Genomic DNA, 112,750 nt, shown 5'->3' with positions numbered 1-112,750 from the left:
CCATCACCTCAGGGCCAGGACCGACCCAGGGTCGGCACCACCACCTCAGGGCCAGGACCGCCCAGGGTCAGGACCATTACCCCATGGCCGGGCCGCCCCGAAGCCAGGGCTCGGTCCCAGAGTCACGGCCCTCGTCTCAAAGCCGGGACCACCCGCCCAAGGCCGAGGTCACCACTCCCGCTGGAGGCCCGTCCCAGAGCCGAGCCGCCCCGAGACCTGAGGCCCGTTCCAGAGGTGGTCGGCCGGCAGAGCCCGGGTCGGTGGGTTCTGCCGGTCGGATCCGTGGTTGAGGGGCAGGGTGGGGAGGGTCAGCCGATGCGGCTGTTGACCACCGAGCCGGGGTCGCTGCCCCATACGTCGTCGTCCTCGTGGAGCCACGTCGTGGACTCCTGCTTCTCGGACTCCTGGGCCCCCGCTCCGCCGCCCGCGCCCATCGGGAGGAAGGGCATGCCGGTGCCCGAGGTCGCGGCGCGGGTGGCGGCGGTGGTGGCGTTCGGGGGCAGGCCCGCGACGCCGCCGCCGGTCGCCGTGCCGGGGCCGCCCGCGGTGCCCGGCGGGTACGCCGTCGAGGGCGAGCCGTAGCCGGGGACGCCGGTGGACGGGTGGGTGGCGGGGTTGGCGCCGGCCGCCGGGTTGTAGCCGTTGGCGGACGTGGGGTTGAAGTCCTGGAGGCTGGTGGTGGGGTTGGTGCCGGTGGCCGCCGGGTTCTGGTGCAGGGCGGCGGGGTTGTAGGCCGGGTTCGTGCCGCCCGGTGAGGTGGAGCCGCCCGGGACGGGGACGTTCGGCGAGGCACCGGTCCCGTTGCCGCCGGGGCCGCTGCCGTTGCCGCCGCCGGGGCCGTTGCCGCCAGGGCCGTTGCCGCCAGGGCCGTTGCCGGGGGGATAGGTGCCGTTCGGGTAGCCCGGGTTCGCCGGGTAGCCGGTCGCCGGGTCGGTGGTGCCGAAGGGCGGGCCGCTGGTCGAGCCGGTGGGGACACCCTGGTAGCCCGAGCCGTCGTACGGGCCCGGCTGCGTGTTCCCGTACGGGTGATCGCCCTTCGGGTAGGGAACCGTGGGCGGCGGGTTCTGGTCCGGCTGCGGGTAGCTGATGTCCCTGAGGACCTTCTCCACGCTGTCCGGGATCTGCTGGTGGACGTGCTGAAGGTCGTTGGCGAACGTCCGCAGGTGCAGGCCGGCCAGCTCGTCCTGGGAGCCGAAGTCGCCCGTCGCGCTGTCACCGCCGTAGACGCCGGTGTAGGTGCTGTAGATGTCGGGGATGCTGTCGTTCCAGCTCCCGCCGGCCAGGCCGCCCTGGTTGGCCCAGGTGGGCATGATGCCCTTCATGTCGTCGTCGATGAACGCCTGGTGCTTGCGCACCACGTTGGCGAGGTTCTCGACGGGTTCGTGCATCTTGCTCAGCTTGTCGGCCAGCTCGCCGAGCGTCAGGAACAGGACCCCGAGCGCCTTCTGGGCCTCGACCGACGCGTTGCCCTCCCAGACCTTGGCCAGCTCGCGAGCCTGCTCCTCGATGCCCTTCTGGGCGTCGCTGACGGCTTTGTTGGCGTCCTTGTAGGCGGTCGCGGCCTGCTTGATGCGCGTGGCGTCGAAGCCCTTGATGAAGGTGACGACCTCCTCGACGCTGCGGCCGCCCGTCTCGGTGGCCCAGGAGCCGCAGGAGGGCTTCAGCATGTGGGTCTTCTTCTTCTCGCCGCCCATGCCGCTCACGCCCCGCCTTCGTTGGCCGCGTTGGTCACCTTGTACTTGCCGGCTCCGGCTTCCACCAGGGCGATCGCGATGTCGAAGTTCTGCAGGGCTTCCTGGTAGACGTTCAGGAACTCCCGGTGGGCCTGCGACAGCGTGGTGGCCATGGACGGGCCGGCTTCCCAGCGTTCGAGGCTCTGCAGGTGCTGGCGCACGTCGGCGAGCGAGCCGTTCACGCTGAGGTCCTGGATCGAGCCCTGGTATTCGCCGTAGCCGCCGCCGTTGACGGGCTTCATGATCTCACGCAGCGCTTTGGCGATGTTCATGATCTTGTCGGCGCTGTACGTGACGCCGTCCCGCTCGGCCTCAAGACCCGGCCAGTTCTTGGGCGGTTGCGTTTCTCCCACGAGACCTCCCCCTTGGCGCTCGATCAAGCACCTTACTCTGAATGTTCCTTTTCCGTACAGAAGACTCAGTGTCAACTTGCGTAACATGAGGCGCTATGCAGACCCAGAAGGATCTTTACCAGGCGCATCGGCTCATGACCCAGCGCCTGGGTCTGGCGCTGCTGCAAGGAGAGCCGGACGTCCCCGAGTCGCCCATGCGCCGGCAGAACGTGGCCACCTTCGCGGGCGTGCTGGTCGCGATCCTGGTCGCGGCCGCGTTCGGGATCTGGGGGCTGCTCAAGCCGGGCAACGCCACCAAGCTCACCGAGGCCGGGCAGCTCCTCGTCGAGGAGGAGACCGGCGCCTCGTACGTCTACAACCAGCAGACCGGCAAGCTGCAGCCGGTGGCCAACTACGTCTCCGCCCGGCTCCTGCTCGACAGCGACAACGTCAAGGTCAGGACGGTCTCCACCGAGTCGCTGGCCGGCTTCGCGCGCGGGCAGAAGGTGGGCATCCAGGGCGCGCCGGACACGCTTCCCAAGCGGGAGCGGCTGGTCAAGGCCCCGTGGTCGGCCTGCGTGGTCGAGGGCGCGGACGCGGCGGGGGTGCGCAAGCCGTTCGTGACGCTCGTGGGCGGCACGGACGTCGGCGGGACGCCCGTGGGCGGCGAGGCGCTGGTCGTCAACGACGGGCAGCAGAGCTGGGTCTTGTGGGCCAACCAGCGCATGCGGGTGACGAACGTGGACCGGCTCACCGACCAGGCCCCCCGCCGCGTCCCGTCGTCGTGGATCAACGCGATCCCGACGGGCGTGGACTTCGCCGCCCCGCCGATCCCGCAGCGGGGCAAGAAGGTGACCGGTCCCGGCGGCCGGCCGGCCAGGGTCGGGCAGGTGTTCAAGGTGCCGTCCGTGGCGGGCACGGGCGACCGGTGGTACGTGATGATGGCCGACGGCCTGGCCCCCATCAAGCACACGCAGGCGATGATGTTGCTCCTGGACCCGGCCAGCAAGGCCGCCTACGGCCAGCAGCCGGTACGCGACACGGCCATCGACGCGGCGAGCGCCAACGCGACCAAGGCGTCCGCGCAGCGCCCGATGGACAGCGCGCTGCCGGACACCATGCCGCGCTTCCGCACGCCGGGCGTGTCCACGCCGCTGTGCGCGGTCTACAAGGACACGCAGAAGGGCTCGACCAAGGCCGTGCTGACCACGGGCAGCAGGATCCGCATCCCGACGCCGGCCGCGAGCGCCGGCGCGGACAAGGTGGACCAGGTGCTGCTGCCGGCGGGCAGCGCGGTGCTGGCCGGGACGCTGCCGGGCGACGGGCAGCTCTCGGCGGTCCAGCAGTACTCGCTGATCACCGAGCAGGGCAGGAGGTTCCCGCTCATCTCGGCGGACCTGGTGACCAAGCTGGGGTACGAGGCGAGCGACGCCGCGCCGGTGCCCGCCCACCTGCTGCGGCTGATCCCCGACGGGCCCATCCTGGACCCGGCGGCGGCCCGCGCGCCGGTGCAGGACGTCCAGGGCATCCCGCAGCAGCCGCAGACCACGACGCAGTGAGAAGACCAGGCGAACGGCGGAGACCAGGCGGACGGCGGCGGGCTCAGGTCTCGAACGAGCCGCCGCCGGCTCAGGTCTCGAACGAGCCGCCACCGTAAGGGTTCATGGACTTGTCCATCTTCGGCATGAGGGCGCCGGCGTCCTCGTCGTACGTCAGGCCGTCCTGTGTGAACGGCGTCCCCTTGCCGCTCGTCATGGCGGTCATCTCGTTCGGGATGGCCTTGAGCGTGGGGAAGACCTTGCCGGCCGCCTCGCTCGCCTGGACGGCGGAGTACATGGCGAAGGTGAGGCCGCCGGCCACCATGGCCTGCTTGCGGACGACCTGCTTGACCGCGGCGAGCGTGATCCTGCCCTGGGCGGCGTCCGCCACCTCGGCGGTGGCGGCGGTGACCGGGTTGGCCTTCGCGACGAGCTTGTAGATCCCGAGCGCCATCATGCTGATGGCGATGGTGCTGCAGATGTACGCGCCCACCTTGTAGAAGCCGGCCGTCGACTCGACGCCGTCGCCCGTGTCGTTGCGGATCTCCTTGAGGTTCACCAGCGACTGCTTGTAGCTCTTGTGGACGGCGTCGAACGCTTCGAACGCCTCGCCCTCCCACTTCCCCTGGTCCTGGAGCTGGGTCCTGAGGTTGGTGAGCTGGGTGTCCAGCTCGTCCAGCTCGGTGGTGTCGCCGCCGCGGTCGGACGTGCGCCACTTCTTGGCCGACTCCTCCATGCCCTCCGGGTCGGAGATCATGGTGCCGATGGCGCTGGCGGTGTAGAAGGCCCAGGGCGAGCGGATCATGAAGGCGGCGGCCGTGGCCATTCCGGCCGCGACCATGTACGTCTCCTTGTAGATGCTCACAGCAGGTCGTCCTCCTGGCCGAGCACCGGAGGCGCGATGTCCTCGTCGCCGCCCCAGACGCCCTCGTCCTCGGCCAGGCCGACCGCCTTGTCGCGGTCGCGTTCCTGGTTGTTGTTGGCGCCGGCGCCCATCGGCATCATGGGCATCATCGGCATCCCGGACGCGCCCGCCCCGCGCAGGCCGGCGGCGGCCGCGTTGCCCGGCAGGACGCCGCCCGCGCCGAGGCCGCTGCCCGCGCCGACCCCGGTGCCGCCGCCGGGACCGCCGAGGGACGTCGCGGGAATGCCGGTGCGGGTGCCCGGTCCGGCGGCGTTCGGATCGACGGTGGGGAGCTGCGGCGTCGTGGGCTGGAACGACGACAGGTCGGTCTTGCGCGGGTTGAGCGCGGCGTCGAGGTCGGGGACGCGGGTGTCCGCCGGGTTCGTGGCCGGCAGATTGGCGTTCGGCAGGTTGGCGTTGGGCAGATTGGCGTTGGGCAGATTGGCGTTCGGCAGGTTGGGGTTCGGCACGTTCGAGCCGGGGACGTCGCCGCCGGGCAGGTTCGAGCCGGGCAGGTCGGAGCCGGGGAGGTTCGAGCCGGGCAGGTCACTACCGGGCAGGTTCGAGCCCGGCAGATCGGAGCCCGGCAGGTCGGAACCGGGCAGTTTCGAGCCGGGCAGGTCGGAGCCGGGCAGCTTGGGGTCGGTCAGGCCGGCGGGCAGGGCGTTCTTCCCCGGGTTCCCGAGGTCCTTGGGCAGGCCGGCCGGGAAGGGGTCGCTGGGCGGCAGGTTGGAGCCGCTGTTGTCGTCGGCCGCCCGGTAGTTCTTGTCCGCGGCTCTCAGCGCCGGGTCCCAGCTCGCCAGCGCCTCCTGTGCCCTGGTCAGCGCCTTGCGCTGGCTCTCGATGGCCTTCTCGTGGACGTTCTGGACACCGATGCCGAGCACCCCGAAGTGCGGCCAGGGCACGGGCAACTGGCCGGACGCCTGGTTCAGCTGGCCCAGGAGCTCGGTCTGGCCCGAGATCTTCTTGCCCGCGTTGTCCAGCTCGCCCTTGGTGAAGGAGATGCCCGACGACGGCTTGCCGTCGGCGGTGAGGCCAGGCAGGTTGCCGTAGGGGCTGCTCGGTCCGGTGTGCGTCATCCGATCACGGGCTCCGTGGTGTCGTGGCCGGTCGTCCAGGCGCTCGCGTCCTCGGTGAGGAACGTGCTCCGCTCCAGGTCACCGTGCTCGCCCGCGCCGCCGGCGCCGCCCGTGAAGGGCATGAGCGGCATCCCGGACGACATCCCGCCGGCACCGCGCGCACCGGCCGCGCCCAGCGGCGACTGGCCGGCGACGAGGCCCGGCGAGCCGATCACCGAGGGAACGCCCGGCGTGCCGCCGATCGGCGTGGTGCCCACCGGGGTGAGGCTCACGCTGGGCGGCGGGCTGATCGTGGTGGTGGACGGGAGCGTGCCGAGGGACGGCGTGAGCGTGCCGGTCTGCGGCTGGAAGCCGGCCATGTCGGTCCGGCGCGGATCGAGGCCGTCCGAGCCGCCGGTGGTCGTGCGGTCCTCGCCGCCGATGACCGGGGGCACGGTGCCGTCGCCCGTGCCGGAGCCGGAGTTCTGGCCCGGGTTCTGGGTCTGGCCGGGGTCCTGGGTGCCCGGGGCGCCCGGGTTGTTCGGGTCCGGCGGGGTGGAGCCGCCCGGGTCGGTGCCTCCGGGGTTGGATCCGCCAGAGTCGCCAGGGCCGCCCGAGCCGCCGGAACCGGAACCGCCGGAGCCCGAACCACCTGAACCCGAGCCACTGGAGCCCGAGCCGCCCGAGCCCGAACCACCGGAACCCGAGCCACCGGAGCCGGAGCCCGAGCCGGAGCCGGAGGAGCCGGAGCCCGACCCGCCGTAGCCCGACCCGGAGCCGGTGTCGCCCACGGAGCGGAAGGTGGGGCCGGTCGTGCCGGAGCCGTCCGGGTAGTCCACCTTCTTGGTCTCGGCGGGCGGCGGGATGGTGACCGTCGGCAGCTCGTAGGAGACGTCGTGCGGGACCTCGATGTTGTAGAGGCTCACGATCTGCTTGTTGAGCTCCCACAGCGCCCGCTGGGCCTGCACCTTCTCCAGGCCGTCCCGGACGACCTTCTCCTCGGCGGAGCTCATCTGGTTGGCGCCCGGGACCGTCACCTCCTCGCTCGCCTTGCTCTTGGCGGTCGTGAGGTGTCCCGCGTACGTGTTCAGCGCCCCGGCCATCAGGTTCAGCTTGGTGGACAGCTCCCGGCCCGAGGCGTGCAGCATCTCCAGCGCGTGGCGGGCCTTGGCGGCGTCCGGCCCCTTCCAGACCTGGACGATCTTCGCGGCGTGCTCCTCCAGGGAGTTGACCGCCTGCTCGATCTTGGTCGAGGCGTACTGGTACGTCTGCCCCGCGCCCTGGATCGTGGCCGGGTCGGTCTTGCCGAGCAGCCGCTTGATCTCGTCGGCTTCCATCTGGGGCCAGTCGCCCTGCGGCATCCTCTCGAAGGAGAGGATGACGACGACCTCCCGCTCACTCATCAGGCGTTACCCTCGTTCTCCCGGCGGGCGCGGTCCAGGTTCTCCGCGCTGGCCTCGACGGCCTCGACCACGCTCTTGTAAGCGTCGATGAACTTCTGGTAGACCTCGGCGAACTTGGCGCCCGCGTTGCTGGAGCCGACGGTGGCGGCGAGGGCCAGGGCGTCGTTCCACTCCCCGATCTGGGCCGCCGAGAGCTCGCCGCCCTTGGAGAGCTGGTTGATGTTGCCGTTCGGCCGCTCGCCGTTGCCCAGCATGGCGTCGAGGCCGGCGCGCAGCTCCTGGGCGACCGCGCGGATGGCCTGCGGCGAGTTCTCCCGCGCCTCGCCGTCGAACAAATGGGCGTCAGCGGACAGGGGGTCGGGGCCCCCCTCCATGGCGTCCTTCTGGGTCATGCCTCACCCTCTAGCGACGAAGCTCTCGGCCACCGCGCCGGACGGAGGGCCGGGCGATGACCGAGAAAGGGGACGGTCCGGGCTAGTCCGTCCAGATGCTGATGTTGCGCCGCTCGGCGCTCTCGTAGTTGCCCTTGGCGATGTTGACCGCCGTGGCGGCCTGGAACAGCTGCTGGCCCATGGCCTTCTCGTGCTGGTTCCACTCTTCGCGCTTGCGGTCGAAGAAGCCCTGGGCCTCGCCCTCCCAGCTCGCGCCGAGCTCCTTCTTGATGTCCTGGTAGAGGTCGTCGGTGGCCTTGTCGAGCTCGGTGACCACCTTCTTGAGCTCCTCGTAGGCGCTTTCCAGGGAGCCGAAGTTGACGTACGTGTAGTCGTCGGGCTGGATGGACATGCGTCAGCTCGCCTTCTGGTTGGCGTTGATGAGGGAGTCGATGCGGCCGGCGCTACCGTCGCTGGCGAAGCCACCGACGATGTCCATGTTCTGGTCGGCGGCGTTGGCGTAGACGCCGGCGCCGATGTTGAGCCGGTCGTAGATGTCCTCAAGGATCTTGATGACCCCCTTGAACTCGGCATCCCACTGGTCCATCGCGCCGCTGAACTTCGCGTACGCGCCGCCCTGCCACTTCAGGCCGGCCTTGATCTCCTGCACCCGCTGCCGCATGCCCTCGATGTACTGCGCGGTGTCCTGGCAATAGCCCGCCGCGTTCTTCAGCTGAGTCGGGCTGGCCCCGTACAGCGACACTTGACCTCCAAGGTCGTTCTTCGTCTGCTACGGCGGTGGTCACCCCAAAGGATCGAACTACCCCCGCGAACAACATCAAATGGCATGGTAGCCACCATCAACCCCACAATTCCCAGAAACCTCAGATTACGGATTTGTCGCGCTGTAGCGACTTTTCGGTAAACGTGCTGGTAAGTGGCCTAGGATGCCCTGACATCCGGATCAAGTGGGCTGTAGACGGGCGACGTCAGAGCTCCAGCCGGCGGCGGATGCGGTCCAGCTCGCCCATGACGTCGGTGAACGCCCGGTCGTGGATCGCCTCGGCCCGCTTGACCTCCTCCAGCGCCGCCTCCGGGTCCGCCAGCGGGTTGCCGCTCTCGCCGAAGACGCCGGCCATCAGCTCGGCGAACCTGCGCTGGTAGTCGGCCACCGCCTCGGCCAGCGTCGCCTTGATCAGGTCGGCCAGCTCGGCCGAGCCCAGCCGCATGGCCTTGGGGTGCAGCTCCAGCTCCCGGACGCCGTTCTGGCCGTACTCCACGACGACCATGCCGTTCTCCTCCTCGGCACGGCCCACGACGTCGCCGGCGGCCCGCTGGAACTCCCCGAGCCGGTTGAACTGGTCGTCCATGCCCGCGAGCAGCTTGTCGATGTCGATCTTGGCGAAGTCGCCGAACTCCTGCATCACATCTCTCCTAACCGGACAGCCCGCGTACCCACGTGTAGACCTCCAGGACGCCCAGCGCGAGCGGGAAGAGCTGGACGATCAGCGCGACGTCCAGGATGTCGGCCGCGCGCCCCCAGAACGGCGACGGCCTGCCGCCCGCCAGCCACAGCCCGATGCCGACGGTCATCAGCGCCACCCACAACATCCCGATGGCCACGGCCAGCGACCCCACGATCCCGCCCTGGCCGAACAGCGAGACCGCCAGCAGTGCGAACCCGGCCAGCCCGGTGCCGATCAGCCAGAGGCGCTGGCCGAGCCCGCGGAACACCCGGGCCCGCATGATCAGCGTGAGCGACAGCGAGACCGTCATGACGTCGGCCACCCAGTCGTCGGCCAACACCAGCAGCGCCTCGGTGACCAGCGCGGAGATGCCGATGACGGCGATCATGCCGGTGGCGTAGCGCTGCGCGACCCGGGTGCGCTCCTGGATCGCCCCCGCGTCGAGGCGCTGGTTGTCGTTGCGCAGCTCCTCCGCCGTGGTGGGCATGGCCGGCAGCGGCACCTTCGCCAGCCGGAACGACAGCGTGGGCACCAGCGGGCTGAGCGCCAGCAGCACGGCGACGGTCACCGCGGCCACCCCGGCGGGCGGCGCCGCGAACACCATCACCACGGCCGCGCAGATCCCGCCCGCCGTCGCGGCGCCGGCCGTGCCGAGGAAGCCGGGCACGCCGTCGGAGATCAGCGCGCCGCCGATCGCGGCGACCAGCGCGGTGCAGGCCAGCGCGGCGAGCAGATGGGGCGCGCCGATGCCGGCGGCGGTGCCGGGCGCGAACAGGCCCGCGACGAACCCGTACGGCAGCGCCGCGTGCCCCACCAGCGCGCCGGCCAGCGAGTCCCCGACCGCGCGGGACAGCAGCGTGCCGGTGACGATGAGCAGCAGCGCCAGCAGCCCGGCCACGATGGTGACGGTCAGCGCCGGCATGCCGGACACGGCCAGGCCGGCCGCGCCGAGCGCGAGCAGGGCGGCGGCGCCGCTCGCGCCCACGACCCTGGTGTGCTTGGCGCTCCAGGCGCCGCGGCCCTCGCGCACGCCGGTCGCCACCACGTCCGCCACGTCGTCGTACAGGGCGGGCGGCAGGATCGCCTCGCGGGGCCGCAGGTAGAGGATCTCGCCGTCCAGCACGCCCAGCGCGCCGAGGCTCTGCCCCAGGTCGAGCGGCTGGCCGCCGAGCCGCTGCAACGTCCAGCCGGGGGCGGCGGCCGCCTCGCCGCCCACCTCGCCGAGCGCGCGCAGCAGGCCGGGCAGCACGTTCGGCAGCGGGATGTCGGCGGGCAGCGCCAGGTCGGCCTTGCGGCGCGGGCCGACGATCGTGATGTGGCACTGCGCCGGCAGCGGCACCGGCACCTGCGCCAGCGCGCCCTGCTGGAAAGGACCCTGGGGCGGCCCAGGAGGCCCCAGAGGCCCCGGAGGCGGCCCGGGAGGTCCCGGCGGCATCGGCGGGCCCGGCGGGAAGGCGGGCGGGCCGCCGTAGCCGGGCGGTGGCCCCTGGATCGGGGGCGGTGGACCGGGCGGAGGTCCCTGAACGATATGTCCCATCTCAACTCTCCGTCCCCACCAATGGTCACGGACAACAGAGAACATATCTGGTCTCTTCTGGTAAGAACGTCTCGATGAGCATCGTCGTCGTACGTCGCCCTGAGCGCCGCCCCGGGCCCAAGCCTCCGCGCGGCGAGGTCCTTCTTGAGTCGCCCCCGGAGATCCCCGAGGTCCAGCCGCAGGGCATCTCGGCGGTCCTGACCTACCTGCCCATGCTGGCGGGCGCGGCGGCGATGGGCCTCATGTTCACCGCCTACGGCAACAGCAACCCGATCATGTACGTGGCCAGCGGCCTGTTCGCCGTGTCCATGGTCGGCATGACCGTGGGCCAGATCGGCCGCCAGGCCGGCGAGCGCAAGTACCGGCTGAACGGCGCCCGCCGCGACTACTTCCGCTACCTCGGCCAGGTGCGCAAGCGGACCCGGCGCGCGGCCAGGCAGCAGCGCGAGGCCCTGGAGTGGAGCGGCCCCGAGCCGGACGCCCTGTGGTGGATCGCCATGAGCCCGCGGTTGTGGGAGCGGCGGCCCCGCGACGAGGACTTCGCCACCGTGCGGCTCGGCACCGGCGTCCAGAAGCTGGCCGTCCAGCTCATCCCGCCGGACTCCAAGCCGGTCGAGGACCTGGACGCGCTGTCGGCCGGCGCGCTGCGCAGGTTCATCAGGGCGCACTCCACCGTCTCCGGGCTGCCGGTCGCGGTGGCGCTGGGCTCCTTCGCCCGCATCCGGATGACCGGCGACCCGGTGACCGTGCGCGACCTGGTGCGGGCCATGATCTGCCAGCTCACGGTGTTCCACTCCCCCGACGACCTGCGGATCATGGTGTGCGCCGGGGCGGAGTGGATGCCGTACTGGGAATGGGTCAAGTGGCTGCCCCACGCGCTGCACCCGGAGGAGACGGACGCGGCCGGCCAGGTGCGGCTGATGACGGAGAACATGGGCGAGCTGGACCGGCTGGTCGGCGGCGAGCTCAAGGAGCGCGCCCGGTTCCGGCCCGGCTCGGCGGCCGACACGCTGCCGTACCACGTGCTGATCGTGGACCACGGGCACGTGCCGCAGGACTCCCAGCTCGGCAGCGACGCCATCCAGGGCGTCACCGTGATCGACCTGTCCGGCTCGACCGGCGAGGTGGAGGAGAGCAGCACGCTGCGGCTGGACATCCAGCCGGACGGCTTCCACATGGTCAAGCTGGACCACGCGGGCAAGGAGCACCGCACCCGGCTCGGCGACCCCGACCGCCTCGACTACCTGCGGGCCGAGGGCCTGGCCCGGCAGCTCGCGCCGCTGCGCGCCTCGGCGAGCGGCGGCGGCGGCGAGGTCGAGGACGTGCTGGCGGCCAACACCACGCTGACCGACCTGCTGGGCGTCGGCGACCCCAACCTCGTGGACCCGTCGGTGGTCTGGCGCCCGCGCGCGGGCCGCAACCGGCTGCGCGTGCCCATCGGGCTCGGCGCCGACGGCCGCGTCGTGGAGCTGGACATCAAGGAGTCGGCGCAGGGCGGCATGGGCCCGCACGGGCTGGTGATCGGCGCCACCGGCTCCGGCAAGTCGGAGCTGCTGCGCACGCTGGTGCTGGGCCTGGCGATCACGCACTCCTCGGAGATCCTCAACTTCGTCCTGGTGGACTTCAAGGGCGGCGCGACCTTCCTCGGGCTGGATTCGCTCTCCCACGTCTCGGCGGTCATCACCAACCTGGAGGACGAGCTCCCGCTGGTGGACCGCATGTACGACGCCCTGCACGGCGAGATGGTGCGCCGCCAGGAGCTGCTGCGTGCGGCCGGCAACTACGCCTCGCTGCGCGACTACGAGCGGGCCAGGGAGCAGGGCGCCGAGCTGGCGCCGCTGCCGACGCTCTTCGTGGTGCTGGACGAGTTCAGCGAGCTGCTGTCGGCCAAGCCGGAGTTCATCGAGCTGTTCGTGATGATCGGCCGGCTCGGCCGGTCGCTGGGCGTGCACCTGCTGCTGGCCTCGCAGCGCCTGGAGGAGGGCCGGCTGCGCGGCCTGGACACGCACCTGTCGTACCGGATCGGCCTGCGGACGTTCTCGGCGATGGAGAGCCGGGTCGTGCTGGGCGTGGCCGACGCCTACGAGCTGCCCTCCGCGCCGGGCAACGGCTACCTCAAGTTCGACACCACCGGCATGACCAGGTTCAAGGCCGCCTACGTCTCCGGCGCCTACCAGCCGGACGGCCGCCGCGGCGGAGGTGGCGACGGCAACACGATCCTGCGCCAGGTCGTCGAGTACGGCTCCGGCTACGTGCCGCTCCCCGTCGTGCCGCAGCCGCCCCCGAAGGCCGAGGTGGCCGAGGCCGACGAGCGCGGCCCGCAGACGAGCCTGCTCGACATCGTGGTGCAGCGCCTGGCCGGGCACGGGCCGGCGGCCCACCGCATCTGGCTGCCGCCGCTCGGCGAGCCGCCCACGCTGGCCCACCTGCTGCCGTCGCTGTCGGTCACGCCGGAGCTGGGGCTGTCCACGCCGGGCTGGCCGGGCCGGGGCAAGCTGCACGCCGTGATCGGGATCATCGACAAGCCGTTCGAGCAGCGGCGGGATCCGTACTGGCTGGACCTGTCGGGCGCGGCCGGGCACGTCGGCGTGGCCGGCGGCCCGCAGAGCGGCAAGAGCAACGTGCTGCGGACGCTGGTCGCCGGCATGGCGCTCACCCACACGCCGCGCGAGGTGCAGTTCTACTGCCTGGACTTCGGCGGCGGCGGCCTGGCGGCGCTGGCGGGGCTGCCGCACGTGGGCGGCGTGGCCACCAGGCTCGACGCCGACCGGGTGCGCAGGACGGTGGCCGAGGTCGCCGCGATCCTGCGCCAGCGCGAGCGCGGCTTCGCCGAGCACGGCATCGACTCCATCGCCACCTACCGGCGCATGGTCGCCGAGGGCGGCGTCCCGAGCGACGGCTTCGGCGACGTGTTCCTGGTGGTGGACGGCTGGCTGACGATCAGGCAGGAGTTCGAGAGCCTGGAGGCCGTCATCACCGACCTGGCGGCGCGCGGGCTCGGCTACGGCATCCACGTGGTGGCGGCCACCAACAAGTGGTCGGAGTTCCGGCCGAGCATCAGGGACCTGTTCGGCACCAGGATCGAGTTCAAGCTCGGCGACGCCTACGAGTCGGAGATCAGCAGGAAGGCGTCGCTGGCCGTGCCGGAGGGCGTGCCGGGCCGCGGCCTGACCAGGGACGGCATGCACTTCCTCGCCGCCCTGCCGCGCATCGACGGCCAGCGTACCGCCGACGACGTCTCCGAGGGCATGCGCTCGCTGGTGGACGTCGTCCGGTCGTCCTGGCAGGGCCCGGCGGCGCCGCCGGTGCGCCTGCTGCCGTCGCTGCTGCCCGCCGCGGACCTGCCGGGGCCGGAGCAGACGGGCGCCGGCCGCATCGCGCTCGGCCTCGACGAGGACTCGCTGGCGCCGGTCATGCTGGACTTCGACACCGACCCGCACTTCGTCGTGTTCGGCGACAACGAGTGCGGCAAGTCGAACGTGCTGCGGCTGGTCATGGAGGGCCTGGTCGCGCGGAGGACGCCGGCCGAGGCGATGATGATCGTGATCGACTACCGGCGCTCGCTGCTGGACACGGCCGTGACCGACCACCGCATCGGCTACGCCGCCTCCAGCACGGCCGCCACCGAGCTGATCAGGGACGCCCGCTCGGCGCTGCTCAAGCGCCTGCCGCCGGCCGACCTGACGCCCGAGCAGCTACGCGCGCGGAGCTGGTGGGAGGGCTCGGACCTGTACATCGTGGTGGACGACTACGACCTCGTGGCCACCTCCAGCAACCCGCTGGCGCCGCTGGCCGACCTGCTGCCGCAGGCCCGCGACATCGGCCTGCACCTGGTGCTGGCGCGGCAGAGCGGCGGCGCCAGCCGGTCCATGTTCGACCAGGTCGTGCAGCGCATGAAGGAGATGGCCAGCCCGGCGCTGATCATGTCGGGCAACCGCGAGGAAGGCCCGCTGTTCGGCAACGTGCGGCCGACGCCGCTGCCCGTCGGCCGCGGCTTCTACGTGGACCGCCGGCAGGGTTCGCGCCTGATCCAGACCGCCTACCTAGGAGAGGGATGAGCTACGTCGACGTACACCTGCGGGCGCTGGAGGAGTGCGGGCGGCAGGCCCACCGGGTGAAGAACATGCTCGACCTCGGCGACGCGTTCGTGGGCTCCGACGTCCGGGCCCCGCAGGGCGACACCAAGGCCGACATCTTCGGCAAGCTGGACGGCGCGGGCGCCCTGGCCGCCAAGATCGACGCCGTCTGGAAGTCACTGGAGGAGGACCTCGGCGAGGGCCGCAACCGGCTGGAGAACGTCGAGCGCGCACTCGGCCAGGTCGCCACCAACTTCCGCAACGCCGAGAAGGGGTCGGGCGCATGAGCGTCGTCAGCGAGCTGGCCGCGCTGCGCACGAAGGTGGACGGCGACCCGCAGGCCATCAGGGACCTCGCCGCCGCCCTGCGCACCGCCGGCGGCCACGCCGCCACCTCCGCCAACCAGCTCGTCAAGAGCGTCACCGAGGTCGGCCACGCCTGGCAGGGCGCCTCCGCCACCGCCTTCGCCGACTACATGGCCGCCTACCCCAAGGCGGGCGGCGGCCTGCGCGACGCCCTCTCCTCCTGCGCCTCCGCCCTCGACACCGCCGCGACCAAGCTCCAGGAGGCGTACGACACGGTCAGCGGGCTGCACACCAACGCCGTCGCGGCCGAGAACGACTACAAGGGCCAGCACCAGGACGCCAAGCAGGAGGACACCGACGGCTACGTGCGCGGCCGGCTCGGCGGCGACCCGGTGGGCAGGGCCAAGAAGGCGGTCGGCGACGCCGAGGACGCGCTGACCACGGCCAAGGGGGCGCTGGAGAAGCAGCTCGGGGAGAAGGGGTTCGGCTTCTTCCGGGGCATCAGGCAGCCGGGCGGGGCCGACTTCCTGCCCGGAGACAACAAGGTGGACTGGCGCAGGATCACCGGCTACAGCCCCACCACGCTCTCCTCCGCCGACCCGAAGAGCCCGGGCGGGCTCCAGAACGGCGGTGGCGGGGGCGGTGGCGGCGGCGGGGGTGGCGGCGGGGGTGGCGGCGGCGCCGGGGCGCCGTCCTCGTACGGGAGCGCCCCCGCGCCCAAGGCGCAGGTCGTGGACTGGATCAAGCAGGCGCTCACCGTCATCCGGTCGCCGGAGATGGCCGACGTCCTGCGCAAGCGCGGCCTGGACGTCAGCGACCTGGACCCGAACGACCCGAAGGACATCCAGCGCATCTGGACGATCATCTACCACGAGTCCGGAGGGAACCCCAACGCCATCAACAACTGGGACATCAACGCTCAGAACGGCGTGCCGTCCCAGGGGCTGATGCAGACCATCCCGCCCACGTTCAACGCGCACCACCTGCCGGGGTACGACAAGATCCGCGAGCCGGTGGACAACATCATCGCCGGGGTGCTCTACACCTACAGCCGGTACGGGGACCTGGCCCACCATCCCGGGATCTCCTCGCTGGAGCGCGGGGGCGGGTACAAGCCGTACTGAGGGAACGGCGGGTTACGACGGGCTGAACGGTATTCGCATATTGCCCTTCACCTGGGCAAATGGCGATTTTCGCGGCCGGTGGCGGTGATACAAAGATCGGGTGTCGACCGATCAGCCGTCCACCGGCGCCAGCCCGTCGCCCACGACGACCCCGTCGCCCACGACAGTCCCGTCCCCGAGCACGCCGCCACCGCCGAGCACGACGCTCCTGCCCAGCACGACGCCGCCGCCCAGCACGACCCCGCCGCCGACCACGACGCCCCCGCCGAGCACGCCGCCGGCCACGACGCCGCCGTCCCAGAGCCCGTCGGCGACCGCGAGCCCGTCGGTGACCGCGACGCCCGTGCCGACGGTCGCCGTGACCAGCGCGTGCCCGCACACCCCCCAGTGCCCGCCGCCGGTGTGCCTGCCCCCGTCGCTGCGCGCCACGGCGTCCCCCTCGCCCTCGCCCTCGGCCTCGGGCAAGCCCCCGGCCGGTCAGGCCCCCGGGGACAGGTCGAACCTGCCCGGCTACGCGGCCCTCACCAGCGGGATCGACGCCTTCGCCGGCACCATGAACGACTCCGCCCAGGGCGTCCACCTGACCAAGCAGCGCACGCCGCGCTTCGAGGGCTGGAACCTGGCTCCCCTCGCCGGCGTGCCCGTCGTCGGCCTGATGTTCACCAACCGCTTCAACACCATCACCGACACCTGGAGCGACAGCGCCCGCCTGCTGAGCGACATGCTCAGGAGGGACGCCGGCAAGGTCACCCGGTCGGCGGCCAACTACCGGCAGGCCGAGCACGCCTCCGGCACGAAGTGAGCGCATCCGGATGACCACCCCGCCCAACCAGCAGAACAGGCTGATCATCCCCGGCCGGCCCACCGCCGCGCAGGGCACCCAGCAGCTCCACCTCGCCAACTCCGGCGGCTCGGTCACCAGGACGGTCCAGGTCCCGCCCGCCGCGGCGGCGGCCACCCGTACCGATCCCGGCTTCTTCAAGCGCCTGGTCACCGGCCTCAACCCGCTGCGCCAGAGCACCAGGGGCGCGATGATGATGTCCGGCCTCGGCGCGGCCGCGCTCGCCCTGGACGTGGCGGCCACCCTCAACCTGGGCAACCCCTTCCTGTTCTACGACCGGCGCGAGACCTGGAAGGAGATGTCCGGCTCGATGGAGGGCAGCCGCACGGACCTGTGGCGCGGCTACTTCGACCAGGTCGCGCCCAACTGGCGCGGCAGCGCGGCCGAGGCGCTCACCCAGTACATACGCTTCAACGCCGACATGCTCTTCGACAAGCTCGGCAAGGTCGGCCAGGAGATGAGCGGCGCCATGCACAACCAGTTCAAGGAGGTGCTGGAGTACGACCTGTCGGTCTTCGGCCTGTACGCCACCTCCGCGCCGGTCCTGCGCTCCCTGGCCGCCATGAGCACCACGCACCCGGTGGCCCGCGTCGCCCTGATGACCCAGGTCGGCGTCTTCACTACCGCGCTGGGCAACCTGGTCAAGCAGTTCGCCGACGTCTACAACTCCTACGAGGGCGACCTCAACAAGCTGGAGCTGAAGCTCACCGACCTCAAGGGCGCCTTCTACAAGTCCGGCGACCCGGAGCTGGGAGCCCGCGACCTGGGCCTGACGCCCACGATCGACGACCCGGGCCGGGTGGACGACATGTGGGTGCCGAAGGCCGAGGGGCCGGTGGTCCAGTGAGCGAGACCGAGGCGTTCGCCGGCGGGCGGGACGGCGACCTCGCCGGCCTGCTGCGCGAGGTCGAGGGCTGGTCGGCCAGGGTCGCCGGCACGCTGGACGAGCTGGGCCGGGAGCGGCTGGAGGGCGTGGACGCGCGTGGCGCCGTCCGGGCGCGGGTGGCCGGCACCGGGCGGCTGCTGGGGCTGCACCTCGACCCCAGGAAGCTGCGCGAGCTGGACCACGTCCAGCTCGCCGAGGCCGTCAAGGAGGCCGTGGGGGCCGCCCGCGCGGGCATCGCGGAGCGGCTGGCGGAGCTGACGGGCGACCCGGCCGGGCCGGGGGCGCCGGCTCACGGCGGCGTGGCGGATCCGTTGGCGGACCACGTCCGGCGGGTCATGCGGGAGGGGTGAGCGGTGAACGAGATGGACGAGGCCATGGCCCGCCTGGAGGCGCTGATGGCCACCGCGCGGCGGGCCGAGGAGGCGGTGGCGGAGTGGAGCGCGCGGCGCTTCACCGGCCGGGCCGACGAGGGCCGCGTCGTGGCCACGACGGACGCGCTCGGCACCCTGCTCGACCTGCGGATCCACCCGCTGAGCCGGTCCCGGCTGGACGCCCGCCGGCTGGCCGACGCGATCGCGTCCGCCATCACCAGGGCGGAGGAGGCCGCCGAGGCCGCCAGGGCCGCCCTGATGCCCGGCCTTCCGGCCTCTGACCGCCGCCCCTGATCCCCCGTCCCCCTCGACGCGAGAACCCCCTCCGGGCCCGGCCTGGAGGGGGTTCTCGACGTTCGGGCGGGGTCAGCCGCAGTTGCCCCAGCCGGCGTCGGTGCCCGTCGAGCCGACGCTGCCGGAGAAGCGGACGCACTTGCCCTTGGCGGGCAGCTTGACCGGTCCCGCGTAGTACTCGAAGTTGCCGCTCTGGTTCTTGGACCCGCCGCCCTGGACCTCCAGGGTGGCGCTCACGGGGGTCGCCTTGCCGACGTCCACCGTCTTCATCGTCACCACGCAGTTCTCACCGGTGGAGGCGTTGTAGAGCTGGAAGGTCTCGCCGCCGCCGAACACCTGGCTGCGCTGCACGGAGAAGCCGGCCCCGCAGACCTGCGCCGGCGAGTACGGGTTGCGCACCACCGGGGGCGGGCTGCTCGGCGTCGGCCTGGCCGTCGTGGGCTTCTGGGTGGGCTGGACCGTCCTCGTCGCCGTGGGCCTGACGGTCGGCCTGGCCGTCGTGGGCTTCACCGTGACGGTCGGGGGGATCGTCGGGCGGGTCGTCGGGCGCGTGGTGGGACGGGTGGTCGGCCGCGAGGTCGGCCGGGTGCTCGGGGTCCGCGACGGCTGCGCGGTCGACGTCGCCGACGGGACCGCGGTCGGGGTCGAGGTCGGCACGGCGGTCGGGGTCGGGGTGGCCGTCGGAGCCGACGTCGGGGTGGCCGTCGGGCTCGGCGTGGCGGTGACGGTCGGGGCGGGCGTCGGCGACTCCGACGGGCCCATGGTCACCACGTTCGAGTTGGACGGGCTCGGCGTCGCCGTCGGCGTCTGCCGCTCGGTCACGGTCACCGTGGGCTGGGCCGTGGCGGACTGCGCCGCGGTCGCCTGCGTCGTGACCGGCGGCTGCTGCGCGACCGGCTGGGTGTTGACCGGCAGCGGCGTCGGCACCGTGCTCAGCTCCGGCGGCGTGGGCGCCTGCGAGGTCCAGTCGCTCGGCAGCGTCATCGGGCCCACGTCGTTCGGGTCGGCGCCCGGCGTGTTCGCCCACGGCACGGTGACCTCGGGCTGGTTCTGGCCGGTCTGGTCCCGGCCCTGCTGGGGGACGCCGTTGTCGTCCACGTTGTTGTTGCCCGCGGCGGCCGGGTCGCGCGTGGCCTGGTCGCCGACGGCGGCGGCCACCGGCTCGAAGCGCTGGGTGGCGGCGTACTGGTTGGCGCCCCACAGCCCGACGCCGGACAGCAGCGCGAGCGCGCCCACGGCGGCGGCGAGGCCCACCGGGAACTTGCGCGGCGGCCGGGAGGACACGGTCTGCCCCTGGACGGGCGCCTGCCGCGGCTGCTCGCGCGGCGGCTCCCACATGGGCGCGGGCGGCACCGGCACGCCCTGCACCGGCTCAGGACCGGCCGGCGCGACGCCGCCCTGCGGCGGCACCGGCGGCGGGCCCCACGACGGCTGCGGCGGCACGGGCGGCCCGGCCTGCGGCGGCGCGCCCTCCGGCAGGCCCTGCACGGGCATCCCCTGCAGGGGCAGGCCCTCGACGGGCATCCCCTGCGGCGGCATGCCGTCGGCGGGCGTCCCCGGCATTCCGGGCATCCCCGGCACCGGGACGCCGTGCTGGAGCGGGATGCCGTCGATCACGGTGTCCGGCCGGGACCCCGGCCTCTGGGTGGCCACGCCGCCCCGCTTGTCGCCGAGGAGCTGCAGCAGCGCCGTGTAGGTGGTCGGCCGCTGCCCGGTGTCCTTGGACAGCGCCGCCTGCACCACCCGGCGCAGCGGCTCGGCGAGGGCGCCCAGCTCGGGCTGCCCGTTGAGCACCGCCTCCTCGTCCTGGCCGAAGGGCGGCTGCCCGGTCGCGGCGAAGGCCACGATCGCCGCCCAGGCGAAGACGTCGGCGTACGGCCCGTAGGCCAGGCCCCTGATCTGCTCCGGCGCCCGGAAGCCCACCTCGCCGGCGGGCTCGCCGAGGTCCACGTCCGTCACCCGCGGGCCGTCGGGGCCGAGGATCACGTTGTGCGGGGTGAGCCCGCGGTGGGTGATGCCCGCCAGGTGCACCGCGGTCAGCGCGGTGAGCACGCCGACCGCGACCCGCTCCAGGGTGTCGGCGTCGAGCGGGCCGTCCTCGGCCACGGCCTCGGCCAGGCTCCGGCCCTCGACGTGCTCGCGGACCACGTACGGCCGGCCGTCGTGCTGCCCGGCCTCCAGGGTGCGGGCGACGTACGAGCTGGACACCCGTTGCACCCCGGTGAGCCGAGCGAGATCGTCGCCGCCCTCGTCGGGACCGGGAGGCAGCAGCTTGATCACTCTTAACGGCGCGTCGCCGGACTCCTTGCCGAGGAAGGCCGCGCCACGCGGCCCGTCGGGCAGGCGTCCTGTGATGTCGTACGCGCCCAGCTTCGCGGGATCACCCGGACGCAGGGGGTGCATCTCCATCCCTTCAGTCAGAAGCTAGATCTCGAAGGGACATTCAACCGCATCTGCCACATTTGCATCAGAGGTTTCACCCGCAATTTGACTATTCACCACTAAGTTACGCTCAGGACGCCCGGCCGGGCCGCCACGCCCGCCGCCGCCCCAGCGGGACGAGCAGCACGAGCGCGCCCGCCACCAGCACCGCCATGAGCGCGCCCGCCCCGACCGCCATGGCGACGCCCATCGCCACCTCGTCCCGCGGCGGGGCCTTGGCCACGGCGTTCGCCGGCATCGCGGAGGGCGGCGGCTCGGCCACCACGGGCCCGTTGGCGGCCTCGTAGGGCAGGACGGCGGTGAGCGCGAGCAGCGGGTTCACCATGCCGGCGCCGGTGCCCGCGCCCGAGGTGCCGTCGGCGGTGGCGATGATGCGCCTGCGCACCTGCTCCTGGTTGAGCCGGGGGAAGCGGGCGCGGACCAGGGCGGCGGTGCCCGCCACGTACGGCGAGGCGAAGCTGGTGCCCTGGAGGCCGCGCTGGTAGGCGCGGCCCGGCCAGGGAGCGGTGATGCCGGTGCCGGGGCCGAGCACGCCGACCGGGGTGGCGGCGTTGGAGGAGTCGGCGCGGCGGCCGTCCGGCGTGGCCGCGCCCACGGCCAGCACGCCCTCGTACGCCGCCGGGTAGGCGGGCTCGTCCTGGTCGTCCGCGTTGGTGACGTTGCCGGCCGCGGCCACCACCACGACGTCGTTGGCCAGCGCCTGCTGGATCGCGGCCCGCAGCGAGGGATGGTCGGAGGCGCGCACCGACACGTTGATCACGTCGGCCTTGGCGGCCACCGCGTCGTTGATGGCGCTGACCAGGTTGTTGATGTCGCCCTCTGTCTTGTTGCTCTGCTTGACCATGATGAGCCGGGCGTCGGGCGCGACCCCGTGGAAGGGGACCCCGGACAGGTAGCGGGCGCCGATGATGCCGGAGACGGCGGTGCCGTGGCCGACGCAGTCCTGGTAGCCGGTGTGCGTCTCATCGATGATCTTCGAGATCTGCACCTGCGGGTGCGGGCTGGAGCCGCTGTCCACGACGGCCACCGTCACGCCCGCGCCCCTGGTGAGCCGCCAGGCGGACTTGATGTCGAGCCGCTTCTGCGCCCACGGCTCGTCGGCGGGCAGCTTCAGCGTGCCCTTCTTCGGGTTGCAGTCCTCGGGCGCGGCCGCCGCGGCGGCCGGAGCCGCGGCGAGGTGCAGGGCGAGCAGGCTGGCCGTGAGAGCGCGACCGATCATGACAGAACAGCGTATCCCGCCCGGACCGGTCAACGGAAAGAAGCCCCAGCGGGTCGCCAGGGCCTCGTCCCGCGGTCACTTCGTGGCGGACTCGATGTTCTGCCGGTAGGTGCCGATGACCCGGGAGGCCTCCTGGAGCTCCTCGGTCATCCGCTGGAAGGCCGTGCGGTAGTTCTGCCAGGCCTGCTGGAAACGCTGCGCTCCCGGCCCCGTCCACGCGGTGCCGACCTTGGCCGCCTCGCGGTCGAGCGCGGTCATGGTGGTGCGGACCGCCTCCGACTGCTGGGTGAACTGGCTGGCCATCTGCTGCATCTCGGCGGGGTCGCCGCCGAGCATACTCTGGCTCATGCGTACCTCCTGGCTGTGAGGGATTCTGGACCGTGTGAAGGCGCCATCACCCTAAGCAGGGGGCACCGGACGTCGCCCTGGTTATGCCGAGCGGCTATGGTCTACCAGAGGAAGATTCGGCATTCCGACGGAGGTCGTCCGGGCCATGCGCGAGGTCGTGGTGACGGGCGGCGGCACCGGCATCGGGTACGCGATCGCCGCGGCGTTCGCCGCGCGGGGCGACCACGTCACGATCACCGGCCGCCGCGAGCACGTGCTGAAGGAGGCCGCCGGCCGCATCGGCGCCGCGTACGCCGCCTTCAACGCCGCCAGCCCGGTCGCCGTCCAGGAGGCGCTGGGCCTCCTGCCGTCCCGCGTGGACGTGCTGGTCAACAACGCCGGCGGCAACACCAACCTCGACCGCAGGCAGTCCGCCGACCTCATGGACGTCGCCGAGGCGTGGTGGGCCAACCTCAACGCCAACCTGATGTCGGCCGTGCTCGTCACCACCGCGCTGGCCCCGCGGCTCGGCGACGGCGGCCGGGTCGTCTCCATCGGCTCCATCGCCGCCCGCGGCACCGGCTCCGGCTCCTACGGCGCGGCCAAGGCCGCCCTGGAGTCCTGGACCGCCGACCTGGCCGCCGAGCTGGGTCCCCGCGGCATCACCGCGAACGTGGTCTCCCCCGGCCTGGTCCTCGACACCGAGTTCTTCCGGGGCCGCCTCACGGAGGACGGCATCCGGGCGCGGGTGGACAACACCCGCAACGGCCGGGCTGGCACCGTCTCCGACGTGGCCGATACCGTTCTGTTCCTGGCGGGCCCGGGAGCGGGGCACGTGACGGGGCAGGTGCTCCACGTGAACGGCGGCGCCTACCTGGGCCGCTGAACCATCGATCGCAGGAAGGACGGACGTCGGTGCGGAAGGTTCTGATCGCCAACCGCGGCGAGATCGCCGTGCGAGTGGCCCGGGCGTGCAAGGACGCCGGGATCGGCAGCGTGGCGGTCTACGCCGACCAGGACCTCGACGCCCTGCACGCCAGGGTCGCCGACGAGGCGTACGCGCTGGGCGGGCAGTCGCCCGCCGAGACCTATCTCGACATCGCCAAGCTGCTCGACGTGGCCGCCCGGGCCGGCGCCGACGCCGTGCATCCCGGCTACGGCTTCCTGTCGGAGAACGCCGAGTTCGCGCGGGCGGTCATCGACGCCGGCCTGATCTGGATCGGCCCGCCGCCCGCCGCCATCGCCGCGCTCGGCGACAAGGTGCAGGCCAGGCACATCGCCCAGAAGGTGGGCGCGCCGCTGGTGGCCGGCACCAAGGACCCGGTGTCCGGCGCTGAGGAGGTCGTGGCCTTCGCCGAGGAGCACGGGCTGCCGATCGCGATCAAGGCGGCGTACGGCGGCGGCGGGCGCGGCATCAAGGTCGCCCGCCGGCTGGAGGAGGTCGCCGAGCTGTACGAGTCGGCGGTGCGCGAGGCCGTGGCGTCGTTCGGGCGGGGCGAGTGCTTCGTCGAGCGCTACCTCGACCGCCCCCGGCACGTCGAGACCCAGTGCCTGGCCGACGCCCACGGCAACGTGGTCGTGGTCTCCACCCGCGACTGCTCCCTCCAGCGCCGCCACCAGAAGCTGGTCGAGGAGGCCCCGGCGCCGTTCCTGTCCGCCGAGCAGGAGGAGCTGCTGCGCGCCTCGTCCAAGGCCATCCTGCGCGAGGCGGGCTACGTAGGGGCCGGCACGTGCGAGTTCCTGGTCGGCCAGGACGGCACGATCTCCTTCCTGGAGGTCAACACCCGGCTGCAGGTCGAGCACCCGGTCACCGAGGAGGTCTCCGGCCTCGACCTGGTGCGCGAGATGTTCCGCATCGCCGACGGGGAGGCGCTGGGCTACGACGACCCGCCGCTGCGCGGCCACTCCATCGAGTTCCGGATCAACGCCGAGGACGCCGGCCGCAACTTCCTGCCCGCGCCCGGCACGCTGGCCTCGATGCGCGTGCCCTCCGGGCCCGGCGTGCGGCTGGACGCGGGCTACGAGGCGGGGATGACGGTGCCGGGGACGTTCGACTCGCTGGTGGCCAAGCTCGTCGTCACCGGGCGCACCCGGCGCGAGGCCCTTGAGCGCTCACGGCGGGCGCTGGCGGAGTTCGAGATCGCCGGGATGCCGACCGTGCTGCCGTTCCACCGGGCCGTCGTGACGGATCCGGCGTTCGCCGGGGAGCCGTTCTCCGTCCACACGCGGTGGATCGAGACCGAGTGGGACAACACGGTCGAGCCGTACCATGAGCCGGTGGCCGCGGGCGTGGAGGCCGCGCGCGAGACGGTGACCGTGGAGGTCGGCGGCAAGCGGCTGGAGGTCGTCCTGCCCGCCGGTCTCGGCGCCGCCGCTACGCCCTCGGCGAACAACACGGGCGCGGCGCCGCAGAAGCGCGCCCGCGGCGGGGCCCGCAAGCCGTCGGTGGGCGGCGACGCCCTGGTCAGCCCCATGCAGGGCACGATCGTCAAGGTCGTGGCCGGCGACGGGGACACGGTGGCCGAGGGCGACACGATCGTGGTGCTGGAGGCCATGAAGATGGAGCAGCCCCTGGCCGCGCACAAGTCCGGCACCGTGACCGGCCTGACGGCGGCCGTCGGGCAGCCGGTGACCTCGGGCGCGGTCATCTGCGAGATCAAGGACGCCTGAGGGCGGGCCCGGTCCGGCTCCAGGATCTTTACCGGGGGGATGCACCACCGTGCTTTCCAGTGGGTAGCGTGCGCAGTGAGGAACTTTGCCGACCGCCCGTTCGTCCTCATGGGCGAAGGAGGCTTGCTGCCAATGACCCATTCGCTGCGCCGAGCAGGGGCCGCGATCGCGGCTCTGATCGCCGGTTTCATCGTCGTGTTCGCCTTGTCCCCTGCCGCCAACGCGGCGGCTCCCCCTGACGCCCAGACGGTCGTGTCCAACTGGAAGAAGGCCCCGCTCTACACGGTGCCCGGATCGCCGTTGACGTCGGACCAGCAGAGTGAGATCAATGACGCGCTGAAGGGAGCCGACACCAAGGTCTACGCCGTGGCCCTGCCCGACGGCACCGTGGACAAGTCCAGCATCGGCTCCTACATGAGCCAGCTGTCCTCGGCGCTGTCCGACGCCGGGCGGCCGCGGGCCACCATCGCGGTGCTGGACGGCATGACGCTGTTCGCCGGCTCCAACGCCATGCCGCAGGGCCTCGCGGGCCAGCTCGCCGTGCGCGCCACCGACGCCAACAGCAACGTCGCCGACGGCATGAAGGACTTCGTCAACCGCGTCGACATGGCCGTGGCCGGTGACCGCAACGCCCTCGACAACGGCAGCCAGGCCAACCCGGGCGCCGGCGGCACCGCCGCGCTGGTCGGCCTCGGCGTGCTCGCGCTGGTCGGCGGCGGCGGCTACTTCCTCTACTCCAGCAACAAGAAGAAGAAGCGCGCCCTCCAGGAGGCCAAGGACCTCGCCGCGGTCAAGCAGACCGTGGACGAGGACGTCACCAAGCTGGGCGAGGAGATCACCGCGCTCGACACCGACGTCAAGCTCGCCGGCGAGGGCGGCCAGCACATCCAGGAGTGGCAGACCGCGCTCGACTCCTACGAGAAGGCCAAGACCCAGCTCGCCGCGGTGCAGCGCGCCGACCAGGTGCGCGAGGTCACCCAGACCCTGGAGGACGGCCGTTACGCGCTGGCCGTGGTCAAGGCCAAGGTCAGCAACGAGCCGGTGCCCGAGCGGCGCGCCCCCTGCTTCTTCAACCCGCAGCACGGCCCGTCCGTCCGCGACGTGCGCTGGGCCCCGCCCGGCGGCGCGGTGCGCGACGTGCCCGCCTGCCGCATGGACGCCGAGGCCGTGGAGCGCGGCTTCGACCCGCAGATGCGCGAGGTCATGGTCGACGGCCAGCGCCGCCCCTACTACGACGCGGGCCCGGCCTACACCCCGTACGCCTACGGCTACTACGGCGGCTTCGGCGACGTCATGACCGGCATGTTCCTCGGCACCATGATGGGCAGCATGCTGAGCGGCGGCTGGGGCTACGGCGGTTACGGCGCCGGTTACGCGGAGGGCTACGCCGACGCCGGGGGCGACTTCGGCAGCGGCGGTGACTTCGGCAGCGGTGGCGACTTCGGTGGTGGCGGCGGCTTCGGCGACTTCGGCGGAGGCGGCGACTTCGGCGGCGGTGACTTCGGCGGCGGCGACTGGTAAGCACCTCTCTGCCTGCGCGCACGCCCCTCGCGGAGCTCTCCGCGAGGGGCGTTCCGCGTTCTTGTCGTACCCGCCTGCTTGGATGCGGGGTCATGGCGGAGCTCATCGCGCATCTCCTCGACGACATCCGGGCCGAGAGCGGGCGGTTGCTGGTGTCGGACGTGGGGGCCTACGACGAAGGCGACACGCTGCCCTGGGACCAGGAGTGGCCGTCCGTAGAGGTGAACGACGACTTCGCTGCGGGCGACAACGGTTTCGTCCTGGAGACCGACCGCTGGGCGACGGCCGCGCGGGCGGGTGGCCGGTGCGGGTCTCCTGCCTGTTGCTGGAGAACGACCGGCGGCCGGAGTTCCCGCGCGACGCGGTGCGGGGGCACCTGTTCAGGCTGCGGTTCTGGCGTGCGTAGGATCGGCCGGGTGATCTACCTGGCGCGGGGCGGCCGTGTCGGCCTCCGTTACCTCACGATGGCCGACGCGGCCGAGATCCTGGCGCTCAACGCCGAGAGCCGTGACCTGCACCGCCCGTGGCTGCCCGGCGAGCCCGTCACCACGCCCGAGGCGTTCGAGGCGTATCTCGGCCGCTTCGACGGCTCCGCACACGAGGGTTTCGTGATCTGCCGCCTCGACACCGGGCGGATCGCCGGCCGGGTCAACATCAACAACATCGTCCGCGGCACCCACCAGGCCGGGATGATCAGTTACGCCGCCTACGCCTCCACCGCGGGCCGCGGCTACATGACCGAGGGCCTGCGGCTGCTCGTCCCCTTCGCCTTCGGCGAGCTGGAGCTGCACCGGCTGGAGGCCAACATCCAGCCGGGCAACACCGCCTCGCTCCGGCTGGTCGAGCGGGTGGGGTTCCGGCGCGAGGGTTACTCGCCGCACTTCCAGTTCATCGACGGCGCCTGGCGCGACCACGAGCGGTGGGCCATCACCGCCGAGATGGTCTAGAAGTACGGCCCGGGGTGCCGCATCGACCAGATCGTGCTGCGCACGATGCTCTCCTTCACCAGGGCGGCGGCCCGCCCGGTGATCACCCTCTCGCGCGGCCGGTCGTCCGGGTGCGTGGGCTGGACGAGGCCGTCGCGGCGGCCGAGGCTGACGCACTGCAGCATGTACTTCAGCCGGGCCGGCTCCAGTTCGCGGCCGGTGACCAGGCGGGCGGCGGCGTCGCCCGCGTACTGGCCCATCGGGACGGCGTTCTGGCAGGACATCCGGTGCGGGCGCCGGCCGGCCACGTCGGCGGCGGCCGCGTCGCCGATCGCGAGCACCTCCGGGTGCGACACCGAGCGCAGCCGGTCGTCCACCACGACGCGCCCGTCCGCGCCGGTGGACAGCCCGGCCGCGGCGGCCAGGGGCGGGACGCGGAAGCCGCCCGTCCACACCACGGTGCCGGCGGGCACCTCGGCGCCGCCGTCCAGCAGCAGGCCGTCGGGGCCGACCTTGTCGACCGGCGTGCGCTCGCGCACCCGCACCCCGAGGCGGTCCAGCGCCCGGAGGACGTAGCGGCGGCCGGGCTCGGACAGCCCCTCGCCGACCAGGCCGGCGCAGAACAGCTCGAAACGCAGCGCCGGGTAGGCGGCGGCCAGCTCGGTGGCGGCCTCCACGGCGGTCAGCCCGCCGCCGACGAGGGCCACGGAGCCGGTCGTGCCGGCCAGGCGCGCCCGCAGCCGCTCGGCCTCCCCGGCGGTGGCCAGGGTGTAGGCGTGCTCGCGGGCTCCGGGCAGCACGTCGAGGTCGGCGGCGCTGCCGAGGGCGTACACGAGCACGTCGTAGCCCAGCTCGTACGGCGGCCCGTCCAGCGTCACCGTCCTGGCCCGCGGGTCGAGGCCGGTGACGCGGGCGACCACCAGCTCGACACCGGTGCCGTCGAGCAGCCGGGCCAGCGGCAGGTCGGCGGCCGGCTGCCCGGCGGCGAGCTGGTGCAGCCGGATCCGCTCCACGAACCGGTCGGCCGCGTTGACCAGGGTCACCTTCGCGTCGGCGCGACCCAGTCGGCGGGCGGCGCGCTTGGCGGCGCCGAGACCCGCGTAGCCGGCGCCCAGCACCACGATGTGGTTCGTCATGGTTCCTCCTGTCGAGTCCACAGATGAACTGGACAGGCCGGCGTTCCGTGACGGATCCGCGGTGTGATGCTCCTCACATGTCGAGCTGCCCGGTGGCGTAGGCCAGCTTGCCGGGGTTGACCTGGACCCGGATGGTGGTGACGCGGCCGTCGGCCACCTCCGCGGTCATGACCCCGAACAGCTCGCCGGTGGCCGCCCACCGCACCAGCACGGCGAACTCGCCGTTGACCTCCGCGACCTCGAACGACGCCTCGGCGCTCTCGGGCCGGCGGTAGAGGCCGCGCAGGTAGCGGGCCACCTGGACGCGGCCGAGCACGGGCTTGCGGACCGCCGACACGACGCCGCCGCCGTCCGCCCAGGCCACGGCGTCCTCGGCGAGCATCCGCTCCAGCCCGGCCAGGTCGCCCTCGGCGGCCGCCGCCAGGAACCCGCGCACGATGCGGCGGCGCTGCTCCTCGTCGCTGTCGAACCGCTTGCGCGGCTCGCCGACGTGCGCCCTGGCCCGGCGGTGGAGCTGGCGCGAGTGCGCCTCCTCGATGCCGAGCACGCCGGCGATCTCCGCGTGGCTGTGCCCGAACGCCTCCCGCAGCACGAACACCGCCCGCTCCATCGGGCTGAGCCGCTCCAGCAGCACCAGCACGCCCAGGGAGACGGACTCACGCTGCTCGACGGTCTCCAGCGGGCCGAGCGCGCCGCCCCCGGTGAGCACCGGCTCCGGCAGCCACGGGCCCACGTAGCTCTCCCGCCGGGCCCGCGCGGAGGTGAGGTGGGTGAGGCACAGGTTGGTGACCACCTTCGTCAGCCACGCCGAGGGCTCCTCGACGGTGTCGGCGGCCCGGTTCCAGCGCAGGTAAGCCTCCTGCACCATGTCCTCGGCCTCGGCGGCCGAGCCGAGCAGCCGGTAGGCCAGCCCGAACAACCGCCACCGCTGCTCCTCGAACGCCGTCGTCCGCAGGTCCGTCAGGGATTCCACGCCCTCGATGCTAGGCCACGTCTCCTGGACGCGCCCGGGTGGCCAGGTCGAACGTGGTGACCAGCTCCCGCGCGTACGCCTCCAGGTCCAGCTCGGGACGGGTCCGCAGCAGCAGCGGCAGCGCGTCCATGCTGCGCTGGATCACCGAGGCCATGACGAAGGGGTCGAACGCGCGGAACTCGCCCCGCTCCTGGCCCTCGCGCAGGATGGCCTCCAGGTGGCCGAGCGCGTCGCGGTCGTCCTCGGGGCCGTAGGAGCTGAGGTCGCCCTGGGGGTGCAGGAAGATCTCCATGAGCGCCCTCATCCGGTCGCGGTGCGCGGCGGTGAAGCCGACCAGCCCGGTGATGTAGGCCCGCAGCCGGCCGCGGGCGTCGCCGGCCCGGCTCACCTGCTCGGCCATGTGCCGCCCGAGCTGGTCGAGCACCTCCGCCAGCACGGCCGCCATCAGCTCGTCCTTGCCGGCGAAGTGGTAGGAGATGAGCCGCGTGCTGCTCAGCCCTGCCCGCTCGGCGATCCTGGCGAAGCTGGTCTGGTTGTAGCCGAGCTCGGCGATCGTGTCGATGGTGGCGGCGACGATCTGCGCCCGCCGGGCGGCTCCCGTGAACGTGTGGCCGCCGGGTTTTACTTGCATGAGTAATTCGTACCACCCGCCGGGCGGCCGGCGCGCTCACGTGCTGCTGCGGACGGCCAGCAGCGGGGCGAGCAACGTCGAGTCGGGCACGGCACGGCCCTCCAGCTTGTCCATGACCAGCCGCACCGCCTCCCGGCCCACCTCCTCGGCCGGGATCAGCACCGAGGTCAGGGGCGGGCTGGCCCGCTCGGCCACGTCGTCGGGGCAGATCGCCACCACCGCCATGTCCTGCGGCACCCGCCGGCCGAGCTGGCGCAGCGCGGCCAGCACGTGGCCGACCGCGGCCTCGTTGTGGACCACCAGCCCGGACAGCCCGGGGTGGTCGAGCAGCAGGTCGCGCACGGTCTCGTAGACCTCGTCGAAGGTCTCCTCGCAGGGCAGCGCCACGCCCTTCAGCCCGTGCTCGGACAGCGCCGCCTCGAACCCGTCGCGGGTGCGGGTGGCGAAGCCGGTGGCCCGGTCGTAGACGACCGAGGGCGCGCCGAGCAGCGCGATCTCCTCGTGGCCGCGTTCGGCCAGGTGCTCCACGCAGCGCGCGCCGGCCGCGTGGAAGTCGAGGTCCACGCAGGTCAGCCCGGCTGGGTGGGCGGGGAAGCCGATGAGCACGCTCGGCTCGGCCAGCTCGCGCAGCAGCGGGACGCGGCGGTCGTCCAGCTCGACGTCCATGAGGACCAGGGCGTCCACCAGCGCGCTGGCGGCCACCCGGCGGATGCCCGCCGTGCCCTCGTCGGCGGTCAGCAGCAGCACGTCGTGGTCGAAGCGGCGGGCGGCGGTCACCACCGCGCTGGCGAAGCGCATGAGCACGGGCACGTGCATGCCGGCCCGCAGCGGCAGCACCAGCGCGATCACGTTCGAGCGCTTGCTGGCCAGGGCTCGGGCGCCGGCGTGGGGGTGGTAGCCGAGCGCGCTGATGCTGGCCAGCACGCGCCTGCGGGTGTCGGCCGAGATCGTGCGCTTGCCGCTGAGCACGTACGACACGGTGCTCACCGCCACGCCCGCGTGCTTGGCGACCTCGGAGATCGTGACGGCGCGCCGGCTCAAGCCCCGGCTCCGTCACGGTCGAGGGCGCGGTCGAGGGCGCGGTCGAGGGCGGGGTCGAGGGCGGGGCCGAGGTCGAGCCGGACCAGGGTCACGCCGTCGTTCTCGAAGACCACGTACACATCGTGCACCCCTTCGGCGGGCGCGCAGGGTGACGTGACGGCGTGATGGTCGTACCGGCCGGTCCGCGGGACGGGGAAGGTCGCCAGGACCTGCCCGTACAGGGGGTCGCCGCGGCGGACGGTGATCACGCCGCCCTCGGCGCTGCCGGCCGTGGCCACGCAGCTCCGCACGCCGGTCAGGTCCACCTGGCGGAACAGCAGCCAGGCGCCCTCGGCGTCGGAGCGCACCGCGTCGCCGTCCTCGCGGCTCTCGTCCACGAACGTGATCGCGTCGTACTCGTCGTGGGCGGCCGCCCGCAGCGTGCCCCGCTGGGGCGGGACGACCTCGCCCTCGACCTCGAAGCGGGCGCTCAGCCGCAGGTCGGTGGCGCTGCGGCCGACCATGAGCTGGTGCGGCGCGCGCTCCACGACGAGCCGGTCCCGCGTCACGTCCCAGAAGGCCAGCTCGGCGACCGGCAGCGCCAGCGTGACGGCGCGGCTCTCGCCGGGCTCCAGCCGGACCTTCTCGAAGCCGCGCAGGCGGCGCAGCGGCTGCTTGACGCGGGAGCGCTGCTGGCGGGTGTAGAACTGCACGACCTCGACGCCGGGCCGGTCGCCGGTGTTGGTCACCGTGACCCGCGCGGTGACCGTGCCGTCCGCGACCGACACCTCCAGACCGGCGTAGTCGAAGGTGGTGTAGCTGAGGCCGTGGCCGAAGGGGTGCAGCGGGGTGCCGCGGAAGTACAGGTACGTGGCGTCGGAGGCGATGATGTCGTAGTCGAGCAGGTCGGGCAGCTCCTGCTCGGAGCGGTACCAGGTCTGGGTGAGGCGGCCCTCGGGGTCGGCGTCGCCGAACAGCACCTCGGCCAGGGCGTGGCCGTACTCCTGGCCGCCGTGCGCGGACCACAACACGGCGGGCACCTCGTCGTCGGTCCAGGTGAGCGGGTAGCCGCTGGTGATGACCATGACGGTGGCCGGGTTGGCCTTGCGGACGGCGGTGACCACGGCGTTCTGGGCGGGGGCGAGGGCCAGCGTCAGGCGGTCCTCGGTCTCGCGGCCGTTGACCAGCGGGTGGTCGCCGACCACGACGACCGCCACGTCGGCCGCGGCGGCCAGGCGGGCGGCCAGCTCGACGCCGCTCCTCAGCACTTCCATCGCCAGCCAGACGGCCTGGTCGGCGTCGTCCACCAGGCGCAGCACGCCGTCGTCGGCCGCGCCGACGTAGCAGCCGGTCGAGATGTGGCGCAGGGCGAGCGTGCCGCGCGGGCGCTCCTCCATGCGGAACGTCTCGCGTACCTCCCAGCCGTTCGGCCCCGGCTGGTCGTTGACCAGCGTGCCGCCGTCCACCGAGACGAACCGGCCGGTGGTGACCGAGCGCAGCGCGTACGCGCCGCCGCCCCAGTCGAACAGGTCGAACGCGCCCGCCTCGGCCGCGCCGGCGCTGAGCGGCCCGCCGCCGGGGTCGGCGCTCACCGGCCCGGCGTCGGCGGTGAACGCCACCCGGTCCACCGCCTCGCAGAAGATCGTCTCGCAGCGCTCGGCCAGCCCGGCTCGGGCGGTGACGGAGTAGGGCAGGGTGCCGCTGTACCAGTCCTCCATGAGCGTGTCGCCGAGCTGGCCGATGACCGCGACCTTCGGCCGCCCGGCCAGCGGCAGCAGGCCGTCGTTCCTCAGCAGCACGATCGAGCGCCGCGCCGCCTCCCTGGCCAGCGCCTGGTGCTCGGGGCAGTTGACCACGCCGTCGGCGATCTCGTCGTACGGCGTCGCCGGGTCGAACTCGCCGAGCCGGAACCTGACCGACAACACGTGCCGCACGGCGGCGTCCACGTCGGCCTCGGCCAGCAGGCCCTGGTCGAGGGCGTCGCGCAGGTGGGCGAGGGTGGCGGCGGAGCGGTCGTCGTCCTGGGTGAAGCTGTCCAGGCCGGCCTTAACGGCGTGCGCGTACGCCTGTGCGGGCGTGTCGTGGTAGCCCTGGGTGCCGGTGAGGTTGCCGGGCGCGTAGGCGTCGCTGACCACCAGCAGGTCGTCCGGCGCCCAGGCGCGCAGGACCTGGTTGATGAGCGGGCTGAGGTGCGCGGGCCGGCCGTTGACCAGGTTGTAGGAGGGCATGACGGCCACGGCGGCGCCCTGCTCGATGGCGGGGCGGAAGGCGGGCAGCTCGTACTCGTGCAGCACGCGGGGCGGCAGGCCGCTGGAGGTCGTGCAGCGGTCGGTCTCGTTGTTGTAGGCCAGGAAGTGCTTGAGCGTGGGGGCGGTCCGCAACCTTTCGGGAGCGCTCCCACACAGGCCGCGCGCGTACGCCGCCCCCATGACGCCGGTCAGCCAGGGGTCCTCGGAGTAGCCCTCCTCGTTGCGCCCCCAGCGGGGGTCGCGCAGCGGGTTGACCACGGGCGCCCACACGTTGAGCCCCGCCCCGGCCGGGTCCTTGCGGTGGAAGGCCACGACCTCCTCGCCGGTGGCCTCGCCGACCCGCCGGACGAGGTCGAGGTCCCAGGTGGAGGCGAGCCCGACGGCCTGCGGGAACACGGTGGCCGGGCCCAGCCACGCCAGGCCGTGCAGCGCCTCGGTGCCGGTGCGGAACGGGCCGAGCCCCAGCCGCTCGACCGGGGCCTGGTACTGGTGCAGCAGGCCGACCTTCTCCGCGAGGGTGAGCCTGCGCACCAGGTCGTCGATCCGGTCGGACAGGGGAGCCGTCGGGTCGCGGAAGGGGGGTTCGTGCATGGTCATCCCTCGAGAGACTGTCGAAGCGCTTCGACGACCGGCCTGGGGAAGTTACGCGGACGTTTCGATGGGTTGACTGAAGGGTGCACGCCCGCGTGACCAAGGTCAAGGGATTCGCGACAATCCTCCGGGCAATCTTCCCGAGTCGACGGAGTCGAGCACCCGCGCCGCGCCTCCCAGCGCGGCCGCGTCCTGGCCCAGCGTCGAGGCCACGACCTGGCAGCCGCCCGCCTCCGGGGCCAGCACCCGGTCGCCCAGCTCGGCGTGGACGGCCGGCAGCAGCCAGGGCGCGAGCGGGACGTAGTAGCCGCCGAGGACGATGACCTCGGGATCGAGCAGGTTGGCCAGGACGGACACGCCCCGGCCCAGGCTGCGCCCGGCTCCCTCCAGCATGGCGAGCGTGCCGGGATCGCCGGCGCGGGCCAGCCGCACGACCTCCTCGATCTCGATCTGGATCTCGGCCGGATGGGCCTCGGCGGGCGCGGGGGCCTCGCGCAGCACGGCGCCGATGCCGGCCATCGCCTCCAGGCAGCCGCGCCGGCCGCAGTGGCACGCGGGCCCGTCGGGGTCGAGCTGGACGTGGCCGATCTCGCCGCTGTAGCCGAGCCCGCCCCGGCGCAGGCGGCCGTCGAGGATGATGCCCGCGCCGACGCCGATCTCGCCGGTCAGGTAGACCAGGTCGGCCGCGCCGGCGTGCGCGCCGAAGCGCTGCTCGGCCAGGGCCCCGAGGTTGGCGTCGTTGTCGACCTGGATCGGGAAGCCGGGGTCGCGCAGGGCCTTGGCCAGGTCGCCGCCGAGGTCGGCGTCGCGCCAGCCCAGGTTGGGCGCCAGGCGGACGGTGCCCTGGACGTCGACCAGCCCCGGCACCGCCACGGCGAGGCCGAGCACCTGGCGCTCCTCCTTGGCCATGCGGCCGATCACCCGCCGCACGATCGCGCCGACGTTGGCCACCCCCTGGTTGACCGAGTCGCCGGCCGAGAACGAGCGCCGCCAGGTCAGCAGCCGCTCCCCCGCCAGGTCGGTGGCCACGGCCGAGACGTGGTCGACGTTGATCTCCACTCCGATGGCGGCGTAGGGCGAGCCGTCCAGGACCAGCATCGTGGCGGGCCGGCCCACGCGGTTCTCGGTGAGGCCGGTCTCACGGACCAGGCGGCGGTCGATGAGGTCGGCGACCAGGCTCGACACGGTCGCCTTGTTGAGCCCGGTGGAGGCCGCGATGTCGGCGCGCGAGCAGGGCGCGTGCTCGCGGACGAAACGCAGCACGACCGCGAGGTTGGTGGCCCGTACGTCGGCGAAGTCGGCCGGCTGCGGGCCGGTCGTAGAAGTGATCAATATCAGCCCCGTTCCCGCCATGAGATGACCCAAGCATGCCGCATCGTGGGCCTCCTTCACCAACCTGTGACCGCTCCGGTCCCTTGTGGCCGCGCTCACAGTCTACTAATTTGTTTGGTCGGAATACCAACTAACTTTTAGGCTGATTTTCATCGGGCCCTCCCGTCCGTCGAAGGGGCGAGCCATGCCATCCACCCACACCACCCGCCGCGGATTCCTCGGCCTGGTCGGCGCGAGCCTCCTGGTCGCCGGCTGCGCGGAGAAGCAGGCGGTCTCCAGGGGCACCGCCGTGGCGGCCGACAAGCTGAAGAGCCTGGTGCCGACGCGGGTCCCGTTCGAGATCCCCGGGCTCAAGCCCGACCTGCCCGGCAGCGAGTTCGTCGCGCCCGGCTTCCTGACCCGGCCCGCCGACATGGCCCAGGCCGTCACCACCAAGCCGCTGACCAGCGGCAAGGAGGTCACGGCGATGACCCCGCTGTGGGGCACCGTGCCGCCCGGCCTCGGCAGCAACTCCTACTACGACTACGTCAACGAGCGCCTCGGCGGCACCGTCCGCTTCAACATCTCCGACGGCAACACCTACGGGCAGAAGCTCAGCACGCTGCTGGCCAGCGGCGACGTGCCCGAGATGGTGTGCGTGCCGCAGTGGGAGCTGATCAAGCTCGCGCACTTCACCGAGGCCGCCAACAAGCTCTTCGCCGACCTGTCGCCCTACCTGTCCGGGGACAAGGCCAAGGAGTTCCCGCTCCTCGCCAACTACGACACCGCCGCCTGGCAGTACAGCGTCTTCGGCGGCGTCCTGCAGGGCATCCCGTGGCAGAACGACCCGTTCCCGTTCGCCACCTTCGTCCGCCAGGACATCCTGGAGGAGCTGGGCCTCCAGCAGCCCAGGAGCGGCGACGACCTGCTCGCGCTCGGCAAGGCCATCACCGACGCGAAGAAGAAGCGCTGGGCCTTCGGCGGCGGCATGGAGCAGGAGATGCAGCGGGCCTTCGGCGCGCCGCGCGAGTGGCGCAAGAAGGCCGACGGCACCCTGGAGTACAAGTACGAGACCGAGGAGTGGGCCGCCTCGATCGAGTTCATGACCAAGCTCTTCGCCGGCGGCTGGGTCCACCCCGACATCGTGGCCAACAAGGACGCCGACAACAAAGGCATCTTCGGCAGCGGCCAGATGATCATCTACCGGGACGGCCTCGGCGCCTGGCACGAGAACATGGGCCGCTTCCAGGCCGACAACCCCAAGTTCGACCAGCAGATCGTCGCCCCCTACCCGGCCACGCCCGGCGGCCGGACCATCATGTGGCGCAACGAGCCCGCCAGCATGTTCGCCTTCATCAAGAAGGGCCTCGGCGACGCCCGCACCCGCGAGCTGCTGGCCCTGGCCAACTGGACCTCCGCGCCGTTCGGCACGCAGGAGTACGAGCTGGTCTTCAACGGCGTCGAGGGCAAGCACTACACGGTCGAGAACGGCAAGATCAAGCAGACCGCGCTCGGCCGCAAGGAGGTCGCGCCCACGTACATGTTCCTGTCCGGCCGGCCCAGCGCCAACGAGAAGAGCCAGTACGAGGGCCTGGTCCAGTCCCTGTACGACTGGGAGACGCAGGCCGCCAAGCTGCTGGAGAACGACCCGTTCGTCGGCATCCGCGTCGAGACGCCGTCCAAGATGGCGGGCCTGGTCACCCCGACCGAGGACAAGATGCAGGAGATCTTCCGCGGCAAGCGCCCGCTGTCGGAATGGCCGAAGATCGTCAAGGAGTGGCAGGACCAGGGCGGCAACGAGGCACGCGAGTTCTACATGAAGGTCGCGCGCGAGAACGGCCGCCTGTGACCGGCACGACCGTGAAAGGCTCGATGTGAAAGGCTCGACGTGAAAGGCCCGACATGGGAGTCGTGACGGCCAAGCGCCCGCTCAAGGCGCGGGAGCCGAGCCTGCCGCAGAAGATCACCTGGCAGGCCAAGCTGCGCCGGGACTGGCCGCTGCTCCTCATGAACCTGCCGATGCTGCTGCTCGTGCTCGCCTTCTGGTGGATCCCGGCACTCGGCAACATCATCGCCTTCCAGGACTACAACCCCTACACCGGCGGCATCCTGGAAAGCCCGATCATCGGCTTCACCAACTTCGCGCTGCTCTTCCAGGACCCCCAGTTCCTGCGCGCGATGCTCAACACGCTGTCGATCACCGCCTTCCAGCTCGTCTTCTACTTCCCCGTGCCGATCATGCTGGCGCTGCTGCTGCACAGCATCGTCTCGGCGCGGCTGCGGGCCTTCGTGCAGGGCGTGGTCTACATGCCGTACTTCTTCTCCTGGGTGCTGGTCGTGGCCGTCTTCCAGCAGATGTTCGGCGGGGCCGGGCTGCTGGCCCAGCTCCTGCGCGAGCGCGGCCACGAAGGCGTGGACTGGATGACGAACTCCGACACGTTCATCCTGCTCATCACCACCCAGACCATCTGGAAGGACGCCGGCTGGGGCGCGATCATCTTCCTGGCCGCGCTGAGCACCATCGACCCCAACCTGTACGAGGCCGCCGCCGTGGACGGGGCCCGCAGGTGGCGGCGCATGTGGCACATCACGCTGCCCGGCCTGCGCCCGGTGATCGTGCTGCTGCTGATCCTGCGCCTCGGGGACGCGCTCAACGTCGGCTTCGAGCAGTTCATGCTGCAACGCAGCGCGGTCGGCAGCCAGGCGTCCGAGGTGTTCGACACGTTCGTGTACTGGTCCGGGCTGCGTACCGGGGACCTGGGGTACGGGGCGGCGGCCGGGCTCTTCAAGGGGCTCGTCGGGCTGCTGCTGATCCTGGCGGCCAACCGGGTGGCGCACGCGTTCGGCGAGCGAGGGGTGTACTCACGATCATGACCGCACTGACGTCCCGGCCACGGCGGCCGGCCCGGCCGGCCCGGCTGGCCCCCTGGGAGGAACGGCCCTCCCCCGCCGGGCAGCTCGGCAAGGGCACGCTGGTGACGCTGATCGTCCTGGCCGTGCTCGGCCCCCTCTACACGATCGTCCTGACCAGCCTCAGCTCGGCCGCCACCGTCAACCGGGCAGGCGGCCTGGTGCTGGTGCCGGACGGGATCACGTTCGACGCCTACCGCCAGATCTTCTCCGACACCGTGGTCAGCCGCGCCGTGCTCGTCAGCACCGGGGTGACCCTCGTCGGGACGCTGGTCAGCACCGGGGTGAGCGTGCTGGGGGCGTACTCGCTGTCGCGGCCCGGCTCGTTCCTGCACCGCCCGCTGCTGTTCGGCATCCTGCTGATGTTCGTCTTCTTCCCCGGCATCATCCCCGTGTACCTGATGGTGAGCGGGCTGGGGCTGAAGGACAGCTACTGGTCGCTGATCCTGCCGACGGCGGTGTCGGCGTTCAACGTGGTGGTGCTGAGGTCGTTCTTCATGAACATCCCCGGCGAGGTCCTGGACAGCGCCCGCATCGACGGGGCGAGCGAGTTCCGCATCCTGTGGCGGATCGTGCTGCCGATGTCGAGGGCGGTGACGGCGGTGGTCGCGATGTTCTACGCGGTGGGCTACTGGAACGCCTGGTTCAACGCGATGCTCTACATCGACGACACCCGGAAGTGGCCGCTGGCGCTGATCCTGCGGCAGTACGTCGTGGACTCCAACCCGCTGCCGGCGGCGACGGCCGGCGTGACCGGGGACGCGCCGCCGACGCTGGCCATCAAGATGGCGATCGTGGTGATCGCGGTGGTGCCCGCCCTGATCCTCTACCCCTTCGTCCAGCGGCACTTCACCAAGGGCGTGATCGTCGGCGCCATCAAGGGCTGAGGACGGGAGGCCAGAGCGGAGCCGGGTGGGCGGCGGGCCGGGGTTCAGTCGGTGGGGTCCCAGGTGGGGGCCAGGTCCCTGGCTATCCGGATGTCGTCGTTGCTGGTGCCCGCGGGTCGCGCGCGGCTCCGTGGTGTCCGCCGAGACCCTGATCGACGACCTGTACGGCGACGCCGCCCCGCCCGGCGCCCTGCCGACGCTCCACTCGTTCATCTCGCACCTGCGCCGTGCCATCGAGCCGGGCAGGGGCCGGCGCGGCGAGGCCAAGCTGCTGATCGCCCGGCCGCCCGGCTACCTGCTGGCCGCCCCGTCCGTGGACGCCGGCCGGTTCGCCGAGCTGGTCGGCCTGGCCGAGCGGTCCGCGCCGGAGGCGGCCCTGGCCGCGCTGGAGGAGGCCCTGGGCCTGTGGCGCGGCTCGCCGTACGAGGAGTTCGGCGACCGGCCGTGGGCGGTGACCGAGGTGAGCCGCCTGCGCGAGCTGCGGCTGGTGGCCGTGGAGCGGCGGGCCCGCGCCCTGCTCGACCTGGGCCGGCTCCAGCCCGTCATCACCGAGCTGGAGGGCGAGGCGGCGGCCGAGCCGCTGCGCGAGCGCCTGTGGTGCCTGCTCGCGCTGGCCCTGTACCGCACGGGCCGCCAGGCGGACGCGCTGGCCACGCTGCGCAGGGCGGGCCGGCTGCTGGCCGACGAGCTCGGCCTGGACCCGGGGCCCGAGCTGCGCGCGCTGGAACGGGACATCCTGCGCCAGGCCGGCTCCCTGGAGCCGGCCGGCGATACGGCGGCGCTGTTGAGGAGCACGCCGGGCGTGCCCGAGCCGGTGCCCCGGTTGTACGGCCGGGACGAGCAGCTCGCGGCGCTGCTGGAGCTGCCCGGCCGGGCCGGGCGGGCCGGACCGGCCGGCGGCCTGGTGGTGGCCTCGGTCGGCGGTGAGCGCGGGATCGGCAAGACCCGCCTGCTGGAGGCGTTCGCCGGGCACTGCGCGGACCGGCTCGGGCAGCCCGTCCTGTGGGGGCGTTGCCACGACGGCGACGGCCCGCCCCCGCTGTGGCCCTGGACGCAGGTCTTCCAGGAGCTCGCCCGGCACTGCCCGCCGCCCGCCGCGCTGGCCGGGCCGCTCGGGAGCGGCGGCCCCGGCCCCCGCTTGCGCCAGGAGCTCGCCGGATGGTTGGTGGGCGCGTCGCGCGAGCGCCCGCTCGTCATCGTCCTGGACGGCTTCCAGCAGGCCGATCGGGCCTCGCTCGACCTGCTGGCCGCTCTCGTCCCGCTGCTGCGGGGCGGCGCCGTCACGCTGGTGGTGGCGTCCAGGAGCGGGACGGACGACCTGCTGGTCCCGCTGGTCCCCTACGACCTGACCCGGGTACACCTGACCGGCCTCGGCCCCGCCGCCGTGCGGGAGCTCGCGGCGGACCTGGGGGTGCGGCTCGGCGAGCAGGCGGCGGCGCGGATGGCCGACCGCACCGGGGGGAACCCGTTCTGCCTGCGCGAGACCCTGCGGCTGTTCGACGCGGGCGCGGACGCGGTCGCGGATTCGGACGCGATCGCGGATTCGGGCGCGGGCGCGGGCGCGGGCACGGATTCGGACGCGGGCGCGGGCGCGGTCGCGGTGCCCCGGTCGGTGATCGAGCTGGTGCGGAACCGGATGAACGCGCGCGGCGAGCTGGGCCGCGCGCTGACCGTGGCGGCGGTGGTCGGCCGCGAGTTCGACCCGGCGGTCGTGGGCGACGTGCTCGGGCCGCACGCCTACGACCTGCTCGACCAGGCGGTCGGCCTGGGCCTGGTGCAGGTCAGGCGAGGACGGCTGGCGTTCGGGCACGGCCTGGTGCGCGAGGCGCTGCTGCAGGACCTGCCGCCGCTGCGCCGGGCCGCCGTCCACCGGGACGTGGCCGCCGCCCTGGCCGCCCGGCCCGGGACGGACGTGGCGGTGCTCGCCCACCACGCCGTGCGGGCGGGGCCGGCGGCGTACGGGGAGGCCGTCCGCTGGTCGCTCGCCGCGGCCGGTCAGGCCGAGCTGCGCCAGGCGTACACCGAGGCGGCCACCTGGCTCGGGCACGCCGTCGCCGCGCACGACGCCTCGGGCGGCGACCCGGCCGAGCACGTCGAGCTGCTGCTGCGCTGGGTCGGCGCGCTGCTGCGGGCCGGCGACCCGGCCGGGGCCCGCCGGGCCAGGGCGGAGGTCGTCCGCATCGCCGACCGCGCCACCGGCCCCGTCGCCGTCGCCGGCCTCGGCGCGGGTGGTGTCGCGGGCGGTGTCGCGGGCGGTGTCGCGGGCGGTGTCGTCCCCGTCGCAGCTCCCCTCGCAAGCGGTGCCGCCGGTCCCGTCGCAAGGCGGGACGGCGGGGTGGGGCTGCTGGTGCGGGCGCTCACCGCGTTCGACGTGCCCGCGCTGGAGCCGCTGCGCGATCCGTACGAGGAGGTGGACCTGCCGCTGGTGCGTCGCTTCGAGAGCGTGCTCGGCGAGTTGTCCGGCGCCGACGGCCCCGAACGCGTGTTGCTCCTGGCCGGGCTCGCCGGGGAGCTGGACGACGCGGCGGCCCGCGACGCGCTGTCCGCCGAGGCCGTGGCGCTGGCCCGCCGCCTGGGCCGGCCCGAGCTGCTGCGGCGCGCGCTCAACGCCCGCCACCTGGCCCTCCCGCAGCCGTCGCGCCTGCCCGAGCGGGCCCGGATCGGCGAGGAGCTGCGCGGCTCGTCCGCGGGCGAGCCCGGTTACGAGCTGCTGGCCGCCATGATGGACACCCATCACCTGCTGGCGGCGTTCGACGTGGCCGGCGCCGACGCGGCCGCCGCCCGCTGCGACGCCCTGCTCGCCCGCCACCCGCTGCCGTGGCCGCGCTTCCAGCACACCCTGTGGCGCGCGGGCAGGCTGGTGCTCGACGGCCGTTTCACCGAGGCCGCCGCCCGCTACGACGACGCCGCCGAGCAGGCCGCGCGCCTCGGGGCGTGGCATGCCGGGGCCGCCGTCGCCGCCGGCCGCCTCGCCCTGGCCTACCACCAGGACACGATGGCCGAGGCCGGCCCGCTCATCGAGACGATCAGGAACGCCCACCCCACGCTGCACCACGACGCGCGCACCCTATGGCTGCGCGCACGGGGCCACACCTCCAGTAGCGGGCCAGGGGGCGGCACCGGGGGTGGGCTCGGCACCGGCGGCGGGCCGACGGGCCGCACCGGTGGCGGATCCGGGGGTGGCGCCGGGGGCGGACCGTCGGGCGGTGCCGGTGGCGGACCAAGGGGTGGCGGGCCGGTGGGTGGTGCCGGGGGCGGGCCGGTGGGTGGTGGCGGGCGGCTGCCGCTCGACTCGTCCTGGCCGGCCGCCGTGTGCCTGCGGGCCGCCGCCGCGGCGGCGCTCGGCCGCGCGGACGACTGCCGTTCCCTGTACGGGACGCTGCTGCCCTACGCCGGGCGGATCTGCGGGCCGCCGGCGCCGCTGTGCCTGGGTCCCGTGGACTGGTACCTGGCGCTGCTGGCCTCGGCGACCGGCCAGGCGGAGGCCGCCGCCGGGCACCTGGCCGCGCTGCGGCGGCTGGCCGGCGCGAACAGGCTGACCTGGTGGCACGCCCGCGCGTCCGACCGGCCCGGACTCCGGCTGCTCGCCCGGTAGCCCGGCGGCCCGGTAGCCCGGTAGCCCCATAGCCCGGCACCCAGGCACCCAGGCACCCCGGCGCCCCGGCACCCCGGCACCCCGGCGCCCCGGCGGCCCCGGTGGGGATGTCGCGTGCGCGGTTCGCGTGCCATGATCGGAGCAGCGGGCGGGCCGGTGGCCGGTGAGCGGGACCGTATGCCCCTTCCCCGAGGAGGACGCGTGACAGCGGCACGAGTGCTCGTGATCGGTCTCGACCCCGCCGCGCTCGACGGCTGGGATCCTGAGCCGGTCCAGGCGGCCATCGCCCGTGGCAGGGCCCGCTTCGAGGAGCAGGGCGTGGCGGCCGACTGGTGCCTGGTGGCCCCCGGCGGCGATCCCGACAAGGCGGTCGTCGAGGCGCTGACCCGCGAGGAGCACGCCTGCGTGGTGATCGGCGGCGGGCTGCGCAAGGACGAGGCGCTGCTGGAGCTGTTCGAGAGGGTGGTCAACCTGGTGCGGCGGCACGCGCCCGGCGCCGCCATCGCCTTCAACACCACCCCCGAGGACTGCCTCGACGCGGCGCGGCGGTGGCTGGGGCGGTAGCGGTGCCCAGGTTTGACCGTTTCTAGAGCGAGCCGTCCTTTCCCCTGGGTAGGGGTCGAGCCATGAGCATGCCGGCGCATCAGCCGCGGCCGCCCGCCCAGGTGCCGGTCGGGGCCTCGGACCGGGCGGACGGGATCGTCATGGGCCACGGGCCCGTCACCGTGGACGCCTACCTCGACTTCATGTGCCCGTACTGCAGGATGTTCGAGCAGTCGTCGGGGCCGGTGCTGGACCGGCTGGTGGCCGACGGGGCGATCAGCCTCGTCCACCACCCGATGGGGTTCCTGGACAACCTGTCCACCACCCGGTACTCCACCCGCGCCGCCGCCTCCTCCGGCTGCGCCGCCGACCAGGGGCGGTTCGCCGAGTACGCGCGTGCCCTGTTCGCCGAGCAGCCGCCGGAGGGCGGGCCCGGGCTCGGCGACGACGAGCTGATCGAGGTGGGCCGCGCGGCCGGGCTGGACGAGCCGGACTTCGGAGCCTGCGTACGCTCGGGCGCCTACCTCGACTGGACCGCGTACGTGACCGAGGCGGCCATCGAGCGCGGCGTCAGCGCGACGCCGACCGTGCTCGTCGCGGGCACGCCGGTGCCGGCGAACCCGCAGACGATCCTCATGGCGGTGCGCTCGGCCCTCGCGTGACCGGCACCGCCCGGTGGAGGCCGGGGGGTCAGGGATGCAGGACGTTCCCGGCGTACCGGCCGGGGACGTTGCCCGGGGGCTCGAAGACGAACACGATGTACGTCTCGTAGAAGATCGGGCCCTGCCCGGCCACGCGGCCGGCGCCGACGTGGGTGGTGTCCTTCCAGACGAGGCGGCTGAAGTCGGCGGTGCGCGCCGGGTCGCCGGGCGGGGCGGCCCAGTCGTAGTGGGCGACCTGGTCGTACCAGGCGATGACGGCTTCGGAGGCGGTGCGCGGCGTGCCTGAGCTGGCGCCCCAGTAGACGCTCTCCCCGGTCCCGTCGCGCCCGGCGTCCGGCGGCCGGTGCTGCGACCAGGACGCCGCCCGGCGCCTCGCGTACGCGACCAGCCGCGGATCCATCGTCAGCCGCGGCGCGTAGTGCTTGGCCCGGTAGGCGTTGGCCTCGCTCAGCGCCTCGGCGAGGAAGGCGAGGTCGGTGGCGTCGGGGAGGGTGGTGCGGGTTCCGGCCAACACGATCACCTCGTTGTGACAGACAGCCGGCTGGCCATCCGATCGTGCGCCGGGCTCGCCGGCCGGTCAACATCGCCCGCCGGAACCCGCCCAGGAGTCCGGCGGATCAGGCGCGCAGGACGTTGTCCGCGTACTGCCCCTCGTAATTGCCAGGCGTCTCGAAGACGAAGACGATGTACGTCTCGTAGGCGCCGCTGGAGCCCCGCCCGGCCACGCGGGCCGCGCCGAGCCTGCTGGACCCCTTCCAGACGAGCTGGCTGAAGTGGCCGGTCTTGGCGAAGTCGCCGGGCGGGTTGTCCCAGTTGTAGTCGGCGATCTCGTTGTACCAGCTCGTCACGGCGTCGGCGGCGGTCTTGGGCTCGCCGGAGCTGGTGCCCCAGAAGATGTTCTCACCCGTCTCGTCGCGCAGGCCGTCGTGCCCGGCGGACAGCTTCTCGTACTCCGACCGGGACGACGCCCGGCTCTTGGCGTACTCGACGAGCTTCGAGTCCAGGGTCAGCGGCGGCGCGTGGTGCTTGGCCCGGTAGGCGTTGGCCTCGCTCAGCGCCTCGGACAGGAAGCTGTCGCTGGTGGCGTCAGGCAGCGGGGGGCGGGTTCCGGCCATCACGATCACCTCATCGTAGAAGGAGCGGGGCCCCTGGAGCGTGCTCCTTCCCCTACCGTGCGTCAACGTCCGGATGCGGCCATCGAGCGGCGGCCCGCGTCAGCCGTTGCAGATTTCTATGACCACGATGTGATTGTGTGTCAGTTCCTGCGCGGCCTGCCGCCAATCCGAGTCGGCGCAGTTGACGATCACGGACTTCCGCTCATCCGCTATGGCTGTCGCCACGAACTTGTGGTCGGACGGGTCAAAGGCTCGTAAGCCGTCGGGGATCTCCTCGTAGGAGCCGTTGCCGTCAGGGGTTATGTGAACCTTCTGGACACAGCGCGGGTCTGCCTGCCGACGGTGCAGGTGAAGGAAGAAGTGGTCGCCGAGCCCGGGCTGCCCCTTGAACGAGCAATATCTCTCGTACTCTTCGAAAATCTGCCCGGAGCTGTCGAGAACGACGACCGCGCGACTCTCGGCGTGCTCCAGGAACTCGATCGCCGAGTTCGCGCAACCGGAGCTCATGTGATCGGCCTTGCCATTGGCGACGATCAGCACATTGGTGTCGATGACGACACGCGACGGATGGTTCAACCGGTTTTCTCGTCAATCGCTCGGGTGCGTGCTGCGCGGTTCATGGCGGCGGCCTCCTCGAACTGGTTACCGAAGAAATCGTCAGGCCAGTTCGTGATGTTACCGAAGGGATCGAGATCGAGTCGATCGATCGTGGATGCCGCGCCATCCGTCTGACAGAAGTAGAGGAGGCAGTCCTCGGGCTCGAGTCTTATCCCTCTGCCGATCTCCCTTTCGGCGATGCGACGTTGCAGGCGCATGAGAAAGTGTTCGGAGTGACTCTCGACGACCACTTGGATGTTGCGGACCTTCGCCGTCTCGATGATCACGTCGGCGAGCCCGCTCTGCACTGCGGGATGCAGATGGATTTCTGGCTGCTCGAGAATTACCGTGGCCCCTTCCGGGGCATAGGCCAGCAGAACCAGTACTGGAAGTATCTGGCTGACACCGAAGCCGACATCCGTGAGAAGAACAGGCGTGCTTCCGGCCGACCGTGTCACCTGAACACGATAGAGAGTCCCCCTGTCGTCGACCGATTCCACCGCGAACGAATGAATCAGTCCGAGTTCTTTGAGCCAGGAGGCCACGTGTTCTTCCACGGTGATCAGCCTCGTACGGCGCGGACCGTCTTTTCGCTTGACGAATCCACGTGCGTTGGTCTTCCCGTCGGCCTGCGAGGCGACCAACGCCTCGACCGCGAGTTCACCTCTTCGGCCCACATCAATGGGCCGGCCGCCTGACCAGATGTACTGGCGTTCGGGGTCCTGACGCAAGGGGCCGAGGTAGTAGATCCGACTGCAGAGGTTCTCGAATTGAAGCTCCAGGTCGGACAGGAAGGCGGCATTCTGATAATATGCCCGCACCTGGTCGGGAAAACTGTAGAATTTTCCGGGCGAAGGTAGTGGCCATGGCCTCCCAGGAACGCGCTTGAACGGGTAATCATTGGACTCCAGCGCGTACTCGTCCTTGCCGCTTCTGCTGCGCGTCAACGAGAAGCTCAGATCACCGAGTCCGTACTCGACTCGTTGGACGACCGGGAAGTTTCGTATCTCGCGAACCCGGGTGGACAGACTGAGGTGGTCACTCGCGGCGATCGCGCTTCGCCTCCCGGTCTCCGTGTTCCGAATTTGGAAAGGCTCGTCCTCACACCATCCGATGTCGATCCCGACGGTTCGATCAGCATCGTGCCGAAAGGTGATGTCATTGAATGTCCCCAGGCTCACCAGCGATGCCGGGCCGCCCAGGTCGAAGACGCGGCCCCGATCCGCCGACTCCGCTGTCTGCTTGAGCAGCAGCACGCTTTGCAGAAAGCTTGTCTTTCCGGAGGAGTTACTCCCGAAGAAGGCAGTGATAGGACCGAACTGAATCCTTCCGCTATCCGCCCAAGCCTTGAAGTTCTGCAGCCTGAGATATGTTATCATCGACCTTCGTCTCTCCAGCGACCCACGCCGAGCGCCATAGCATTCCCAGCAGGAACTTTAGTGGTCACGAGCCGGGCAAGTCACCGATCTCGTAAGTACAAGAGGCATTCAAGCCTTGCGTTCGCGACGTTGAGGGCACGTCTTGGGCCGTGAGGCGGCGGGCTTCCTGATCCGGCGCACCCGGCGGCTGGGCGTCCGGGAGAGCGCGAGAGGGCTGGAAGCCCTCTCGCCCGGGGACCGGGGCGGAGCCACGATCCCCGGGGAAGGCGCCCGAGCGGAGCGAGGACCTTTCAGGGGTCGCTCGTCAGGCAGGGGTGCAGGTGAGGGTGGGGGTGGTGGCGGTGCCGGAGCCGTTGAAGCCGAACGACGTGGAGGCGCTCGCCCCCAGGTTGCCGTTGTAGCCGGCGTTCGTCACGGTCACGTTCGCGCCCGACTGGGTGACGGTGCCGTTCCACAGTGAGGTGATCGTCTGGCTGCCTGGCCAGGTCCAGGTGACCTTCCAGCCGGTGATCGCCGTGGCGCCCCGGTTCTGGACGGTCACCTCGGCGCCGAAGCCGCCCGGCCAGCCGTTGCCCTGCTTGTACGTGGCGGTGCAGCCGGTGTCGGTCGTGGGGGTCACGGTGGGAGTCACGGTGGGGGTCACGGTCGCCGTCGCGGTCGGGGTGACGGTGATCGGGGGGCCGGTGCGGTCGCCGTAGAGGATGCCGCGGCCGTTCGTGCCCACGTACACCCGGCCGTACACGCGCGGGTCGCCCGTCAGCGCCTCGCCCATGTTGCCCCACTGGTGCTTGTCGTCGTTGATGCGCAGCCAGCTCGAACCGCCGTCGTCCGAGCGGTACAGGCCGGTCACGCCGTCGATCGTGGCGACCGTGTAGACCGCCATGTACGTCCCGCCGGGCGCGGCCTTGCCGAAGCCGACGTTCACCGACTTGGTGATGCCGTTGACCTTGGTGAAGGAGGCGCCGCTGTTGGTGGAGTGCCACAGGCCGCCGTCGCCGGCCAGCCACAGGTCGCCCTCGACGCCGGGCACCGCCTTGAACTTGCCGCTGGTGGGCAGGCCGCCGGCGGCGGTGGCGGTGAAGGTGGCGCCGCCGTTGACGCTGACGTACAGGCGGCCGCCGCTGAAGCCGTAGAACTTGGCGGCGTTGACGCGGTCGGACTCGACGACGGCGTCCGTCGGCAGACCGGAGGCGGTCTGCCAGGAGTTGCCGTAGCCGACCGAGTAGACCGGCGTGACGCCCTTGGGCGCCCACACGAAGCGGGAGCCGTCGGCGGCGGCGGCGACCGTGCCGCCCTCGTTGACGCCGCCCGGCTCGGTGCCCTGGAACCAGTTCGCGCCGCCGTCGGTGGAGAAGGCGACGTGGCTGTCGTTCGGGCGGTCGGCGTCGGTGAAGTTGCCGGCCCGGACCATGACGGACGGGTTCTTCTCGGCGTAGTCGAGGCTCGTGGTGGAGGTGAACAGCGGCTGGGTGAACATCATCGGCGGGACGGCGTCCAGGTTGGTGTGGCGGAAGCCGGCGATGTCACCGAGGCCGCTGATCAGCGGCGCGCCGCTGGGCGGGCTGATCAGGTCGAGGACGGCGGTCTCCTCCAGGCCCCTGGCCATGGGCTTGATGGTGAACTGGCCGCCCGCGTCCCACTGGGTGAGGTTCTCGGTGCCGTAGACGGTGGCGCCGGTGCCGTACATCATGCGGTTGGAGTCGAACGGGTCGATCTCCAGCGACTCGGTCATCCAGCCGAGCTTGGGCGTGACCTCGGGCGGCTGCGGGTTCGTGCCGAAGGTGAGCCACGGGTTCTCGGTGATGTCCATCTTGTAGCGGAAGCTGCGGTTCGGGTACGAGGTCCAGTCCCAGACCCGCGTCCAGGTGGCGCCGGAGTCGGTCGAGCGGAAGAAGATGACGTCCGGCCACCAGGAGATCTGGGTGGCGACCATGAGCGTGCCGGGCTTCTGCCGGTCGAGGGTCAGGCCGCTGTAGCCGAAGTAGTCGTCGCTGGAGGAGGACGGGATCGGGCTGATCTGGGTCCAGGTGCCGGTGGCGGTGGCGTAGCGCCACACGTCGCCCTTGGCCCCGTCGTACGGGCCGCCGGTGTCGCTGGTGGCCAGGTACAGGTAGCCGTTGACCGTGTCGAGCACGCCCTTGTGGGCGATGTAGCCGGTCGGCTGGCCGGCCAGGCGCGACCAGGTGGCGCCGCCGTCGGTGGTGCGGTAGACGGTGTTCTCCTTGTCGGCGACGCCCACGTAGATGGTCTTGGTGGCGGTGCCGACGCTGGAGGAGCGCTTGTCGTAGGTCACCCAGACCACGCCGGGGCGGTGGCTCAGGTAACCGTTGGCGTCGTTGGGGTCCTGGGCGTAGTTGCCGGGGTTGGGGAAACTGGCGACCTTGGCCCAGGTGGCGCCGTAGTCGGTGCTGCGCCACAGGCCGTTGCCGTTGGGGGCGCCGAAGTAGAGGACGCGGTTGTCGTTGGGGTCCACCGACAGGGCCTCGCCCATGCCGCGGCCGGGCATGTTGCCGCCGAGCTTGAACGGCAGCGGCGTGACCTGCCAGGTGTCGCCCTTGTCGGTGGAGCGCAGGATGGCGCCGTTGTTGGGGTCCCAGGAGTTGGTGTACATGCCGACGGCGGCGTACACGCGGTTGGTCTGCACGGGGTCGGTGGCGAGGCTGATCACGCCGTTGTAGCCCCACTTGTCCCAACCGGCCCAGTCGAGCAGTGGAGTCCAGGACTTGGTGGACTGGTTCCAGCGGTAGGCGCCGCCGATGTCGGTGCGGGCGTAGATGAGGTTGCGCTCGGTCGGGTTGAAGACGATCCCCGGGACGAAGCCGCCGCCGTCGATCCGCACGTTCTTGTACGCGTACGGATCCGAGGCGACCGCCGAGACCGGCGTCATCCTCACCACGGCCACCACCAGCAGGACGGCGGCGGTCGCCAGCAGGGCCAATAATCTCTTTCGCATGCGCGGCTCTTCCTTTCCAAGGCACGCCGGAAGGCGGCCCCAAGGGCTCAGATCACCGCCATGCACGAGCAGAGTGCGAGACCCTGACCGTCATCGCGCCTTCGCGCATGAGCTTCCCCAGAAGGCTCACACATGCCCGCAGCGCAGGTCAATAGTTTGGATACACAACGAATTAAGGGGTGCAGATTGAACTTTCCCGAGTTCCGGGTGGACGGCAAGGTCGCCCTGGTCACGGGCGCCGCGCGCGGGCTGGGTCACGCCATCGCCGTCGCGCTCGCCCACGCCGGCGCGGACGTCGCCCTGGGCCTGCGGGACGCCGCCGAAGACGGCGGGCTCGGCGCCGAGATCGCCGCGCTCGGCCGCCGGGCGCTTCCCCTCCAGATGGACATGACCGCCCCCGGCCAGATCGCCGCGGGCGTGCAGGCCGTCGTGGACCGGTTCGGCCGGATCGACATCCTGGTCAACAACGCGGGCGTCTCCCCCGGCAACCCCGCCGAGGACGTCACCGAGGAGGACTTCGACCGCACCCTGGCCGTCAACCTCAAGGGCACCTTCCTGGCCAGCCAGGCCGCCGGCCGGGCGATGATCCGCCAGGGCTTCGGCCGCATCGTGAACGTCGGCTCCCAGGCGGGCGAGGTCGCCCTGCCCGGCGAGTCCGTCTACTGCATGACCAAGGCCGCCATCGCCCACCTCACCCGCTGCCTGGCGGTCGAGTGGGGCAGGCACGGCATCACGGTCAACAACGTCGCCCCTACCTTCATCCGCACGCCGGGCACCGAGCGGGCGCTGTCGGACCCGGCGTTCGAGGCCGACGTCGTCGAGCGCATCGCGGCGCTGCACCGCATCGGCGAGCCGGTGGACGTGGCGGGCGCCGTGCTGTTCCTGGTCTCCCCCGCCGCGTCCCTGGTCACCGGGCACACGCTGGTCGTGGACGGCGGGTGGACGGTCCGATGACGCGCAGGATCGAGTTCGAGGACACCTTCGGCGGCGACCGCCTCGACGAGACGAAGTGGATCCCGTACTACCTGCCGCAGTGGAGCGGCCGGGAGGCCGCCAGGGCCCGCTACCGGCTGGGCGACGGCCTGCTGCGGCTGCGCATCGAGGAGGACCAGCCGCCGTGGCACCCGGAGGCCGAGGGCGAGCTGCGGGTCTCCTCCCTGCAGACCGGCCTGTACGCGGGCCCGCTCGGCAGCCGGATCGGCCAGCACGGGCGCGGCGGCCTGGTGGTCCGCGAGGAGCAGCCCGCCCAGCGGCTCTACACCCCGCAGTACGGGCGCGTCGAGATGCGCGCCAGGGCCCTCGACGACCCGGACTGCATGGTGGCGCTCTGGCTCATCGGCTACGAGGACGCGCCGGAGCGCTCGGCCGAGATCTGCGTCGCCGAGATCTTCGGCAGGGACGTCGGCCCCGGCCGGGCGCGCGTCGGCATGGGCGTGCACCCCTTCGGCGACCCGTCGATCACCGACGACTTCACCGTGGAGGAGCTGGCGATCGACGCCCGTGAGTTCCACGTGTACGCCGCCGACTGGACGCCGGAGCAGGTGTCCTTCGAGGTGGACGGGCGGCACGTCAGGACCGTGCGCCAGTCGCCGGCGTACCCGATGCAGCTCATGCTCGACATCTACGAGTTCCGGCCGGGCGGGGGCACGTACCCGAAGGAGTTCATCGTGGACTACGTGCGAGGCTACGCGTACGAGCCGCCCGGGGCGAGCGCCCGCTAGCCGCCCAGAGCGCGATCGCGATGTAGAGGACCTGCTCGGGGACGCGCTGCCACAGCGGCGTGGCGGGCTCGCCCCCGAGCGTGACGTCGGTGAGCGCGGCGTGGACGTTGGCCGGCAGCATGGCCACGAACAGCAGCGCCAGGCAGATCCCGGCGGCCCGGCGGGTGCGCTCCAGCACCAGCCCGGCCGCTCCGGCCAGCTCCAGCACGCCGGTCAGGTAGACGACCAGGGCGGGGAACGGGACGAACGGCGGCACCATCGCCACCATGTCGGCATGGTTGGGCATGACCGTCACGGTCTCCGGGACGAAGTGGGCGCTGGCCGTCATGACGAGCATGACGGCCAGCCCGTGTGCGGCGCTGACCCGCCAGGTGGCGAACCGGGCCACGCCCAGCGCTCCCAGCAGCCGGAACGCCAGGGTGGCGACCAGCAGGACGATGACGGTCATGACGACTCCCATTGGATAGTGCCACTATCTGCTTTATAGATAACACTACTATCCAATTGGGTGTTCCGTGGCGGCCACGACCATGCTCATGGCCGCCACGGAACGCTTCATCTCGCCAGGGCGAAGTCCTTCAGCCGCAGGTCCCCCTTGAACACGAGGTAGACGGCGCCCGAGCCGGCCCGCACGGTCGCGCTCGCCGTCGCGTACCGGTAGACGCCGCCGGTGGCGGGCACCTGCACGGTGCCCAGCAGCGGGCCGGTCGGCGAGCCGGAGCGCACCTCGAACGAGCCGCCGCCCGCCGACGCCACGCTCGCCGTCAGGCGCGAGCCCCAGGACGCCCTGGTGAAGGAGACCCAGTCGCCCGCCGAGCCCTCGACGACCTCGCCGGCCGCCTTGGTCTCGTCGGCGAAGACCACGCCCGAGTAGTCGTCGAAGTCCATCGCCCGGGTGGTCCTCGTCAGGTCGCGCACCGGGACGGTCTCGCCGGCCACGCGCAGCGTCGCCGTCTGCCGGATCCGGTCGGAGGCCGAGCCGACGAGCACGTCGTGCGTGGCGTTCTCGACGACCCACGTGCCGCGCGTGTGGTCCCAGACCGCCAGGTCCTCCTTCTTCAGCGTGAAGGTGACGGTACGGCTCTCGCCCGGGTTCAGCGTGACCCGCTGGAAGCCGCGCAGCTGCTTGACCGGCTGGACGAAGCGGGACTCGCGCTGGTGGGTGTAGAGCTGCACGACCTCGTCGCCCCTGGCCCTGCCGGTGTTGGTGACCTTCACGCTCACCTGGTCGCCGCGCACCTTGAGCCCCTGGTAGCCGAAGGTGGTGTAGCTCAGCCCGTGCCCGAAGGCGTAGAGCGGCCGGTCCTCGCCGTACAGGTAGGTCATGCCGGTCTTGGTCAGGTCGTAGTCGAACCTGCTGGGCAGCCTGTCGCTCGCCGGCCAGGTCTGGGTGAGCCGGCCGGCCGGGTTGACGTCGCCGAAGAGCACGTCGGCGACGGCGTGGCCGGTCTCCGCGCCCGCGTGCGTGGTCCACAGCAGCGCCGGGGCGTCCACGATCACCGGGTAGCTGGTCTCCAGCACCACCACGGTCCTCGGGTTGGCCCTGCGCACGGCCTCGATGAGCCGCCGCTGCCCCTCGCCGAGCTGGAGGTTCGGCCGGTCGTGGAACTCGCGGCCGGACACGAACGGGTGGCTGCCCACCACCACGACCGCGACCTCGGCCTTGGCGGCCTGCGCGGCGGCCTCGGCCACGCCGTCGGCGACGACCTCCTTGCCGAACCGCGCCGCCTGGGCCTTGGGGGCCAGCTCCAGCGCGCCGGTGGCGGTGACGGTCACGTACGGGTCGGACAGGCCGAACCAGCTCTCGACCGTCTCGTAGCCGGCGTACCTGATGAGGTAGCTGCCGTCGGGCTGCCGCTCCAGCGCGAACTGCTGCTGCACGTACCAGCCGTCGGGGTCGGCGTCGTCGGTGTCGAGCGAGCGCCAGTCGCCGCCGAGCAGCTTGCCGTTGCCCGCGTTGCGCAGCGTGGAGACGCCGCCGGTCCAGTCGGTCAGGTCCCACTGCGAGGCGGCCGTGGGCGCGGTGTCGAGCAGCGCGGCGTTGTCGTCCGGGCCGGTGCCGGTGGCGGTGAGGTACTTGCCGGAGTCCAGGTGCTTGAGCGCGACGCGCTCCAGCCCCTGCCCGGTGCTGACGTCGGCGACCCGCTCCTTGATCCCGGCCAGCGGCGTCACCTGGTACGGGAGCTGCCCGGCGTACCAGTCGCGGTAGAGCCGGTCGGCCAGCGGGCCCACCACGGCCGCCGACTTCGGCTTGGCCAGCGGCAGCGTGCCGGAGTTGCGCAGCAGCACGGCGGCCTTGGCGGCGGTCTCCCGGTTGAGCTTCTGGTTCGCCGGGCTGTTGATCACGTCCTTGGTGATCTTCTTGTACGGCCCGCCGTCCGGGTCGAAGTGCCCGAGCCGGGTGCGGATCGTCAGCGCGTTGCGTACCGCCCTGTCCACGTCGGCCTCGGTGATCAGGCCCTGCTCCAGCGCCGCCTTGAGGTTGGTGACCAGCGGGCCGCTGTTGCTGTCGTCGATGGTGTAGCTGTCGAGCCCGGCCTTGAGCACGGCGGCGAACGCCTCGGGCTTGGTGTCGTAGTAGTGCTCCAGGTCGGTGAGCGCGTGCGGGCCCCAGGCGTCGCTGACGTTGTAGAGCGTGCGGTCGGTCCACGACCGGACCACGGTGTTCAGGTCCGGGTTGACGTGGTTGGGGCGGCCGTTGACCAGGTTGTAGGAGGCCATGACGCCGGTCGCCGCGTTCGCCGAGATCGCCGCCTTGAACGCCTGCTCGTAGTACTCGTGCTTGAGCTTGGGCGTCAGGTTGGAGGAGGTGATGCCGCGGTCGGTCTCGTTGTTGTAGGCCAGGTAGTGCTTCAGCACCGGGGCGGTCTTCAGGTAGAAGGGGTCGTCGCCCTGCAGGCCCTTGCCGTAGGCCGTGGAGATGGCGCCCGTCAGGTACGGGTCCTCCGAGTAGCCCTCCTCGTTGCGGCCCGCCCGCGGGTCGCGCAGCAGGTCCACCACGGGGGCCCACACCTGAAGGCCCCACACCACCGGGTCCACGGCGTTGAAGCCGCGCGCCTCGTCGCCGACGGCCGAGCCGACCTTCCTGATCAGGGCCGGGTCCCAGGTGCTGGCCAGCCCGACGGCCTGCGGGAAGACGGTGCCGTCGGCGAACTTCTGCTTCCAGCCGTCGTTGAGGTCGTTCGACCAGGCCACGCCGTGCAGGGCCTCGGTGCCGTTCTTGTGGTAGGCGATGCCGAGCCGCGGGATCGCGGCCTGCGACTGGTGCAGCAGGCTCAGCTTCTCGTCGAGGGTGAGCCGGCCCAGCAGGTCGCTCACGCGCTGCTCCACGGGCAGGCGCGGGTTCTGGAACGGGTAGTCCGCCGCCGCCTGGGCGGGCGGGGCGGCCAGCAGGGAGGCCGTCAGGGCGAGGGCGGCCAGCAGCGGGACACGTAAGCGCATGGGAACTCCGTCACTTGATGGCGCCGACCGTCACACCACGGGTCAGCGTGCGCTGGAAGATCAGGAAGAAGGCGACCGCCGGCACGATGCCGAGCAGGGCGGAGGCGCTGGACATGGTGGCGTCCATGAACTTCTCCCCCTGCAGGACGGCGAGCGTGACCGGCACCGTCTGGGTGTCGTTGGAGATGAGGAAGATGAGCGGCAGGAAGAACTCGTTCCAGGTCCAGATGAAGAAGAAAATCAGCAGGACGTTGAGGGTGGGCCTGCTGATCGGCACCACGATCCGCCACAGGGCGCGCAGGCGCCCCGCGCCGTCGATGGCCGCGGCCTCCAGGATCTCCTTCGGGAACTGGCCCAGCACCGCGCTCAGCAGGTACGTGCCGAACGCCGCCTGGATCACGGTCATGACGATGATCACGGAGAGCCGGGTGTCGTACAGGCCGGTGGCCTTGGCCAGGTAGTACAGCGGGTAGGCCAGCGCCTCCTGCGGCAGCGTGTTGGCCACCAGGAACAGCACGAGGATCGACAGCCGCCCCTTCACCCGGCCGATGCCCAGCGCGTAGGCGTTGAGCACCGACAGCACGACGGCCAGCACCGCCACCGACGCGCTGATGAGCAGGCTGTTCCAGAGCTTGCCGCCGAAGCCGACCCGGCTCCAGAAGTCGGCCAGCCCCTGGAGGTAGAGCCCGTCCGGCAGGCTCAGCGGCCCGTGCGTGCTGTAGTCGGCCGGCGACTTGACCGCGTTGAGCGCCACCAGCACGAACGGGAACAGCATGACGACCGCCAGCACGGCCAGCGCGAGCAGCACCGCCCAGCGCCCCGGCCCCCTCACTGCTCACGCTCCTGCACCCGCAGGAACAGGAACGTCACCACGATGATGATCAGCGCCAGCACCGTGGCGACCGCCGAGCCGTACCCGACGTTGCTCTTCTGGAAGAAGTTCAGGTACGAGAAGTACGACGGGACCATGGTGGCGTTGCCCGGCCCGCCCCTGGTCAGCACGAAGATCGGCCCGAACACCTTCAGCGCGGCGATCGTGCACGTCAGCAGCACCACGAAGATCTCCGGCCGGATCTGCGGGATCGTGATGTGCCAGAACCTCCGCCACCACGAGGCCCCGTCGATCTCGGCCGCCTCGTAGTAGGCCGGATCGACGCGTTGCAGCCCGGCCATGAAGATCACGACCGGGTAGCCGAGCTGGAACCACACCATGACGCCCATGACCGTGGCCAGGGCCAGGTCGGGGTCGCCGAGCCAGTCGAGGTCCAGCCCGAGGATCTGGTTGACCGCGCCGTACGACGGGTGCAACATCCAGCCCCACACCACGCCGGCCACCGCCACCGGCAGGATCTGCGGCAGGTAGTACATCGCGCGCAGCGCCGAGGCGGTACGCGGCCCGAACCGCTTGCCGATGTAGTCGAACAGCGCGGCGGCCAGCACGAGGCCGATCGCGGTCGGCACGACGGCCATCGCCACGATCAGCCCCACGTTGTGCTGGAACGACTGCCAGAACCGCTCGTCCTCCAGCAGCCGCGCGTAGTTGCCGAGGCCGATCCAGCGCGGTGTGCCCACCCCGGACCAGCGGGTGAAGCTCGCGCCGACGTTCATGAGGAACGGCACGACGATGACGGCCAGGAAGAGGACCAGGCTGGGGACCAGGTAGAGCCAGTACCCCCTCGTACGCGCTCTCATCAGTTGCCGATGTCCGCGAGGTTGTCCTCGTACGGCTTGGCGATCTCGTCCAGCACCTGGGCGGGCGTCTTGCTGCCGTTGATGAGGTTCTGGACGCCGGCCACGAGCACGTCGTAGTAGCCGGGCGCCGGCCAGTCGGGGTAGAAGGCCAGGCCGTCCGCGGTGGTCAGCTTGTTGAAGGTCTCGATCAGCTCCTTGCTCCTGGCGTCGGTGATCGCGGCCGGGTCGGCGGCCACGGGGACGCCGCCGGAGTTGCCGAGCAGGTTCTGGACGTCCTTGCTCATGGTGATGTCGATGAAGTCGTAGGCCAGGTCCTTGTTCTTCGCCTTCTCGGGCACCACCCACAGGTTGCCGCTGGAGCCGGGCGCCAGCGTGGTGCCGGGGAACAGGAAGTGGCCCCACTGGAAGTCCTTGACCTCCGAGGCGACCCGGCCGTACCACCAGCTACCGCTGATCATCATGGGGAACTTGCCGTTCATGAACGACACGCCCATGTCCTCGGCCTTGAGCCCCGAGGAGTTCTTGGCGATGTAGCCCTTCTTCACCCAGTCGGCGAAGGTCTGGGCGCCGTAGGTGAGCTCGGGGCCGTGGAAGTCGACCTTGCCCTGGTAGGACTGGTACGCCGCCAGCCACGGCTTCTGCGCCTTGGTGAGCGCGAGCTGGTAGAAGATCTGCTGCGCCGGGTACTCGGCGCCGGCGTTGGCGATGGGGGTCACGCCGGCCTTGACGAAGGTGTCCAGGGCCGCGGTGAACTCCTCGAACGTGGTCGGCACCCGCACCTTGTGCTTGTCGAACAGGTCCTTGTTGTAATAGACCATCACGAACTCGCCGTAGTTCGGGATGCCGTACCAGTTGCCGGTGCCCATGACCCCGCGGTCGTCGTACCTGGCGGTGGTCTGCAGGCCGCCGGGCAGCAGCTTGTCCCAGCCGCGCTTGGTGGCCTCCTCGGTGAGGTCCGTCAGCAGGCCCTGCTTGGACAGCAGGCCGGCGGTGGCGTTGCCCTTGTTGTACTCCATGAGGTCGGGTGCCTCGTCGGAGTTGAGCACCATGCTCGCCGTCTTCTGGATCTGCTCGAAGCCCTTGGACTCGAACTTAACGGTGACGTTCGGGTGCGACGCCTCGAACTTCTTGATCGCCTCGGCCCACGCCTTGCCCATGGCGCTGTCGGGGGTCTCGTAGTGCCAGAGCTTCAGCACGCGCGGCTGGCCGCTCGACGCGGGCGACGGGGTCTCCGAGCCCGATCCGCAGGCCGACAGGACCAGGACCGCGGCGGCCAGCGCCGCGGCGCCTCTCAATCTGACCATGATCCCTCCACAGGGGGTGTTACGAAATGACGGCCCGGGCGGGGGCTCCGGCCACCGGGGCGATCTCGATCGCGGTGACGCGCTTCGGGCCGGTGACGGCGACGCGCAGCTCGTCGCCGTGCCTGGTGGCGACGGCGGACGTCACGCCGTCCTCGTCGTGCACGATGGTGGTGCCGTCGCCGCCCCCGAAGGCGACGAGGGTGATCTCGGCGGGCACGTCCACGGTGTCGCCCGCCCGCGTGACCGGGATGAGCGCGCCGTGCCGGACGAACAGCGGGATCTGGTCGAGCGGCTTGGCGACCCGGACGTACCGGCCGCCCCCGAGGGTCTCGCCGGTCCAGTAGTCGATCCAGGAGCCGCGCGGCAGGTACACCTGGCGCACGCCCTCCGGCGCGGTCATGGGGGCGACGAGCAGGTCCCGGCCGAGCAGGTACTGAAGGTCGGCCTGCCAGGCCACCGGGTCCTCGGGGAAGTCCACGCACATCGCGCGCATCATGGGCGCGCCGGTGGCGGCCGCCTCGACGGCCGCCGAGTACAGGTAGGGCATGAGCCGGTAGCGCAGCTTGAGCGCGGCCACGGCCTGCTCCTCGACGGCGGGGAACTCCCACGGCTCGCGGGTGGTCGTGCCGTGCAGGCGCACCAGCGGGGACAGGGCGCCGAACTGGGTCCAGCGGACGTACAGGTCGTCGCTCGGCCGGCCGGTGAAGCCGCCCGCGTCGTGGCTCCAGAACGGCACGCCGGACAGGCCGTGCGCGAGCCCTCCCCTGATCGTGCTGCCCATGGCGGCGTAGCTGGTGTAGGTGTCGCCGTTCCACTGCGCGCTGTGGCGCTGCCCGCCCAGGTACGACGAGCGCGCCCACACCAGGGAGTGCCCGTTGACCTCGCGGGTGACCTCGGCGACGGCGTCGTTGAACAGCAGGGTGTAGACGTTGTGCAGGTCGGTGCCGGTCATGCCGTTGGCGGCGACGGCGTCGGCCGGGACGCCCTCGGCGAAGTCGGTCTTGAAGGCGTCCACGCCCTGGCGCAGCAGGCCGCGCAGCAGCCCCTGGAACCAGGCGACGGCGGGCGGGTGGGTGAGGTCCACGATGCCGCAGGCGGGGAAGGAGCCGTGCCAGCAGTCGGCGACGTAGGGCTCGCCCCGCTGGTCCTTCAGGAAGTACCCGGCCGCGGCGGCCTCGGCGAAGGCCGGGCTCCGGTGCGACACGTACGGGTTCATCCACAGGCAGACCTTGAACCCCATCGCGTGCAGCTCGTCCAGCATGCGTTCGGGCTCGGGGAAGTTGACCGGGTCCCACCGCAGGTCCGACCAGTGCCCGTCGCTCTGCCAGTAGGTGTCCAGGTGCAGCACGTCGCACGGGATGCCGCGCTCCCTGATCGTGCGCGCCCGGTTCAGCACCCGTTCCTGGCTGTCCACGCAGAAGCCCGAGGAGATCCAGGTGCCGAACGCCCACTTCGGCGGCAGCGCGGGCCGGCAGGTCAGCCGGTCGTAACGGTCCAGGATCTCCGGCGGCGTCGGCCCGGCGATCACGTAGTAGTCCATGACGTCGTCGGGCACCACGATCTGCACCGCGCTGTGCGTGGACTGGCACACGTCGAACTCGGTCGGCGCGCCGCTGTCCACGAGCACGCCGTAGCCGCGGCTGGACAGGTAGAGGGGGACGTTCTTGTAGGCGCGCTGCGACTCGGCGCCGAAGGCGTCGAAGTTCCACATGAGCGGCCGCTGCCCGCGCTTGTCCAGCCGGGTGAACGACTCCCCGAACCCGGTGAACGCCTCGTCCGGGGCGGCGGCGAAGCTCTCGTGATAGGCGACGGCGATCCCGTTCGCGCTGGAGCGGCCGAACGGCAGGGTGCGCAACCGGCCGCTGATGTCGGTGTGCCCGCGGTCCTGCTCGACCAGCGTCCGCCCGGCGGCGTCGGTGAAGCGCAGGTGCCACGGGGACAGCCGGATCTCGGCCCGCAGGGGGCCGGCGTCGATCACGATCGGCTCGCCCGGCGTGACCCCGGCACGGGCCCCTGAGTACGTGCCGGGGTCCACCAGCGAGAGGGCCGCCGCCGAGCGGGGGCGGGCCGCCGCGTCCTCCGACAGCCGTACCCGGATCACGCCCTCGCCGGCCACGCCCACCTGGACGACCAGCGTCTCCTCCGCCGTGGTGACCGCCTTGAGCATCACCTCGGCGCCGTCGGCGGCGACCAGCTCGGCCGCGGTCACCGCCGACAGGCCACCCTCGCCTCGCTCGCGGACCGGCAGCTCGGGCGGGTCGGCGACGAAGTACTCGTGCGCGACCAGTGGAGGGCGATAGGGCATGGAAGCTCCTTTGAACGGCTGCGCCAACTCGTGAGTTAGTTTGGCGCCCATACCAACAAACGTCAACGGTTGACCGCGCGCCGCATCGCCCCGTGACCCCGGCGGGTCAGGGGCGGGTCGGGGCGTTCCATGAAAAAACCCGCACACGGTCCGTGGACCGGGTGCGGGTGCGGGTGCGGGGAGCCTCGGCCGCTAGATGCCGGAGGCGGTCTGCGGCTGCATGAGGCGGCGCGCGGCCTCGGTGATCGAGCCGGACAGCGACGGGTAGACCGCGAAGGTGTGGGCGAGCTGGTCGACCGTCAGCCGCTGCTGCACGGCCACCGACATCGCGAGGATCAGCTCGGAGGCGCGCGGCGCGACCACGACCCCGCCGAGCACGATGCCGGTGTGCGGGCGGCAGAACACCTTGACGAAGCCGTCGTTGAAGCCCTGCATCTTGGCCCGCGCGTTGGTGGCCAGGGGCAGCTTGACGACGTTGGCCTCGATCTCGCCCGCCTCGATGGCCCGCTGCGCCACGCCGACCGCCGCGATCTCGGGGTCGGTGAAGATGTTGGAGGCAACGGTGGCCAGGCGCAGCGGCTGCACGGCCTCGCCCAGCGCGTGCCACACCGCGATGCGGCCCTGCATGGCGGCGACCGAGGCCAGCATGAGCACGCCCGTGCAGTCGCCGGCGGCGTACACGCCGGGGGCGGAGGTGCGCGAGACCTTGTCGACCTTGATGAAGCCGCCCCGGTCGAGCTGGATGCCGGCCTCCTCCAGACCGATGCCGGCGGTATTGGGCACCATGCCGACCGTCATCAGCGCGTGCGTGCCCTCGGCGGTGCGGCCGTCCTCCAGCGTCACCACGACGCCGTCGGCGGTGCGCTTGACGCCGGCAGCCCGGGAGCGGCCCATGACGTTCATGCCGCGCCGCCGGTAGACCTCCTCCAGCACCTCGGCGCCGTCGGCGTCCTCGTTGGGCATCATGCGGTCGCGGCTGGAGACCAGCGTGACCTCCGACCCGAGCGAGCGGTAGGCGCCGGCGAACTCGGCGCCGGTCACCCCCGAGCCGACCACGATCAGGTGCTCGGGCAGCTCCTCCAGGTCGTAGAGCTGCCGCCAGGTGAGGATGCGCTCGCCGTCGGGCTCGGCCCCGGGCAGCACCCGCGGCGTCGCGCCGGTGGCCACGAGCACGACGTCGGCCCGGACCGTGCGGTCGCCGGCCCGCACGACCTGCGGATCGACCAGCCGGCCGCGGGCCCTGATGATCTCGACGCCCTCGGCCTCGACCCGGGCCGCGATGTCGGCCGACTGGGCCCGCGCCAGCTCCTTGACCCGCTTGTTGACCAGCGGCAGGTCGACGCCGACCCGGCCGGCGTCGCCGTCGGCGCCGCCGTCGAACGAGATGCCCAGCGAGGGCGCGTCGAGCAGCGCCTGCTTGCGGACCGAGGTCGCGATCAGCGTCTTGGACGGCACGCAGTCGGTGAGCACGCAGGCGCCCCCCGGGCCGTCCTGCTCGACCATCGTGACTTGCGCGCCTAGCTGCGCGGCCACCAGCGCCGCCTCGTAGCCGCCTGGTCCGCCACCGATGATCACGATCCTCGTCACCTGTCTATTCTCGCGCATGGTTCGGTGTGACATCGAACGGCGGGGGCCTCCACGCGCTAGTCTTGGCTGCTGTGCCTGTGTACGCCGCCTACGGCAGCAATCTCGATCCCGAGCAGATGGCCATGCGCGCCCCGCACTCCCCGATCCGGGGGGTCGGCTGGCTGGCCGGTTGGCGGCTGACGTTCGGCGGGCACGACCCGGCCTGGGGCGGCGCGCTCGCCACGATCGTCGAGGCCCCCGACGACCACGTGTTCGTCGTCCTCTACGACGTGCCCGAGTGGGAGGAGACCTCGCTCGACCAGTGGGAGGGCGCGGTACGCGGCGCCTACCACAAGGTGCGGCTGCGGGTGCAGACGCTCGACGGCGAGGTCCTGGCCTGGTTCTACGTGCTCGACGGCTACGAGGGCGGCCTGCCCTCGGCCCGCTACCTCGGCAGCCTGGCCGAGGCGGCCGAGCGGGCGGGGGCCCCCGACGACTACGTCAAGGAGCTGCGGGAGCGCCCCTGCACCTCGCTCGGCTGACTTCCGCGCGGCCTCGGCCGCGGGCTCAGCGCAGCGGCTGGTCCTTGGTCTCGGGCAGCACGAAGACGTACACCAGCGTGGAGATCAGCGCCAGCGCCGACATGTACCACGGGAACAGGCCGGGGTTGCCGGCCTCCTGCAGCGCGGTGCCGATCAGCGGCGCGGTGCCGCCGAACAACGCCACGGTCAGCGAGTACGGGAACCCGGCCCCCGCCGCCCGCACCCGCGTGGGGAACAACTCCGAGTTCACCGCGGCCGAGATCGAGGTGAAGCAGCCGAGGAACACCATGCCGACGAGCTGCACGGCCAGCAGGCTGCCGTAGGAGTCGGTGAGCAGCCCGAGCAGCGGCACGGGCAGGATCAGGAAGCCGAGGCCGAACGTGATCAGCATCGGCCTGCGCCCGATCCGGTCCGACAACATGCCGAGCAGCGGTTGCAGGATCATGAAGAAGACCAGGCAGATCGTGCCGATCTGGAGCGAGTCGGCCTTGTCGAACTTGACGGTGATCTGGGCGTACGTCGGCAGGAAGCTGGTCCAGGTGTAGTACGCCACGGTGCCGGCGATGGTGATGCCCACGATGGTGGCCGCCGAGCGCGGGTGGTGCCTGAGGAACTCGAACAGCTTCGGCCGGTCCGCCTCGCCGCGCCTGATCTCCTCGGCCACGCCGGAGGTCTCGTCGGCGCCCTTGCGGATCCACAGGCCCACGAGGCTGAGCACGGCGCCCACGATGAACGGGATGCGCCAGCCGTAGGACTTCATGTCGGCCTCGACCAGGGCCGTGGCCAGCAGCGCCGCCAGGCCGGAGGCGATGAGCTGGCCGATGGTCGTGCTGACGTACTGGAAACTGGAGAACAGGCCGCGGCGGCCGTGCGGGGCCGACTCCACCAGGAACGTGGTGGCGGCGGCGAACTCGCCGCCCACCGACAGGCCCTGCACCAACCGGGCGAGGGTCAGGATGACCGGCGCCAGCACGCCCGCGGCCGCGTAGGTGGGGGTCAGGCCGACCAGCAGCGAGCCCGCGCCCATGAGCACGATGGTGAACGTCATGGCGGCCTTGCGGCCGTAGCGGTCGGCGAAGGCCCCGACCAGCAGGCCGCCCAGCGGGCGCATGAAGAACCCGACCGCGAAGACGGCGAACGAGCTCAGCAGCGGCACCAGGCTGTTGCTGGAGCTCGCGGGGAAGATCTGCGCGGAGAAGTAGGTGGCCAAAAAGGTGTAGGCGTACCAGTCGTACCACTCGACGACGTTGCCGATGCTGGCCGCCATGAGCTGGCGGACCCGGCTCTTGGGGATGCCGAGTGGTGGTTGCGCCACAGGGGGTGTCGCCACGTGGGCTCCTTTGCTGACATGTGGGGTGATGGCCTACTGTGCAATCGGAAGACCGAAACAGTCAAATATCTCGCCGCACTTTTACGTTCCCGACATGGAGACGGTTGCAGGTGGACGTTCTCGACCGGCGCCTGGTCGCCGCCCTCCAGGTGAGCCCGCGCGCCTCGTGGGGCGAGATCGCCCGCGCCGTCGGCGAGCACGAGCGCACGGTCGCCCGCCGCCTGCAACGCCTCATCGCCGAGGGCGTGGTCCGGGTCACGGCCATCTACGACGACCTGCGCACCCGGCACGGCCGCCCCGCCCACCTGCACGTCCACGTGCGGCCGGGCACCACGGGCCAGGTCGCCGAGGCGCTGGCCGAGCGGCCCGACACGCGCTCGGTCTACGCGCTGACCGGCGCGGCCGACCTCGGCTGCGAGCTGGTCCCGCCGTCCCGCGAGGCCCTGCACCGTACGCTGTCGGCCGAGCTCAGCGCCATCGACGGAGTGCTGGGCACCCGGACGCAGGTGGTGCTCCACACCTTCCGCACCGTCGCCGAGTGGCACGCGCCCTACCTGACCGAGGAGGAGGTGGCCGAGCTGAGCCCGGCCCCGCCCCCGGACGACCTGCCCGACGAGGAGGGCCTGTCCCCCCTGGAGCAGGAGATCGCCGAGCTGCTGGCCGCCGACGGCCGGATCGCCTTCACCGCGGTCGCCGAGCGGCTGGCCGTGTCGGTGCCGACCGCGCGCCGCCGGGTGACCTCGCTCATCGAGCGGCGGCTGCTGCTGCCGCGCGCCGAGGTCGAGCCCGCGCTGCTCGGCCTGGAGGTGGAGGCCATGTTGTGGCTCAAGGTGCGGCCGTACGCGCTGGACCTGGTCGGGCAGCGGCTGGCCGCGCACCCGAGCGTGCGTTACTGCGCCGCCACCTCGGGCACGCACTCCCTCATCGTCCAGGTGGTCACCGCCCACGAGGCCGACCTCTACCGTTTCATGACGGGGGTCGTCGGCTCCTTCGACGAGATCGCCGACAGCGACCTCACCCTGATCACCCGCGCCTACAAGCGCGGTCACCTTCGCAAGTCCGGACTGCTCACCCTGGAGAGGACGCCATGACATCCGCCGAGCCCATGACCCCCGCCGAGAAGGAAGTCGCCGACCTCTGCGTGGAGTTGATCCGCGTGGACAGCAGCAACTACGGGGACGGCAGCGGCCCCGGCGAGCGGGCCGCGGCCGAGGTCGTCATGGCCAGGCTCGCCGAGGTCGGCATCGAGGCGACCTACGTCGAGAGCGAGCCGGGGCGCGGCAACGTCGTCACCCGCGTCGAGGGCAGCGACCCCTCGCTGCCCGCGCTGCTCGTCCACGGCCACCTGGACGTGGTGCCGGCCAACGCCGCCGACTGGTCGGTGGACCCGTTCGCCGGCGAGGTGCGCGACGGCTACATCTGGGGCCGCGGCGCGGTGGACATGAAGGACATGGACGCGATGATGCTGGCCGTGCTGCGCCAGCTCAAGCGCGAGGGGCGCCGGCCGCGCCGCGACATCGTCTTCGCCTGGCTGGCCGACGAGGAGGCCGGCGGCGTCTACGGCGCCAAGTACCTCACCGCCCACCATCCCGAGCTGTTCGAGGGCGTCACCGAGTCCATCAGCGAGGTCGGCGGCTACTCGCTGGAGGTGGACCCGTCGCTGCGGCTCTACCTCATCGAGACCGCCCAGAAGGGCCTGGCCTGGATGAAGCTCACCGCCGACGGCACCGCCGGGCACGGCTCGATGCTCAACGACGACAACGCGGTCACCGAGGTCGCGCGGGCCGTGGCCAGGATCGGCGAGCACGACTGGCCGCTGACGTACACGCCGACCGTGCGCCAGTTCCTCACCGAGGTCGCCGACGCCTTCGGCCTGGAGTTCGACGAGGCCGACCCGCAGCCGGTCCTGGACAGGATCGGGCCGCTGGTGCGCTTCGTCGGCGCCACGCTGCGCCACACCGCCAACCCCACCCAGCTCGCCGCCGGCTACAAGTCGAACGTCATCCCCGGCCAGGCCACCGCCGTCGTCGACGGGCGCTTCCTGCCCGGCTTCGAGGAGGACTTCTTCAAGACCGTCGACTCGCTGATCGGGCCGAAGGTGCGGCGCGAGTTCGTCCACCACGACATCGCGCTGGAGACGACCTTCGACGGGGCGCTGGTGGAGTCGATGATCGCGGCGCTGAAGGCCGAGGACCCGACCGCGCGGGCGGTCCCGTACTGCATGTCCGGCGGCACCGACAACAAGACGTTCTTCGCCGACCTCGGGGTACGCGGGTTCGGGTTCGTGCCGCTGCGGCTGCCCGCCGGCATGGACTTCGCGGCGATGTTCCACGGCGTGGACGAGCGGGTGCCGGTGGACGCGCTGCGGTTCGGCGTACGGGTGCTGGACAGGCTGCTCCTAAACTACTGAGCTGTGAGCAAAGACGCATACACCCTGGCCAATGAGGCCGCCGCGGCGCTGAAGGCCGCGACGGGGCTCGACACCTACGACGTGGCTCTGGTCATGGGGTCGGGGTGGGTGCCCGCGGCCGACGCGATCGGCGAGACGGTGAGCGAGGTCGCCTTCACCGACCTGCCCGGCTTCCGGGCGCCGGCGGTGGCCGGGCACGGCGGCAGGATCCGCGTCGTCCGCACCGCCGCCGGGCGGCACGCCCTGGTGTTCCTCGGGCGCACGCACCTGTACGAAGGGCTCGGCGTCGAGGCCGTCGTCCACGGCGTGCGCACGGCGGCCGCCGCCGGGGTGCGCACGCTGGTGCTCACCAACGCCGCGGGCGGCCTGCGGCCGGAGACCCAGAACGTCGGCGACCCCGTCCTGATCAGCGACCACATCAACCTGACCGGCGCCAACCCCATCACCGGCACGACCTTCATCGACCTCACCGAGGTCTACTCGCGCCGCCTGCGGGCCGTGGTCCGCGAGGTGGACCCGACGCTGGCCGAAGGGGTCTACGTCGCCTTCCGCGGGCCGACGTACGAGACGCCCGCCGAGATCCGCATGCTGCGCACCCTGGGCGGCGACCTGGTCGGCATGTCCACCGTGCTGGAGGCCATCGCCGCCCGCGAGGCGGGCCTGGAGGTGCTCGGCATCTCCCTGGTCACCAACCCGGGGGCGGGCCTGTCCGGCGAGCCGCTCGACCACGAGGAGGTCCTGGAGGTCGGCCGGGCCACCGCCGCCCGCATGGGCGTGCTGCTCGGCAAGGTGGTGGACCACCTGTGAGCCCCGTCGAGCAGGTCGTCGAGCGGGCCCGTGCCTGGCTGGCCCAGGACCCCGACCCCGACACCCGGGCGGAGCTGTCCGCGCTGATCGAGCGGGGCGACCTCGACGCGCTGCGCGACCGTTTCGGCGCCAAGCTGGAGTTCGGCACGGCGGGGCTGCGCGGCGAGCTGGGCGCCGGCCCCAACCGGATGAACCGGGTCACCGTCATGCGTGCCGCCGCCGGGCTCGCCGCGGTGCTCGGCCCCGGCAAGCACGTCGTCATCGGCTACGACGCCCGGCACAAGTCGGACGTGTTCGCCCGCGACACCGCCGCCGTGCTGACCGGCGCGGGGCTGCGCGCCTCGCTGCTGCCCCGGCCGCTGCCGACGCCCGTCCTCGCCTTCGCCGTGCGCCGGCTGGGCGCCGACGCCGGGGTGACGGTGACCGCCAGCCACAACCCGCCGCGCGACAACGGCTACAAGGTCTACTGGGGCGACGGCTCCCAGATCGTGCCGCCGGTCGACCGCGAGATCTCGGCCGCCATCGAGGCCGTCGGCCCCGTGGACCGGCTGCCGCTGCACGGGCCCGGCACGCTGACCGAGCTGGGCGAGGACATCGTGGACGACTACCTGGCGGCGGTCACGTCCCTGCCCCTGGGGGACGCCCGCGACCTGCGGGTGGCGTACACGCCGCTGCACGGGGTGGGCGCGGCCACGCTGGCGGGCGCCTTCCTGGCCGCCGGGTTCCCGGCCCCGATGGCCGTCGAGGAGCAGCGCGACCCCGACCCCGACTTCCCGACCGTCGCCTTCCCCAACCCGGAGGAGCCGGGCGCGATGGACCTCGCCGTCGCCCTGGCCACCGGGAGCGGCGCCGACCTGGTGCTCGCCAACGACCCTGACGCCGACCGGTGCGCGGTCGGCGTGCCGCTGCCCGGGGGCGGCTGCCGCATGCTGACCGGCGACGAGGTCGGCGGCCTGCTGGCCGAGCACGTCATCACGCACACGAGCGGCGACCGCATGGTGGCCACCACCATCGTCTCCTCGACCCTGCTGGGCAAGATCGCGGCCGCGTACGGCGTGCGTTACGGCGAGACCCTGACCGGCTTCAAGTGGATCATCAAGGCCGGCCCCGGCCTGGTCTTCGGCTACGAGGAGGCCATCGGCTACAGCGTCGGCTCGGACACCGGCCTCCCGGTCCGCGACAAGGACGGCATCGGGGCCGCGCTGACGGTCGCCGCCGTCGCCGCCGCCGCCAAGCGCGACGGCCGTACCCTCCTGGACCTGCTGGACGACCAGGCCCGCCGCTACGGCCTGCACGCCACCACCCAGCTCTCCTTCCGCGTCGCCGACCTGTCCCTGATCGCCGGCGCGATGGCCCGCCTGCGCGCCCGCCCGCCCGCCGAGCTGGGGGGCCGCAAGGTCCTCGCGGCCGACGACCTGGCCGAGGGCGACGGCGGCCTGCCGCCCACCGACGGCCTGCGCTACCGCCTGGAGGGCGACGCCCGCGTGGTGGTCCGCCCGTCGGGCACCGAGCCGAAGCTGAAGTGCTACCTGGAGGTCGTCGTCCCGGTGACCACCACCCCCGAGGACGCCCGCACCACCGCCACCCACTCCCTGACCACCCTGAAAACCGACCTCACCACCGCTCTGGGTCTGTAGCCCGGGAGCCGTTGGCCGAGGTGGCCGCGCTGACAGGACCAGTGACCTTGCTCTCCTGGAACAACCATCTATGGTTGTTCCAGGAGTGGTACAACCAGAAATGGTTGTACCAAGAGGGGAGAGCCAGTGGACGGGTTCATCGGGCGCGAGCGCGAGCTGGCCGCGCTCAGCCGTTACTTCGGCAGGGTGGGAGCAGGCGACCGGCCGGGCCGCGCGATCCTCATGCGCGGCCGGAGACGCGTCGGGAAATCGCGGCTGGCGGAGGAGTTCATCCGCCGCAGCGGCGTGCCCAGTCTCTTCTTCACCGCGGCCAAAGAACCGATCGGCGACCAGCTCGAGCGTTTCGTCGCCGACGCCGCGGCCTCGGACCTGCCTGACGCCGCGCTGTTCGCCGAGGTGACCCCCACCTCATGGGACAGTGCCCTCCGGCTCCTGGCTCAGGCCGTGCCGCAGGACGCGCCGAGCATCGTGGTCCTCGACGAGCTGCCTTACATGATCGAGGGGGATCCCCATCTGGAGGGCAGGCTCCAGCGCCTCTTCGATCGCGAGTTCTCGCGCCGCCCCATGCTGCTCATCCTGATCGGCTCCGATCTGTCCATCATGGAGGCCGTCAACCAGTACGACCGCCCGTTCTACATGCGAGCCTCGGAGATGGTGGTCGATCCGCTCACGCCCGCGGACGTGGCCGAGAAGCTGCGGCTGCCGCCCGCCGAGGCCATCGACGCCTACCTCGTCACCGGCGGACTGCCGATGATCCTCGACGAATGGCCGGCCGGTGCCACGGCCCGGGAGTTCCTCGGCTCCGTCGTGTCCGACCCCACCTCGGCCCTGATCGTCAGCGGCGAGCGCGCGATGGCGGCGGAGTTCCCGTCGGAGGCACAGGCGAGAGCGCTGATGAAGGCCATCGGCTCAGGCCAGCGCACCTACTCGTCGATGCTCAAGGCCTCAGGAGGCATGGCCGGGACGTCGGTGACCCGTGGCCTGCACATCCTCATGGACAAGCGCATGATCGCGGCGGAGGTGCCGCTGTCCGTCCGCCCTTCCAAGGAGCGTCGCTACCACGTCGCGGACCCGCATCTGCGGTTCTGGCTGTCCTTCGTCGAGCCAGGCATGGCGGAGATCTCCCGCGGCCGAGGCGATCTCGTGATGCGGCGGATCGAGCGCTCGTGGACGGCCTGGCGCGGCATGGCCGTGGAACCGTTCGTCCGGGAGTCGCTGCGGCGCATGGACGGGCTGCCCGAGCGGACCGCGGCGATCGGCGGGTACTGGACCAGGACCAACGACCCCGAGATCGACCTCGTGGGGGCCGACCGGGAGCCGGTGGCCACGGTGGTCACGATGGTGGGGTCGGTGAAGTGGCTGGAGAACCGGCCGTTCGACCAGCACGACTTCAGCGAGCTGGTGGTCCACCGGTCCAAGATGCCGGGGGCCGACGCCTCCACGCCGCTGTACGCCGTCTCGCGCGCCGGGTGCGAGGTGGCCGGGGTGCGCCACGTGACGCCCGAGGAACTGGTGGACGCCTGGCGGTAGCACCCCGGCCGCGCCGCGGGGTCAGGTGAGGCGGAGCTGGAGCTCGGTGTCCCAGTGGTTCAGGTCGGGTTCGTCCATCGGGTTGGTCAGGTAGAGCTCCAGGCGGCAACCCCAGTGCTCGGTGCCGTCCTTCTCGGTCAGGTCCCAGGTCAGCCCCTCGTCGGCGGCCCAGGCCCGCACGCGGTCGTGTACCGCGGCCAGGCCGTCGGGGTGGCCGTGGTGGAGCTCGGTGACGTAGCGGCCGGCGGGAAGGGTGCCGGCGAAGAGGTCGGCCTCGGGCTCGACCGGGGACGGGACCGGGACGCCGGCCTCCACCACCAGGCGGTCGCCGGCCAGGTCGATCTCCCGGTAGCGGAAGAACGGGGCCCCGGCCGGGGTGACGCCCCGGTCGAGCAGCCAGGCGATGATCCCGCCGATGCGGTCGCCCACGACGCCGAAGGTGGTCATGGTGATGGTCGCGCGCACCCCGACGTACGGCCGCCCGGGAAGCTCGATGATCTGTGGCATGTCTTTCCTCCTTCACCTGTCCGTACGGAACGCGCCCGCGAAACTCATCGGCAGGCCGAAGGACGGGAACAGGCCGGGATCCAGGTACGTGGTGATCCCGGCGACGCGCCCGGCCACGACGTCCAGCACGACCAGCGCGAAGGGCTCCCCGTCCAGGTACTGGCCGAAGGCCGGGCACCCGTTGGCGCGCGCCGGCAGCAGGCGGGCGCCCGCGCACGCGCCGGGGGCGGCCCGGTTGACGGCCAGGATGTCGGCCCGGCCCCGCAGCCACCAGGTGAACGGCGGCATGGACATGGTCGCGTCCTCGTGCAGCAGCGACACCAGGGCGTCCACGTCGTGGCTCTCGAAGGCGGCGACGTAGCGGGCGAGCAGCCGCTCGTCCACCTCCCTGTCCCCGGCGGGGTGCGCGGGCAGCCTGGCGCGGGCCCGTTGCAGGGCGCTGTTGACGGAGGCGACGGTGGTGCCCAGCAGGGTGGCGGTCTCGGCGGCCGACCAGGCGAGCACGTCGCGGAGGATGAGCACGGCCCGCTGCCGGGGCGGCAGGTGCTGGAGCGCGGCCACGAACGCCAGCCGGACCGACTCCCGGCCCACCGCCAGGTCGGCGGGGTCGAGGACACGCTCGTCGGGGACGGGCAGGATCCAGCGCCCGGGCGGCAGCGGCTCGCCGAGAGGAGCACCGGGGACGGCGGCCGGAGCCAGGTCCACGGCCCGGGCCCGGCGCTGGGGGCCGCGCAGCATGTCGAGGCAGACGTTGGTGGCCAGGTGGAACAGCCAGGCGCGCAGCGGCCCCCGGCCGGGGTCGTACGTGCGCCAGGCCCGGACGAGCGTCTCCTGCACCGCGTCCTCGGCCTCGGAGCCGGCGCCGAGCATGCGGTAGCAGTAGCCGGTCAGCTCCCTGCGGTGCCGCTCCCCCTCGAACTCGCTCACCGCGCGGGCCACCCCTTCAGCGGGCCAGGGCCTGGTCAACGGCGCTCAGGGGACGACGATCGCGACGATCACCAGGGCCAGGGCGGCGACCCCGGCCGCGAAGGCGTCGTAGGCCCATCCGGCGCGCACCGGCGCCGCCTGCTCGTCGCGGCGGCGGGCCGACTCGGCGCGGTCGCGGATCTGGTCGCCCACCCAGTCGGCGTGCGTCCTGCCGGCCAGCGCCTCCTGCGCCGCCTGCTCGGCCCTGCTCAGCGACGGCTCGGTCTGGAACCGGCCGCGCCGCTGGCTCGCCATGCCGCGCCGCTGCGCCCTGGCCCGCTCTCTGGCGCTGCTCATCGGCGTCCACAGGCGCAGCACGCGGTCGCCGCCGAGGTGGACGCCGATCGCGTGGGAGACGGTGACGTCCTCGACCGCCGCCCACGGCACCCGTACGGTGCGCAGCGGGTTTCGGGCCACCAGCTCGTGCTCGGTGAGCACGGTCGCGGGCCGCAGCGCCACGACGTAGACGACCGCGGTCAGCACGCCCAGCACGGCCAGCGCCACCATCGACGCCTTGCCGGTGTACTTGTTGATCAGGTCGTAGACGTTGAAGGCGACGAAGGCCAGCCAGAGCCACGCCATCACGTACGCGGCCCTGGAGCGGTAGGTCTGCCTCACGGCTGCCACTTGAGCTGCGCGAAGCCGGGCTTGATGCGCCCGTTGATGAGCGCCAGCCGCTCGTCGAACGGCAGGAACGCCGACTTCATGGCGTTGACCGTGAACCACTGCAGGTCGTCCCAGCCGTAGCCGAAGGCCTCCACCAGCTTGGCGAACTCCGTCGACAGGCTGGTGCGGCTCATCAGGCGGTTGTCGGTGTTGACCGTGACCCGGAAGTAGAGCCGCCGCAGCAGCCCGATCGGGTGCTCGGCGATGGAGGCGGCGGCGCCGGTCTGCAGGTTGGACGTGGGGCACATCTCCAGCGGGATGCGCTTGTCGCGGACGTAGGCCGCCAGGCGCCCCAGCTTGGCGGTGCCGTCGCCGCCCACCACGATGTCGTCGATGATGCGCACGCCGTGGCCGAGCCGGTCGGCGCCGCACCACTGGATGGCCTGCCAGATGGACGGCAGCCCGAACGCCTCGCCCGCGTGGATGGTGAAGTGCGCGTTCTCCCGCTGGAGGTATTCGAAGGCGTCGAGGTGGCGGGTGGGCGGGTAGCCGGCCTCCGCCCCGGCGATGTCGAAGCCGACCACGCCCACGTCGCGGTAGCGCACGGCCAGCTCGGCGATCTCCCTGGAGCGGGCCTGGTGGCGCATGGCGGTCAGCAGCGTGCCGACGCGGATGCCGCGCCCGGCCGACCCCTGCTGGAAGCCCTCCAGCACCGCCTCCACCACCTGGTCGAGGCTCAGCCCCGTGGTGGTGTGCTGCTCGGGCGCGAAGCGTACCTCGGCGTAGACGATGCCGTCGGCGGCGAGGTCCTCGGCGCACTCGGCGGCGACGCGCACCAGCGACTCGCGGGTCTGCATGACGCCGACGGTGTGGTCGAACGTCTCCAGGTAGCGCTCCAGGGAACCCGAGTCCGACGCCTCCTCGAACCACTGCCGCAGGTGGTCGGGGTCGTGGGTGGGCAGCCGGTCGTAGCCGGTCTCCCGGGCCAGCTCGACGATCGTCTCGGCGCGCAGCCCGCCGTCGAGGTGATCGTGCAGCAGCACCTTGGGAGCCCGCCGGATCTCGTCAAGCTCAGGACTCATCCGCCCATGATATGACCAGCGGCGTCAGTCGCGACCGGCGCTGTCGGGCGAGAAGGCGGGCAGGCACACCGCGACGTACTCGGCGCCCTCCGGGCCCGCGCTGTAGCGGATCCGCTCGCCGGGCTCGGTGACCACCGACTGGCCGGCGGCGACCTCGGTGCGTCCGCCGTCGTGCTCGACGATCACCGTGCCGCGCAGGACGAGGGTGTACTCGGCGAACGACGGCGTCTGCGCGGGCTCGGCCCAGCCCGGCGGCGCGGTCATGTGGGCGATGGAGACCGCCTCGTCGCCGCTGTTGACGCGGCCGATGTGCTCGTCGATGAGCTTGCCGCCGGGTACGGGGATGCGGGCCGGGCCCTCGATCTTTCTCACCACGGTGGTCAGTGTGCCACGTCGAGGACCAGCCGGTTGGGCCCGCCCTGCTCCTCGATCTGGAAGGCCGCCTGCCGGGCCAGCACCAGGCCGATGCCGACGCGGCCCTCGAAGTCGCCGGTGCGGACGACGTCGGTCAGGTTGCCGAGGTCGGCCGGGTAGATCGGGCCGCCCTTCCAGGTGGGCGTGCCGTCCTCGTCGTGGGCGCTGGCGGGGAAGAGGGTGAGCTGCAGGTACGCGCCGCCGCGCACGTCGATCGCGCGGCCCGAGCCGTCCTGGACGAACTCGTCCACCCATTTCAGGTTGTAGCCGGGGATGTCGCCGTCGAGGTCGATGACCAGGCGGTCGTAGGTGGGGTGGGCGGCGTAGCGGACGGCGGTGACGACGGCGGGGTCCATGCCGTCCCGCTCGACGTTCACCTCGCTGGTGCTGGTCGGCGGGCCGGGCTCGGGCGTGGCCGCCGAGGCCCGGGGGCCGATCGCGGCGCCGGGCAGGGTGGCCGGGGTGGCCGGGCCGCACCCGGCGAGGGCGGCGGCGAGCATGGTGAGCGCGGTGAGCGCGGCGAGGCCGGAGAGCGGGGCGACGACGCGCGGGCGCGCCGGCCGGGCGCCGGACGGGGATGACGGTCGCATGCCCGGTAGATGCCCAGCCCCGGCGGGCGGCAAGCGGCGTTTTGCCTGATCGGAACGGCCTTTCCGGCGTTCAGCCGCCGTCCGGCTCTCCTTCGCGCGGAGGCGCCCGCGCCTTTGGGATGGTCCGTACGGTTCTGTCCGCGAACGGAGCCGGCCCGGCCGGCGGGGCGGCCTCCGGAGGGGAACGGCGGCGCGGCCCGCGCCCCCGGCGGGCCGCGCCGCTCCCCGGCGGGTCAGCGGTCGAGACCCGCCTCGACGACGTCCTCGCGGCGGCCGGCGCCCGCGGCCGGGACGGCGGCACCCGCCACGCCCACCGTGACGGGCTCGTGCGCGGGACCCGGCACGGCCGCCGCGCCGCGGCGTCCGCGCAGCCCGGTGGCCGCGATCGCCAGGCCGGCCAGCGCCAGCACCAGCGAGACCACGATGGCCGCCCGCATCGAGGCGATGGACGGCGTCCCGCCGCCGTCGCCGCCCGCGGTGAGCACGGCGGTCACCACGGCCAGCACGATCGCGCCGCCGACCTGGCCGGAGGTGTTGAGCAGCCCGGAGGCCAGGCCCTGCTCGTCGTCGTCCACGCCGTTGGTGGCCTGGATGTTGAGCGAGGGGAACGACAGCGCGAACGCCACGCCCAGCAGCAGCATGCCGGGGATCACCATCCCGGCCAGGCTGGGGGTGCTGTCGATGCCGAGGAAGATCGCGTACCCGCCGGCCAGGGCGGCCGCGCCGACCACGATGAGCCTGCCGGTGCCGAACCGGTCGGCGAAGTCGCCCATCTTGGTCGAGGTGAGCGCCACGAGCAGGCCCGCGGGCAGGAACGCCAGGGCGGTGCCCAGGGCCGACCAGTGCAGCAGGTTCTGGAAGTACTGCATGGCCACGAACTGGAAGGCGACGTAGGAGCCCATCAGGATGACCAGGCCCAGGTTGGCCCGCACGATGTGCCCGGAGCGCAGGATGCCGAGCCGTACCAGCGGGTGCCTCATGCGCAGCTCGGCGAGGACGAACGCGCCGAGCAGCACCGCCACGGCCACCAGCGAGCCGATGGTGCGCACCGAGGCCCAGCCGGCCTCGGGGGCCTGCACGACGGTGAAGACCAGCAGCAGCATGGAGGCGGTGATGAGCACGGCGCCCAGCAGGTCGTGGCCGCCCTCGGCGCGCTCCTCGGCGCCGCGCGGCAGCACCTTGAGCGCGGCGACGAGCGCGGCGATCGCGACCGGCACCGGCATCAGCAGCGTCCACCGCCAGCCGATCTCGGTCAGCAGGCCGGACAGGACGAGACCGAGCGAGTAGCCGCTGGCGCCGCAGGCGGTGAAGATGCTCAGCGCCTTGTTGCGCACCGGGCCCTCGGGAAAGGTGGTCGTGATGATCGACAACGCGGCGGGGGCGGTGAACGCGGCGGCCACGCCCTTCACGAACCGGGCCGCGATCAGCAGCCCGCCGTCGTCCACGACGCCGCCCAGCAGCGAGGCCACGGCGAAGACGCCCAGCGCGGCCAGGAACACCCTGCGCCGCCCGAGCAGGTCGGCGGTCCGGCCGCCGAGCAGCAGCAGACCGCCGTAGCCGAGCACGTAACCGCTGACCACCCACTGCAAGGACGAAGTGCTCAATCCCAGGTCGTGCTGGATGGCCGGCAGCGCCACCCCCACCATCGACACGTCAAGAGCGTCAAGGAAGATCACTGCGCACAGCACGGTGAGCGCTGCCCAGCGAGAGGAGATCGTTACCGTAGATGCGGAAGAGGACATGGACCAGAAGATTACATGCGTCCGCATCTTATGCAAGCGCATTTAATGCCATTGCATGAGAATTGGCAGGATGGTAACCTCCGCGACATGGACGAGGAAGTCGTGATCGACACCTGGCATTACGTCCTGGCGAAACACGCCAAGGCCATGTGCGCCCTGGAGCGTGCGCTGGGCGAGCGGCACGGGCTGGGGCCCAGCGAGTTCGAGGTCCTGGACCGGATCGTCCATCACGACAGGAAGCTGCGCCTGCAGGAGCTCTGCGACGAGGTGCACCTGAGCCAGAGCGCGCTGTCGCGGGTGGTGGCGCGGCTGGAGAAGGCCGCGCTCGTGTCACGGGACGCCTGCAGCTCCGACCGGCGCGGCATCTTCGTCTGCATCACCCCGCAGGGACGCGCCCGGCACGCCGAGGCCCTGCCCACGCAGCGCGCGGTGCTGAAAGAGATCTTCACCGAGACCCCCGCCCTGACCGCCCCCTGACCGGGCACCCCGGCCAGAGGGCGGGGCTACGGCGCGGTGACGCGGTCGATGACCAGGGGAAGGCGGCCCTCGTCGGCGGGGCCCACGGCGCAGGCGCCGTCCAGGGCCTCCAGGGCGCGCTCGAAGCGGGCCGTCTCGTCGGCGTGCAGGGTCAGCAGCGGCTGCCCGGCCCGCACCAGGTCGCCCGGCTTGGCGTGCAGCGTGACGCCGGCCCCGGCCGACACCGGGTCCTCCTTGCGGGCCCGCCCGGCCCCCAGCCGCCAGGCGGCCAGGCCGACCGCGTACGCGTCCATCCGGGTCAGCACCCCGGACGCGGGCGCCTCCACGGTCATGGTCTCGGCGGCGCGCGGCAGCACGGCGTCCGGGTCGCCGCCCTGGGCGGAGATCATCCGCCGCCAGGCGTCCATCGCCGAGCCGTCCTGGAGCGCCTGGGCCGGGTCCTTGGCCCCGGAGACCCCGGCGGCCTCCAGCATCTCCCTGGCCAGCCGCACCGTCAGCTCCACCACGTCCGCGGGCCCGCCACCGGCCAGGACCTCGACGGACTCCTCGACCTCCAGCGCGTTGCCCACGGCCCGCCCGAGCGGCCGGTCCATGGCGGTCAGCAGGGCGACCGTGCGGACCCCGGCGTCGGTGCCGAGCGCGACCATCGTCTCGGCCAGCTCCCGCGCCGTCGTGACGTCCTTCATGAACGCCCCGGAGCCCACCTTGACGTCGAGGACCAGCGACCCCGTCCCCTCGGCGATCTTCTTCGACATGATCGAGGAGGCGATGAGCGGGATCGACTCGACGGTGCCGGTGACGTCGCGCAGCGCGTACAGCTTCTTGTCGGCGGGGGCGAGGCCGGAGCCGGCCGCGCACACCACCGCGCCGGCCGTGCGCAGCACGTCCAGCATCTCGTCGTTGGACAGCGACGCCCGCCAGCCGGGGACGGACTCCAGCTTGTCGAGCGTGCCGCCGGTGTGGCCGAGGCCGCGCCCGGAAAGCTGCGGCACGTACGCCCCGCACGCCGCCACCAGCGGCGCCAGCGGCAGGGTGATCTTGTCGCCGACGCCGCCGGTCGAGTGCTTGTCGGCGGTCGGCCGGTCCAGCGCCGACCAGTCCATGCGCTCGCCGGAGCGGATCATGGCCTGCGTCCAGTCGGCGATCTCGCGCCGGTTCATGCCGTTGAGCAGGATGGCCATGGCGAGGGCGGACATCTGCTCGTCGGCCACGTCGCCGCGCGTGTAGGCGGCGATCACCCAGTCGATCTGGGCGGTGGTCAGCTCGCCGCCGTCCCGCTTGGCGCGGATGACCTCGATGGCGTCCATCAGGCGCTCCGGCTGAGGTCCTGCGGGCCGAACGCGTACGGCAGGATCTCCGCCATCGGCCTGGCCCCGTCCACGGTCTCGACCAGCAGCTCGTCACCGCCGAACTCGTACAGGAGCTGGCGGCAGCGCCCGCACGGCATCAGCAGCTCGCCGTGGCCGTCCACGCAGGTGAAGGCCACCAGCCGGCCGCCGCCGGTGCGCTGGAGCTGCGACACCAGGCCGCACTCGGCGCACAGGCCGACGCCGTAGGAGGCGTTCTCGACGTTGCAGCCGGTGACGACGCGCCCGTCGTCCACGAGCGCCGCCGCCCCCACGGGGAACTTCGAGTACGGCGCGTACGCGTGCCGCATGGCCTCGGCCGCCGCCTCGCGCAGGGCGTCCCAGTCGACGTTGGTGCTCAATGTTGCTCCCCCCGGCGGTAGCGCACGCCGTCGGCCTTGGGCGGTCGCAGGCGCTGCGAAGCCACCAGGAGCACGAGCAGCGTGAGCACGTGTGGTGTGATGAAGACGAACTCGTTCGGAAGCTGCTCGACGGTCAGCCAGAGCCAGAACAGCACGACCATGCCGAGGGCGGCGAACGCCATCAGCGTGTACTGGCGGGCGGGGCCGGCGGCCAGCTCGGCGGGCCGATCGGCGGCGAGCAGGCGCCGCACCTGGATCACCAGGTAGGCGAGCAGCAGCACCGCGCCGAACAGGAAGAACGTGGTGACGGCCCCCGAGCTGCGCAGCTGCAGGCCACTGGCGTAGCCGAACAGCGACGCGCCGGCCGCGAGGCCGCCGGGCCGCCAGTTGCCGAAGATCATGGTGGCCAGGCCGATGAAGCCGCGCCCCTGCGTCTGGCCCTCGACGTACTTGTTGGAGACGAAGACCAGGAACACGCCGCCGAGCCCGGCGAACGCGCCGGAGATGACGACCGCGACGTACTTGGTCAGGTAGACGTTGACGCCCAGCGACTCGGCCGCCCACGGGTTCTCGCCCGCCGAGCGCAGCCGCAGGCCGAAGGCGGTGTGCCAGAGCACGAAGTACGTCAGCGGCAGCAGCAGCACCGCCAGCACGACGAGGATGTTGACGTCGTGCGTCAGGCCGCGCAGGATGCCCGCGAGGTCGGACAGCAGGAACCAGTGGGTGCTCTCCAGCTTGCCGAGCAGGTCGGGCCCGTCCGACAGCACCGGCAGGCTGGGCGTCCACGCCGACCCGCTGATCGGCGGCGAGGTGGTGATGCCCGCGCCGGCCGCCGAGGCCCGGGTGCCCTCCTTGAACAGCACCTCCGACAGGAAGCGGGTGACGCCGGGGCCGAGCAGGTTGATGGCGACGCCGCTGATGATGTGGTCCACGCCGAAGGTGACGGTGGCCACGGCGTGGATGAGCCCGCCGATCGCGCCGCCCAGCAGGCCCGCCACGAGCGCGGCCACGGGCCCCCACTGGTAGCCGGCCCAGCCGGCGAACCAGGTGCCGAGCACCATCATGCCTTCGAGGCCGATGTTGACCACGCCGGCCCGCTCGGCCCACAGGCCGCCGAGCCCGGCCAGGCCGATGGGCACGGCCAGCAGCAGCGCCGCGTTGAAGGTGCCGGAGGAGGTGATGTCGTTCTCGCCGGTGATGATCCGCACCAGCGACATCACCAGCAGCAGCGCCGCGACGCCGATGAGCGTCAGGTGGTACTTGCGGACCCTGGTCATGCGGTCACCTCAACCGGGTTGTCCCTGCCGAGCTGCTGCGCCGCCCGGCGTTCCTCCAGCCGCAGCGCCAACCGGTTCGTCACCTCGTTGGCCACGACGACCAGCAGCACGATCACCGCCTGGATGATCGTGACCACCGACGACGGCACCCCGGCGAACTGCAGCGAGCCCTGCGCCCGGTCGAGGAAGGCGAACAGCAGCGCGGCGATCGCGATGCCCACGGGCTTGTTGCGGCCGAGCAGCGCCACGGCGATGCCGAGGAAGCCGAGCCCGGCGGTGAAGTTGGAGTTGAACGCGCCCTTGTCGCCGAGGATCTCGGGCAGGCCGATGAGCCCGGCGATGCCGCCGGACATCACCATGGCCGCGATGACCATCTTCTTCGGGTTGACGCCGGAGGCGAGCGCGGCCGGGCCGTTGAGCCCGCTGGCCTTGATGTCGAAGCCGAAGCGGGTGCGCTCCAGCACGATCCAGACGACGACGCCGAGCACGATCGCGACGAGCAGGAAGCCCTGCAGGCCGCCGCCGCGCGTGGGAGGCAGCGCGCCGAACCAGTCGAAGACGACGTTGAGGTTCGGGAACATGGCCGACTCCGGCAGCTCCGGAGTGGTCGTGGTGAGCTGCCCGGCGGCACGCTGGCCCGCGAACGGCCCGCGTACCAGGTACGACGTCAGGCTGATCGCGATGTAGTTGAGCATGATCGTGGCGATGACCTCGTTCACGCCCCTGGTCACCTTCATGACCGCGGGGATGAGCGCGTAGAGGCCGCCGGTGAGCGCCGCGACGACGATGATGACCGCGATCTGGATCGGCGCGGGCGCGGTGAACGTGGAGCCCACGTAGGCCGCGACGATGGCGGCCAGCCGGTACTGGCCCTCCACGCCGATGTTGAAGAGGTTCATGCGGAAGCCGACGGCGACGGCCAGGCCGGCGATGAACAGCGGCACCGCCCGGTTGATGAAGGCCGCCACGCCGTTGGACTGCGCCCGCGCGCTCTCGCCGAAGTCGAAGAAGGCGGCGAAGGCGTCCAGCGGGCTGGCTCCCGCGGCGATGATCGCCACGCTGGAGATCGCGATGGCCAGCACGATCGCGATGACGGCGCCGGCCACGGTGAGCAGCGCCCGGTTGAGCCCCGCGGGCATCACGTCTCCTCAGTGCCGGCGATGGCGCCGGTCATGTAGCCGCCCAGCCGCTCGGGCGTGATGTCTGACGGGTCGAGCGCGGCCACGAGCCGGCCGCGGTAGATGACCCGGATGGTGTCGGACAGGCCGATCAGCTCGTCGAGGTCGGCGGAGATGAGCAGCACGGCGAGGCCGGCGGCGCGGGCCTCGCGCAGGTGGTCCCAGATGGCGGCCTGCGCGCCGACGTCCACGCCGCGCGTCGGGTGCGCGGCGATGAGGAACTTGGGCTCGCCGCTCATCTCGCGGCCCACGATGAGCTTCTGCTGGTTGCCGCCGGACAGGGCGAGGGCCAGGGTGTCCACGCCCGGCGTGCGCACGTCGTAGTCCCTGACGATGCGCTCGGTGTCGGCCCTGGCGGCGCGCCGGTCCACCCAGATGCCCTTGCGGGCGGGCTTCCTGGTCTGGTGGCCGAGCACGCGGTTCTCCCACAGCGACGCCTCCAGGAGCAGGCCCTGGCGGTGGCGGTCCTCGGGGATGTAGCCGATGCCGGACTCGCGCCGCCGCAGGGTGGGCCAGGAGCTGACGTCCAGCTCGCCGAGCGTGATGCTGCCGTGCGCGGGGCGGATGCCCATGATGGCCTCGATCAGCTCGGACTGGCCGTTGCCCTCGACGCCGGCGATGCCGAGGATCTCGCCCTCGTGGATCGCGAACGACACGTCGTCCAGCAGCAGCCGCTTGCCGTCGGCGCGCAGCTTGGCGACGTACTCCTCGACCGGCACTCCCTTGGGGGCGGGGTGGTGCCCACCGGCCTCCATCGTGAGGTGCCCCACCTGGAACGCGACCCGGTCGGTCACGGTGGACTCGCGGGTCTCGGGGGTGGGCAGCTCGCTGCCGACCATCAGCTCGGCGAGCTGGCGGGCGCTGGTGACCTCGCTCCTGGGCAGGCTGGCGACGGTGGTGCCGCGGCGGATCACGGTGATCGCGTCGGCGATGCCGAGCACCTCGTCGAGCTTGTGGGAGATGAAGATGACGGTCAGGCCCTCGGCCTTGAGCTCGCGCAGGTTCTGGAAGAGCTCCTCGACCTCCTGCGGGACGAGCACGGCCGTCGGCTCGTCGAGGATGAGGATGCGGGCGCCGCGGTAGAGCACCTTGAGGATCTCCACGCGCTGGCGGTCGCCGACGCCGAGGTCCTCCACCAGCCTGCCCGGATCGACGCGCAGGCCGTGCGTCTCGGCGAGCCGCTCGATGCGGGCGCGGGCCGCGGCGCGGTCGAGCCGGCCGCCCTTCTTCGGCTCCGCGCCGAGGACGATGTTCTCCAGCACGGTGAGGTTGTCGGCCAGCATGAAGTGCTGGTGGACCATGCCGATGCCGACGGCGATGGCGTCGCTCGGCGTGCGGAAGGCCACCTCCGTGCCGCTCACCCTGATCGTGCCCTCGTCCGGCTTCTGCATGCCGTAGAGGATCTTCATCAGGGTGGACTTGCCCGCGCCGTTCTCCCCCACGATGGCGTGCACCGTCCCCGGGGCGACGGTGATGCGGATGTCATGGTTGGCGACGACACCGGGGAAACGCTTGGTGATGCCCTCCAGCTCTACGGCGGGTCGCGCCGTGGCCAGGGTGTCAGCACTCATTTCGCCTCTCCTAGGAGCAGGGCGGGATAGACAGAAGGCCCGAAGCGGACTCCGGGCCCTCGGTCGTCGGTCCTACCCAGGTTACGGCTTGGCCGGAACCGTGATTTTGCCGTCGACGATGTCCTTCTTGGCAGCGTCGAGCTTGTCCTTGAGGTCGTCGATCTCGCCACCGGTGGTGGCCAGGCCCACGCCGTCGACCTTGAGGTCGTAGACGGTGTCGCTGCCGCCCTTGGCGCCGCCCTGGAACGCCTTGATGAACTCGAACACGCCGACGTCCACGCGCTTGAGCATCGAGGTCATGATGACCTTCTGCAGGTCGGTCTCCTTGACCGTCTGCCGCTGGTCGGAGTCGACGCCGATGGCCTTCTTGCCGGCCGCGGCCGCCGCCTGGAACACGCCGAGGCCGGAGTCGCCGGCGGCGTGGTAGACGATGTCCGCGCCGTCCTGGTACATCTTCTCGGCCGCGAGCTTGCCCTTGTCGGGGGCCTTGAAGCCGGAGAAGTCACCGTCGGGGGTGAGGTACTTGACGTCGATCTTGGCGTCCGCCTTGACCGACTTCACGCCGGCCTGGAAGCCGGCCTGGAACTTCTTGATCAGGTCGTTCTCGACGCCGCCGACGAAGCCGACGTGGCCGGCCTTCGACTTGAGCGCGGCGGCCACGCCCGCCAGGTAGGAGCCCTGCTCCTCGGCGAACAGCAGGCCCGTCACGTTGGGCGCGTTGGAGGCGGAGTCCACGACCGCGAACTGGATGTCGGGGTACTCCTCGGCGGCCTTCTTGATGTCCTCGCCGTAGGCGAAGCCGACGCCGATGATCGGGTTGTAGCCCGCGTCGGCGAGCTGGCGCAGCAGGTCGCCGCGGTTGGAGCCGTCGGCGGCCGGGCTCAGCTCCTTGATCTCGGCGTTGAGCTCGGTCTTGGCCTTCTCCAGACCCGCGTACGCGGCGTCGTTGAAGGACTTGTCACCACGACCGCCGACGTCGAACGCCAGGCCGACCTTGAGCCCGCCCTTCGCCGGCTCGCTGCTGGCACCGGCGCTGGGCGCCTCGCTGGCCGTCGTTCCCCCGCTGTTGCCGCCACACGCGGCCGCTGCCATGAGCATGACGCCGGCCACGGAGCCGAGCGCCGCCCTGTTGAATCGCTTGCCGAGCAAGGCGACTCCCTTCCATTTCCCCGCCGTCGAGTTCATCGCAGGCGCGAAGAAACGTACGGCACCTGCACGGAAGATAGTTGCTTGACCAGGGCAGACCAAACCGGCACACAGGGTCGCAACCGCTCCGTTATCGACATCAGGCGCGTCCGTGACCTAGATTCCGCGCCACCCGCCACGCTATCCGCGGGCGAAGTTTTGCCCAACTTTGGGGGGTATTTGCCTCTTGCAGGGTGGCCGATCTTGGCGGAGATTCCGAGCATGCACCCTAGGAAGGCGCTCCTCGTGCCGCTGGCCGCGCTGCTCGTCGCGGCCCTGACGGGCACCCCGCCCGCCCACGCCGGCACCCCCGCCATCACGATCGAGGGCAACGCCACCCAGCCGGTCTTCTCCCGGGCCGACGCCATCAAGCAGACGGTCTTCGTCGAGGTCGCGGGCACCGACAGCGACCATGACGGCGCGCCGGACCGGGTCGCCGTGGACATCCTGCGGCCCAAGGAGACCGACGCCGGGCTCAAGGTCCCGGTGATCATGGAGGCCAGCCCGTACTACGCGGGCGGCAACGACGTCGCCAACCACCCCGTGGACGTGGACGAGCACGGCAACCCGCTGCCCACGCTCAAGTCCCTGGCGAACAAGCTGACCGCCGAGCCCTTCGACGGCTACTACGACAACTACTTCGTGCCCCGCGGCTACGCGATCGCCCTGGTGGAGAACCTGGGCAGCGGCCGGGCCACCGGCTGCCCGACCTCCGGCGACCGCAACGAGACCGCCGGCCCGAAGGCCGCCATCGACTGGCTCAACGGCCGCGCCCGCGGCTTCGACGCCGGCGGCGCCCCGGTCGAGGCCACCTGGTCCACCGGGAACGTCGGCATGATCGGCGTCTCCTACAACGGCACCCTGCCCAACGCCGTCGCCGCGACCGGCGTCGAGGGCCTGAAGACGATCGTCCCGATCGCCGCCATCTCCAGCTGGTACGACTACTACCGCGCCAACGGCGGCGTCGTGGCCCCGGGCGGCTTCCAGGGCGAGGACCTGGACGTGCTCGCCAAGTACGTCCTGACCAGGCAGAACGGCCAGGAGGCGTGCGGCGCGCTGATCGACTCCATCACCGCGGGCCAGGACCGGGTCACCGGCGACTACAGCCGGCTCTGGGACGCCCGCAACTACCTCGACGACGTGGACAAGGTCAGGGCCAGCGTCTTCGTGGTGCACGGCCTCAACGACTGGAACGTCAAGACCAAGCAGTTCGCCCAGTGGTGGTACGCCCTGGCCCAGCGGCACGTGCCGCGCAAGATCTGGCTGCACCAGGGCACCCACATGAACCCGTTCTCGCTGCGCACCGCCGAGTGGCTGCGCCAGCTCCACGGCTGGTTCGACCACTGGTTGTACGGCATCGACTCGGGCATCATGCGCGAGCCCCAGGCCGACGTGGAGATCGGCCCCGGCCAGTGGGCGCGGCACGCCTCGTGGCCGCTGCCCGGCACCGCCACCGTCCCGCTGCACCTGGGCTCCGGCGGGCGGCTGGGGCTGCTGCCGCGGCCGCTGTCGGCGCGCGAGACCTTCACCGACCAGAAGACCAGGACCGCCGAGCAGCTCGTGGAGGCCACCGGCGCGGACCCGAACCGGCTGGCGTACACGACCGCCGAGCTGCCGGGCGACGTGCGGATCTCGGGGACGCCGACGGTGTCGGTGCGGGCCTCGTTCGAGGGCGGCTCCTCGCCGTACCTGACGGCGCTGCTGGTGGACTACGGCACCGACGTGCGGGCCAACGGCACCCTGGTGCCGACCGGCGAGACCTGGTGCTACGGCCAGGGCGTGCCCGGTGACACCGGCTGCACCGCGCTGCGCGTGCTCGGCACCGCCACCACCCCGTACAAGATCGTCACCAGGGGCTGGCTGGACGTCCGCAACCGGCACCGCCCGGACCGCACCGAGCCGCTGCGGGCGGGCAAGGAGTATGCCTTCACCTGGGACTTCCAGCCGACGGACTACCTGTTCAAGAAGGGCCACCGGCTGGGCCTGGTGATCATCTCCACCGACTACGACTACACGCTGCGCTACCCGGCGGGCACGAGGATCACGCTCGCGCCCGGCCGGTCGGCGCTGCGGCTGCCGGTGGTCACGCCAGCGCGCTGGTGACCGTCGAGTCGAGCGGCCCGACCTCGCACAGGGCGGTGAGCGCGGTGGCGGCCATGACGCGCACGCCCATCGCGATCGCCTTCTCGTCCACGTCGAAGGTGCCCTGGTGGATGTCGTAGGTCACGCCGTCCGGCGAGCGGGTGCCCAGGCGGGCGAACGCGCCGGGGATCGACTCGAGGTACCAGGCGAAGTCCTCGCCGCCGAGCGACTGCTGGGTCGGGACCACCGCGCCCGCGCCCAGCACGCGCTCGGCGGCCTCGCCCAGCATCTCGACGCTGACCTCGTCGTTGACGACCGGCGGCACGCCCCGGGTGTAGTCCATGGTGGCCTCGATGCCGTAGGCGCTCGCGACCGACTCCAGCAGCGACTTGATCAGGTCGGGGGCGGCGTGCCAGGCCTCCTCGTCGAGGCAGCGCACGGTGCCCTCGGCGACGCCGTCGTCGGGGATCGCGTTGGCGGCCGTGCCGGCCTCGACGCGGCCCCAGACGAGGCTCAGCGAGGAGCGCGGATCGACCCGGCGCGACAGCGCGGCGGGCAGCTCGGTGAGGATCTTGGCCAGCGCGAAGACCAGGTCGGCCGTCAGGTGCGGGCGGGCGGTGTGGCCGCCGGGACCGGAGACCCGGACGACCAGCCGGTCGCAGGCCGAGGTGATCGGGCCGGCGCGCAGGCCGAGCTGGCCGACGTCGACCCGCGGGTCGCAGTGGAGGCCGAAGATGCGGTCGACGCCGCTGATGCCGCCGTGCGCCATGACCTCCAGCGCGCCGCCGGGCAGCTCCTCGGCCGGCTGGAAGATCAGCCGGACCCGGCCGGGCAGCAGGCCGGCCACGGCCTGCTGGGCGAGGAAGAGCGAGGTGCCGAGCAGCACCGTGGTGTGCACGTCGTGGCCGCACGCGTGGCAGGCACCCGCCACGGTGGAGCGATAGGGCACGTCCTTCTCGTCCTGCAGCGGCAGCGCGTCGATGTCGGCGCGCAGGGCGACCGTGGGGCCGTCGCCGCTGCCCACGTCACAGATGAGGCCGGTGCCCCTGGGGAGCACCTGCGGGCTCAGCCCGGCGGCGGTGAGCCGCTCGGCGATCCGCTGTGTCGTGCGATATTCGGCGAAGGCCAGCTCAGGGTGCATGTGGAGGTCGCGGCGGAACGCCACGAGATCCAGCTCGGTCTCCGCCAGGAACGCGTCGAGTTCCCCCCGCAGCTCACGTCCCCGCATATGTCACCGTCCCGTCCCCATGCCGCGCGTGCCCGGATGTCAGGAGCCGGCGCGGCTAGTGCGCTGTCGTACTCGTCCAAGTCCCGCCGTGGGCCGCTTGGTCGAACGGCCGACTCGGCGAATCAAAAAACACCCGTTGGTTCGGGTGCGTGAGATCGTCGGCATGGGCTTGCGTACGTCGGTCGCGCGTGCCGCTGCAGCCCGGGTGCACAGCGGTGGCCGTGAGCCCGATGGCGATGTCTCGACTCTATCGCTCGTGTGCGGCTTCGCGCCGACAGATACGCCAAAAGTTAGCTGTCGGCATGCCCGTAACCCCTACTAGTCACCTTACGTGATGACCGGACTGATCCTGAAATAGTCACAAGGGATCATTAGATGGTGACCCGTGGTCGCCACTTCCAAACGTGGTGGGCGATTCCGAATCCTGTCACCTTCTGTCATGGTCATCACACTTCGCCGCTGGCTGCTTTCGGGGGGAATCGGTGTTTCACTCGCTATATGATCACTAATATCCCGTTCGGGGAGAAGTATGCTGGGTTGAGCATCTTCGAGCCGAGCGAGGGGACCCTGGTGGTCGTGCCCTCGCTCTCCCTTCCGCAGGACGAGCTCCGCCGCATCAAGGCGGCCAGGTCCTACGAGGAGCGCCTGCTCTTCCTGCTGCTGACGCTCCGCGCCCCCGGGGTAAAGGTGATCTACCTCTCCTCCGCGCCCATCGATCCCGACATCATCGACTACTACTTCGCGTTCCTGCCCGATCCGGATGACGCCGCCAAGCGGCTCACGCTGATCACGCTCGACGACCCCTGGTCCCAGCCGCTGACCAGGACCCTGCTCGGCCGTCCCGACGTGCTGGAGCGGTTACGCGGCGAGATCGACGGCGACGCCTGCCTGGTGCCGTTCGTACTGAGCGAGCTGGAGGAGGAGCTCGCGGCATCACTCCACGTGCCCATCTACGGTCCGGCCACCTCCTTCGCCTATTACGGCTCCAAGAGCGGCGCCCGCGAGATCGGCCACGAGGCCGGGGTGCCCATGGCACGCGGCTTCGGCGACGTGCGCACCGCGCTGGAGATCGAGGAGGCCATCGAGTCCCTGCCCGGGGAACGGGTGATCGTCAAGCTCAACGACGCCTACTCCGGGCTGGGCAACGCCATCGTCACCAAGGCCGACCGCTCGCTGATCAGCTTCTCGGCGGGCGACGAGACCTGGGAGGCGTTCTCGGCCAAGATCAGGGAGCGGGGCGCGGTGGTGGAGGAGTACATCGAGCACCGCCCGCTGTACTACCCGAGCGCGCTGGCCCAGGTCACGCCGGACGGCACCGCCCGGGTGCTGGCCACGCACGACCAGGTGCTCGGCGGCGACAGCGGGCAGGTCTACCAGGGCTGCACGTTCCCGGCGGCGCCCGAGTACCGCGCCGAGGTGGGCGCCTCGGCCGGGCGCATCGCGCGGGTGCTGGCCGAGCGCGGCGTGGTGGGCCTGTTCGGGATGGACTTCTTCGCGCTGAAGGCCGACGCCGGGTACGCGGCGCTGCTGTGCGAGATCAACCTGCGCATCGGCGGCACCACGCACCCGTACGGCGCGGCGACGCTGACCACCGGGGCGGTCTACGACCCGGCCCGCGGCCTGCTCATGGCCGGGGACCGGCCGAAGCACTACACCGCGACCGACAACCACGCCTCCGCCTGCCTGCGCGGCCGCACGCCCGGCGAGGTCCTGCGCGCGGCCGACCGGCTCGGCATCGGCTTCGACCACGAGCGCCGCACCGGCAACGTCTTCCACCTGCTCGGGGCCGTTCCCGAGCACGGCAAGCTGGGCTTCACCTCGATCGGCGACTCCAAGGAGGAGGCGGAGGAGCTGCACGCCCTCACCCGGCGCCTCCTGAGCGGCCTCTGAGCCCGCGCACGCCGATCCAGGCGAGGACCACGGCCAGCACGAGGTTCACCGCGATGAGGACGCCGTGCACCACGTAGAAGCTCGTCGGGTGCCCGTCGGCCAGGTTGAAGCCGAGGTTGATCCATTCGAGGACCATGAACGCGCCAAGCGCGATGAGAAATCCGGCGATCTTTCGTGACATGACCATCTCTCTAGTATCGAAGGTGGATCAACGGGGGATGTGTCGCCACATGGGCATTCATCCGGGGCTACGCTGAGACCCGCCATGTGGACAAGAACCGTGCTCTTCACGGCGATCATCGCCGCGGCCCCGCTCACCGGCCCGGCCGCGCACGCCGCACCGGCCGTCCCCGTCGGCGGCGAGGCGCTGGGCAGCCGCGGCCTGGTGGTGCCCGCGGGCGTCAAGAAGCCGCCCAAGACCAAGGCTACGTCGTACGTCGTCGCGGACGTGGACACCGGCCAGGTGCTGGCGGCCAAGGACGCCCACGGCCGCTACCTGCCGGCCAGCACGCTGAAGACGCTCACCGCGCTGACGCTCCTGCCGAAGCTCGACAAGAAGCGCAGGATCCGGCCCAGCCAGAACGCCTGCAACCAGGAGGGCACCGCGGTCGGGCTGACGCCGAAGGCCACGTACTCGGTGGACGACCTGTTCAAGGGCCTGATGATGTCCTCGGGCAACGACGCGGCCATGGCGCTGGCCGAGGTCAACGGCGGCCTGGACAAGACCATGCGGGAGATGAACGAGCAGGCCAGGCGGCTGCAGGCGTACGACACCGTGGCCAAGACGCCGAGCGGCCTGGACAAGCCGGGGCAGAGCAGCTCGGCCTACGACCTGGCGCTCATCGCCCGCGCCGGCCTGGCCGACCCCGACTTCCGCCGCTACGCCGGCACCAAGCTCGCCGACTTCCCGGCGCCCAAGGGCAAGACGTACCAGATCAGCAACCACAACAAGCTGCTCTGGCGCTACCAGGGCATGATCGGCGTCAAGAACGGCTGGACGTCCAAGGCCCTGGGCAGCTTCGTCGGCGCGGCCACCCGCGGCGGCCACACGATCGTGGTGAGCATCATGCGCCACGAGGGCTACTTCTGGGACGAGGTGGCCAAGCTCCTGGACTGGGGCTTCACGGTACGCGGCACGGCCGCCCCGGTCGGGCAGCTCGTGCGCCCGCTCCCCGAGGGGCGGCCGTCGGCGCCGCAGGCGCAGTCCTCCGGCGGCCCGGTCACCCGGGTCACCCCGGCCCAGCAGCCGCCGCTGCTGGACGCGGCCTCGCGCAAGCAGACCGACCACACCAAGACGATCGGGGCGGTGGTGATCGGCGGCGGCCTGCTGTTCGGGGTGGTCTGGCTGGTGTACGGGATCCGGCGGCGCCGGCGCGGCCTAGACCTCTGACTCCTCGGCGGCCGGAGGCGCGGGCGCGGCGGAGGGCACCGGGGTGGGGGCCGGGGGCGGGCAGTAGCCCGCCGTGGCCGTCCAGGCCGCGACGTGCAGGACGAGCCGCGCCGAGAAGTTGATCCAGATGAGCAGCCCCGCGATGACCGCGAACGTCCCGTAGACGGGGTTGTTCAGCGTGGTCCCGAGCAGCAGCGTGGCGAGCTGCTTGAGCACGCCGAACCCGATCGCGCCGATCAGCGCCCCCTTGGCGACCACCTTGAACGGCTGGACGGGCCGCGCGACCCAGCCGAGCAGGATGACGAACAGCAGCCAGTCGGCCGCCAGGCTGGCCAGCATCCCGCCCAGCCGCAGCCCGACGCCCGCCCAGCCCAGCAGGAAGTCCAGCACCTTGTCCGTGGCGCTGGTGGCGAACCCGCCCACCAGCACGGACGTGATCATGGTGACCCCGATCATGACGATCGAGGACAGGTCGCGCAGCTTGCCGAGGAAGAAGTTGGGCGGCGGCTCGGTGGTCATGTAGATCTCGCGCAGCGCCCCGCGCAGCGCGTCCAGCGCGCCGAGCCCGGCGTACAGGAGGCCGAGCAGGCCGATGATCCCGGCGGTCGCCTTGGCCTCGGCGATGCCCTTGAGGTCGAGCTGGTCGGCGATGCCCGGCAGCCGCTCGGTGATCGCGGCCTCCAGGGCCTGCCGGGTGGCCTCGCTGGTGGTCACCACGTAGCCGAGCAGCGCGTACGACAGCGCCACCAGCGGGAAGAACGACAGGAAGGCGAAGTAGGTGACCGCGCCCGCCAGCCGGTCGCCGGACTGGAGCTGGTAGCGCTGCACCCCTCGGATCAGGTGGTCGAACGACAGCCTGCGGACCCGCCAGTAGTCGACCCTGCGCCGGCCCCACGCCCGGACCGCCGCGACGCGCTGCCCCAGATCCGCCATCCACGCCCTCCCCGCGTCACCCCGTGACCGCGGCGGCGGACTCCCGGAGGGAGGTGAGGACCGTCGCCAGGTCGTGATGGAGCATCTGCCCATTCCGCTTCACGACACGCCCACCGACCAGCACCGTTTCCACGCACGCAGGGTCCGCGTTGAGCACGACGGCCCCGATGGGGTCGTGGGCGGCGGCCAGGCCGAGCCTGTCGGTGCGCAGCAGCACGACGTCGGCCTGCTTGCCGGGCCGCAGCGAGCCGACGGAGCCGGCCAGGCCCAGCACCTCGGCGCCCTCGATGGTGGCCATGCGCAGGGCGTCGCGGGTGGTGAAGCCGAGCCCGGCACCGCCGGGGCGGCCGCGTTCGAGCAGGTGGACCGCGCGCATCAGGCTGAACATGTCGCCGGGGGCGCACACCACGGTGTCGGCGCCGAGCCCGGCCGGCAGCCCGGCGGCCCTGGCCCGGCCGGCCTGCGGGTAGCCCATGCCGAGGGTCATCTCGTCCACGGGGGCGAGCGAGACGCCGCCGCCGCTGCCGGCGATGCGCTTGAGCTCCTCGTCGGTGTAGTGCAGCGCGTGCACGAACGTGGTGGGGACGGCCAGCAGGCCGTGCTCCTCCAGGAACGCCAGCCCCCGCGCGGCGCTCTCCCGGCCGTGGCCGCCCAGGTGGGCGGTGACCGGCAGGCCCAGCTCGGCGGCGAGCCGCCACTCCGCCAGCGACCGTTCCTCGCCGGCGATCTCCGGGCCGAGCGCGGCCAGGGCCATCGACAGGAGGCCGCCGGTGTTGTCGAACAGCTCCTCGCGCACGCGCCGGGTCTCGCGCTCCAGTCCGGCGGGGTCGCCGCCGTGGCAGTAGCCGAAGACGGCCCGGACGCCGGAGTCGCGCAGCGCCTGGACGGCGGCGCCGGTGTGGGCGGGGGTGAGCTGGATGTGCGACCAGTCGAGCAGCGTGGTGACGCCGGTGTCCAGGCACTCCAGGGCGCCGGCCAGGTTCCCGGCGTAGACGTCCTCGGGACGGAAGCGGGGGGCGGCCTCGCCGAGGACGCGGGCCAGGTAGCCGTCGAAGGTGACGTCCGGCGCGAGTGCCCTGATGGGGGCCTGCCAGGTGTGCCGGTGGGTGTCGACGAAGCCGGGGAGCACCAGGCGGCCGGTCGCGTCGATCACCTCGGCGCCCGGCGGCTCGGGCAGGCCGGGGGCGACCTCGGCGATGACGCCGTTCTCGACGCGGACGTCGGCGGGGCCGAGCACGACCGGCTGGGGCTCGGTGTCGATGACGACGCCGTTCTTGATCAGGAGGGTGGTCAGCATGGTCGAAAGCTTAATGAGAAGCTTTCAAGAAAGCAATCCGATGATGGGTATTCTCGGTGAGGTGAAGTCCGACGAGATCGACGCGATGGTCCCCCGCTGGACGCAGGCGGGCCTGTCGTCGTCGCTCATCGCCACCCTGGAGCTGAGCAAGCGCGTCGCCCGGCTCGACCAGCTCTTCGAGCAGGCGGTCAAGGCCGAGCTGGCCGAGCTGGGGCTGACCTACGCCGAGTTCGACGTGCTGGCCGCGCTGAGCCGGTCGGCGCCGCCCCGGATGAAGCCGAGCGAGCTGTCCAAGGGCCTCATGCTGACCTCCGGCGGCATCAGCAACGTGCTGCAACGGCTGACGGCGGCCGGCTACGTCGAGCGCGAGGCCAACGCGGGCGACGCGCGCAGCCGCTGGGTGCGGCTCACCGAGGAGGGGCGGCGGGTGGCCGCCGCGGCCCTCGAAGCCTCGTCGCGGGCGCACCAGGCGGTGGCGGCCGGCGTCCCCGAGGAGGCACTGCGCCGGGCCGCCGACGCCCTGCGCGAGGTCCTGGCCCCCCTCGGCCGCCGCCGCCTCCGCTGAGGCGGGCCACCGGCGGGCACGGGCAGGCGCGGGCAGGCGGTCGGGCGCGGGCGGGCACGAGCGGGCGCGGGCGGTCTTCCCGGGTGCCTTCTCGAATACCCTTCACGTTCCTGACCTGCGCGGAAACCGTGGCAGGCGGGGTTTCTGAGCCCTAGCCTGGCTGTGTCGCGACACAGCCAGGAGGCGCCAGCCGATGACCGAGATCAGCACCGGTCAGATGGTCCGGCTCCAGCGCGAGCGAAGGGGCATGAGCACCACCGCGCTGGCCACCCAATCCGGATGCACCCCCCGTCACATCGAGCTCATCGAGCACGGCAAACGGACCCCTTCGCTCCCCCTGCTGCGGGAGATCGCCAAAGTGCTGGGCGTACGCACGGCCGTGCTGCTGGGCGAGACCCCGCGCGACTCGCACGAGCCCAGCAGGCCGCAGATCGGCGACATCGAGCGGGCCCTGTTCACCTGCCGCTCCCTGGCGCCCGACCTCGAACCACCGGACGCCGACCAGCTCGCCGAGCGGGTGACGGCGGCCCGGGGCGCCTGGTTCTCCTCGGCCCGCCGCTACTCGATCCTCATGGCGGCGCTGCCGTCCCTGATCACCGACGCCGAGAGCCTGGCCGCCGAGCGCACGCCGCGCGCCAGCAGCGTCGCCACCGACGCGTACATGCTGGCCAGGGGCGTGCTCAAGCACCTGCGCCGGGTGGACCTCGCGCACCTCGCGGCCGACCGCGCCATGCGCCTGGCCGAGGAGTCGGCCGACCCGCTGACGATGGCGTGGGCCTACTGGAGCCTCGGGCAGTCGATGCTCTCGGACGACATGCACCAGATCGCCTACGACGTCGCGCGGCGCGCCATCGAGCTGCTCGAACCGCACGTCCCCGACGGCGACGAGCGGCACATCAAGGCGCTCGGCGCGCTGCACCTGCTGGCCGCCGTCGGCGAGGCCCGCGCGGGCGACGACGACCGGGCCAAGGAGCGCGTGCGCGGCGTGGCGGCCCGGCTGGCCGAGCGCGTCCAGGACGCCTCCGACGTCTACGACCTGGCCTTCTTCGGCCCCACGAACGTCGCCATCCACATGGCCAGCATCGAGAACGACGCCGGCCGCCCCGAGAACGTGCTGCGCATCGCCGACGACATCGACCTGCGCACCACCCCGTCCATCGAGCGGCGCACCACCCATCTCGGCCACGTCGCCCGCGCCTGCGAGGACCTGGGCGACGACGCGGCGAGCCTGCTCCACCTGCTGCGCATCGAGCGCGAGTGCCCGGAGGAGCTGGAGCACAAGCTGCTGCTGCGGGAGATGGTGCGGGCGCTGGCGCGGCGGGCGCGGCCGTCGTGGGCCCCGGAGGTCCGCCAGCTCGCCGAGCGGCACGGCATCCTCGGCTGAGGCCGGGCGAACTGAGAGTTCCTGCGCCCGAGTTCGTCACGCAGCGGCACGCCGGTGGCACGCTGCGTTCATGACCACAGCGCCGAGTGCCGATCTCGTCATGGAACGACTGCTCCAGGAGGCCGCGAGGGAGTTCCCCGGCTGGACGTTCGGGCGGGATGATACCGGCTGGACCGCCGCCCGCGGTGCCCTCCGGTTCACCAGGCCCAGCCTGGCCGCCCTGCGCGCGCTCCTGCGCGTCCACCGGGCGGCGCGGCGCCGGTGAGCGGCCGGCCCACGGACGCGGACGCGCTCCACGCGGGGCGGCAGCTCGCCGTCCTGCGTACCACGTACCCGGGGTGGGAGATCGACCACCTTGCGGACCGGCCCGCCCCGTGGACGGCCGTCCTGCGCCGGCCGGTCACCGCGGGGCTGCTCGCGGCAGGGGTGCGCCGGCGCCTCGACGGCCCCGACGCGGTCACCCTCGCCTCCGCCCTGGCCCACCAGGCGTCGCTGCTGCACAACCAGCGCCTGGAGACGTGGCGCGGCTGAACCCCCTCCTGACCCCCTCCTACCGGTCGCCATCCTTCGTCCTCCTCCAGTCGGATGGCTACCGTCCTCTCACCCCCGACACCCGCCGCCGGGAGGGCAGGCCCCGGCGGCGGGTTCCCTCCTCAGGACGACCCGCCCAAGGCGACCTGCTCAGGGCGACCCGCTCAGGGCGACCCGCTCAGTACGACCCGCTCAGTGCGGCCCGCCGGCGGCCGCGATCCGTCCGGCGACGGCGTCGAGCACCAGGTCGAGACCGTGCGCGAAGCGGTCGAGGGCCCGTTGCAGCGCGTAGGGCAGCGCGGTGCCGGACACGCCGAACGCCCCCGCCTCCTCCAGCTCGGCCAGCAGCGGGAAACGCCCGTTCATGCGCTCCTCCAGGAACGGCACCTGCCGCTCCCACCACTCGTCGTCGCCGCCGGTGCGCTCGGGCGCCTGCTCGGCCTCGACGACGGCCGAGGCCGCGCCCCGCGTGTACGACTCCACCGCCGCCACGCAGCCCACCACGTCCGCGGCGGACAGCCCGCGCCCGTGCAGCAGGGCCAGCGTGGCCTCGTAGCGGGCCAGGACGTGCGGGCCGAGCACGGTCCGCGAGGTGGACACCCGCAGCAGCCACGGATGGGCGCGGCAGGCGTCCAGGTCGGCCTCCGCCACGCCGCGCAGCCCCGCCCGCCAGCCGGAGGTGGGGTCGGGCAGCGGCCGGCCCGCCGCCACCCGGTCGACCATGAGCTCCAGCAGCTCGGCCTTGCCCGGCACGTACGTGTACAACGACGCCGTCCCGATCCCGAGCGCCCGGGCCAGCGCGCGCATGGACAGCGCCGCCGGCCCGGCGCGGCCGGCCTCGGCGATGGCGGCGTCCACGACGGCGGTCAGCTCCAGGCGTTGCCGCGGCCCGCGCCTGGCCGCCGGGAGGCCGTCCCAGAGCAGCGCCATCGTGCGCGCGGGGTCGCCCCGGCCCGCGTGCTCCATCAGGAGACCTCCTGCCGCCGCAACCCCGAACACCGTACGACGTTTCACGGCCGTCCTGCCCGGCTACCGGGCACCCGGTTCCGGGGTCACCTGCCGCCAGGAGCGGCCCGGCCCGTACGTCTCCGGCCCCGAGCAGCCGGGGGCGCCGGGGTCAGAACTTGGGAAGGAGGCCGACGCGGTCGCGGACCTGCTCCATGGTCTGGCGGGCGACCGCTCCGGCGCGCTCGGCGCCCACCGCGAGCAGGCGGTCGAGCTCGGCCTCGTTGGACAGCAGCTTCTCCGTGCGCTCCCGGATCGGCGTGAACGTCTCGACGACGGCCTCCGCCACGTCCTTCTTGAACGTGCCGTAGCCCTGCCCGGCGTAGCGGGCGACCAGCTCGGGGATGGGCGTGCCGGTCAGGGCGGACTGGATGCGGAGGAGGTTGGAGATGCCGGGTTTGTTCTCCTCGTCGAAGAGCACCTCGGTGCCGGTGTCGGTCACCGCCCGCATGACCTTCTTCCGCAGCGGCCCCGGCTGCTCCAGCACGTCGAGGATGCCGGCCGGGCTGGAGGACGACTTCGACATCTTCGACGTCGGGTCCTGGAGGTCGGTGATCTTCTCGACCTCCTTGGGGATGTACGGCTCCGGCAGCGTGAACGTCTCGCCGAAGCGGTGGTTGAAGCGCTGGCCGAGGTCGCGGGTCAGCTCCAGGTGCTGCTTCTGGTCGGCCCCGACCGGCACCTTGTCGGCCTGGTAGATGAGGATGTCGGCGGCCTGCAGGATCGGGTAGGTGAACAGCCCGACGCTGGCCGCGCTCTCCCCGAACTTGGCCGACTTGTCCTTGAACTGGGTCATCCTGGCCGCCTCGCCCATGCCGGTGAGGCAGATCAGGATCCAGGCGAGCTCGGTGTGCTCGCGCACGTGCGACTGCACGAAGACCGTGGAGCGCTCGGCGTCGAGCCCCGCGGCGAACAGCTGCGCGGCGGCCACGCGGCTGCGGCGGCGCAGCGCGGCGGGCTCGGTCGGCACGGTGATCGCGTGGAGGTCGACCACGCAGTAGAAGGCGTCGTGGGTCTCCTGCATGGTGACCCACTGACGGACCGCACCCAGGTAGTTGCCCAGGTGGAAGGAGTCCGCGGTGGGCTGGATGCCGGAGAGAACACGAGGTCTGGCCATAGCAGGCAATTGTGTCAGGAATCCTGGTCGGGGGGCGACTCGGTGCCCGGGCGGCGTTTCACCCGCACGCGGGCGATGCGCCGCCCGTCCAGCTCGATGACCTCCAGCTCGAAGCCGGGCAGCTCCACCCGCTCGCCGATGGCCGCCACGTGGCCCAGCACGGCCATGACGAAGCCGCCCAGCGTCTCGTAGGGGCCGTCGGGCAGCTTGATGCCGGTCTCGGTGGCGAAGTCGTTGAGGTTGGTCAGGCCGTCGATCTCGATCTCGCCGGCGGGCAGGACGACGACGTCGTCCTCGACGTCGTACTCGTCCCTGATGTCGCCGATCAGCTCCTCGACCAGGTCCTCCATCGTGACGATGCCGGCCGTGCCGCCGTACTCGTCCACCACGATGGCCAGGTGCTGGCCCTCGGCGCGCATCTCGTTGAGGGTGGTGAGCAGGCGCTTGGAGGCGGGCACGAACTTGGCGGGCCGGATCGGCACGAGCGCGCTGATCGGCTCGGTGCGGCCGGACAGCTCGGGGTCCAGCAGGTCGCGCACGTGCACGAAGCCGATGATCTCGTCGTACGACGTCCGGTAGACGGGGAAGCGGGAGTGCGGCAGGCGGGCGGCCAGCGCGGCGGCCTCGGTCAGCGGCTTGTCGGCCTCCATGAACTCGACCTCGGTGCGCGGCAGCATCACCTCCCTGAGCTGCCGTTTCCCGGCGGCGAAGACCTCGGCGATGAGCTTGCGCTCGTCGGCGGTCAGGTCGGTGTGGCCGACCACCATGTCGCGCAGCTCCTCGGTGGTGACCTCCTCGCGGTCGGCCTTGGGGTTGCCGCCGAGCAGCCGGACCACGCCGTCGGTGGAGACCGACAACATCCAGATGATCGGGCGCGACAGGCGGGCGATCCAGTCGAGGAAGGGCGCCACGAGGAGCGAGAGCCCTTCGGCCCGCTGCAGGGCCAGGCGTTTGGGTGCCAGCTCGCCGAGCACGAGCGAGACGTAGGAGATGGCCAGCGTGACGAGCACGAGCCCGGCCACGGGGGCCGCGCCCGCGGGCACGCCCCAGCCTTCGAGCACGGGCGTGAGCTGCGCGCCCAGCCGGTCGGCGCCGAACGCGGCCGACAGCATGGTGGCCACGGTGACGCCGATCTGGACGGCGGACAGGAAGCGGTTGGGATCGCGGGCGAGCTTGGCCACGCGTTCGCCCCGGCGACCGCGGTCGGCCAGCTTGCGGACCTGGCTGTCGCGCAGGGAGACCATCGCGATCTCGGCGGCGGCGAAGAAGCCCCCGATCAGGATGAACAGGAGGACCAGGGCGATGTTGGCCGCGACAGTGTCAAACATGGTGGTTGGCAGCGTATACGCGAGCTTTCCCGCGTATGCTGAACGGCAGGGCTGACAAAATCAAACATATTTGAACAGGAGCACACATGAGGTTGCTGGTGACCGGAGGGGCCGGATACGTCGGCAGCGTCGTCGCGGCCCAGCTCGTCGAGGCGGGCCATGACGTGACCGTACTCGACGACCTGTCAACGGGGCATCAGGACGCGGTGCCGGACGGCGCCCGCTTCGTGCGGGCCGACATCGCCGAGCCCGGCGACGCGCTCGACGGCGTGGACGCGGTGCTGCACTTCGCGGCCAGGTCACTGGTGGGCGAGTCGGTGGAGAAGCCGGGGCTGTACTGGGCGCACAACCTCGGCGGCACGCTGGCGCTGCTGGAGGCCATGCGGGACAGGGGCGTCGGCAGGATCGTGTTCTCCTCGACGGCGGCCACGTACGGCGAGCCGGAGCGCTCCCCCATCGAGGAGAGCGACCCGACGCGCCCGACCAACCCCTACGGCGCCTCGAAGCTGGCCGTGGACACCGCGCTGAGCGCGTTCGCGCGCCTGCGCGGCCTGGGCGCGGTGAGCCTGCGCTACTTCAACGTGGCCGGCGCCTACGGCCGCTTCCGCGAGCGCCACACGGTCGAGACCCACCTCATCCCGAACGTGCTCAAGGTCGCCACCGGCGAGCGCGAGTCGGTCAGCGTCTTCGGCACCGACTACCCGACCCCCGACGGCACCTGCGTGCGCGACTACATCCACGTCGCCGACCTGGCGCGGGCGCACCTGCTGGCGCTGGAGGCGATCACGCCCGGCGAGCACAAGATCTACAACCTGGGCAGCGGCACCGGCTTCAGCGTCCAGGAGGTGATCTCGGTCTGCCGGGAGGTCACGGGGCACGAGATCCCGGCGGCGTTCGCCGGGCGCCGGTCCGGCGACCCCGCCGTGCTGGTGGCCTCGTCCGCGAAGATCCAGCGCGAGCTGGGCTGGAAGGCCGAGCGGCCGGCGCTGCGCGACATCGTCTCCGACGCCTGGGCGGCGCTTTCCGGCGAATGACGCACAGAGGCACCGGATATGTGCTGTAGTACCCAAACGTGAAGAGATTTTCACCCAGGGTCACGATGCTGATCTTCGGTGCTCTCATCGCGGGCGGCAGCCTGCTCGCCGCCGCCGGGGTGGTCTTCGTGACCCCGCAAGCGGCCCCGGCCGCGCCGCGGGCGAGCTGCCCCGCCCAGAGCGGGACGGACTCCGCGCGGAGCGGGCCGGGCTCGACCCCGAGCGGGCCGGACCGCCGCTGAAGGCGAACGCCCCCCGCCGGTCCGGCGAGGGGCGCCTGTCCGGGGACGGATGCCAGGAACCAGGTGTACCAGGGGTCAGATGAGGCCCAGCTCCTTGACCGCCGCGCGCTCCTCCTCCAGCTCGCGCACGCTGGCGTCGATGCGCTCGCGCGAGAAGGCGTCGATCTCCAGGCCCTGGATGATCTCGAACCGGCCGTCCACGGCGCGCACCGGGAACGACGAGATCAGGCCCTCGGGCACGCCGTAGGAGCCGTCGGAGACGACCGCGGCGGAGGTCCACTCGGTGCCGTGGACCCAGTCGCGCACGTGGTCGATGGCGGCGTTGGCGGCCGAGGCGGCCGAGGACGCGCCACGGGCGTCGATGATGGCGGCGCCGCGCTTGGCGACGGTCGGGATGAAGGTGTCCTTCAGCCACTCCTGGTCGACCTGCTCGGCCGCGACCTTGCCGCCGACCTCGGCGTGGAACAGGTCGGGGTACTGGGTGGCGGAGTGGTTGCCCCAGATCGTCATCTTCTTGATCTCAGTGACCGGCACCTGCAGCTTGGCCGCGAGCTGCGACAGCGCGCGGTTGTGGTCGAGGCGGGTCATCGCGGTGAAGCGCTCGGCCGGCACGTCGGGGGCGTGCTGCTGGGCGATGAGCGCGTTGGTGTTGGCCGGGTTGCCCACGACCAGGATCCTGATGTCGTCGGCCGCGTGATCGTTGATCGCCTTGCCCTGCGGGCCGAAGATGCCGCCGTTGGCGCCGAGCAGGTCGCCGCGCTCCATGCCGGCCTTGCGGGGCATGGCGCCGACCAGCAGCGCGACGTTGGCGCCGGCGAACGCCACGTTGGGGTCGTCGGTGATCTCGATGCCCGACAGCAGCGGGAACGCGCAGTCGTCCAGCTCCATCGCGGTGCCCTCGGCGGCCTTCACGGCGGCCGGGATCTCCAGCAGGCTGAGCTTGACCGGCACGTCGGCGCCGAGCAGCTGCCCCGACGCGATGCGGAACAGCAGTGCGTAGCCGATCTGGCCGGCGGCTCCGGTGACGGTCACCTTGACGGGCGCAGTGGCTGACGACGCCATGGCCTTTCCCCTAACTCACGGCAGAATGTTCGGACGTTGGGGATGTTACCCGCTCGTCATCCGCAGGTTTCCATCGCGGGTTGCCGTAGCTCGGGTTTGAAGTCGACCTTGCCGAAGTATCGGTCCAGGAGCTCCTTCATGGCCCCGGTGCGGTAGAGGTCGGCGATGATGCCGTTCACCGCCTTGCAGGTGGCGGCGTCGCCGGGCGGGAGGCCGACGCCGTAGCGCTCGTTGCTGAGCTTGGCCCCGAGGACCTTGTAGCGCAGCGGCTCCCGGTCGGCGAAGCCGGCCAGGATGAGGTCCTCGCCGGGGATGGCGTCGACCTTGTCGGTCCGCAGGTAGTCCATGCACTCGGCGTAGTCGCCGGCGAGCACCGGCTTGACCTTCACGCGGTCCTGGACCTCTCCCGTGGACGGGCTGTTGGGCGCGCAGATGCGCTTGCCCTTCAGGTCCTCGATCTTCTCGATGCCGCTGCCCGCCCGGACGAGGACGTCGCGGTGGGCGAGGTAGTAGGGGCCGGCGAAGCGGGTGCGGCTGTCGTCGATCACGTACGTCGCCACGACCAGGTCGAGCTCGCCCTCGGCCAGCCCGGTGGACCGGTCGTTCCAGCCGACCGGCACGAACGACATCTCCTTGGCCCCGAGGCCGGTCGCGACGCGCCGGGCCAGCTCGATGTCGAAGCCCTCGAACACGTCGCCGTTGAGCAGCCCGACGCCGGGCAGGTCGCTCTTGACGCCGATGACGATCTTGCCGGTGGTGGCCACCTTGTCCACCACCGAGGCGAACGACGGGCCGGTGCCCGCCGGTCTCGTCGGCATGGTCCGCTGCTGCATGGACAGCGGCGGCCAGCCGTTCATCGCCGCGACCAGCGCGGCGGCGGCGACCAGCACGAGCACGCCGGCGAAGGCCAGCCAGACCCGCATCCCGGGCCGCCGCCTGGCGGGCCCCGCGGGCCCGGTGGGCTCGGCGTGCGGGGGCGGGCCGGTCTCGGCGGGGACGGGCCGGCGGCCGTTGACGGTGTCGGCGGCGGCGGCGGCGTCGGCGGGCGGGGAGGTGAGGGAGCGCCGGCCGGTGGCCTCCTGCGGCTCCGGGGCGGGCTCGGCCGGCGCCTGCGGCCCCGTGCCGTGCTCGCTCCCCGCCGAGGAACCCGCCGAGGGACCCGCCGGGGAGCCGGTGGCGTGTTTGGGAGGCAGGTCGGTGACGGACTTGGCCGACACCCGGCTGAACGGCGTGGTGTCGTCGCCCGCGACCTGCACGCCGCGCGTGAGCACGGCGGTGGACGCCTCCACGTTGGACGACTGCCCGAGCAGCCGCAGCAGGATCTGGTCGGCCGAGGGCCGCTCGGCGGCCGACTTGGCCAGCGCGTCGCTCACCACGCCGCGCAGCGGCTCCGGCAGCATGCCGACGTCGACCTCGTGGTTGAGGATGCGGTTGAGCACGGTCGCGATGGACCTGCCCTCGAAGGCGGTCTTGCCGGTCGCCGCGAACGCGATGGTCGCGCCCCACGAGAAGACGTCGGTGTAGGGGCCGATGTCGTCGCCGGCGATCTGCTCGGGAGCCATGTAGGCGGGCGTGCCGATGGCCCGGCTGGTGATCGTGCCGGTGGAGTCGACGATGCGGGCGATGCCGAAGTCCACCACGCGCGGCCCGTCGGCGGCGATCAGCACGTTGTCGGGCTTGAAGTCGCGGTGCACGATCTGGGCGTGGTGGATGGCGGTGAGCGCGGTGGCGGTGCCGATCGCCAGCCGGTCGAGGGCGGTGCCGGTGAGCGGGCCGTCGGTCTCGACGATCTCCCTGAGCGAGCGGCCGTCGATGTACTCGCTCGCGATGTACGGCGTGTCACCGTCCAGATCGGCCTCGATCACCCGGGCGGTGCAGAACGACGCCACCCGCTGCGCCGCTTTCAGCTCCCTCGCGAAGCGCGAGCGCGCGATGGTGTCGCCGGTGAATTTCACGTGCAGCAACTTGATGGCGGCACGCTCGCCCGCGTCGTTGACCCCCAGGTAGACAATGCCCTGACCACCCTCGCCGATGCGTCCGGAGAGCCGGAATGACCCCAGCAGAGGGGGATCGCCGGCCACCAGCGGCGCGATCTGCGGCATTCGTCCGTCCCCACGTTTACTGAACCCCAACGAGGCAAACTTTACGACGCTCAGCAACTTCACAGGGATCCGTTAACCGTTCGTGACGTCACGGTTTGCCACACAGTGTCACGAAATCATGCAAATTGCAGAATAACGGAGCCCTTGCATCGGCGCGCGCCCTGGCGGAGAGGCTCAAGATCATGGACCGTCCCTACGACATCGTGCTCTTCGGCGCGAGCGGGTTCACCGGCGCGCTGACCGCCGCCTACCTCGCCGGGGCCGTGCCGCCCGGCGCGCGCTGGGCGCTGGCCGGACGCGACCGCGCCAAGCTGGAACGGCTCGGGCTCGACGTGCCGATCCTGACGGCCGACGCGGCCGACCGCGCCGCGCTGGCCGACCTGGCCGCCAGGACGCGGGTCCTCGCCACCACGGTCGGCCCGTACGTGACGCACGGCGGGCCGCTGGTGGCCGCCTGCGCCGAGGCCGGCACCCACTACCTCGACCTGACCGGCGAGCCCGAGTTCGTGGACCGCACGTACCTGCTCCACCACGACCTGGCCGCGCGTACCGGCGCCAAGCTGGTGCACGCCTGCGGCTTCGACTCCGTCCCGTGGGACCTCGGCGTGCTCCACACGGTCGGCAAGCTGCCCGAGAACGTGCCGCTCACCGTCAGCGGCTTCCTGCGGGCCAGCGGCCGCCCGTCCGGCGGCACCCTGTCCACCGCCCTGACCGTCGCGGGCCGGACCCGCCAGGCGGCCGAGGCCGCCGCCCGGCGCCGCGCCGTCGAGCCCCGGCCCAAGGGCCGCAGGATCAGCTCCCGGCCCGGCGGGCTGCGTTACGTCGGCGGCTGGGCGCTGCCGATGCCCACCCTCGACCCGCTCATCGTCGGCCGCTCGGCCCGCCTGCTCGACCGCTACGGACCGGACTTCACCTACCGCCAGCACTACGCCGTCCGCACCCTCCCCGCGGCCCTGGCGACGGCGGCGGGCGCGGGCGCGTTCGCCGCCGCGGCGATGCTCCCGCCGGCCCGCGCCCTGCTCCGCGACCGCCTCCTGCGGCCCGGCCAGGGCCCCTCGCCCGAGCAGCGCGCCAGGAGCTGGTTCCGCGCCACGTTCCTGGGCGAGGGCGGGGGCGAGCGGGTGGTCACGGAGGTCGCGGGCGGCGACCCCGGCTACGACGCGACCGCCAGGATGCTCGGCGAGTCGGCCCTGTGCCTGGCCTTCGACGAGCTGCCCGACCGCGCGGGCCAGCTCACCACGGCCTCGGCGATGGGCCAGACCCTCATCGACCGGCTGGTGCGCGCGGGCATCACCTTCACCGTCCGGTCATGAGCACGGGCCGGCCCCCAGCGGGTCTTCGGGAGTCACCTCGACGGTCGTGCGCCCCCACCATTGCTCCACCTCGAACAGGAGGGGCAGGTCCCGCCGGCCGAGGACCGCGCAGTCCGTGACGGTCATCCGCAGGCTCACGCCCGCCTTGCCGCCGGCGGGCACGCGGCGGTCCCCGTCCAGGGAAGCGCTCCGGAGCACGTAAGCGTCGTCCGCGGGCACGCCGACCCGGCTGATCGTGGCCGGGAACCAGCCGTCATTGACGACTTCCTGGAAAACGTCCGATTCCGACACGCCGTCGCGGTAATTCGCGTTGACGTGGCCGTTACCGGCGGACAGGTGAGGGACGATCGCGCCGCTGCCCCAGGTCACGCAGGCCAGCGCTATGACGAGGCCGGCCAGGAACCAGCGGGGGTACGAAATTCCGCCCGCCATTCCCGTGGCCGGGTTCAACCGTGACCACACGTCGTTGGAAATCACTTCCGCCCCCTGTTTGCCGATTCGGCATTCTGCTACTTTTCCCGGCGTGGCGAAAGACGATTCCTGGTGTTGATCGGGCTGGTGGTGCTCGCGTTCCTCGCGATCCCGATCGCCGGCGCGGCGGCGAACTCGCCATTGCACCGGCTGGAGGCCGAACGATTCGCCGGCCGCCAGCGGGTGGACGTGACGGCGGGCAATGGCGAGCACATTCTGCGTCATCTGCAGATCACCCGGCGCTGGAGGTGGATGGGCGCGGCCGGCGGGCTCGCGTTCACGCCCGCGGCCCTCGCCGCCGAATCCCCTTTTCTCGGCGTTCACCTGGTGCTCGCCGGCTGGCTCGTCGGGGTCGGCTGCGGGGAGGTCGCTTTCGGCCGCTTCCGGGGGCGGGCGCGCCGCGCGCTCGGCATGCGGCTGGTCCCGCCGGCGCTCACCCTGGTCTGGACGGTCTGCGCGGCCCTCGCGTGCGCGGTGGCGCTGAGCGCCGTGGCGGGCTCGCTCTCCGGGGAGGCCGTCGGGACCGGACGGCGGCTGGGTGCGGTGGCCACGCTCGCGGTCGTGGCGGCTGTGCAGGCGATGGTGCGCGAGCTGCGCCTGCGCGCGGTGCCCCAGGGTCCGGCGGACCTGGTGGGGGCGGAACTGGCCACGCGCTCCAGGACGGCGCGCTCGCTGATGGCGGCGGGGTCCGCCGTGGCGCTGTGGACCTCGGTGTACGCGACCGCCGAGGAGTCCTGGAGCCCGTGGGTCCAGCAGCTCGGCGTGTTGCTGGGATGCGTGCTGCCGATCGTGGCGTGGTTCATGAGCGTCGTCCCGTACCAGGTGGGCACGGCGCGGCGGAGGTGGGACGCGGCCCCCGCCGTCGTCGGCGTGGCGGTGGCCTGCACGGCCCTGTACGCGGTCGGGCCCGTCCCCTCCCGGCCCGCGCTCCAGGCCGCGCCGCGGACCGGGTACCCGGCCGAGCCTTTCGCCTACGCCTGCCTGGAGTTCGCCACCGGCCGCTGGACGCTGGTCGACGGGGACGAGCAGATCCCCGTGGACCGGGCGGCCACCACGGTCCCCGGCGCGCACACGCGGGCGCCCTTCGCGGTCAGCGGCGATGGCCGCACCGTCGTCTACCTCGACCGGAGCAGCCACCGCCTGGTCGCGCAACGACCACCCGCCGCGCCCCGCCCGCTCACCGGGCCGCTGCCCGGCGGCACCACGCCCCAGGTGGCACTCTCGGGCGACGGCCGCCACGCGGTCATCGGCGCGGAGCTGATCGACACCAGCACCGGCACCCGGGTCCCCTTGCCCGGCGCCCGCCGCGTGCTCGGCCTCGGCCCCGACCGCATCGTGGCCACCACCGCACCCCGCGCACTCCCCGGCACCCCCGACACCGAACTGCTCACCTTCGACCTCACCGGCTCGATACGGACCCGGACACCGTTCGACCCCACCCTGGAGGCACTGCTCACCCCCGACGGCCGCGACCTGGCCGTGGTGAGCGGCGACGAGCTGCTGACGATGGACGCCGGCACCGGTCGTGTCCACCGCAGGACCGGCATGCGGCTGCCCGCGCACTCGGGGGAACCCGAGCTGCTGGGCTGGGCGGCCGACGGGAGGTTGCTCGTCGCCCTCGATCCGGAGGACGGCGCCGCCCATCACCTGCTGGACCCGCGCACGGGCCGGGCCCGCCCGGTCGAGGGCATCCCGGTGGAGGGCCACACGATCGCCCTCGGGAGCTCCCGATGAGGCGGCTGCCGTGGCGCTCGGCGATCGCCGTCGTGCTCGCGATCCTGGCCGCGTGGTGGGTCGCCGAGCCCGTCCCGTCACCGGACGGGCGACCTGTGCAGTCCGTCCCGCTGGTGGCGCGCCCGGCCGCGCCCGTCCCTGACCGGCCGCCGGAGCGCGCCAGGTACGCCTCCCCCATCCGCTACGCGTTCATCCCGGCCTGTGATGACGGCTCCGGTCCCTGCCGGAACTGGAACCTGGTCTCGGCGGACGGCGAGCGCGGCTGGTTGCCGGGCGCCGACGCCGCGAGCTCGTTGACGCTCAGCCCGGACGGCACGCGCGCGCTCTACCGGCATGGCGAGGACGACCGGTACGTCGTGGCCGATCTGCGGACGGGCCGGCTCACGCCGCTGGCGGTCCGGGACGAGGACGGCTCGGTAGGTGAGATCTTCGGCGCGCAACCCCCGCGCTTCTCCCTCGACGGCCGCCACCTGGTCCTCCAGCCCGACCATCTGGACGAGGACGACGAGCTCGTACTGGAGCGGCCGCTGATCGTGGACCTCGGGAACGGGAGCGTGCGCCGCCTCCCCCGGGCGGGCCGGGTGGCCGGATGGACGCGGGCGGGCCTCGTGACCGTGATCAGCGAGCGCGCGGACGACTTACCCGGTCACCCCAGCCGGGCCCGGTTCACCGTCTACTCGCCCCAGGGCCGGGCGGTGCGGACGTACACGCTGCCCGGCAACCTCGCCGAGGGCACCTTCCCGTCACCGTCCGGCGACCTGCTGGCCTCGGTCCTGTACGAGGCCGCCGACGGCGGCCGCACCGGGACCGGCGTCACGCTGACCGGCACGGCGAGTGGGCGGAGCGTGCGGACCGTGCTCCCCAGGCTGCCGCCCGGCTGGCGGATCCGCTCGATCGTGCGGTGGGACGGCGAGGGCGAGCTGATCGTGATCACCCGTGGCCCCTCCCGCGAGCCGGCCTACCACGTCCTGGACCTCGCCACCGGCGGCGTCCGGCGGATCGAGCTCGACCTGGCGGGCGTGGCGAACTATCCGCTGCAACCCGCCGAGCTCAGCACGGTCCTGGCGGCCGTCGACCGGTCATGAGCACGGCGAGCCGCCGGGGCCCGGCAGCGACGAGGACCCCGCGTTCCCCTGGTCGAGCTCCGCGGTCGTGCTCCCCCACCAGGTCTCCCCCTCGACCAGCAGCCGCACGCCCCGCCTGGCGACGGCCCAGCAGTCGGCCACGGACAGCGTCAGTTCGAGCGGATGTAGGCGGCTTTCCGCGCCATTCCCGTGTGCGGGTCGAGCCGCGCCCATACCTCGTCCGTCACCACATCCGGCATTCTGCTACGTTTCCGGCGTGGCGAAGGACAATTACCGGTGTTAGCCGGGCTGCTGTTTCTTTTCCCGCTCGCGATTCTGGCCGCCGGCGCGTCCGCCAATTCCCCTTTGCGCCGCGAGGACGCCGGGCGTTTCGCCCGCCGCCAATTGACGGACATCACGGCCGCCAACGGCACCGGCATTCTGCGGTACCTCCAGGTCACGCGGCGGTGGCGGTGGATGGGCGCCGCGGGCGGCCTGGCGCTGACGCCGCTCCTCGTGGCGGAGATGTCGTTCGGTGTCAGCCCTTATCTTCCGCTGGCCGGGTGGCTGGCCGGGGTGGCCGGCGGGGAAATCGCCTTCGGCCGTTTCCGCGCCCCTTCCCGCGCCCCTTTCCTCGCCCTTTTCCGCGTCCCTTCCCCGCGCCTTTCCGCGCCCCTTTCCGGGGCCGGGCGCGGCGACGGCGGCTGGGCGTGCGGCTGGTTCCGCCCGTGCTCACCGCGACCTGGGCGGGCTGCGCGACTTTCGCCTGCGGAACGGCACTGAGCACCGTGGCGGCCGCGTTCTCCGGCGCGGAGGTGGGCACCGGGCCGCCCTGCGGCTCCCCGGGCGCCACAGCGGCTTCGAGGCTCTGACCTGGGACGCCGGCGGGCGGCTCCTGGTCAGGTACGAGGAGACGGCCGAGGACGTCTACCGCCTGGTGGACCCGGCCACCGGCCGCTCGCGCCAGGTCGAGGAGCTTACGGGGGTCGCCCTCGGCCTGGCGTTCGGCCGTTCCGGATGATCCGGGTCAGTAGGGCAGGGCCCAGGTCGTGAAGTTCTTGCGCAGGTACGGGTTCTTGAACTTCGGGTACGCGACCGTGCCGACGTCACCGTCGGAGGTGTAGCGCATGTCCGGGTTCTTGTTCAGCCAGTCCAGCCAGGCGGCCGAGCAGAACTGGGCGCAGTCGCCCTTCTTCTCCATGACCTTGATCCGCGGGATGCCGGCCGGGTCGAACGCCTTGCTGAACGGCGCCGGGGCGGGCGTGTAGCCGGCCAGGAACGCGCCGGTGTGGTGGTAGCCCTTGCCGCGCATCGCCCAGTCCTTGTTCTTCGGCTGGTTGCCGTAGGGCAGGGCGATCGTGGTGGGCTTGACCTGCGACAGGGCGGTGATCTGGGCGCCGATCGCGCCGATCTGCTCCTCGACCTCCTTCTGCGAGCGGCCGCGCAGGTTGATGTGGTCGCGGGTGTGGTTGCCGATGTCGAAGCCGTTCTCCTTCAGCCACGTCAGGGCCTGGGCCTGCTCCTCGCGCACGGTCTTGCCGAACATGTCGCGGGTGACGTAGAGCGTGGCGACCGGGCGAAAGCCCGGGTGCCGGGCGGCCACCTCCTTGAGGATCGCCACGGCCGTGTCCTTCTGCGGGACGCCCAGCTCGCTGAGCGTGAGCTGGGAGGGAGAGGAGTCGTCGAAGGTCAGGACCACGGGGTGGGCGCCGGCCGGGATGTTGATCTTGCCGGACACCATCTCGGCGGCCGTGATCGGCACGTAGTTCTCCCTGGCCAGCCGCTCCAGGTCGGCCCGGAACTGCGCGGGCGAGCGGTCGTCACTCGTGGCGGGCTTGGTCACGATGCGGTGGAACATCAGCACCGGGATCTGGCCCAGCTCGTTGGCCTTGGCCTTGGCGGCACGCTGGATCTTGGCGGCCCTGCTCGTCCTGGCCTTGGCGGCCGGGCCGGCCTTGCCGTCCGCCATCTTCACGGAGCCGGTGGGCGGCGAGTCGCACCCCGTCGTCAGGATCGCCGCGGCGGCAAGCACCCCCAATGCCCCCAGAAAACGCAGTCGCATTCGAACCCCCCGAGACGCGTACGACTGTTACGAGGGGGCTCTTACCCAGCTGATCAACTGTGCCACGCCGGGACAACGTCAAGACCTGGGAAAACGATGGCCGCACACGGGCGCGGCCTCCACCTCGCTGCGGGAGCGCGGAGGGGGAGGCCGCACACGCGACGCGGGGGTCAGCTCATCTTCTTCTTGAGGTTCTCGTCCAGCGCCGCCAGGAAGTCCTGGGTGGTCAGCCACTCGGCGTCGCCGCCGACCAGGAGCGCCAGGTCCTTGGTCATCTGGCCGCTCTCGACGGTCTCGATGCAGACCTGCTCCAGCTTGTCGGCGAACTCGGTGACGGCGGGGGTGTTGTCCAGCTTGCCGCGGTGGGCCAGGCCGCGCGTCCACGCGAAGATCGAGGCGATCGGGTTGGTGGAGGTCGGCTTGCCCTGCTGGTGCTGGCGGTAGTGGCGGGTCACCGTGCCGTGCGCGGCCTCGGCCTCGACGGTGCGGCCGTCGGGGGTCATCAGCACCGAGGTCATCAGGCCGAGCGAGCCGAAGCCCTGCGCGACCGTGTCGGACTGCACGTCGCCGTCGTAGTTCTTGGCGGCCCAGACGTAGCCGCCCTCCCACTTGAGCGCCGCGGCGACCATGTCGTCGATGAGGCGGTGCTCGTAGGTGAGGCCGGCCTTGTCGAAGTCGGCCTTGAACTCGGCCTCGAAGACCTCGGCGAAGATGTCCTTGAAGCGGCCGTCGTACGCCTTGAGGATGGTGTTCTTCGTCGACAGGTAGACCGGGTAGTTGCGGGCCAGGCCGTAGCGGAACGACGCGCGGGCGAAGTCGCGGATGGACTCGTCCAGGTTGTACATCGCCAGGGCGACGCCGCCGCCGGGGAAGTCGTAGACGTCCAGCTCGATCGGCTCGGAGCCGTCCTTCGGCGTGTACGTCAGCGTCAGCGTGCCCTCACCGGGGATCTTCAGGTCGGTGGCGCGGTACTGGTCGCCGAAGGCGTGACGGCCGACCACGATCGGCTTGGTCCACCCCGGCACCAGGCGCGGCACGTTCGACATGATGATCGGCTCACGGAAGATCACACCGCCGAGGATGTTGCGGATGGTCCCGTTGGGGGACCGCCACATCTTCTTGAGTCCGAACTCCTCGACCCGCGCCTCGTCCGGGGTGATGGTGGCGCACTTCACACCGACGCCGTACTTCTTGATGGCGTTGGCGGCGTCGATGGTGACCTGGTCGTCCGTGGCGTCCCGGTGCTCGATGCCGAGGTCGTAGTACTTCAGGTCAACGTCGAGGTAGGGAAGGATCAGCTGGTCCTTGATGAACTGCCAGATGATCCGGGTCATCTCGTCGCCGTCAAGCTCGACGACCGGACCCTCCACCTTGATCTTGGGCATGCGAATGGTTCCCCTTCGATGAATGGATGCGTTGAGGCTATCGGACGGCCAGGTCATCGGGCGAAAAGGGACAGGATGATCGCCTTGAGCTGGTCGTTGTCCAACAGCAGCGACGTCAGGACCAGCACGAAGCCGAACACGGCCAGCGTGGTGACGTCGGTCCTCTTGCTCCTGATCGCGAGCTGGCCGCCGTAGCCGGCGAACCGCAGCGCGGCGGCGATCATGATGACGGCCCCCAGCGCGAACCCGCCCCAGCGCGGGTCCATCAGGAAGATCACGGACACGCCGACGGCCGCACCCGCCAGGATCAGCGGGTACGGCCCCCAGCTCTCGCGTTCGGTGCTCAACACTCCTGCTTATGGTCGCATTCGCCACTCATCGTTCGTCCAGCGGCTTCCACTTCTGGTCGGTCTCGCCGATGTACTCGCTGTCCGGGCGGATGAGGCGGTTGTCGGCGTGCTGCTCGATGACGTGCGCCGTCCAGCCGGACATGCGGCTGATCGAGAAGACCGGCGTGAACAGGTCGGTCGGGATGCCGAGGTAGTGGTAGACCGAGGCCGCGTAGAAGTCCACGTTCGGATAGAGGCCCTTGGTCTCCAGGACGACCTCCTCCATCTCCTTGGACATCCGGTAGTAGGTGTCGTCGCCGGTGGCCTCGGCCAGCTCGGCGGACATCCTGCGCAGGTGGGTGGCGCGCGGGTCCTCGGTCTTGTAGACGCGGTGGCCGAAGCCCATGATCTTCTCGCCCCTGGCGAGCTTGTCGCGTACCGCCTGGGCCACGCCGTCCGCGGGGATCGACTCCAGCGTCTTCATGACCTGCTCGTTCGCGCCGCCGTGCAGCGGGCCCTTGAGGGTGCCGATGGCGGCGACGATGGCGGAGTGCATGTCCGACAGCGTCGCGGCGCACACCCGGGCGGCGAACGTGGAGGCGTTCATGGTGTGGTCGGCGTGCAGCACCAGGCACTCGTCGAAGATCTCGATCTCGCGCGCCTCGGGGCGGCGGCCGGTGACCTGGAACAGGAAGTTGCCCGCGATGCTCAGCTCCGGGTCGGCGTCGGGCACGCTGCCGCCGGTGCGGGCGGCGTGGTAGCGGGCGACGAGCACGGGCTGCTGTGCGGTCAGCCGGGCGGCCTTGCGCAGGTTGGCTTCGGGGTCGATGGAGTCCTTGTCGGGGTCGTCGGCGGCCGACAGCGAGACGAGGGAACGCAGGGCCTCCATGGGTTTCTGCTTCTCGGCGATCTCGGTGACGTTCGCCGCGACGAGCGGGCCGAGCTCGCGGCCCGCCGCCAGCTCCTCGCCGTAGGCGGTGAGCTGGGCGCGCGTGGGCAGCTTGCCGCGTTGGAGCAGGTGCGCGGTCTCTTCGAACGTGGCGCGGCCGGCCAGATCGTGGATGTCGTATCCGCGATAGAAGAGGCGACCGGCCTTTCCGTCAATGTCGCTCAGCGCTGTGGACGCGGCTACGACATCGGCCAGACCTTTCGTGGGCTTGTCCGCCATGAGTGCTTCCTCCGCTTATCTCCCATCGGAGTCTACCTGTGAGCAGGTAAAACCGTCCGCGAAGGTCCAGACCAATTTCACGGCTGATTCTCCTTTCGGCAAAGGCGATTCCCCATCCCCTCGTTTGGGTAAGCCGGAGCTGTAGTAATAGTTACGGCGGGCTACCTGGGGAGGAACTGCCGTGGAGGGGCCGTTCATACGCATCGAGGACACCGGTGAGGTGATCCCGTTGCGCCCCGAGATCACGACGGTCGGAAGGGGCCGGGGTGTCGACATCCGGCTCACCGATCCCAGCGTGTCTCGACTCCATGCCGAGTTCGTCAGACGAGGACCCTACCTGTACGTCGTCGACCTGGGGCTGTCCAGGAACGGCACGCGGGTGAATGGCAGGCCGATCGCCCGGAGGGTTCTCGACGACGGCGACGTCGTCTCGTTCGGCGCGGCGCGGGGTCGGATCGGTGGAGTCCCCCGTGAGGACTTCACCCCCGAGGTCGAGCTGCGCAGGGCCGCGGCACCCGAGCTGACCAGGCGCGAGGTCGACGTGCTGACC

The 112,750-nt window shown here is 72.0% G+C and carries 102 protein-coding genes (1 of these 102 cut by a window edge); 41 read left to right on the top strand and 61 right to left on the bottom strand.

What is annotated here, in order from left to right; all coding sequences use genetic code 11:
• Positions 1 to 308: 308 nt before the first annotated feature.
• Together AB0H75_RS01325 and AB0H75_RS01320 are read right to left on the bottom strand one after the other, a co-directional pair.
• On the bottom strand, positions 309 to 1,694 hold the full coding sequence (locus tag AB0H75_RS01325) for a WXG100 family type VII secretion target (protein ID WP_367790452.1): 1,386 nt from the start codon (positions 1,692 to 1,694) through the stop codon (positions 309 to 311).
• A gap of 5 nt (positions 1,695 to 1,699) precedes the next feature.
• Positions 1,700 to 2,086: a hypothetical protein gene (locus AB0H75_RS01320; protein WP_367788084.1), complete on the bottom strand. Its 387-nt coding sequence runs from the start codon at positions 2,084 to 2,086 to the stop codon at positions 1,700 to 1,702.
• Positions 2,087 to 2,181: 95 nt separating this feature from the next.
• On the opposite strand from AB0H75_RS01320, the gene eccB reads away from it, so the two are divergent.
• Entirely contained in the window at positions 2,182 to 3,624 is a 1,443-nt protein-coding gene (gene eccB, locus AB0H75_RS01315; RefSeq protein WP_367788082.1) for a type VII secretion protein EccB, read from the top strand.
• Positions 3,625 to 3,694: 70 nt separating this feature from the next.
• Here eccB and AB0H75_RS01310 read toward each other — a convergent pair whose 3' ends face one another.
• The 8 genes from AB0H75_RS01310 to eccD all read right to left on the bottom strand — a co-directional run bounded on the left by AB0H75_RS01310 (position 3,695) and on the right by eccD (position 10,150).
• The gene (locus AB0H75_RS01310; RefSeq protein ID WP_367788080.1) at positions 3,695 to 4,468 is read right to left on the bottom strand and encodes a WXG100 family type VII secretion target; all 774 of its coding nucleotides are present in this window, start codon (positions 4,466 to 4,468) and stop codon (positions 3,695 to 3,697) included.
• Positions 4,465 to 5,586 carry a pentapeptide repeat-containing protein gene (locus AB0H75_RS01305; protein WP_367788078.1) on the bottom strand — a complete coding sequence of 374 codons (1,122 nt, stop codon included), beginning with the start codon at positions 5,584 to 5,586 and terminating at the stop codon, positions 4,465 to 4,467. Before AB0H75_RS01305 ends, AB0H75_RS01310 begins: the two co-directional genes overlap by 4 nt.
• A complete protein-coding gene (locus AB0H75_RS01300) occupies positions 5,583 to 6,968 on the bottom strand; it encodes a WXG100 family type VII secretion target (protein WP_367788076.1) in 1,386 nt (461 codons plus the stop codon). The genes AB0H75_RS01305 and AB0H75_RS01300 overlap by 4 nt, the downstream gene beginning before the upstream one ends.
• A complete protein-coding gene (locus AB0H75_RS01295) occupies positions 6,968 to 7,360 on the bottom strand; it encodes a hypothetical protein (protein ID WP_367788075.1) in 393 nt (130 codons plus the stop codon). Before AB0H75_RS01295 ends, AB0H75_RS01300 begins: the two co-directional genes overlap by 1 nt.
• Before the next feature lie 82 nt (positions 7,361 to 7,442).
• On the bottom strand, positions 7,443 to 7,751 hold the full coding sequence (locus AB0H75_RS01290) for a WXG100 family type VII secretion target (protein WP_367788073.1): 309 nt from the start codon (positions 7,749 to 7,751) through the stop codon (positions 7,443 to 7,445).
• A 3-nt stretch (positions 7,752 to 7,754) separates the two neighbouring features.
• Positions 7,755 to 8,102, bottom strand: coding sequence for a WXG100 family type VII secretion target (locus AB0H75_RS01285; protein WP_367788071.1), 348 nt, complete (start codon positions 8,100 to 8,102; stop codon positions 7,755 to 7,757).
• 226 nt (positions 8,103 to 8,328) lie between these two features.
• Positions 8,329 to 8,763 carry a YbaB/EbfC family nucleoid-associated protein gene (locus tag AB0H75_RS01280; RefSeq protein WP_367788069.1) on the bottom strand — a complete coding sequence of 145 codons (435 nt, stop codon included), beginning with the start codon at positions 8,761 to 8,763 and terminating at the stop codon, positions 8,329 to 8,331.
• A gap of 10 nt (positions 8,764 to 8,773) precedes the next feature.
• The gene (gene eccD / locus AB0H75_RS01275) at positions 8,774 to 10,150 is read right to left on the bottom strand and encodes a type VII secretion integral membrane protein EccD (RefSeq protein ID WP_367788067.1); all 1,377 of its coding nucleotides are present in this window, start codon (positions 10,148 to 10,150) and stop codon (positions 8,774 to 8,776) included.
• Between the two features lie 266 nt (positions 10,151 to 10,416).
• Here eccD and eccCa point away from each other — a divergent pair, with 266 nt between their 5' ends.
• From eccCa to AB0H75_RS01260, 3 genes are read left to right on the top strand one after another with little or no spacing between them, the layout of a single operon-like run.
• Entirely contained in the window at positions 10,417 to 14,400 is a 3,984-nt protein-coding gene (gene eccCa, locus AB0H75_RS01270) for a type VII secretion protein EccCa (RefSeq protein WP_367788065.1), read from the top strand.
• Positions 14,397 to 14,705: a hypothetical protein gene (locus AB0H75_RS01265; RefSeq protein WP_367788063.1), complete on the top strand. Its 309-nt coding sequence runs from the start codon at positions 14,397 to 14,399 to the stop codon at positions 14,703 to 14,705. The genes eccCa and AB0H75_RS01265 overlap by 4 nt, the downstream gene beginning before the upstream one ends.
• Positions 14,702 to 15,847 carry a transglycosylase SLT domain-containing protein gene (locus AB0H75_RS01260; protein WP_367788061.1) on the top strand — a complete coding sequence of 382 codons (1,146 nt, stop codon included), beginning with the start codon at positions 14,702 to 14,704 and terminating at the stop codon, positions 15,845 to 15,847. The genes AB0H75_RS01265 and AB0H75_RS01260 overlap by 4 nt, the downstream gene beginning before the upstream one ends.
• A 111-nt stretch (positions 15,848 to 15,958) precedes the next feature.
• Here AB0H75_RS01260 and AB0H75_RS01255 read toward each other — a convergent pair whose 3' ends face one another.
• Entirely contained in the window at positions 15,959 to 16,276 is a 318-nt protein-coding gene (locus tag AB0H75_RS01255; RefSeq protein WP_367788059.1) for a hypothetical protein, read from the bottom strand.
• On the opposite strand from AB0H75_RS01255, the gene AB0H75_RS01250 reads away from it, so the two are divergent.
• From AB0H75_RS01250 to AB0H75_RS01235, 4 genes are read left to right on the top strand one after another with little or no spacing between them, the layout of a single operon-like run.
• Positions 16,248 to 16,649, top strand: coding sequence for a hypothetical protein (locus AB0H75_RS01250; RefSeq protein WP_367788057.1), 402 nt, complete (start codon positions 16,248 to 16,250; stop codon positions 16,647 to 16,649). The two genes, AB0H75_RS01255 and AB0H75_RS01250, sit on opposite strands and share 29 nt — an antisense overlap.
• 10 nt (positions 16,650 to 16,659) lie before the next feature.
• The gene (locus tag AB0H75_RS01245; RefSeq protein ID WP_367788055.1) at positions 16,660 to 17,535 is read left to right on the top strand and encodes a hypothetical protein; all 876 of its coding nucleotides are present in this window, start codon (positions 16,660 to 16,662) and stop codon (positions 17,533 to 17,535) included.
• Positions 17,532 to 17,924: a YbaB/EbfC family nucleoid-associated protein gene (locus AB0H75_RS01240; RefSeq protein WP_367788053.1), complete on the top strand. Its 393-nt coding sequence runs from the start codon at positions 17,532 to 17,534 to the stop codon at positions 17,922 to 17,924. Before AB0H75_RS01245 ends, AB0H75_RS01240 begins: the two co-directional genes overlap by 4 nt.
• A gap of 12 nt (positions 17,925 to 17,936) precedes the next feature.
• Entirely contained in the window at positions 17,937 to 18,239 is a 303-nt protein-coding gene (locus AB0H75_RS01235) for a YbaB/EbfC family nucleoid-associated protein (RefSeq protein WP_367790449.1), read from the top strand.
• 72 nt (positions 18,240 to 18,311) lie between these two features.
• Here AB0H75_RS01235 and AB0H75_RS01230 read toward each other — a convergent pair whose 3' ends face one another.
• The 3 genes from AB0H75_RS01230 to AB0H75_RS01220 all read right to left on the bottom strand — a co-directional run bounded on the left by AB0H75_RS01230 (position 18,312) and on the right by AB0H75_RS01220 (position 22,248).
• Positions 18,312 to 20,642 (bottom strand): serine/threonine protein kinase, encoded by a 2,331-nt coding sequence (locus AB0H75_RS01230; RefSeq protein ID WP_367788051.1) that lies wholly within the window; start codon positions 20,640 to 20,642, stop codon positions 18,312 to 18,314.
• A gap of 109 nt (positions 20,643 to 20,751) precedes the next feature.
• Positions 20,752 to 21,900: a S8 family serine peptidase gene (locus tag AB0H75_RS01225; protein ID WP_367788049.1), complete on the bottom strand. Its 1,149-nt coding sequence runs from the start codon at positions 21,898 to 21,900 to the stop codon at positions 20,752 to 20,754.
• Between the two features lie 75 nt (positions 21,901 to 21,975).
• Positions 21,976 to 22,248: a WXG100 family type VII secretion target gene (locus AB0H75_RS01220; RefSeq protein ID WP_026214895.1), complete on the bottom strand. Its 273-nt coding sequence runs from the start codon at positions 22,246 to 22,248 to the stop codon at positions 21,976 to 21,978.
• Between the two features lie 145 nt (positions 22,249 to 22,393).
• Between AB0H75_RS01220 and AB0H75_RS01215 the strand changes: the two genes are divergently transcribed.
• From AB0H75_RS01215 to AB0H75_RS01200, 4 genes are all read left to right on the top strand, one after another.
• Positions 22,394 to 23,113: an SDR family oxidoreductase gene (locus tag AB0H75_RS01215; protein WP_367788047.1), complete on the top strand. Its 720-nt coding sequence runs from the start codon at positions 22,394 to 22,396 to the stop codon at positions 23,111 to 23,113.
• A 29-nt stretch (positions 23,114 to 23,142) separates the two neighbouring features.
• Positions 23,143 to 24,897 (top strand): biotin carboxylase N-terminal domain-containing protein, encoded by a 1,755-nt coding sequence (locus AB0H75_RS01210; protein ID WP_367788045.1) that lies wholly within the window; start codon positions 23,143 to 23,145, stop codon positions 24,895 to 24,897.
• Positions 24,898 to 25,029: 132 nt separating this feature from the next.
• On the top strand, positions 25,030 to 26,418 hold the full coding sequence (locus AB0H75_RS01205; RefSeq protein ID WP_367788042.1) for a hypothetical protein: 1,389 nt from the start codon (positions 25,030 to 25,032) through the stop codon (positions 26,416 to 26,418).
• 92 nt (positions 26,419 to 26,510) lie between these two features.
• Positions 26,511 to 27,365: a GNAT family N-acetyltransferase gene (locus tag AB0H75_RS01200; protein WP_367788040.1), complete on the top strand. Its 855-nt coding sequence runs from the start codon at positions 26,511 to 26,513 to the stop codon at positions 27,363 to 27,365.
• Here AB0H75_RS01200 and AB0H75_RS01195 read toward each other — a convergent pair.
• The 6 genes from AB0H75_RS01195 to AB0H75_RS01170 all read right to left on the bottom strand — a co-directional run bounded on the left by AB0H75_RS01195 (position 27,362) and on the right by AB0H75_RS01170 (position 35,276).
• Positions 27,362 to 28,480, bottom strand: coding sequence for an NAD(P)/FAD-dependent oxidoreductase (locus AB0H75_RS01195; protein WP_367788038.1), 1,119 nt, complete (start codon positions 28,478 to 28,480; stop codon positions 27,362 to 27,364). The genes AB0H75_RS01200 and AB0H75_RS01195 overlap by 4 nt on opposite strands.
• Positions 28,481 to 28,553: 73 nt before the next feature.
• Positions 28,554 to 29,453, bottom strand: coding sequence for an RNA polymerase sigma-70 factor (locus tag AB0H75_RS01190; RefSeq protein ID WP_367788036.1), 900 nt, complete (start codon positions 29,451 to 29,453; stop codon positions 28,554 to 28,556).
• Between the two features lie 10 nt (positions 29,454 to 29,463).
• On the bottom strand, positions 29,464 to 30,084 hold the full coding sequence (locus tag AB0H75_RS01185; protein WP_367788034.1) for a TetR/AcrR family transcriptional regulator: 621 nt from the start codon (positions 30,082 to 30,084) through the stop codon (positions 29,464 to 29,466).
• 36 nt (positions 30,085 to 30,120) lie between these two features.
• Positions 30,121 to 31,125, bottom strand: coding sequence for a LacI family DNA-binding transcriptional regulator (locus tag AB0H75_RS01180; protein WP_367788032.1), 1,005 nt, complete (start codon positions 31,123 to 31,125; stop codon positions 30,121 to 30,123).
• Positions 31,122 to 33,950: a glycoside hydrolase family 3 C-terminal domain-containing protein gene (locus tag AB0H75_RS01175; protein WP_367788030.1), complete on the bottom strand. Its 2,829-nt coding sequence runs from the start codon at positions 33,948 to 33,950 to the stop codon at positions 31,122 to 31,124. The genes AB0H75_RS01180 and AB0H75_RS01175 overlap by 4 nt, the downstream gene beginning before the upstream one ends.
• A gap of 99 nt (positions 33,951 to 34,049) precedes the next feature.
• A complete protein-coding gene (locus tag AB0H75_RS01170; protein ID WP_367788028.1) occupies positions 34,050 to 35,276 on the bottom strand; it encodes an ROK family protein in 1,227 nt (408 codons plus the stop codon).
• Between the two features lie 184 nt (positions 35,277 to 35,460).
• Between AB0H75_RS01170 and AB0H75_RS01165 the strand changes: the two genes are divergently transcribed.
• The 6 genes from AB0H75_RS01165 to AB0H75_RS01140 all read left to right on the top strand — a co-directional run bounded on the left by AB0H75_RS01165 (position 35,461) and on the right by AB0H75_RS01140 (position 43,852).
• Positions 35,461 to 37,104 (top strand): extracellular solute-binding protein, encoded by a 1,644-nt coding sequence (locus AB0H75_RS01165; RefSeq protein WP_367788026.1) that lies wholly within the window; start codon positions 35,461 to 35,463, stop codon positions 37,102 to 37,104.
• A 53-nt stretch (positions 37,105 to 37,157) separates the two neighbouring features.
• Positions 37,158 to 38,129 (top strand): ABC transporter permease, encoded by a 972-nt coding sequence (locus AB0H75_RS01160; protein ID WP_367788024.1) that lies wholly within the window; start codon positions 37,158 to 37,160, stop codon positions 38,127 to 38,129.
• Positions 38,126 to 39,052, top strand: a complete 927-nt coding sequence (locus AB0H75_RS01155) for a carbohydrate ABC transporter permease (RefSeq protein WP_367788022.1) — start codon at positions 38,126 to 38,128, stop codon at positions 39,050 to 39,052. The genes AB0H75_RS01160 and AB0H75_RS01155 overlap by 4 nt, the downstream gene beginning before the upstream one ends.
• A 133-nt stretch (positions 39,053 to 39,185) precedes the next feature.
• Positions 39,186 to 42,647 (top strand): BTAD domain-containing putative transcriptional regulator, encoded by a 3,462-nt coding sequence (locus tag AB0H75_RS01150; protein ID WP_367788020.1) that lies wholly within the window; start codon positions 39,186 to 39,188, stop codon positions 42,645 to 42,647.
• Positions 42,648 to 42,848: 201 nt separating this feature from the next.
• Entirely contained in the window at positions 42,849 to 43,211 is a 363-nt protein-coding gene (locus AB0H75_RS01145) for a hypothetical protein (protein WP_367788018.1), read from the top strand.
• Between the two features lie 62 nt (positions 43,212 to 43,273).
• Positions 43,274 to 43,852: a DsbA family protein gene (locus tag AB0H75_RS01140; RefSeq protein ID WP_367788016.1), complete on the top strand. Its 579-nt coding sequence runs from the start codon at positions 43,274 to 43,276 to the stop codon at positions 43,850 to 43,852.
• Between the two features lie 28 nt (positions 43,853 to 43,880).
• On the opposite strand, the gene AB0H75_RS01135 is transcribed toward AB0H75_RS01140, so the two are convergent.
• The 5 genes from AB0H75_RS01135 to AB0H75_RS01115 all read right to left on the bottom strand — a co-directional run bounded on the left by AB0H75_RS01135 (position 43,881) and on the right by AB0H75_RS01115 (position 49,896).
• Positions 43,881 to 44,366: a CAP domain-containing protein gene (locus AB0H75_RS01135; RefSeq protein WP_367788014.1), complete on the bottom strand. Its 486-nt coding sequence runs from the start codon at positions 44,364 to 44,366 to the stop codon at positions 43,881 to 43,883.
• Positions 44,367 to 44,469: 103 nt separating this feature from the next.
• Positions 44,470 to 44,967 carry a CAP family protein gene (locus AB0H75_RS01130; protein WP_367788012.1) on the bottom strand — a complete coding sequence of 166 codons (498 nt, stop codon included), beginning with the start codon at positions 44,965 to 44,967 and terminating at the stop codon, positions 44,470 to 44,472.
• 99 nt (positions 44,968 to 45,066) lie between these two features.
• A complete protein-coding gene (locus tag AB0H75_RS01125; RefSeq protein ID WP_367788010.1) occupies positions 45,067 to 45,543 on the bottom strand; it encodes a hypothetical protein in 477 nt (158 codons plus the stop codon).
• Positions 45,540 to 46,820: a DUF3696 domain-containing protein gene (locus tag AB0H75_RS01120; protein ID WP_367788008.1), complete on the bottom strand. Its 1,281-nt coding sequence runs from the start codon at positions 46,818 to 46,820 to the stop codon at positions 45,540 to 45,542. The genes AB0H75_RS01125 and AB0H75_RS01120 overlap by 4 nt, the downstream gene beginning before the upstream one ends.
• 427 nt (positions 46,821 to 47,247) lie before the next feature.
• Positions 47,248 to 49,896 carry a cellulose binding domain-containing protein gene (locus AB0H75_RS01115; protein ID WP_367788006.1) on the bottom strand — a complete coding sequence of 883 codons (2,649 nt, stop codon included), beginning with the start codon at positions 49,894 to 49,896 and terminating at the stop codon, positions 47,248 to 47,250.
• A 186-nt stretch (positions 49,897 to 50,082) separates the two neighbouring features.
• On the opposite strand from AB0H75_RS01115, the gene AB0H75_RS01110 reads away from it, so the two are divergent.
• Complete coding sequence (locus AB0H75_RS01110) at positions 50,083 to 50,850, top strand: SDR family NAD(P)-dependent oxidoreductase (protein WP_367788004.1); 768 nt, start codon at positions 50,083 to 50,085, stop codon at positions 50,848 to 50,850.
• On the top strand, positions 50,847 to 51,617 hold the full coding sequence (locus AB0H75_RS01105) for a glycoside hydrolase family 16 protein (RefSeq protein WP_367788002.1): 771 nt from the start codon (positions 50,847 to 50,849) through the stop codon (positions 51,615 to 51,617). The genes AB0H75_RS01110 and AB0H75_RS01105 overlap by 4 nt, the downstream gene beginning before the upstream one ends.
• On the opposite strand, the gene AB0H75_RS01100 is transcribed toward AB0H75_RS01105, so the two are convergent.
• The 7 genes from AB0H75_RS01100 to AB0H75_RS01070 form a co-directional block, all read right to left on the bottom strand.
• Positions 51,559 to 52,065, bottom strand: coding sequence for a hypothetical protein (locus AB0H75_RS01100; RefSeq protein WP_367788000.1), 507 nt, complete (start codon positions 52,063 to 52,065; stop codon positions 51,559 to 51,561). The two genes, AB0H75_RS01105 and AB0H75_RS01100, sit on opposite strands and share 59 nt — an antisense overlap.
• Positions 52,066 to 52,172: 107 nt before the next feature.
• A complete protein-coding gene (locus AB0H75_RS01095; RefSeq protein WP_367787998.1) occupies positions 52,173 to 55,058 on the bottom strand; it encodes a glycoside hydrolase family 3 C-terminal domain-containing protein in 2,886 nt (961 codons plus the stop codon).
• Between the two features lie 10 nt (positions 55,059 to 55,068).
• Entirely contained in the window at positions 55,069 to 55,890 is an 822-nt protein-coding gene (locus tag AB0H75_RS01090) for a carbohydrate ABC transporter permease (protein ID WP_367787996.1), read from the bottom strand.
• On the bottom strand, positions 55,887 to 56,750 hold the full coding sequence (locus tag AB0H75_RS01085; RefSeq protein WP_367787994.1) for a carbohydrate ABC transporter permease: 864 nt from the start codon (positions 56,748 to 56,750) through the stop codon (positions 55,887 to 55,889). The genes AB0H75_RS01090 and AB0H75_RS01085 overlap by 4 nt, the downstream gene beginning before the upstream one ends.
• Entirely contained in the window at positions 56,750 to 58,054 is a 1,305-nt protein-coding gene (locus AB0H75_RS01080; RefSeq protein WP_367787992.1) for an extracellular solute-binding protein, read from the bottom strand. Before AB0H75_RS01080 ends, AB0H75_RS01085 begins: the two co-directional genes overlap by 1 nt.
• Positions 58,055 to 58,073: 19 nt before the next feature.
• Positions 58,074 to 60,359: a TIM-barrel domain-containing protein gene (locus AB0H75_RS01075; protein WP_367787990.1), complete on the bottom strand. Its 2,286-nt coding sequence runs from the start codon at positions 60,357 to 60,359 to the stop codon at positions 58,074 to 58,076.
• A 192-nt stretch (positions 60,360 to 60,551) separates the two neighbouring features.
• Positions 60,552 to 61,946 (bottom strand): NAD(P)H-quinone dehydrogenase, encoded by a 1,395-nt coding sequence (locus AB0H75_RS01070; RefSeq protein WP_367787988.1) that lies wholly within the window; start codon positions 61,944 to 61,946, stop codon positions 60,552 to 60,554.
• A 71-nt stretch (positions 61,947 to 62,017) separates the two neighbouring features.
• Between AB0H75_RS01070 and AB0H75_RS01065 the strand changes: the two genes are divergently transcribed.
• Positions 62,018 to 62,467: a gamma-glutamylcyclotransferase gene (locus AB0H75_RS01065; RefSeq protein ID WP_367787986.1), complete on the top strand. Its 450-nt coding sequence runs from the start codon at positions 62,018 to 62,020 to the stop codon at positions 62,465 to 62,467.
• Between the two features lie 25 nt (positions 62,468 to 62,492).
• Here AB0H75_RS01065 and AB0H75_RS01060 read toward each other — a convergent pair whose 3' ends face one another.
• Entirely contained in the window at positions 62,493 to 63,797 is a 1,305-nt protein-coding gene (locus AB0H75_RS01060; protein ID WP_367787984.1) for an MFS transporter, read from the bottom strand.
• A 110-nt stretch (positions 63,798 to 63,907) separates the two neighbouring features.
• Here AB0H75_RS01060 and AB0H75_RS01055 point away from each other — a divergent pair, with 110 nt between their 5' ends.
• The 5 genes from AB0H75_RS01055 to AB0H75_RS01035 all read left to right on the top strand — a co-directional run bounded on the left by AB0H75_RS01055 (position 63,908) and on the right by AB0H75_RS01035 (position 70,181).
• Complete coding sequence (locus tag AB0H75_RS01055) at positions 63,908 to 64,888, top strand: Lrp/AsnC family transcriptional regulator (RefSeq protein WP_367787982.1); 981 nt, start codon at positions 63,908 to 63,910, stop codon at positions 64,886 to 64,888.
• Complete coding sequence (locus tag AB0H75_RS01050) at positions 64,885 to 66,207, top strand: M20/M25/M40 family metallo-hydrolase (protein ID WP_367787980.1); 1,323 nt, start codon at positions 64,885 to 64,887, stop codon at positions 66,205 to 66,207. Before AB0H75_RS01055 ends, AB0H75_RS01050 begins: the two co-directional genes overlap by 4 nt.
• 3 nt (positions 66,208 to 66,210) lie before the next feature.
• Entirely contained in the window at positions 66,211 to 67,014 is an 804-nt protein-coding gene (locus AB0H75_RS01045) for a purine-nucleoside phosphorylase (RefSeq protein ID WP_367787978.1), read from the top strand.
• On the top strand, positions 67,011 to 68,651 hold the full coding sequence (locus AB0H75_RS01040) for a phospho-sugar mutase (RefSeq protein ID WP_367787976.1): 1,641 nt from the start codon (positions 67,011 to 67,013) through the stop codon (positions 68,649 to 68,651). The genes AB0H75_RS01045 and AB0H75_RS01040 overlap by 4 nt, the downstream gene beginning before the upstream one ends.
• 126 nt (positions 68,652 to 68,777) lie before the next feature.
• On the top strand, positions 68,778 to 70,181 hold the full coding sequence (locus AB0H75_RS01035) for an ATP-binding protein (RefSeq protein WP_367787974.1): 1,404 nt from the start codon (positions 68,778 to 68,780) through the stop codon (positions 70,179 to 70,181).
• Between the two features lie 21 nt (positions 70,182 to 70,202).
• On the opposite strand, the gene AB0H75_RS01030 is transcribed toward AB0H75_RS01035, so the two are convergent.
• From AB0H75_RS01030 to AB0H75_RS01000, 7 genes are all read right to left on the bottom strand, one after another.
• Entirely contained in the window at positions 70,203 to 70,688 is a 486-nt protein-coding gene (locus AB0H75_RS01030) for a GyrI-like domain-containing protein (RefSeq protein ID WP_367787972.1), read from the bottom strand.
• A 12-nt stretch (positions 70,689 to 70,700) separates the two neighbouring features.
• Positions 70,701 to 71,615: a sigma-70 family RNA polymerase sigma factor gene (locus tag AB0H75_RS01025; RefSeq protein ID WP_367787970.1), complete on the bottom strand. Its 915-nt coding sequence runs from the start codon at positions 71,613 to 71,615 to the stop codon at positions 70,701 to 70,703.
• Between the two features lie 45 nt (positions 71,616 to 71,660).
• On the bottom strand, positions 71,661 to 72,272 hold the full coding sequence (locus AB0H75_RS01020; RefSeq protein WP_367787968.1) for a hypothetical protein: 612 nt from the start codon (positions 72,270 to 72,272) through the stop codon (positions 71,661 to 71,663).
• Positions 72,269 to 73,342: an adenosine deaminase gene (locus AB0H75_RS01015; protein WP_367787966.1), complete on the bottom strand. Its 1,074-nt coding sequence runs from the start codon at positions 73,340 to 73,342 to the stop codon at positions 72,269 to 72,271. Before AB0H75_RS01015 ends, AB0H75_RS01020 begins: the two co-directional genes overlap by 4 nt.
• A gap of 24 nt (positions 73,343 to 73,366) precedes the next feature.
• Positions 73,367 to 73,717: a cupin domain-containing protein gene (locus AB0H75_RS01010; RefSeq protein WP_367787964.1), complete on the bottom strand. Its 351-nt coding sequence runs from the start codon at positions 73,715 to 73,717 to the stop codon at positions 73,367 to 73,369.
• A 5-nt stretch (positions 73,718 to 73,722) separates the two neighbouring features.
• Positions 73,723 to 74,346, bottom strand: coding sequence for a hypothetical protein (locus AB0H75_RS01005; RefSeq protein WP_367787962.1), 624 nt, complete (start codon positions 74,344 to 74,346; stop codon positions 73,723 to 73,725).
• Positions 74,347 to 74,579: 233 nt separating this feature from the next.
• Positions 74,580 to 76,022: an MFS transporter gene (locus AB0H75_RS01000; RefSeq protein ID WP_367787960.1), complete on the bottom strand. Its 1,443-nt coding sequence runs from the start codon at positions 76,020 to 76,022 to the stop codon at positions 74,580 to 74,582.
• Between the two features lie 153 nt (positions 76,023 to 76,175).
• Between AB0H75_RS01000 and AB0H75_RS00995 the strand changes: the two genes are divergently transcribed.
• Positions 76,176 to 76,565, top strand: a complete 390-nt coding sequence (locus AB0H75_RS00995) for a MarR family winged helix-turn-helix transcriptional regulator (protein WP_367787959.1) — start codon at positions 76,176 to 76,178, stop codon at positions 76,563 to 76,565.
• 26 nt (positions 76,566 to 76,591) lie between these two features.
• On the opposite strand, the gene AB0H75_RS00990 is transcribed toward AB0H75_RS00995, so the two are convergent.
• From AB0H75_RS00990 to AB0H75_RS00965, 6 genes are all read right to left on the bottom strand, one after another.
• On the bottom strand, positions 76,592 to 77,872 hold the full coding sequence (locus AB0H75_RS00990) for a thymidine phosphorylase (protein WP_367787957.1): 1,281 nt from the start codon (positions 77,870 to 77,872) through the stop codon (positions 76,592 to 76,594).
• Complete coding sequence (locus AB0H75_RS00985; protein WP_367787955.1) at positions 77,872 to 78,273, bottom strand: cytidine deaminase; 402 nt, start codon at positions 78,271 to 78,273, stop codon at positions 77,872 to 77,874. The genes AB0H75_RS00990 and AB0H75_RS00985 overlap by 1 nt, the downstream gene beginning before the upstream one ends.
• Complete coding sequence (locus tag AB0H75_RS00980; RefSeq protein ID WP_367787954.1) at positions 78,270 to 79,550, bottom strand: ABC transporter permease; 1,281 nt, start codon at positions 79,548 to 79,550, stop codon at positions 78,270 to 78,272. Before AB0H75_RS00980 ends, AB0H75_RS00985 begins: the two co-directional genes overlap by 4 nt.
• The gene (locus AB0H75_RS00975) at positions 79,547 to 80,689 is read right to left on the bottom strand and encodes an ABC transporter permease (RefSeq protein ID WP_367787952.1); all 1,143 of its coding nucleotides are present in this window, start codon (positions 80,687 to 80,689) and stop codon (positions 79,547 to 79,549) included. The genes AB0H75_RS00980 and AB0H75_RS00975 overlap by 4 nt, the downstream gene beginning before the upstream one ends.
• Positions 80,689 to 82,299 carry an ABC transporter ATP-binding protein gene (locus tag AB0H75_RS00970; RefSeq protein WP_367787950.1) on the bottom strand — a complete coding sequence of 537 codons (1,611 nt, stop codon included), beginning with the start codon at positions 82,297 to 82,299 and terminating at the stop codon, positions 80,689 to 80,691. Before AB0H75_RS00970 ends, AB0H75_RS00975 begins: the two co-directional genes overlap by 1 nt.
• A gap of 81 nt (positions 82,300 to 82,380) precedes the next feature.
• A complete protein-coding gene (locus tag AB0H75_RS00965) occupies positions 82,381 to 83,448 on the bottom strand; it encodes a BMP family protein (protein WP_367787948.1) in 1,068 nt (355 codons plus the stop codon).
• Positions 83,449 to 83,706: 258 nt separating this feature from the next.
• Between AB0H75_RS00965 and AB0H75_RS00960 the strand changes: the two genes are divergently transcribed.
• A complete protein-coding gene (locus AB0H75_RS00960; RefSeq protein WP_367787947.1) occupies positions 83,707 to 85,587 on the top strand; it encodes a Xaa-Pro dipeptidyl-peptidase in 1,881 nt (626 codons plus the stop codon).
• Here the strand turns inward: AB0H75_RS00960 and AB0H75_RS00955 are convergent.
• Entirely contained in the window at positions 85,568 to 86,794 is a 1,227-nt protein-coding gene (locus tag AB0H75_RS00955; protein ID WP_367787945.1) for a M20 family metallopeptidase, read from the bottom strand. The two genes, AB0H75_RS00960 and AB0H75_RS00955, sit on opposite strands and share 20 nt — an antisense overlap.
• Positions 86,795 to 87,292: 498 nt before the next feature.
• Here AB0H75_RS00955 and AB0H75_RS00950 point away from each other — a divergent pair, with 498 nt between their 5' ends.
• Complete coding sequence (locus AB0H75_RS00950) at positions 87,293 to 88,684, top strand: peptide ligase PGM1-related protein (RefSeq protein WP_367787943.1); 1,392 nt, start codon at positions 87,293 to 87,295, stop codon at positions 88,682 to 88,684.
• Here the strand turns inward: AB0H75_RS00950 and AB0H75_RS00945 are convergent.
• Positions 88,656 to 88,865, bottom strand: a complete 210-nt coding sequence (locus AB0H75_RS00945; protein WP_367787941.1) for an SCO4848 family membrane protein — start codon at positions 88,863 to 88,865, stop codon at positions 88,656 to 88,658. The genes AB0H75_RS00950 and AB0H75_RS00945 overlap by 29 nt on opposite strands.
• Before the next feature lie 84 nt (positions 88,866 to 88,949).
• Here AB0H75_RS00945 and AB0H75_RS00940 point away from each other — a divergent pair, with 84 nt between their 5' ends.
• Positions 88,950 to 90,074, top strand: coding sequence for a D-alanyl-D-alanine carboxypeptidase family protein (locus AB0H75_RS00940; RefSeq protein WP_367787939.1), 1,125 nt, complete (start codon positions 88,950 to 88,952; stop codon positions 90,072 to 90,074).
• On the opposite strand, the gene AB0H75_RS00935 is transcribed toward AB0H75_RS00940, so the two are convergent.
• Together AB0H75_RS00935 and AB0H75_RS00930 are read right to left on the bottom strand one after the other, a co-directional pair.
• Positions 90,063 to 91,007, bottom strand: a complete 945-nt coding sequence (locus tag AB0H75_RS00935; protein WP_367787938.1) for a YihY/virulence factor BrkB family protein — start codon at positions 91,005 to 91,007, stop codon at positions 90,063 to 90,065. The two genes, AB0H75_RS00940 and AB0H75_RS00935, sit on opposite strands and share 12 nt — an antisense overlap.
• A gap of 16 nt (positions 91,008 to 91,023) precedes the next feature.
• Entirely contained in the window at positions 91,024 to 92,304 is a 1,281-nt protein-coding gene (locus AB0H75_RS00930) for an amidohydrolase family protein (protein ID WP_367787936.1), read from the bottom strand.
• Between the two features lie 61 nt (positions 92,305 to 92,365).
• On the opposite strand from AB0H75_RS00930, the gene AB0H75_RS00925 reads away from it, so the two are divergent.
• The 4 genes from AB0H75_RS00925 (at position 92,366) to AB0H75_RS00910 (ending at position 94,784) form a co-directional block, all read left to right on the top strand.
• On the top strand, positions 92,366 to 92,869 hold the full coding sequence (locus tag AB0H75_RS00925) for a MarR family winged helix-turn-helix transcriptional regulator (RefSeq protein ID WP_367787934.1): 504 nt from the start codon (positions 92,366 to 92,368) through the stop codon (positions 92,867 to 92,869).
• A gap of 193 nt (positions 92,870 to 93,062) precedes the next feature.
• Complete coding sequence (locus AB0H75_RS00920) at positions 93,063 to 94,253, top strand: helix-turn-helix domain-containing protein (protein ID WP_367787932.1); 1,191 nt, start codon at positions 93,063 to 93,065, stop codon at positions 94,251 to 94,253.
• Positions 94,254 to 94,323: 70 nt separating this feature from the next.
• Positions 94,324 to 94,518, top strand: a complete 195-nt coding sequence (locus AB0H75_RS00915) for a hypothetical protein (protein WP_367787930.1) — start codon at positions 94,324 to 94,326, stop codon at positions 94,516 to 94,518.
• On the top strand, positions 94,515 to 94,784 hold the full coding sequence (locus tag AB0H75_RS00910) for a hypothetical protein (RefSeq protein WP_367787928.1): 270 nt from the start codon (positions 94,515 to 94,517) through the stop codon (positions 94,782 to 94,784). The genes AB0H75_RS00915 and AB0H75_RS00910 overlap by 4 nt, the downstream gene beginning before the upstream one ends.
• Positions 94,785 to 94,976: 192 nt before the next feature.
• Here the strand turns inward: AB0H75_RS00910 and AB0H75_RS00905 are convergent, their stop codons facing one another.
• The 3 genes from AB0H75_RS00905 to AB0H75_RS00895 all read right to left on the bottom strand — a co-directional run bounded on the left by AB0H75_RS00905 (position 94,977) and on the right by AB0H75_RS00895 (position 98,234).
• Positions 94,977 to 95,750, bottom strand: coding sequence for a TetR/AcrR family transcriptional regulator (locus AB0H75_RS00905; RefSeq protein ID WP_367787926.1), 774 nt, complete (start codon positions 95,748 to 95,750; stop codon positions 94,977 to 94,979).
• A gap of 151 nt (positions 95,751 to 95,901) precedes the next feature.
• Positions 95,902 to 96,906, bottom strand: a complete 1,005-nt coding sequence (gene trpS / locus AB0H75_RS00900; RefSeq protein WP_367787925.1) for a tryptophan--tRNA ligase — start codon at positions 96,904 to 96,906, stop codon at positions 95,902 to 95,904.
• 14 nt (positions 96,907 to 96,920) lie between these two features.
• On the bottom strand, positions 96,921 to 98,234 hold the full coding sequence (locus AB0H75_RS00895) for a hemolysin family protein (RefSeq protein WP_367787923.1): 1,314 nt from the start codon (positions 98,232 to 98,234) through the stop codon (positions 96,921 to 96,923).
• Between the two features lie 86 nt (positions 98,235 to 98,320).
• On the opposite strand from AB0H75_RS00895, the gene galE reads away from it, so the two are divergent.
• Positions 98,321 to 99,268, top strand: a complete 948-nt coding sequence (galE, locus tag AB0H75_RS00890) for a UDP-glucose 4-epimerase GalE (RefSeq protein ID WP_367787921.1) — start codon at positions 98,321 to 98,323, stop codon at positions 99,266 to 99,268.
• Between the two features lie 38 nt (positions 99,269 to 99,306).
• Positions 99,307 to 99,510, top strand: a complete 204-nt coding sequence (locus AB0H75_RS00885) for a hypothetical protein (protein WP_367787920.1) — start codon at positions 99,307 to 99,309, stop codon at positions 99,508 to 99,510.
• Between the two features lie 75 nt (positions 99,511 to 99,585).
• On the opposite strand, the gene AB0H75_RS00880 is transcribed toward AB0H75_RS00885, so the two are convergent.
• Both AB0H75_RS00880 and AB0H75_RS00875 read right to left on the bottom strand, forming a co-directional pair.
• Complete coding sequence (locus tag AB0H75_RS00880; RefSeq protein WP_367787918.1) at positions 99,586 to 100,572, bottom strand: malate dehydrogenase; 987 nt, start codon at positions 100,570 to 100,572, stop codon at positions 99,586 to 99,588.
• A gap of 56 nt (positions 100,573 to 100,628) precedes the next feature.
• On the bottom strand, positions 100,629 to 102,674 hold the full coding sequence (locus AB0H75_RS00875) for a serine/threonine-protein kinase (RefSeq protein ID WP_367787916.1): 2,046 nt from the start codon (positions 102,672 to 102,674) through the stop codon (positions 100,629 to 100,631).
• A gap of 182 nt (positions 102,675 to 102,856) precedes the next feature.
• Between AB0H75_RS00875 and AB0H75_RS00870 the strand changes: the two genes are divergently transcribed.
• Positions 102,857 to 103,987 carry a trans-acting enoyl reductase family protein gene (locus AB0H75_RS00870; RefSeq protein ID WP_367787915.1) on the top strand — a complete coding sequence of 377 codons (1,131 nt, stop codon included), beginning with the start codon at positions 102,857 to 102,859 and terminating at the stop codon, positions 103,985 to 103,987.
• On the opposite strand, the gene AB0H75_RS00865 is transcribed toward AB0H75_RS00870, so the two are convergent.
• Positions 103,982 to 104,683 carry a hypothetical protein gene (locus AB0H75_RS00865; RefSeq protein WP_367787913.1) on the bottom strand — a complete coding sequence of 234 codons (702 nt, stop codon included), beginning with the start codon at positions 104,681 to 104,683 and terminating at the stop codon, positions 103,982 to 103,984. The genes AB0H75_RS00870 and AB0H75_RS00865 overlap by 6 nt on opposite strands.
• 27 nt (positions 104,684 to 104,710) lie before the next feature.
• On the opposite strand from AB0H75_RS00865, the gene AB0H75_RS00860 reads away from it, so the two are divergent.
• Positions 104,711 to 106,192 carry a hypothetical protein gene (locus AB0H75_RS00860; protein ID WP_367787912.1) on the top strand — a complete coding sequence of 494 codons (1,482 nt, stop codon included), beginning with the start codon at positions 104,711 to 104,713 and terminating at the stop codon, positions 106,190 to 106,192.
• The gene (locus AB0H75_RS00855; RefSeq protein ID WP_367787910.1) at positions 106,189 to 107,277 is read left to right on the top strand and encodes a hypothetical protein; all 1,089 of its coding nucleotides are present in this window, start codon (positions 106,189 to 106,191) and stop codon (positions 107,275 to 107,277) included. Before AB0H75_RS00860 ends, AB0H75_RS00855 begins: the two co-directional genes overlap by 4 nt.
• Here AB0H75_RS00855 and AB0H75_RS00850 read toward each other — a convergent pair.
• Positions 107,272 to 107,418, bottom strand: a complete 147-nt coding sequence (locus tag AB0H75_RS00850; RefSeq protein ID WP_367787909.1) for a hypothetical protein — start codon at positions 107,416 to 107,418, stop codon at positions 107,272 to 107,274. The two genes, AB0H75_RS00855 and AB0H75_RS00850, sit on opposite strands and share 6 nt — an antisense overlap.
• 135 nt (positions 107,419 to 107,553) lie before the next feature.
• Here AB0H75_RS00850 and AB0H75_RS00845 point away from each other — a divergent pair, with 135 nt between their 5' ends.
• Positions 107,554 to 108,039: a hypothetical protein gene (locus AB0H75_RS00845; protein ID WP_367787908.1), complete on the top strand. Its 486-nt coding sequence runs from the start codon at positions 107,554 to 107,556 to the stop codon at positions 108,037 to 108,039.
• Between the two features lie 244 nt (positions 108,040 to 108,283).
• On the opposite strand, the gene AB0H75_RS00840 is transcribed toward AB0H75_RS00845, so the two are convergent.
• The 4 genes from AB0H75_RS00840 to AB0H75_RS00825 all read right to left on the bottom strand — a co-directional run bounded on the left by AB0H75_RS00840 (position 108,284) and on the right by AB0H75_RS00825 (position 112,200).
• Entirely contained in the window at positions 108,284 to 109,318 is a 1,035-nt protein-coding gene (locus tag AB0H75_RS00840) for a polysaccharide deacetylase family protein (RefSeq protein ID WP_367787906.1), read from the bottom strand.
• A gap of 170 nt (positions 109,319 to 109,488) precedes the next feature.
• The gene (locus tag AB0H75_RS00835) at positions 109,489 to 110,703 is read right to left on the bottom strand and encodes an NADP-dependent isocitrate dehydrogenase (protein ID WP_367787905.1); all 1,215 of its coding nucleotides are present in this window, start codon (positions 110,701 to 110,703) and stop codon (positions 109,489 to 109,491) included.
• A gap of 53 nt (positions 110,704 to 110,756) precedes the next feature.
• Complete coding sequence (locus AB0H75_RS00830; protein ID WP_367787903.1) at positions 110,757 to 111,050, bottom strand: DUF3017 domain-containing protein; 294 nt, start codon at positions 111,048 to 111,050, stop codon at positions 110,757 to 110,759.
• A 28-nt stretch (positions 111,051 to 111,078) separates the two neighbouring features.
• The gene (locus tag AB0H75_RS00825; protein WP_367787901.1) at positions 111,079 to 112,200 is read right to left on the bottom strand and encodes a citrate/2-methylcitrate synthase; all 1,122 of its coding nucleotides are present in this window, start codon (positions 112,198 to 112,200) and stop codon (positions 111,079 to 111,081) included.
• Between the two features lie 181 nt (positions 112,201 to 112,381).
• On the opposite strand from AB0H75_RS00825, the gene AB0H75_RS00820 reads away from it, so the two are divergent.
• Positions 112,382 to 112,750, top strand: the 5' portion of a protein-coding gene (locus tag AB0H75_RS00820; RefSeq protein WP_242378990.1) for an FHA domain-containing protein. It continues 279 nt past the right edge of the window; the window shows 369 of its 648 coding nt (coding positions 1-369); the start codon lies at positions 112,382 to 112,384; its stop codon lies off the right edge, out of view.

The organism is Nonomuraea sp. NPDC050783, from assembly GCF_040802095.1.
Taxonomy (GTDB): domain Bacteria; phylum Actinomycetota; class Actinomycetes; order Streptosporangiales; family Streptosporangiaceae; genus Nonomuraea.
The sequence above is the reverse complement of the archived record's forward strand: the minus strand, read 5'-3'. Positions and strand labels throughout refer to the sequence as shown.

What these genes read in the sequence shown, in the direction of transcription:
- AB0H75_RS01325 (WP_367790452.1), bottom strand. Translation starts at nt 1,694, where the DNA reads ATGGGCGGCGAGAAGAAGAAGACCCACATGCTGAAGCCCTCCTGCGGC.
- eccB (WP_367788082.1), top strand. Translation starts at nt 2,182, where the DNA reads ATGCAGACCCAGAAGGATCTTTACCAGGCGCATCGGCTCATGACCCAG.
- AB0H75_RS01305 (WP_367788078.1), bottom strand. Translation starts at nt 5,586, where the DNA reads ATGACGCACACCGGACCGAGCAGCCCCTACGGCAACCTGCCTGGCCTC.
- AB0H75_RS01300 (WP_367788076.1), bottom strand. Translation starts at nt 6,968, where the DNA reads ATGAGTGAGCGGGAGGTCGTCGTCATCCTCTCCTTCGAGAGGATGCCG.
- AB0H75_RS01295 (WP_367788075.1), bottom strand. Translation starts at nt 7,360, where the DNA reads ATGACCCAGAAGGACGCCATGGAGGGGGGCCCCGACCCCCTGTCCGCT.
- AB0H75_RS01290 (WP_367788073.1), bottom strand. Translation starts at nt 7,751, where the DNA reads ATGTCCATCCAGCCCGACGACTACACGTACGTCAACTTCGGCTCCCTG.
- AB0H75_RS01280 (WP_367788069.1), bottom strand. Translation starts at nt 8,763, where the DNA reads ATGCAGGAGTTCGGCGACTTCGCCAAGATCGACATCGACAAGCTGCTC.
- eccCa (WP_367788065.1), top strand. Translation starts at nt 10,417, where the DNA reads ATGAGCATCGTCGTCGTACGTCGCCCTGAGCGCCGCCCCGGGCCCAAG.
- AB0H75_RS01265 (WP_367788063.1), top strand. Translation starts at nt 14,397, where the DNA reads ATGAGCTACGTCGACGTACACCTGCGGGCGCTGGAGGAGTGCGGGCGG.
- AB0H75_RS01260 (WP_367788061.1), top strand. Translation starts at nt 14,702, where the DNA reads ATGAGCGTCGTCAGCGAGCTGGCCGCGCTGCGCACGAAGGTGGACGGC.
- AB0H75_RS01245 (WP_367788055.1), top strand. Translation starts at nt 16,660, where the DNA reads ATGACCACCCCGCCCAACCAGCAGAACAGGCTGATCATCCCCGGCCGG.
- AB0H75_RS01235 (WP_367790449.1), top strand. Translation starts at nt 17,937, where the DNA reads ATGGACGAGGCCATGGCCCGCCTGGAGGCGCTGATGGCCACCGCGCGG.
- AB0H75_RS01230 (WP_367788051.1), bottom strand. Translation starts at nt 20,642, where the DNA reads ATGCACCCCCTGCGTCCGGGTGATCCCGCGAAGCTGGGCGCGTACGAC.
- AB0H75_RS01225 (WP_367788049.1), bottom strand. Translation starts at nt 21,900, where the DNA reads ATGATCGGTCGCGCTCTCACGGCCAGCCTGCTCGCCCTGCACCTCGCC.
- AB0H75_RS01220 (WP_026214895.1), bottom strand. Translation starts at nt 22,248, where the DNA reads ATGAGCCAGAGTATGCTCGGCGGCGACCCCGCCGAGATGCAGCAGATG.
- AB0H75_RS01215 (WP_367788047.1), top strand. Translation starts at nt 22,394, where the DNA reads ATGCGCGAGGTCGTGGTGACGGGCGGCGGCACCGGCATCGGGTACGCG.
- AB0H75_RS01205 (WP_367788042.1), top strand. Translation starts at nt 25,030, where the DNA reads ATGACCCATTCGCTGCGCCGAGCAGGGGCCGCGATCGCGGCTCTGATC.
- AB0H75_RS01200 (WP_367788040.1), top strand. Translation starts at nt 26,511, where the DNA reads ATGGCGGAGCTCATCGCGCATCTCCTCGACGACATCCGGGCCGAGAGC.
- AB0H75_RS01195 (WP_367788038.1), bottom strand. Translation starts at nt 28,480, where the DNA reads ATGACGAACCACATCGTGGTGCTGGGCGCCGGCTACGCGGGTCTCGGC.
- AB0H75_RS01185 (WP_367788034.1), bottom strand. Translation starts at nt 30,084, where the DNA reads ATGCAAGTAAAACCCGGCGGCCACACGTTCACGGGAGCCGCCCGGCGG.
- AB0H75_RS01175 (WP_367788030.1), bottom strand. Translation starts at nt 33,950, where the DNA reads ATGACCATGCACGAACCCCCCTTCCGCGACCCGACGGCTCCCCTGTCC.
- AB0H75_RS01165 (WP_367788026.1), top strand. Translation starts at nt 35,461, where the DNA reads ATGCCATCCACCCACACCACCCGCCGCGGATTCCTCGGCCTGGTCGGC.
- AB0H75_RS01160 (WP_367788024.1), top strand. Translation starts at nt 37,158, where the DNA reads ATGGGAGTCGTGACGGCCAAGCGCCCGCTCAAGGCGCGGGAGCCGAGC.
- AB0H75_RS01155 (WP_367788022.1), top strand. Translation starts at nt 38,126, where the DNA reads ATGACCGCACTGACGTCCCGGCCACGGCGGCCGGCCCGGCCGGCCCGG.
- AB0H75_RS01140 (WP_367788016.1), top strand. Translation starts at nt 43,274, where the DNA reads ATGAGCATGCCGGCGCATCAGCCGCGGCCGCCCGCCCAGGTGCCGGTC.
- AB0H75_RS01130 (WP_367788012.1), bottom strand. Translation starts at nt 44,967, where the DNA reads ATGGCCGGAACCCGCCCCCCGCTGCCTGACGCCACCAGCGACAGCTTC.
- AB0H75_RS01115 (WP_367788006.1), bottom strand. Translation starts at nt 49,896, where the DNA reads ATGCGAAAGAGATTATTGGCCCTGCTGGCGACCGCCGCCGTCCTGCTG.
- AB0H75_RS01105 (WP_367788002.1), top strand. Translation starts at nt 50,847, where the DNA reads ATGACGCGCAGGATCGAGTTCGAGGACACCTTCGGCGGCGACCGCCTC.
- AB0H75_RS01100 (WP_367788000.1), bottom strand. Translation starts at nt 52,065, where the DNA reads ATGACCGTCATCGTCCTGCTGGTCGCCACCCTGGCGTTCCGGCTGCTG.
- AB0H75_RS01095 (WP_367787998.1), bottom strand. Translation starts at nt 55,058, where the DNA reads ATGCGCTTACGTGTCCCGCTGCTGGCCGCCCTCGCCCTGACGGCCTCC.
- AB0H75_RS01085 (WP_367787994.1), bottom strand. Translation starts at nt 56,750, where the DNA reads ATGAGAGCGCGTACGAGGGGGTACTGGCTCTACCTGGTCCCCAGCCTG.
- AB0H75_RS01080 (WP_367787992.1), bottom strand. Translation starts at nt 58,054, where the DNA reads ATGGTCAGATTGAGAGGCGCCGCGGCGCTGGCCGCCGCGGTCCTGGTC.
- AB0H75_RS01075 (WP_367787990.1), bottom strand. Translation starts at nt 60,359, where the DNA reads ATGCCCTATCGCCCTCCACTGGTCGCGCACGAGTACTTCGTCGCCGAC.
- AB0H75_RS01050 (WP_367787980.1), top strand. Translation starts at nt 64,885, where the DNA reads ATGACATCCGCCGAGCCCATGACCCCCGCCGAGAAGGAAGTCGCCGAC.
- AB0H75_RS01030 (WP_367787972.1), bottom strand. Translation starts at nt 70,688, where the DNA reads ATGCCACAGATCATCGAGCTTCCCGGGCGGCCGTACGTCGGGGTGCGC.
- AB0H75_RS01015 (WP_367787966.1), bottom strand. Translation starts at nt 73,342, where the DNA reads ATGAGTCCTGAGCTTGACGAGATCCGGCGGGCTCCCAAGGTGCTGCTG.
- AB0H75_RS01005 (WP_367787962.1), bottom strand. Translation starts at nt 74,346, where the DNA reads ATGCGACCGTCATCCCCGTCCGGCGCCCGGCCGGCGCGCCCGCGCGTC.
- AB0H75_RS00995 (WP_367787959.1), top strand. Translation starts at nt 76,176, where the DNA reads ATGGACGAGGAAGTCGTGATCGACACCTGGCATTACGTCCTGGCGAAA.
- AB0H75_RS00990 (WP_367787957.1), bottom strand. Translation starts at nt 77,872, where the DNA reads ATGGACGCCATCGAGGTCATCCGCGCCAAGCGGGACGGCGGCGAGCTG.
- AB0H75_RS00980 (WP_367787954.1), bottom strand. Translation starts at nt 79,550, where the DNA reads ATGACCAGGGTCCGCAAGTACCACCTGACGCTCATCGGCGTCGCGGCG.
- AB0H75_RS00975 (WP_367787952.1), bottom strand. Translation starts at nt 80,689, where the DNA reads ATGCCCGCGGGGCTCAACCGGGCGCTGCTCACCGTGGCCGGCGCCGTC.
- AB0H75_RS00970 (WP_367787950.1), bottom strand. Translation starts at nt 82,299, where the DNA reads ATGAGTGCTGACACCCTGGCCACGGCGCGACCCGCCGTAGAGCTGGAG.
- AB0H75_RS00960 (WP_367787947.1), top strand. Translation starts at nt 83,707, where the DNA reads ATGCACCCTAGGAAGGCGCTCCTCGTGCCGCTGGCCGCGCTGCTCGTC.
- AB0H75_RS00955 (WP_367787945.1), bottom strand. Translation starts at nt 86,794, where the DNA reads ATGCGGGGACGTGAGCTGCGGGGGGAACTCGACGCGTTCCTGGCGGAG.
- AB0H75_RS00950 (WP_367787943.1), top strand. Translation starts at nt 87,293, where the DNA reads ATGATCACTAATATCCCGTTCGGGGAGAAGTATGCTGGGTTGAGCATC.
- AB0H75_RS00945 (WP_367787941.1), bottom strand. Translation starts at nt 88,865, where the DNA reads ATGTCACGAAAGATCGCCGGATTTCTCATCGCGCTTGGCGCGTTCATG.
- AB0H75_RS00940 (WP_367787939.1), top strand. Translation starts at nt 88,950, where the DNA reads ATGTGGACAAGAACCGTGCTCTTCACGGCGATCATCGCCGCGGCCCCG.
- AB0H75_RS00935 (WP_367787938.1), bottom strand. Translation starts at nt 91,007, where the DNA reads ATGGCGGATCTGGGGCAGCGCGTCGCGGCGGTCCGGGCGTGGGGCCGG.
- AB0H75_RS00930 (WP_367787936.1), bottom strand. Translation starts at nt 92,304, where the DNA reads ATGCTGACCACCCTCCTGATCAAGAACGGCGTCGTCATCGACACCGAG.
- AB0H75_RS00920 (WP_367787932.1), top strand. Translation starts at nt 93,063, where the DNA reads ATGACCGAGATCAGCACCGGTCAGATGGTCCGGCTCCAGCGCGAGCGA.
- AB0H75_RS00915 (WP_367787930.1), top strand. Translation starts at nt 94,324, where the DNA reads ATGACCACAGCGCCGAGTGCCGATCTCGTCATGGAACGACTGCTCCAG.
- AB0H75_RS00905 (WP_367787926.1), bottom strand. Translation starts at nt 95,750, where the DNA reads ATGGAGCACGCGGGCCGGGGCGACCCCGCGCGCACGATGGCGCTGCTC.
- trpS (WP_367787925.1), bottom strand. Translation starts at nt 96,906, where the DNA reads ATGGCCAGACCTCGTGTTCTCTCCGGCATCCAGCCCACCGCGGACTCC.
- AB0H75_RS00895 (WP_367787923.1), bottom strand. Translation starts at nt 98,234, where the DNA reads ATGTTTGACACTGTCGCGGCCAACATCGCCCTGGTCCTCCTGTTCATC.
- galE (WP_367787921.1), top strand. Translation starts at nt 98,321, where the DNA reads ATGAGGTTGCTGGTGACCGGAGGGGCCGGATACGTCGGCAGCGTCGTC.
- AB0H75_RS00880 (WP_367787918.1), bottom strand. Translation starts at nt 100,572, where the DNA reads ATGGCGTCGTCAGCCACTGCGCCCGTCAAGGTGACCGTCACCGGAGCC.
- AB0H75_RS00875 (WP_367787916.1), bottom strand. Translation starts at nt 102,674, where the DNA reads ATGCCGCAGATCGCGCCGCTGGTGGCCGGCGATCCCCCTCTGCTGGGG.
- AB0H75_RS00870 (WP_367787915.1), top strand. Translation starts at nt 102,857, where the DNA reads ATGGACCGTCCCTACGACATCGTGCTCTTCGGCGCGAGCGGGTTCACC.
- AB0H75_RS00865 (WP_367787913.1), bottom strand. Translation starts at nt 104,683, where the DNA reads ATGACGCAGAATGTGCTCGCCATTGCCCGCCGTCACGTCCACCCGCTG.
- AB0H75_RS00860 (WP_367787912.1), top strand. Translation starts at nt 104,711, where the DNA reads ATGGGCGCGGCCGGCGGGCTCGCGTTCACGCCCGCGGCCCTCGCCGCC.
- AB0H75_RS00855 (WP_367787910.1), top strand. Translation starts at nt 106,189, where the DNA reads ATGAGGCGGCTGCCGTGGCGCTCGGCGATCGCCGTCGTGCTCGCGATC.
- AB0H75_RS00840 (WP_367787906.1), bottom strand. Translation starts at nt 109,318, where the DNA reads ATGCGACTGCGTTTTCTGGGGGCATTGGGGGTGCTTGCCGCCGCGGCG.
- AB0H75_RS00835 (WP_367787905.1), bottom strand. Translation starts at nt 110,703, where the DNA reads ATGCCCAAGATCAAGGTGGAGGGTCCGGTCGTCGAGCTTGACGGCGAC.
- AB0H75_RS00825 (WP_367787901.1), bottom strand. Translation starts at nt 112,200, where the DNA reads ATGGCGGACAAGCCCACGAAAGGTCTGGCCGATGTCGTAGCCGCGTCC.